This is a genomic window from Hyalangium versicolor (assembly GCF_020103695.1).
Classification (GTDB): domain Bacteria; phylum Myxococcota; class Myxococcia; order Myxococcales; family Myxococcaceae; genus Hyalangium; species Hyalangium versicolor.
In genome coordinates, this window is record NZ_JAHXBF010000025.1 from 1 (window position 1) to 115343 (window position 115343).

General features: G+C 67.5%; 96 protein-coding genes. 42 read left to right on the forward strand and 54 right to left on the reverse strand.

Annotation, left to right across the window (positions count from 1 at the left end):
* The first annotated feature begins 123 nt into the window (after positions 1 to 123).
* Complete coding sequence (locus KY501_RS54080) at positions 124 to 873, forward strand: polysaccharide deacetylase family protein (protein WP_224369199.1); 750 nt, start codon at positions 124 to 126, stop codon at positions 871 to 873.
* Between the two features lie 32 nt (positions 874 to 905).
* Positions 906 to 1694 (forward strand): hypothetical protein, encoded by a 789-nt coding sequence (locus KY501_RS40150; RefSeq protein WP_224369200.1) that lies wholly within the window; start codon positions 906 to 908, stop codon positions 1692 to 1694.
* 150 nt (positions 1695 to 1844) lie between these two features.
* Here the strand turns inward: KY501_RS40150 and KY501_RS40155 are convergent, their stop codons facing one another.
* The 3 genes from KY501_RS40155 to KY501_RS40165 form a co-directional block, all read right to left on the reverse strand.
* Positions 1845 to 5828 (reverse strand): beta strand repeat-containing protein, encoded by a 3984-nt coding sequence (locus tag KY501_RS40155; RefSeq protein WP_224369201.1) that lies wholly within the window; start codon positions 5826 to 5828, stop codon positions 1845 to 1847.
* Positions 5829 to 6262: 434 nt separating this feature from the next.
* On the reverse strand, positions 6263 to 6685 hold the full coding sequence (locus tag KY501_RS40160; RefSeq protein WP_224369202.1) for a YciI family protein: 423 nt from the start codon (positions 6683 to 6685) through the stop codon (positions 6263 to 6265).
* Positions 6686 to 6886: 201 nt separating this feature from the next.
* Positions 6887 to 7705 carry an endonuclease/exonuclease/phosphatase family protein gene (locus KY501_RS40165; RefSeq protein WP_224369203.1) on the reverse strand — a complete coding sequence of 273 codons (819 nt, stop codon included), beginning with the start codon at positions 7703 to 7705 and terminating at the stop codon, positions 6887 to 6889.
* Positions 7706 to 7958: 253 nt separating this feature from the next.
* Here KY501_RS40165 and KY501_RS40170 point away from each other — a divergent pair, with 253 nt between their 5' ends.
* Positions 7959 to 8219, forward strand: a complete 261-nt coding sequence (locus tag KY501_RS40170) for a hypothetical protein (RefSeq protein WP_224369204.1) — start codon at positions 7959 to 7961, stop codon at positions 8217 to 8219.
* 60 nt (positions 8220 to 8279) lie between these two features.
* On the opposite strand, the gene KY501_RS40175 is transcribed toward KY501_RS40170, so the two are convergent.
* Complete coding sequence (locus KY501_RS40175) at positions 8280 to 9119, reverse strand: fibrinogen-like YCDxxxxGGGW domain-containing protein (RefSeq protein ID WP_224369336.1); 840 nt, start codon at positions 9117 to 9119, stop codon at positions 8280 to 8282.
* A gap of 680 nt (positions 9120 to 9799) precedes the next feature.
* Complete coding sequence (locus KY501_RS40185) at positions 9800 to 11197, reverse strand: glycosyl hydrolase family 18 protein (RefSeq protein WP_224369205.1); 1398 nt, start codon at positions 11195 to 11197, stop codon at positions 9800 to 9802.
* A gap of 366 nt (positions 11198 to 11563) precedes the next feature.
* Between KY501_RS40185 and KY501_RS40190 the strand changes: the two genes are divergently transcribed.
* The gene (locus tag KY501_RS40190) at positions 11564 to 11992 is read left to right on the forward strand and encodes a hypothetical protein (protein ID WP_224369206.1); all 429 of its coding nucleotides are present in this window, start codon (positions 11564 to 11566) and stop codon (positions 11990 to 11992) included.
* A gap of 148 nt (positions 11993 to 12140) precedes the next feature.
* Here KY501_RS40190 and KY501_RS40195 read toward each other — a convergent pair whose 3' ends face one another.
* Positions 12141 to 12863 carry a hypothetical protein gene (locus KY501_RS40195; protein ID WP_224369207.1) on the reverse strand — a complete coding sequence of 241 codons (723 nt, stop codon included), beginning with the start codon at positions 12861 to 12863 and terminating at the stop codon, positions 12141 to 12143.
* A 265-nt stretch (positions 12864 to 13128) separates the two neighbouring features.
* Here KY501_RS40195 and KY501_RS40200 point away from each other — a divergent pair, with 265 nt between their 5' ends.
* Positions 13129 to 15501 carry an FG-GAP-like repeat-containing protein gene (locus KY501_RS40200; protein WP_224369337.1) on the forward strand — a complete coding sequence of 791 codons (2373 nt, stop codon included), beginning with the start codon at positions 13129 to 13131 and terminating at the stop codon, positions 15499 to 15501.
* A 381-nt stretch (positions 15502 to 15882) separates the two neighbouring features.
* Here the strand turns inward: KY501_RS40200 and KY501_RS40205 are convergent, their stop codons facing one another.
* Complete coding sequence (locus tag KY501_RS40205; RefSeq protein ID WP_224369208.1) at positions 15883 to 16800, reverse strand: LysR family transcriptional regulator; 918 nt, start codon at positions 16798 to 16800, stop codon at positions 15883 to 15885.
* Between the two features lie 48 nt (positions 16801 to 16848).
* On the opposite strand from KY501_RS40205, the gene KY501_RS40210 reads away from it, so the two are divergent.
* The 4 genes from KY501_RS40210 to KY501_RS40225 all read left to right on the forward strand — a co-directional run bounded on the left by KY501_RS40210 (position 16849) and on the right by KY501_RS40225 (position 20708).
* A complete protein-coding gene (locus tag KY501_RS40210; protein ID WP_224369209.1) occupies positions 16849 to 18369 on the forward strand; it encodes an alpha/beta fold hydrolase in 1521 nt (506 codons plus the stop codon).
* 83 nt (positions 18370 to 18452) lie between these two features.
* Positions 18453 to 19124: a hypothetical protein gene (locus tag KY501_RS40215; RefSeq protein ID WP_224369210.1), complete on the forward strand. Its 672-nt coding sequence runs from the start codon at positions 18453 to 18455 to the stop codon at positions 19122 to 19124.
* Positions 19125 to 19148: 24 nt separating this feature from the next.
* A complete protein-coding gene (locus tag KY501_RS40220; protein ID WP_224369211.1) occupies positions 19149 to 19880 on the forward strand; it encodes a hypothetical protein in 732 nt (243 codons plus the stop codon).
* 102 nt (positions 19881 to 19982) lie between these two features.
* Positions 19983 to 20708, forward strand: coding sequence for a DNRLRE domain-containing protein (locus tag KY501_RS40225; RefSeq protein ID WP_224369338.1), 726 nt, complete (start codon positions 19983 to 19985; stop codon positions 20706 to 20708).
* 9 nt (positions 20709 to 20717) lie between these two features.
* Here the strand turns inward: KY501_RS40225 and KY501_RS40230 are convergent, their stop codons facing one another.
* From KY501_RS40230 to KY501_RS40240, 3 genes are read right to left on the reverse strand one after another with little or no spacing between them, the layout of a single operon-like run.
* The gene (locus tag KY501_RS40230; RefSeq protein WP_224369212.1) at positions 20718 to 23621 is read right to left on the reverse strand and encodes an ATP-binding protein; all 2904 of its coding nucleotides are present in this window, start codon (positions 23619 to 23621) and stop codon (positions 20718 to 20720) included.
* The gene (locus KY501_RS40235) at positions 23621 to 24415 is read right to left on the reverse strand and encodes a class I SAM-dependent methyltransferase (RefSeq protein WP_309243037.1); all 795 of its coding nucleotides are present in this window, start codon (positions 24413 to 24415) and stop codon (positions 23621 to 23623) included. The genes KY501_RS40230 and KY501_RS40235 overlap by 1 nt, the downstream gene beginning before the upstream one ends.
* Positions 24412 to 26826 (reverse strand): helix-turn-helix domain-containing protein, encoded by a 2415-nt coding sequence (locus tag KY501_RS40240; RefSeq protein ID WP_224369213.1) that lies wholly within the window; start codon positions 26824 to 26826, stop codon positions 24412 to 24414. The genes KY501_RS40235 and KY501_RS40240 overlap by 4 nt, the downstream gene beginning before the upstream one ends.
* 331 nt (positions 26827 to 27157) lie before the next feature.
* Here KY501_RS40240 and nadA point away from each other — a divergent pair, with 331 nt between their 5' ends.
* Together nadA and KY501_RS40250 are read left to right on the forward strand one after the other, a co-directional pair.
* Complete coding sequence (nadA, locus tag KY501_RS40245) at positions 27158 to 28087, forward strand: quinolinate synthase NadA (protein ID WP_224369214.1); 930 nt, start codon at positions 27158 to 27160, stop codon at positions 28085 to 28087.
* A 92-nt stretch (positions 28088 to 28179) separates the two neighbouring features.
* A complete protein-coding gene (locus tag KY501_RS40250) occupies positions 28180 to 28788 on the forward strand; it encodes a zinc ribbon domain-containing protein (RefSeq protein WP_224369215.1) in 609 nt (202 codons plus the stop codon).
* A 10-nt stretch (positions 28789 to 28798) separates the two neighbouring features.
* Here the strand turns inward: KY501_RS40250 and KY501_RS40255 are convergent, their stop codons facing one another.
* Positions 28799 to 29170, reverse strand: a complete 372-nt coding sequence (locus tag KY501_RS40255; protein WP_224369216.1) for a metallothionein — start codon at positions 29168 to 29170, stop codon at positions 28799 to 28801.
* A 192-nt stretch (positions 29171 to 29362) separates the two neighbouring features.
* Here KY501_RS40255 and KY501_RS40260 point away from each other — a divergent pair, with 192 nt between their 5' ends.
* Both KY501_RS40260 and KY501_RS40265 read left to right on the forward strand, forming a co-directional pair.
* Complete coding sequence (locus KY501_RS40260) at positions 29363 to 30925, forward strand: hypothetical protein (RefSeq protein ID WP_224369217.1); 1563 nt, start codon at positions 29363 to 29365, stop codon at positions 30923 to 30925.
* On the forward strand, positions 30922 to 32598 hold the full coding sequence (locus KY501_RS40265) for an SET domain-containing protein-lysine N-methyltransferase (protein WP_224369218.1): 1677 nt from the start codon (positions 30922 to 30924) through the stop codon (positions 32596 to 32598). The genes KY501_RS40260 and KY501_RS40265 overlap by 4 nt, the downstream gene beginning before the upstream one ends.
* A 20-nt stretch (positions 32599 to 32618) precedes the next feature.
* On the opposite strand, the gene KY501_RS40270 is transcribed toward KY501_RS40265, so the two are convergent.
* The 3 genes from KY501_RS40270 to KY501_RS40280 form a co-directional block, all read right to left on the reverse strand.
* Positions 32619 to 33419 carry a hypothetical protein gene (locus KY501_RS40270; protein WP_224369219.1) on the reverse strand — a complete coding sequence of 267 codons (801 nt, stop codon included), beginning with the start codon at positions 33417 to 33419 and terminating at the stop codon, positions 32619 to 32621.
* Positions 33420 to 33577: 158 nt separating this feature from the next.
* Positions 33578 to 36277 carry a serine/threonine protein kinase gene (locus KY501_RS40275; protein ID WP_373691705.1) on the reverse strand — a complete coding sequence of 900 codons (2700 nt, stop codon included), beginning with the start codon at positions 36275 to 36277 and terminating at the stop codon, positions 33578 to 33580.
* A 93-nt stretch (positions 36278 to 36370) separates the two neighbouring features.
* Positions 36371 to 37489 (reverse strand): hypothetical protein, encoded by a 1119-nt coding sequence (locus tag KY501_RS40280; RefSeq protein WP_224369220.1) that lies wholly within the window; start codon positions 37487 to 37489, stop codon positions 36371 to 36373.
* Positions 37490 to 37680: 191 nt separating this feature from the next.
* On the opposite strand from KY501_RS40280, the gene KY501_RS40285 reads away from it, so the two are divergent.
* The gene (locus KY501_RS40285; RefSeq protein WP_224369221.1) at positions 37681 to 38493 is read left to right on the forward strand and encodes a glycerophosphodiester phosphodiesterase family protein; all 813 of its coding nucleotides are present in this window, start codon (positions 37681 to 37683) and stop codon (positions 38491 to 38493) included.
* 11 nt (positions 38494 to 38504) lie between these two features.
* Positions 38505 to 39287: a deoxynucleoside kinase gene (locus tag KY501_RS40290; protein WP_224369222.1), complete on the forward strand. Its 783-nt coding sequence runs from the start codon at positions 38505 to 38507 to the stop codon at positions 39285 to 39287.
* 18 nt (positions 39288 to 39305) lie between these two features.
* Here KY501_RS40290 and KY501_RS40295 read toward each other — a convergent pair whose 3' ends face one another.
* Complete coding sequence (locus tag KY501_RS40295; protein ID WP_224369223.1) at positions 39306 to 39749, reverse strand: PAS domain-containing protein; 444 nt, start codon at positions 39747 to 39749, stop codon at positions 39306 to 39308.
* Positions 39750 to 39904: 155 nt separating this feature from the next.
* Here KY501_RS40295 and KY501_RS40300 point away from each other — a divergent pair, with 155 nt between their 5' ends.
* Positions 39905 to 40411 carry an acyl-CoA thioesterase gene (locus KY501_RS40300; RefSeq protein ID WP_224369224.1) on the forward strand — a complete coding sequence of 169 codons (507 nt, stop codon included), beginning with the start codon at positions 39905 to 39907 and terminating at the stop codon, positions 40409 to 40411.
* 21 nt (positions 40412 to 40432) lie between these two features.
* On the opposite strand, the gene KY501_RS40305 is transcribed toward KY501_RS40300, so the two are convergent.
* Together KY501_RS40305 and KY501_RS40310 are read right to left on the reverse strand one after the other, a co-directional pair.
* Complete coding sequence (locus KY501_RS40305) at positions 40433 to 41008, reverse strand: polymorphic toxin type 44 domain-containing protein (protein WP_224369225.1); 576 nt, start codon at positions 41006 to 41008, stop codon at positions 40433 to 40435.
* A 146-nt stretch (positions 41009 to 41154) separates the two neighbouring features.
* Positions 41155 to 42060 (reverse strand): SDR family oxidoreductase, encoded by a 906-nt coding sequence (locus tag KY501_RS40310; protein WP_224369226.1) that lies wholly within the window; start codon positions 42058 to 42060, stop codon positions 41155 to 41157.
* A gap of 133 nt (positions 42061 to 42193) precedes the next feature.
* Between KY501_RS40310 and KY501_RS40315 the strand changes: the two genes are divergently transcribed.
* Positions 42194 to 43111 (forward strand): LysR family transcriptional regulator, encoded by a 918-nt coding sequence (locus KY501_RS40315; RefSeq protein ID WP_224369227.1) that lies wholly within the window; start codon positions 42194 to 42196, stop codon positions 43109 to 43111.
* 39 nt (positions 43112 to 43150) lie between these two features.
* Here KY501_RS40315 and KY501_RS40320 read toward each other — a convergent pair whose 3' ends face one another.
* A complete protein-coding gene (locus KY501_RS40320) occupies positions 43151 to 43546 on the reverse strand; it encodes a HesB/IscA family protein (protein WP_224369228.1) in 396 nt (131 codons plus the stop codon).
* 161 nt (positions 43547 to 43707) lie between these two features.
* Between KY501_RS40320 and moeB the strand changes: the two genes are divergently transcribed.
* Both moeB and KY501_RS40330 read left to right on the forward strand, forming a co-directional pair.
* Positions 43708 to 44868 (forward strand): molybdopterin-synthase adenylyltransferase MoeB, encoded by a 1161-nt coding sequence (moeB, locus tag KY501_RS40325; protein ID WP_224369229.1) that lies wholly within the window; start codon positions 43708 to 43710, stop codon positions 44866 to 44868.
* A gap of 11 nt (positions 44869 to 44879) precedes the next feature.
* Complete coding sequence (locus KY501_RS40330; RefSeq protein WP_224369230.1) at positions 44880 to 45212, forward strand: rhodanese-like domain-containing protein; 333 nt, start codon at positions 44880 to 44882, stop codon at positions 45210 to 45212.
* Between the two features lie 5 nt (positions 45213 to 45217).
* Here KY501_RS40330 and KY501_RS40335 read toward each other — a convergent pair whose 3' ends face one another.
* On the reverse strand, positions 45218 to 47572 hold the full coding sequence (locus KY501_RS40335) for a serine/threonine-protein kinase (protein ID WP_224369231.1): 2355 nt from the start codon (positions 47570 to 47572) through the stop codon (positions 45218 to 45220).
* Positions 47573 to 47782: 210 nt separating this feature from the next.
* On the opposite strand from KY501_RS40335, the gene KY501_RS40340 reads away from it, so the two are divergent.
* From KY501_RS40340 to KY501_RS40405, 14 genes are all read left to right on the forward strand, one after another.
* Complete coding sequence (locus KY501_RS40340) at positions 47783 to 48340, forward strand: hypothetical protein (protein ID WP_224369232.1); 558 nt, start codon at positions 47783 to 47785, stop codon at positions 48338 to 48340.
* 234 nt (positions 48341 to 48574) lie between these two features.
* Complete coding sequence (locus KY501_RS40345) at positions 48575 to 49678, forward strand: putative porin (protein ID WP_309243038.1); 1104 nt, start codon at positions 48575 to 48577, stop codon at positions 49676 to 49678.
* A 17-nt stretch (positions 49679 to 49695) separates the two neighbouring features.
* The gene (locus tag KY501_RS40350; RefSeq protein ID WP_224369234.1) at positions 49696 to 50412 is read left to right on the forward strand and encodes a VTC domain-containing protein; all 717 of its coding nucleotides are present in this window, start codon (positions 49696 to 49698) and stop codon (positions 50410 to 50412) included.
* A 6-nt stretch (positions 50413 to 50418) separates the two neighbouring features.
* Complete coding sequence (tmk, locus tag KY501_RS40355) at positions 50419 to 52119, forward strand: dTMP kinase (protein WP_224369235.1); 1701 nt, start codon at positions 50419 to 50421, stop codon at positions 52117 to 52119.
* Positions 52120 to 52128: 9 nt separating this feature from the next.
* Positions 52129 to 52830, forward strand: coding sequence for a DUF4956 domain-containing protein (locus KY501_RS40360; RefSeq protein ID WP_224369236.1), 702 nt, complete (start codon positions 52129 to 52131; stop codon positions 52828 to 52830).
* Positions 52827 to 53552 (forward strand): hypothetical protein, encoded by a 726-nt coding sequence (locus tag KY501_RS40365; RefSeq protein WP_224369237.1) that lies wholly within the window; start codon positions 52827 to 52829, stop codon positions 53550 to 53552. Before KY501_RS40360 ends, KY501_RS40365 begins: the two co-directional genes overlap by 4 nt.
* Before the next feature lie 129 nt (positions 53553 to 53681).
* The gene (locus tag KY501_RS40370) at positions 53682 to 55292 is read left to right on the forward strand and encodes a metallophosphoesterase (RefSeq protein ID WP_224369238.1); all 1611 of its coding nucleotides are present in this window, start codon (positions 53682 to 53684) and stop codon (positions 55290 to 55292) included.
* A gap of 159 nt (positions 55293 to 55451) precedes the next feature.
* Positions 55452 to 56915, forward strand: a complete 1464-nt coding sequence (locus KY501_RS40375; protein WP_224369239.1) for an RsmB/NOP family class I SAM-dependent RNA methyltransferase — start codon at positions 55452 to 55454, stop codon at positions 56913 to 56915.
* A gap of 33 nt (positions 56916 to 56948) precedes the next feature.
* Positions 56949 to 58715, forward strand: a complete 1767-nt coding sequence (locus tag KY501_RS40380) for a M61 family metallopeptidase (RefSeq protein WP_224369240.1) — start codon at positions 56949 to 56951, stop codon at positions 58713 to 58715.
* Between the two features lie 22 nt (positions 58716 to 58737).
* Positions 58738 to 60189 carry a tetratricopeptide repeat protein gene (locus KY501_RS40385; RefSeq protein ID WP_224369241.1) on the forward strand — a complete coding sequence of 484 codons (1452 nt, stop codon included), beginning with the start codon at positions 58738 to 58740 and terminating at the stop codon, positions 60187 to 60189.
* 45 nt (positions 60190 to 60234) lie between these two features.
* The gene (locus KY501_RS40390; RefSeq protein WP_224369242.1) at positions 60235 to 60618 is read left to right on the forward strand and encodes a peptidase associated/transthyretin-like domain-containing protein; all 384 of its coding nucleotides are present in this window, start codon (positions 60235 to 60237) and stop codon (positions 60616 to 60618) included.
* 88 nt (positions 60619 to 60706) lie between these two features.
* On the forward strand, positions 60707 to 61561 hold the full coding sequence (gene rnhB, locus KY501_RS40395; RefSeq protein WP_224369243.1) for a ribonuclease HII: 855 nt from the start codon (positions 60707 to 60709) through the stop codon (positions 61559 to 61561).
* Positions 61558 to 62187: a hypothetical protein gene (locus tag KY501_RS40400; protein WP_224369244.1), complete on the forward strand. Its 630-nt coding sequence runs from the start codon at positions 61558 to 61560 to the stop codon at positions 62185 to 62187. The genes rnhB and KY501_RS40400 overlap by 4 nt, the downstream gene beginning before the upstream one ends.
* A gap of 55 nt (positions 62188 to 62242) precedes the next feature.
* Positions 62243 to 62734 carry a Fur family transcriptional regulator gene (locus tag KY501_RS40405; protein WP_224369245.1) on the forward strand — a complete coding sequence of 164 codons (492 nt, stop codon included), beginning with the start codon at positions 62243 to 62245 and terminating at the stop codon, positions 62732 to 62734.
* On the opposite strand, the gene KY501_RS40410 is transcribed toward KY501_RS40405, so the two are convergent.
* From KY501_RS40410 to mxcH, 6 genes are read right to left on the reverse strand one after another with little or no spacing between them, the layout of a single operon-like run.
* Positions 62728 to 64086 (reverse strand): PepSY-associated TM helix domain-containing protein, encoded by a 1359-nt coding sequence (locus KY501_RS40410; protein ID WP_224369246.1) that lies wholly within the window; start codon positions 64084 to 64086, stop codon positions 62728 to 62730. The two genes, KY501_RS40405 and KY501_RS40410, sit on opposite strands and share 7 nt — an antisense overlap.
* A 43-nt stretch (positions 64087 to 64129) precedes the next feature.
* The gene (locus tag KY501_RS40415) at positions 64130 to 64975 is read right to left on the reverse strand and encodes an energy transducer TonB (RefSeq protein WP_224369247.1); all 846 of its coding nucleotides are present in this window, start codon (positions 64973 to 64975) and stop codon (positions 64130 to 64132) included.
* Entirely contained in the window at positions 64972 to 65400 is a 429-nt protein-coding gene (locus tag KY501_RS40420; RefSeq protein ID WP_224369248.1) for an ExbD/TolR family protein, read from the reverse strand. Before KY501_RS40420 ends, KY501_RS40415 begins: the two co-directional genes overlap by 4 nt.
* A gap of 3 nt (positions 65401 to 65403) precedes the next feature.
* A complete protein-coding gene (locus KY501_RS40425) occupies positions 65404 to 66165 on the reverse strand; it encodes a MotA/TolQ/ExbB proton channel family protein (protein WP_224369249.1) in 762 nt (253 codons plus the stop codon).
* A 30-nt stretch (positions 66166 to 66195) separates the two neighbouring features.
* Positions 66196 to 67410, reverse strand: coding sequence for a DUF4374 domain-containing protein (locus KY501_RS40430; RefSeq protein WP_224369250.1), 1215 nt, complete (start codon positions 67408 to 67410; stop codon positions 66196 to 66198).
* Positions 67410 to 70238 carry a TonB-dependent siderophore myxochelin receptor MxcH gene (gene mxcH / locus KY501_RS40435; protein WP_224369251.1) on the reverse strand — a complete coding sequence of 943 codons (2829 nt, stop codon included), beginning with the start codon at positions 70236 to 70238 and terminating at the stop codon, positions 67410 to 67412. Before mxcH ends, KY501_RS40430 begins: the two co-directional genes overlap by 1 nt.
* Before the next feature lie 188 nt (positions 70239 to 70426).
* Here mxcH and KY501_RS40440 point away from each other — a divergent pair, with 188 nt between their 5' ends.
* Complete coding sequence (locus KY501_RS40440; protein WP_224369252.1) at positions 70427 to 71605, forward strand: hypothetical protein; 1179 nt, start codon at positions 70427 to 70429, stop codon at positions 71603 to 71605.
* Positions 71606 to 71655: 50 nt separating this feature from the next.
* Here KY501_RS40440 and acs read toward each other — a convergent pair whose 3' ends face one another.
* Positions 71656 to 73617 carry an acetate--CoA ligase gene (gene acs, locus KY501_RS40445; RefSeq protein ID WP_224369253.1) on the reverse strand — a complete coding sequence of 654 codons (1962 nt, stop codon included), beginning with the start codon at positions 73615 to 73617 and terminating at the stop codon, positions 71656 to 71658.
* 69 nt (positions 73618 to 73686) lie between these two features.
* On the reverse strand, positions 73687 to 74175 hold the full coding sequence (locus tag KY501_RS40450; protein ID WP_224369254.1) for a hypothetical protein: 489 nt from the start codon (positions 74173 to 74175) through the stop codon (positions 73687 to 73689).
* Between the two features lie 71 nt (positions 74176 to 74246).
* On the opposite strand from KY501_RS40450, the gene KY501_RS40455 reads away from it, so the two are divergent.
* The 4 genes from KY501_RS40455 (at position 74247) to KY501_RS40470 (ending at position 78537) form a co-directional block, all read left to right on the forward strand.
* Positions 74247 to 74675, forward strand: coding sequence for an NUDIX domain-containing protein (locus KY501_RS40455; RefSeq protein WP_224369255.1), 429 nt, complete (start codon positions 74247 to 74249; stop codon positions 74673 to 74675).
* 12 nt (positions 74676 to 74687) lie between these two features.
* Positions 74688 to 76085 carry a M50 family metallopeptidase gene (locus KY501_RS40460; RefSeq protein WP_224369256.1) on the forward strand — a complete coding sequence of 466 codons (1398 nt, stop codon included), beginning with the start codon at positions 74688 to 74690 and terminating at the stop codon, positions 76083 to 76085.
* Positions 76086 to 76107: 22 nt separating this feature from the next.
* A complete protein-coding gene (locus KY501_RS40465; RefSeq protein ID WP_224369257.1) occupies positions 76108 to 76767 on the forward strand; it encodes a hypothetical protein in 660 nt (219 codons plus the stop codon).
* 477 nt (positions 76768 to 77244) lie between these two features.
* The gene (locus KY501_RS40470) at positions 77245 to 78537 is read left to right on the forward strand and encodes an eCIS core domain-containing protein (protein ID WP_224369258.1); all 1293 of its coding nucleotides are present in this window, start codon (positions 77245 to 77247) and stop codon (positions 78535 to 78537) included.
* Positions 78538 to 78550: 13 nt separating this feature from the next.
* Here KY501_RS40470 and moaD read toward each other — a convergent pair whose 3' ends face one another.
* The 12 genes from moaD to uppS form a co-directional block, all read right to left on the reverse strand.
* Positions 78551 to 79213 carry a molybdopterin converting factor subunit 1 gene (gene moaD, locus KY501_RS40475; RefSeq protein WP_224369259.1) on the reverse strand — a complete coding sequence of 221 codons (663 nt, stop codon included), beginning with the start codon at positions 79211 to 79213 and terminating at the stop codon, positions 78551 to 78553.
* A 1-nt stretch (position 79214) separates the two neighbouring features.
* Positions 79215 to 81005, reverse strand: coding sequence for a PKD domain-containing protein (locus KY501_RS40480; protein ID WP_224369260.1), 1791 nt, complete (start codon positions 81003 to 81005; stop codon positions 79215 to 79217).
* A gap of 8 nt (positions 81006 to 81013) precedes the next feature.
* Positions 81014 to 81739 carry an MXAN_2562 family outer membrane beta-barrel protein gene (locus tag KY501_RS40485; protein WP_224369261.1) on the reverse strand — a complete coding sequence of 242 codons (726 nt, stop codon included), beginning with the start codon at positions 81737 to 81739 and terminating at the stop codon, positions 81014 to 81016.
* On the reverse strand, positions 81736 to 82611 hold the full coding sequence (locus KY501_RS40490) for an MXAN_2561 family MXYO-CTERM-anchored protein (RefSeq protein WP_224369262.1): 876 nt from the start codon (positions 82609 to 82611) through the stop codon (positions 81736 to 81738). Before KY501_RS40490 ends, KY501_RS40485 begins: the two co-directional genes overlap by 4 nt.
* Positions 82612 to 82736: 125 nt before the next feature.
* The gene (locus KY501_RS40495; RefSeq protein ID WP_224369263.1) at positions 82737 to 83765 is read right to left on the reverse strand and encodes an aspartate-semialdehyde dehydrogenase; all 1029 of its coding nucleotides are present in this window, start codon (positions 83763 to 83765) and stop codon (positions 82737 to 82739) included.
* A gap of 145 nt (positions 83766 to 83910) precedes the next feature.
* A complete protein-coding gene (locus KY501_RS40500) occupies positions 83911 to 84729 on the reverse strand; it encodes an SRPBCC family protein (protein WP_224369264.1) in 819 nt (272 codons plus the stop codon).
* On the reverse strand, positions 84726 to 85328 hold the full coding sequence (locus KY501_RS40505) for a winged helix-turn-helix domain-containing protein (RefSeq protein WP_224369265.1): 603 nt from the start codon (positions 85326 to 85328) through the stop codon (positions 84726 to 84728). The genes KY501_RS40500 and KY501_RS40505 overlap by 4 nt, the downstream gene beginning before the upstream one ends.
* Before the next feature lie 136 nt (positions 85329 to 85464).
* On the reverse strand, positions 85465 to 86199 hold the full coding sequence (gene tsaB, locus KY501_RS40510) for a tRNA (adenosine(37)-N6)-threonylcarbamoyltransferase complex dimerization subunit type 1 TsaB (protein ID WP_224369266.1): 735 nt from the start codon (positions 86197 to 86199) through the stop codon (positions 85465 to 85467).
* A 9-nt stretch (positions 86200 to 86208) separates the two neighbouring features.
* On the reverse strand, positions 86209 to 86667 hold the full coding sequence (locus KY501_RS40515; RefSeq protein WP_224369341.1) for a septal ring lytic transglycosylase RlpA family protein: 459 nt from the start codon (positions 86665 to 86667) through the stop codon (positions 86209 to 86211).
* A 38-nt stretch (positions 86668 to 86705) separates the two neighbouring features.
* Positions 86706 to 88358 (reverse strand): RIP metalloprotease RseP, encoded by a 1653-nt coding sequence (rseP, locus tag KY501_RS40520; protein WP_224369267.1) that lies wholly within the window; start codon positions 88356 to 88358, stop codon positions 86706 to 86708.
* Positions 88359 to 88433: 75 nt separating this feature from the next.
* Positions 88434 to 89261, reverse strand: a complete 828-nt coding sequence (locus KY501_RS40525; protein ID WP_224369268.1) for a phosphatidate cytidylyltransferase — start codon at positions 89259 to 89261, stop codon at positions 88434 to 88436.
* Complete coding sequence (gene uppS, locus KY501_RS40530) at positions 89258 to 90046, reverse strand: undecaprenyl pyrophosphate synthase (RefSeq protein WP_224369269.1); 789 nt, start codon at positions 90044 to 90046, stop codon at positions 89258 to 89260. Before uppS ends, KY501_RS40525 begins: the two co-directional genes overlap by 4 nt.
* A 204-nt stretch (positions 90047 to 90250) precedes the next feature.
* Between uppS and KY501_RS40535 the strand changes: the two genes are divergently transcribed.
* Positions 90251 to 91441, forward strand: a complete 1191-nt coding sequence (locus tag KY501_RS40535; protein WP_224369270.1) for a serine/threonine-protein kinase — start codon at positions 90251 to 90253, stop codon at positions 91439 to 91441.
* Positions 91438 to 92388 carry an RluA family pseudouridine synthase gene (locus tag KY501_RS40540; RefSeq protein WP_224369271.1) on the forward strand — a complete coding sequence of 317 codons (951 nt, stop codon included), beginning with the start codon at positions 91438 to 91440 and terminating at the stop codon, positions 92386 to 92388. Before KY501_RS40535 ends, KY501_RS40540 begins: the two co-directional genes overlap by 4 nt.
* Here the strand turns inward: KY501_RS40540 and KY501_RS40545 are convergent.
* Positions 92369 to 92782, reverse strand: a complete 414-nt coding sequence (locus tag KY501_RS40545) for a secondary thiamine-phosphate synthase enzyme YjbQ (protein ID WP_224369272.1) — start codon at positions 92780 to 92782, stop codon at positions 92369 to 92371. The genes KY501_RS40540 and KY501_RS40545 overlap by 20 nt on opposite strands.
* Positions 92783 to 92824: 42 nt before the next feature.
* On the opposite strand from KY501_RS40545, the gene dinB reads away from it, so the two are divergent.
* Positions 92825 to 94027: a DNA polymerase IV gene (gene dinB, locus KY501_RS40550; RefSeq protein WP_224369342.1), complete on the forward strand. Its 1203-nt coding sequence runs from the start codon at positions 92825 to 92827 to the stop codon at positions 94025 to 94027.
* A 123-nt stretch (positions 94028 to 94150) separates the two neighbouring features.
* On the opposite strand, the gene KY501_RS40555 is transcribed toward dinB, so the two are convergent.
* Together KY501_RS40555 and KY501_RS40560 are read right to left on the reverse strand one after the other, a co-directional pair.
* Entirely contained in the window at positions 94151 to 95305 is a 1155-nt protein-coding gene (locus tag KY501_RS40555; RefSeq protein ID WP_224369273.1) for an Ig-like domain-containing protein, read from the reverse strand.
* 592 nt (positions 95306 to 95897) lie between these two features.
* Positions 95898 to 96785: a LysR family transcriptional regulator gene (locus KY501_RS40560; RefSeq protein WP_224369274.1), complete on the reverse strand. Its 888-nt coding sequence runs from the start codon at positions 96783 to 96785 to the stop codon at positions 95898 to 95900.
* 66 nt (positions 96786 to 96851) lie between these two features.
* Here KY501_RS40560 and KY501_RS40565 point away from each other — a divergent pair, with 66 nt between their 5' ends.
* Positions 96852 to 97649 (forward strand): SDR family NAD(P)-dependent oxidoreductase, encoded by a 798-nt coding sequence (locus KY501_RS40565; protein ID WP_224369275.1) that lies wholly within the window; start codon positions 96852 to 96854, stop codon positions 97647 to 97649.
* Positions 97650 to 97655: 6 nt separating this feature from the next.
* Here KY501_RS40565 and KY501_RS40570 read toward each other — a convergent pair whose 3' ends face one another.
* From KY501_RS40570 to KY501_RS40625, 12 genes are all read right to left on the reverse strand, one after another.
* Positions 97656 to 102314 carry a myxosortase-dependent M36 family metallopeptidase gene (locus KY501_RS40570; protein ID WP_224369276.1) on the reverse strand — a complete coding sequence of 1553 codons (4659 nt, stop codon included), beginning with the start codon at positions 102312 to 102314 and terminating at the stop codon, positions 97656 to 97658.
* 102 nt (positions 102315 to 102416) lie between these two features.
* Positions 102417 to 103094 carry an acireductone synthase gene (gene mtnC, locus KY501_RS40575; RefSeq protein WP_224369277.1) on the reverse strand — a complete coding sequence of 226 codons (678 nt, stop codon included), beginning with the start codon at positions 103092 to 103094 and terminating at the stop codon, positions 102417 to 102419.
* Positions 103095 to 103098: 4 nt separating this feature from the next.
* Entirely contained in the window at positions 103099 to 103641 is a 543-nt protein-coding gene (locus KY501_RS40580) for a 1,2-dihydroxy-3-keto-5-methylthiopentene dioxygenase (RefSeq protein ID WP_224369278.1), read from the reverse strand.
* Positions 103638 to 104255, reverse strand: a complete 618-nt coding sequence (locus tag KY501_RS40585) for a methylthioribulose 1-phosphate dehydratase (protein ID WP_224369279.1) — start codon at positions 104253 to 104255, stop codon at positions 103638 to 103640. Before KY501_RS40585 ends, KY501_RS40580 begins: the two co-directional genes overlap by 4 nt.
* 61 nt (positions 104256 to 104316) lie before the next feature.
* Positions 104317 to 106047, reverse strand: a complete 1731-nt coding sequence (pcnB, locus tag KY501_RS40590) for a polynucleotide adenylyltransferase PcnB (protein ID WP_224369280.1) — start codon at positions 106045 to 106047, stop codon at positions 104317 to 104319.
* 275 nt (positions 106048 to 106322) lie between these two features.
* Positions 106323 to 107864, reverse strand: a complete 1542-nt coding sequence (locus KY501_RS40595; RefSeq protein WP_224369281.1) for a sensor histidine kinase — start codon at positions 107862 to 107864, stop codon at positions 106323 to 106325.
* A gap of 235 nt (positions 107865 to 108099) precedes the next feature.
* Positions 108100 to 109134: a phosphatase domain-containing protein gene (locus KY501_RS40600; RefSeq protein WP_224369282.1), complete on the reverse strand. Its 1035-nt coding sequence runs from the start codon at positions 109132 to 109134 to the stop codon at positions 108100 to 108102.
* Complete coding sequence (gene plsX, locus KY501_RS40605) at positions 109131 to 110174, reverse strand: phosphate acyltransferase PlsX (RefSeq protein ID WP_224369283.1); 1044 nt, start codon at positions 110172 to 110174, stop codon at positions 109131 to 109133. Before plsX ends, KY501_RS40600 begins: the two co-directional genes overlap by 4 nt.
* 10 nt (positions 110175 to 110184) lie before the next feature.
* Entirely contained in the window at positions 110185 to 111498 is a 1314-nt protein-coding gene (locus KY501_RS40610) for an MFS transporter (RefSeq protein WP_224369284.1), read from the reverse strand.
* A 12-nt stretch (positions 111499 to 111510) separates the two neighbouring features.
* Positions 111511 to 113580: an adventurous gliding motility protein GltC gene (gene gltC / locus KY501_RS40615; protein WP_224369285.1), complete on the reverse strand. Its 2070-nt coding sequence runs from the start codon at positions 113578 to 113580 to the stop codon at positions 111511 to 111513.
* Positions 113577 to 114440, reverse strand: coding sequence for an outer membrane beta-barrel domain-containing protein (locus KY501_RS40620; protein ID WP_224369286.1), 864 nt, complete (start codon positions 114438 to 114440; stop codon positions 113577 to 113579). Before KY501_RS40620 ends, gltC begins: the two co-directional genes overlap by 4 nt.
* Complete coding sequence (locus KY501_RS40625) at positions 114437 to 115195, reverse strand: outer membrane beta-barrel domain-containing protein (protein ID WP_224369287.1); 759 nt, start codon at positions 115193 to 115195, stop codon at positions 114437 to 114439. The genes KY501_RS40620 and KY501_RS40625 overlap by 4 nt, the downstream gene beginning before the upstream one ends.
* Positions 115196 to 115343 lie beyond the last annotated feature (148 nt).

Consider the following 115343-nt stretch of genomic DNA (forward strand, 5'->3'; position numbering starts at 1 on the left):
CACCTGACACAGCAACAATCCAGAGAAGGGACAGGCAGGCTGCCTGCACTTGCCTTGTACTAGGTTGGCTGCTGGGGAAACACTACAGGTTGAGCCTGCTCACCCAAGGTCAACACCCTCTATGTGCTCGGAGAAGAAGTCCAGGCCAAACCGGCCTTGGCGAAGAGCATCGCCGCTGGCGGACACATCATGCAGAGCCACTCCTGGAGCCACCAACATCTTCCGGGTCTGAGCGAGTCGGCGCTTGAGAAGGATCTGCGAAAAACCCAGGAAGCCATTGCAGGCGTGACAAACAAGATACCCACCCGGCTGCGTCCCCCTTACGGTGACGGGTGGGTCGGCAAAAAGAGCGACGTGCTCATCAAGGTCGCGGCGAAGCTCAATCTCACGCTCACGGGATGGGACATCGACACGAACGACTGGAATGCCAAGAATCAAGGGCTGAGACCCGAGTTCTTCGCACCGGCGAGAACAAGCTGGAAGAAGCTGTATGACAAGAAGCAGAGCCCCCTGGACATTTTGATGCACGTCAAGATGGTCACAGCCCGCGCGCTCGGTGACTTCATGGATGGCATGACGCGAGACGGGTGGCAGTTCACCACCTACCCCGATGACGCGCCGCCGCCGAAGAAACCGTCAGGCGCTCAGACACAGGCCTTGTTCCAGATCCAGCTGTTCGCAGGCACCCAGGACGGGGCCATGAAGAAGGTGCAGGCGGCAGACTCAGCGGGCTACACGAATGTCAAGGTGGCGCAGGAGAAAGGCCTCTACAAGGTGCGAATCGGGCCTTATCGCTCACGAAGCGAGGCGGACTCGGTGCTGAGAACGTTGGCGCCTCGGTTCACGGGTGCCTTCGTGGTGGGAGAGCCCTGATGCCCGTGGTCAGGAGAACCGCAGCGCTCCTCATGGCCTTCCTCTGGCCGCTGTTCTCCTGCGCCTCCAAGAAGGACGAGCTGGGCACTGCTTCCTCCGAGGGGAAGGTCGCCGAGGTGGCCTCCCCCGCCAAGCCACCACCTGCGGACTACCTCCAACGAACCAGTTGGCTCTGGGATTTCCAATCCGAGGAGCACCCGGACGAGGGAGAAGTCTTCTTCAACATCACGCGTGGCAGCCTCTCGGAGCAGACCCCGGATCCCTACGACTCCTGGCCCACCATCCTGGTGCGCCTTCCCGAGGGATGGCGGGTCGTGGATTTCCGGGAGAAGTTTCACAAGTACCTGTGGAGCCATGCCGCCGCAGCTCCGAGCAAAGGCTACTTCTGGGGCTTTCTGGAGTATGGGGTGGAGGACGCGGGGAGCGAACTGCCGCTCATCATGAGCATGGATGGCGGCAGAAGCTGGGCGCACGTCGCGACGCTCCAGAAGCCCGACCGCGAGGCCACGCTCTTCTCCTTCGAGATGAACATGCAGGGCCAAGGCCAACTGCGGTGGATGTCACGAAAGGACGCGCCGCCCGGGACGCGGAAGATCTTCACCTCCGTGACGACGGACTGGGGGAAGACGTGGCGCCAGGAGCCGAGCGCCGAGGTCTCCACCTTGAGAGAGGGCCAGACGCCTCCGAATGGAGCGCCGTGCTGGGTGGCGGTGCGGAACCTCCCAGAGCCGCTCCCTGAAGAGTGCCAGTTCCCCAGCCGTGTCTCGAGCTTTTCGGATTCGCTCCCGGGCTCACCTCCCCCGGATGGCGTGCGGCCCTGAATAGCGCCTATCTTCGGTCAAGGGCCTGTGGACGCGCTCATGAATGCGAAAGTCGTGTCTGGAGCAAAGCCGCGCAGGGATGTGAAAAAGGCGACCAGACAGAAGATACGGCGTGGGAAGTTCCCCTCGGACCGGACACGGCAAAAACCCTCACGCTCTTCTTCTCGTGCGAACCGCTGAAGACACAGCAGCCAGGACGAGCAGGCTGAAGGAGAGGCCAGCGTCCGCACTGGAGGTAGCGCCGCAGCCGCCTCCGCTGCTTTGCCCATTGTCCCCGCCGTCCCCACCGTCCCCGTTGCGCACGGTGACAATCTCCGGGGCGGAGTGCACCACATTGCCTGTGCCGTAGGTCATGACCGCGGTGATGGTGTGGGCCGTGCCGTCCTGTACCCTCGTGCTGTCCCAGGTGCCGGTCACCGTCGTGCCAGTGCCGCTGGCGACCTCATCCCCATCCACGCGGATGGAGAGCTGGACCACCGGGGTCGTCGGGTCCACCACCCCCGTGGCGGAGATGCGGACCTGTCCAGAGACGGTGGTGCCACCGGCCGGCTCCGTCACGGACACCGTCGGCTGAGTGGAGGACGTGACGTTGACCTGGGCGGTGCCAATCAGGCTCGCCCTCGCCGCGTCCGTCAACGTGACCGTTCGCGGCCCCGGAGACTTGAACGTCACCTTGAAGCTCGGGAGCGTGCCTCCGACAAATGTCGCCGTGGAGGCGAACGACGCCGCGCCGTCTGAGCTGGTCACATTGACCGTGCCACCGTAGTCAACGGCCAGGTTGCCGTAGGCGTCATAGGCGGTGGCAGAGAGAGTGGCCTGCTGGCCTGCCTTGACGCTCGAGGCGATCTCCAGTGTGAAGCTGGCCGCCGCGCTCGGCTTGATGTTGAACGCCTCGCTCGTCGCCGCCGGTAGCGCGCCCGCGATCGCCCGAAGCGTGTAGCCCTGACCCGCGCGGTTGATGGACAGGTCCGCGAAGGTGGCCACTCCCTGGACGGCGTTGACCGTCTTCGTGCCCGAGAGCGTGCCGTTACCCGGGTTGTCGCCGATCGTCACCGTGATGGCATCCGTGGCGCTGGTGGCCCCATTGCCGAAGGCATCCTGAAGGGCGACCCGGACCACCGGGCTGATCGCCGCGCCAGCCTGGGTGGAGCCTGGCTGCACCGTGAAGGAGGCCACCGCCGGTGGACCATGGGTGATGTTGAACACGGGGCTGGTGGCCTCCGACACCCCGCTGGCCTGGGCCTTGAGCTGATAGCCCGTCCCCACGCGAGCGATGGACAGGGTGTTGAAGGTCGCCACGCCTTGGATGGCCGCCACCGTGGTGGTGCCACTCAACGTGCCCCCCTGACCGCCCTGGAGCGACAGGGTGATGCTGCTGGAGGCATCCACCCGGTTGCCCTGGGCGTCCTGAAGCTCCACGAGGACACTGCCAAGGGAAGTGCCCGCCGTCGTGCTGGTGGGAACCTGGGTGAACACCAGCCGGGCCGCGCTGCCCGTCTGGACGTTGAACGCCGTGCTGGTGGTGCTGGTGAGCGCGCCCGCCGCCGCGCTCAGCTTGTAGCCCGAACCCGCCTTGCCGATGGACAGGGTGTCGAAAGTAGCCACGCCGTCAACAGCCGCCACCGTGGTGGTACCTCCCAGCGTGGCACCCGAGGGGTTCGTCGCCAGCGCCAGGGTGATACTGGGGGTCGCGCCCAGCGCGAGGTTGCCAAAGGCATCCTGCACGGAGACCTTCACCGCCGGAGTGATGACGGTGCCCACTCCCGTGTTGCTCGGCTGAACGCTGAAGGCCAGCCTGGCCGCCGCCGCCGGAGTGATGAAGAAGGCACCACTGGTAGCGCTCTGCAGCCCCGAGGAACCCGCCGTCACCGTGTAGCCGACGCCCGCCTTCTGGATGAAAAGGTTGCTGAAGGTGGCCACGCCTTGGACGGCCGACACGGTAGTGGTGCCTCCCAGCGTGCCGCCCGCGGGACCTCCCAGGGTGAGCGTCACTGGCACTGTCGAGCCGGTGATCGGGTTGCCCGCCGCATCCAGCACCTGCACCTGGACGGTGCTCAACAACGCTCCCGCAGTCGTGCTGTCGGGAGAAGCACTGAAGGCCAACTGAGTCGCCGGGCCCACCGCCACATTGAAGCTGCTACTGCTGATGGCGCCGAGAGATCCCGAAGTCATCCGCAGGGTGTAGCCCGAACCTGGCTTGCTGACGCGCAGGTTGCTGAAGGTGGCGATCCCATTCACCGCTGCCACCGTGGTGGTACCGGACAACACGCCACCCGTCGGGTTGGTGCCCAGCGCAGCCGTGACATCGGCCGTGGACGATGTCGCGTTGCCGAACGCGTCCAGGAGTTTCACCTGCACTGCCGGGCTGAGGGGTGAGCCCGCGCTCCCGTTGGGAGGCTGGGTGACGAAGGCCAGGCTCGCAGGCGCGGCCGGGGTGATGTTGAAGGCCTGGCTGGTTTCGTCAAAGAACCACGAGGCGCTGGCCACCAGGGTGTAACCCGTACCCGTCTTGTTGATGGACAGGTTGGAGAAGGTGGCAACACCCGCGACGGTCGTCACCGTCGTGGTGCCGGACAGCGTGCCCCCGCCCGGATTGTCTTCCAGCGCCAGGGTGACGCTTTCGGTGCTCGTCGTGACGGAGTTGCCATACGAATCCACCAACTCCACCTTCACGGCCGGCTGGATGGGGGTTCCCGCCACGGAGTGTGCTGGCTGAGCGACGAAGCGCAGGCCCGTCGCCGAGCCCGGAGTGACAGAGGTGCTGCCGCTGCCCTGCACCGTTGGATTCGTCATGTCCTTCGCGGTGACGATCTGCGTGCCCACGGTGCGGAGGGTGACCAGGGCGGTCGCGGAGCCCGCGGCGAAGTTCACGCTGGTCGCCATCCCTACCTGCGGGTCCGAACTGCTGAGCGCCGCCCTGCCGCTATAGCTCGTCACCTTGTTGCCCCCCCAATCCACCGCGGTGAAGGTGACGTAGGTGGACGAGCCCGCCTGGAATGTCGTGGGCAATCCGCTCACCTTGTAGGCGAAGACCTGGCCGGAGGGAGGTGTCCGCGTGTTGCACGTCGCATACGCCTCCGCGGTCAGGCGCACGTCGTCGAGGTAGAGGCCCTCTTTCGTCAAGGAGTGGTCGCTGTAGAACTGGAAGGCGAACCACACCGACTGGCCAGCCAGCGCCAAGAGGTCGACGGAGACCTGCTTCAGCGAGCCGTTCGCCCCGGTATTCGTACCCGTCCAGATCTGGGTGAACACGTTGCTCTCGAGGGTGTCGTCATAACCACCCGCGGAGATATAGGGGGCCGTCGTGGACGGCGTGTCACCGACCTGGGTCCACGGCCCCGTCGCACTGGTGGTGCTGTAGGCGAGCCAGGCTCCATCATAGCGAGGCTCCAAGAAGTACCAGAGGTTGAACGTCAACCGTGGGCTGATCGCGGCCGCAGACAGTTGGAAGCCGTTGATGCCAGGGGTGCTGTTGTTGCCGCCAAGCACCAGGGAGGCCACCGTGCTGATCCCATAGGTGCCTCCGCAGGCGCTACTGGCCGAACCAAAGCGGTATGCCTTCGTGGCCGACTGGTAGTGACAGCCCGTGGTGAGGGTGAGCGACGGGTCGCTCGCGCTCCAGTATGCGGCCGCGTTCGCCGGACGGTTGCCGTCGAGGTCATCGAAGTAGTTGATGCCTAGAAACTCAGCACCGGTTGGAGCGGAGGACTTCTCGACAGTGTTGGCGTCTTCGTTGAAGGAGCTGCTCTGCTCGGTGGCCCGGACTACGTAGTAGTACGTCGTGCCGCTCGTCAGGTTCAGGTCGTCCGAGTAGCTGGTGCCCGCCACGCCCATGGCGATCCGGTTGCTCACCGAGGGAGTGAAGCCCGAGTTGGTGCCGCGGTAGACCGAGTAGCTCAGCGTGCCACCACAGGCGGGGGTGCCTGCGACCCAGGTGATCGTGTTGGTGCAGGTGGATACCCGGGCATTGTTCACGGAGGCAATGCCCGCAAACGTGGGCGGCAGCGTGCAGACGACGTTGGGAGCCGCGGAAGCCGTCGCGAGGTCCGAGCGAACCTCCTCGGACGGCTGCTCGGGCACGGGGGCCGGACCTCCACACGCCAGCGTTGCGACGAGCCATACCACCCCGAGCACCTGGGTGCTCCACGCCGGGCCGCGTCGAGAAGGTAGCCGAGTGCTTGACGTCATCATCGTGAGGATCCCCCCCGACAAGTGCAGTTCCATGGCAGAGATACAGCACGAGTAGCATGACTGGCTGTCAATGATTCAGAGAACCCGCCCACTTGGGGCTTTCCCCGAGTCCGCTTCACCTCCCTCGAGGAGAGAGCAGAGCCTGGATCCGGACCAGATGCGTTGACGTCGGGTAGCGCGCGCGGAACGCCTCCCCGTGCGCCTCGGCTTCAGCGCGACGGCCGAGCCGCATCAGCGCGTCGATCGCGCGCACCTCACGCGCCTATGAGGCCGTATGCCCCTCTGAATGAGAGGAGCCCGGCCCTTTCTTGAAGCGATTTTTCGGGAGAAAGGGCGCTGCCCCTGGCTCAGCGAGGCAGGTGCTCCCAGCCGCTTGGCTAGTTACGCCGCGACTCCACGCTCTTGCGCAGCTCTTCCTCCTTCTTCCTCAGCTCGCCCGTCGGATCGCTCGCAGCGAAGTCCGCCGACTCGAACACCTGGCGCAGCTCCACCTCTCCCTCCTGGAAGGGCGCGCGCTTGAGCCACTCGATGGCCTCCTGCCGCGACTTCACCTGCCACAGCCAGAAGCCCGCGATCAGCTCCTTCGTCTCGCTGAAGGGGCCGTCGATCACGCTCCGCTTCGAGCCCTCGAACCGGACCCGAGCGCCCTTCGAGCTGGCCTGCAGCCCCTCTCCCGCCAGCATGACGCCGGCCTTCACCAGCTCCTCGTTGTACTTCCCCATCTCCGCCAGCATCTTCTCCTCCGGAAGAACGCCCGTCTCGGACTCCTTGCTCGCCTTCACAATCACCATGAACCGCATTGTCGTGCCCCTTTCTGGTCGTGAGCCGGGCGTCCAGGACCCTCGCGTCGGGACAGGAACCCCGGCTTCATGGATGCGTCGAACCTGGGCACGCAAGATCGACACGGCATTTATCTTGGATTTTCGAGCCGCTAAGTCCTGGGAATAATTGGCTCTTGGGACCATGTGCCCCCCTTCCCGGCCCGTCCATACATCAGCTCGCTAAGCCATGGGCGACGGCTCGAGCTGGATGTCGGCGAGCACGCCGAAGTGATCCGACGGGAACTGCCCCGCGTCATCTGGCTGATCGAGCACCACGCGGCATGACCGCACCTCGCCCCGCCCGTTCGACTCGATGGCGGTGACGAAGATGAAGTCGATCCGGCGATCGCTCTCGAGCCACCGCCAGCGACGGGTCATCGGGTTCCGCTTCGCCCACGTCTCACCGGAGAGTTCAGAGAACGGATGCACGCGGGCATACGCGTCGTGGAAGTAGGCGCGCCGGCCGGCGATCGTGTGGCGGCCACGCAGGAAGCGGATCTCGTCGTGCTCGGGCGTTGCGTTGAAATCGCCCGTGATCAGCGAGGGCAGCTCTCGTGGCTGGCGCCGAACGATGTCGGTCAGCTCCAGAACCTGCTTCTCGCGGATCATGTTCTCGGGCTGGTAGTCGAGGTGCGTGTTGAAGATCGCCAGCGGGCCTGCCGGTGAATCGAGCACCGCCTCCTGGACGATGCGCCCGCCCTCCTCCGAAGACAGCGGCCAGACGCGGTGCTCGAGGATCGGATGGCGGGACAAGACCGCCAGTCCCTCCTGAAGCCCCTCCCCGTTCGCCTTGGCACGCGCCCACACATGCTTGAACCCGAGGCGTTCGCCGAGCACCACCGCTTGATTCCGGATGCGCCCCGTCTGTTCGCATACCTCCTGAAGCGCGACCGCATCCAGCGAGAGCCCGCCGAGGCCCTCGCCGATGAGCTCGATGCGTCGGTCGAGGGGCTCGCCCATTCCCAGGATGTTCATCGTGACGAGGCGAAAGGTCTCCATGGGCCGGAACGGTTATCCGGCTCGGAGCCACACGCCACTGCGATGTTCACGGAGTTCGCGAAAGTGCACGGCAGGTGTTCATCGCCAACGCTTGCGCTTCTGTCGCTCAGAAACAGTTGCCGGGGGCTGCGAGTGCCAGCATGAGGGGAGCCGCCTCCAAGCCACCCCTGCTGCTCTTGAAAGGACGCCCCTGTGCGCCGAACCTCCTTATCGAGGGACAGCGTTTCCCGAGCGCTACCGCGGTGGCGCCTTCGTGGCCTTCCGCGGTAGCTGGAACCGCTCCGAGGGCACGGGCTACAAGGTGGTGTTCGTTCCGTTCGACGCTCAGGGCCGCCCGACGGGGAGCTTCGAGGACTTCCTCACCGGCTTCCTGGTGAACCCGAAGGGCCCCGATGTCTGGGCCCGCCCTGTGGGACTGTTGGAGCTGCCGGATGGCAGCCTGCTGCTCGCCGAGGACGGCAACGACCGCATCTACCGCATCGCCTATCGCGCCGCGCCCGCCGTTCCGAAGTAGGCGGGCGCAGCAGCCTGACGATAGGCCATTCATGAGCCACACACCTGCCCGAGAGCAAACTCAGCGCACGAACCAACGGTGCACGTTTGAATAGCTCGAGGTGTGCTGAGCACTGTTACAGATGTAGATGTACGTGTCGGTGTTGTTATCGCCTTGAAAGAGGGAGTGCCATGCGGCGTTGGTCTGCGTCCCCATGGACAACAGACACCCCAAGCCGCCCTGCGGGTTGGGAGCGCCCAACGGGTTGGGCGTACTGAGGATGGTGGAGCAATTGATGCCGTAGCCGCCGAGGCCGCACCCGAGCCGTCCACGCCACGCGATCGCATTGTCGATGGCACGATAGGACTCGAAGACTGTGGGGGTGGAGGACTCCGCCACCGTACCGGTGTACCGGTACACTCCGGTGTAGTTACGCACGATCATGTACTCGTGGTTGCCGGTCGAATAGTTCGTATTGTGGCCAACCTGGTCCACGAGAATGTCAAACTGGTTGTCCGCGCCGATGATCGTTTTCACGGTCGCATCCGCCAGCTTGTAAGGCTCGAGTTTGTAGCTGTTGGCCTCGCGCGGAGAGCCGAAGCCCCCAGCGTTGCCTGCAAGACCGCTCTGGTACCAAACGCGCATGATCAGCGTCCATCCACCGCCATCGCGCGTCATATCGCAGTACACCTCGAACGGAGGGTTACCACTCGAACCATCGGTATCGATGAGATAGATACCGCTCTCGGCCGAAGGCATCCGGGTCTTGATGTCGAGGCAGCTCGTGCCGGGATTCGTCGAGATCCGGCCGATGGTCAGATCCGTGGCCGTGGCCGCCGCGCAGCCCCAGCCGGACGAGCCATTGCTCTGCAACACCTGCCCCGAGGGGCACGCCTGCAGCGAGAAAGCCTGGCCAGACAACGCGAGGCCGCCTCCAGGTTGAGCCGTGTACGCCCCGCCCCCTGAACTGGGCGTCGCACAGGACCAGTTGGTCCCGTTCGACTGGAGCACCTGCCCGTTCGCGCATCCGATCAGACCGAGCGCGTTGTTATTTGCGGCGAGACCCGAACCCTGATTGATCGTGTATTGAGTGCCCGAGTCTCCTTTGGGACCTTGAGGGCCCGTGAGCCCCGTGGGACCTTGAGGGCCCGTGGCGCCTTGAGGGCCTGCGGGACCTTGAGCACCTGCGGGACCTACCGGCCCCTGAGGACCTTGAGCACCTTGAGGACCAGGCGGACCGCCCTCTGGGCCAGCAGGCCCCTGAGGCCCCTGCGCACCAGCGGGGCCTGTGTCTCCCTTCGGCCCTACTGGGCCTGGGGGACCTTGAAGGCCTTGCTCACCCTGAGGTCCCGCGCTTGTACACGCTGCCATCCAGGCCGCCATCAACACGGCCGTCCAAAAGGATTGCTTCATGATCACCCCTCCCCTAAGCGATCTGTCCGCTCAGCTCTAAAGGCGGCCAGGGTAGAGAGGGAGCAACCGCGGGGATGTACCATTTGGGAGGTATCCTCCCCGCTCGAGTCACTCTGGGCACAACGTACTCCCGATGGGAGTAGGCCCCCGTGGCTCACAGGAACCACGGGGCCTTTGATTTACGGAGTTCAGCAGTTACTGACGAACTGCCAGGGGCCCCACTCCACGTTGCTGGGGGTCTCGTTCTGGGTCCACCACTTCGCACGCCACAGGCTGCCGTTGTACGTGGCCTGGTCGTCCTTCACGTAGACCTTGGACGAGCTCCACGGGGCCACGCTGCCGCAAGAACCGCCGCTGCCGGTGACGGTGATGGAGACGGAAGCAGAGGTGGTCACCGCGCCGCCGTTGTCCGTGGCCTTGGCCGTCAGCGCGTAGCTCCCGGCTCCCACGTTCGTCCAGGAGATGCTGTACGGCGCGGAGATGTCCTCGCCCACCTTGGTCGCACCCGCGAAGAACTCCACCTTGGCGATGGTGCCATCCGCGTCCGAGGCATTGGCGCTGAGGGTAATGGAGCTCCCGGCGGAGAAGCTCGCCCCGTTGGAAGGCGAGGTGAGGCTCACGGACGGAGCCTGGTTGGTCCCGCCGCCGCTCGAGACCACCTGGTAGATGGCGCGCAGCAACGAGGTGTCATTCTGGGTGTCCTGAGACAGCTCCCAGATCATGATCCCACCGCCCTGCTGGCTGCCCAGCTTCGCCTTCGCCTGGATGGTGGCGATGCCGTTGTAATAGACGTCGCCGACGTTGTCCTTGTAGGGGGCCTGTGAATCCATCGCGACAAGCTGCGCGTAGGTGAGAGCAGTCGACGGAGAGCGGCCGTAGAAGGGCGCGCCCAGCACTGCCTTCTCCTTGGCCAGTCCGCGCCCAAGCCAGTAGCTCAGCGACTGGGACGCGAAGGAGTACGGCGAGTGGGGATAGCCACCGTCGTAGGCCATGATGTTCAGGAAGTCCACGTCACTGAACGCCGACGAGGGGATGCCCTCGCCCGAGACGCCCACGACCGCCGAGGTGAGCAGCTTGCCCCGGCTGTGGAGCGCTGTGCCCAGCTCCCGCATCAGCGTTCCGTAGTTCTGGGCCGAAGCGCCAGCATCTGGCCACTCCCAGTCGATGTCGGCCCCATCCAGCCCGGCCGCGTTCACGAAGTTCACCACGTTGTTGATGAAGGTCGCTCGCGCGCTCGCGTTGGCGGCCAGTTGCTCGAAGGGCGCGTCGTTCCCGTCCATCCACCCACCGATCGCGATGAGCACCTTGACGCCGCGAGCGTGTGAGTTCTGGACCAGCGCCTGCAGCCGACTGTCACCGGTGCTCACGCCCGAGAGTCCTCCCTGGGCCGTCGGCAGGAGGAACGCGTAGATGATGTGGGAGACCTTGTCGTACTGGATGGCGTTGACGTCGCCCTGCCATGTCGGGAAATAGCCAACGACCTTGGTGGTGAGCGCGTTGGATTGCAGCGTCGCTGTCGGCTCCATGGCCGAGGAGTCCACTGCTTCGGGTTGCCCGGAGCAGGCCAGCAGGGTGGCCAGAAACACAGCTCCAAGCTTCAGGGTTCTGAGCGGGGATGAGGTGCGCAGCAAGGATGATCCTCCGGGTTCTCGAGAGCTCCGCGACCGGAACGGCCAGCGGAGAGTGCGTCCCCCGAGGACAGCGGCTCCTGGCTGCCATCCCCGAGAATGACCCTTAAGAGGGAACGTCCGTTTATTTAGGGTTTACGGGTCCCCCGCCCTTCCCGTTCACCCGCCCAGATGACCTCACATCGCTTACCTTTTTATAAGGGAAAGCGGGTTTTGATTTGACTTAGAATGTGTCCATTGTGGACCATATGAGCAGGCCACACGCCGTGGTCCGTGAGCCACCTAGTGCGCTCACCCTCCCTTTCTGGAAGCCAAGGACGACCTATGAAGATCTCCCGCCCCCTGAGCGTACTGTGTGTTCTGCTCCCAGCCCTTGCGTGGAGCAGCCCTGTCCACAGCGTCTGGTCCAACGCTGGACTGCAGATCAAGGATCCCACCGGCTGGTACTCGACGCTCTCCGCCAACTGCGCGTTGAGTTGGAACCAGTCCACTGGCTTCGCGTTTGCCAACGCCCACGCCACGAGCACTGCGGGAGACGTCTACGACTTCCAACTCGTCTCCACGACGGCCAGCACCACCGCCGACCAGATCGTCGGCACCTGGAATGTCATCAAGAACGGCACCGTGCTGTGCGCCAACTGCACGGGCTCGGCCTATGGGCTGAGCAGCGGAGTGGGCAACTACTTCAAGATCTACGTCAACGGCGAGACCTACGGGCTCAGCGCCTACATCACGAGCGCCTACCACTACTGAGCCCACCTGTTTCGCCGCTGGGTCGACAGGCCAACGCTTCTCCCTGCGCCAACTGGATACACCCACGATCGAATGGCGCAGGACGCTGCTCAGCTCGAGGACTCCATCACCAACACCCGACGCTGATCCGACGGGACGCGCGCAAACGTTACGGCCTGGGCTTGGGCGTCCGACGAATGGGCTCACCGCCAAGCTCGACGGTCACAGGCTTCGACTCCAGCCGGCAGCTGTCCTGAGAGAAGTGGTTGGTGTGCGAGAACCGCACCGTCAGCTGATGCTTGCCGGGAGGCACGGGGTAGTCCGACGAGAGGTCCACCACCGTGCGGTAGTCCGCGCCAGGCTTCAGCTTGATAAAGCGACCGGGTGGGGCCCGTTTGGCCATCATCCCGCGATAGGAGATGAGCTTGCCGTCGACCTCGACCTCGAAGAGGTCGTTCGAGAGCATTCCCTTCTCGGCAACGCTGGGCCCGTCGAGTTCGAGCCGTCGCGTGAGCGTGTTGGAGATCTTCACCTCCACGGAGTAGCTCCATCCGTCCGGGCTGGGGCTCGCCTCGACGACACTGACCTCGACGGGCCAAGTCAGCAACTTGGCCTTTCTCGTCTTCAGGTCCACCAGGTGGCTCACGCCCCGCTCGTCCTTGATGAGCATCGCCGCTCCGCTCGGGTCGAGCGTCATCGACGCGAAGTACACCTCCTGCACGTCGGCCTCCACCTCCTCGTCAATGAGGTACCTGTAGACCTCGACCTGCCAGAGCGGCTTTCCGGACTGCGCGTCGACCGCGAAGAGCACGCCCCGGTGTGACCACCGCGACTCATACCGGACGCCGTCCCGGGTGATGGGGGCGATGACGGGCGGTGCAGGCCTGGACATGGGGACATCCTCCTCGCGGACAGCTGAGCCGCAATCTTCATCCGCCAACGGCTGGCTGGCGGCAAGTTCTTGCTGGCGGGCAAACGCTTCCCGGCAACTCCTTGCCGAAACAGCAGCCCTCCAGGGACGATCCGCTGAGAGAGAGACTGGCACGGGGAATGCTCAGGCATGGGCAGGCCCGCACTCATTCACAACACCTCTTGACCCGGGAGAGCGCATGGACACAGCGCGGAGCGTAGGGGCATTCCTGCTCCTCAGTGGATGGATGGCAAGCGTGGCGAGCTGCACAACACAGGAGAGCCGTGAGTGTGAGCAGCCCAGCACCTGCCCGGGCCAGGAGACAGAGTGCCAGACGCGAACCTGCGACGGTGGCGTTTGCGGAATCTCGTTCGCGGCGGCGGGTACGCCCGTCTCGAACCAGAGCGTGGGCGATTGCCAGAAGTTCCAGTGCGATGGCAACGGCGCGGTGGAGTCCATCCTCGATGACGCCGACCCGAGCGACGATGGCAATGCCTGCACGGTTGATTCCTGCAATGCCGGGATCGCGGTCCACACGCCGATCAGCCCTTCCTCGCTCGGACTGCCGGGAGAACACCCTGCGGCGGTAGGAACCGATCCCGTCGCGGTGGTGGCAGCAGACCTGAACGGGGATGGCAAAGCGGATCTCGCCGTCACCAACAGCGCCAGCGACACAGTGAGCGTGCTCCTCCAGAGCAACGGTAAGCTCGCTCCAGAGGTCCACTACAGCGTGGGCTCGAACCCCTCCGCGGTGGCTGCTGCGGACCTCAATGGGGATGGAAAAGCCGACCTCGCCGTCGCGAGCGCCACCAGCAACACCGTGAGCGTGCTGCTCAACCTGGGCAACGGTTCCTTCGCTCCGTCGGTCCCCTTCGGCGTGGGCATGCTTCCCAACTCCGTGGCAGCGGCGGACTTGAACGGGGATGGCAGAGCCGACCTCGCCGTCTCCAATCGTAACAGCAACACCGTGAGCGTGCTGCTCAACCAGGGCAGCGGCACCTTCGCCGCGGCAAGGGATTACGCGACGGAGGAGAACCCTGTCTCGGTGGTGGCGGCGGACCTGAACGGGGATGGCAAGCCTGATCTCGCTGTCGCCGAGCAGTCACACTCCACGGTGAGGGTGCTCTTGAACCAGGGCGATGGCACCTTTGCCGCCGGGTACTCCGCCGACACCGGGATCGTGCACCCTGCTGCCGTAGCGGCAGCGGACCTGAACGGGGACGGCAAGCCTGATCTCGCCGTCGCCAATACCGGAAGCTACAACGTGAGCGTGTTGCTCAATCAAGGCAGCGGCACCTTCGCCTCTGCGGCTACCTACGGCGCGGGAGGAAGCCCTTGGTTCGTGGCGACGGCGGACGTGAACGGGGATGGTAAGCCCGACCTCGCTGTCACCAACCACAGCAGTGGAAACGTGAGCGTGCTGCTCAACCGGGGCAACGGCACCTTCCAGGATGCGGCCCACTATGGCGTGGGAAAGTATCCCTCGATGGTGGCAGCGGCGGACCTCAATGGCGATGGCAAGGCCGACCTCGCCACCGTGAACTCCCCCGGAGGGAGTGTCCGCATGCTGCTCAACCAGGGCAGCGGCACCTTCGCCGCAGCGGTCCACTACAGCGTGGGGACCAATCCCGACTCTCTGGCTGTGGCGGACTGGAACGGGGACGGCAGGCTCGACATCGCCACCTCGAACTACAGCGGCTACAACCTGACCGTGCTGCTCAATCAGGGACGAGGAGCCTTCACCTCGAGGCTGAATGTCGCAACCAGAATGGGCACCACAGCGGTGATGGCGGCAGACCTGAATGGAGACCTCAAACCGGATCTCGTCGCCGCGAACGGGTTCGACAGCACCGTGGAAGTGCGGCTCAACCAGGGCAATGGCTCCTTCGCCTCGGCCGTTCCCTACACGGTGGGGAGCTATCCTGCGTCCCTGGCCGCAGCGGATCTGAACGGCGATGGCAAGACCGACCTCGCTGTGTCGAACGCCAACAGCAATAGCGTGAGCGTGTTGCTCAACAAGGGCCCTGGCACCTTCAGCGCGGCGGTTTCCTACGACGTGGGGATATACCCCAAGGTGCTGGCAGCAGCGGATCTGAACGGCGATGGCAGACCCGACCTTGTCACCGTCGACTCCAGCAGCGCCCAGGTGAATGTGTTGTTCAATCAAGGCAACGGCTCCTTCGCCCCGGTTGTCCACATCGGTGTGGAGCAGCGTCCCCTGGCGGTGGTGGCTGCGGATCTCAACGGTGACGGCAAGACAGATCTCGCCGTCACCCATGACACGCTCAATACCGTCAGTGTGCTGATCAACCCAGGCGACGGCTCCTTCGCCTCAGCCGTCTCCTACGGCACCGGAGCAGGTCCCCGAACGTTGGCCGCGGCAGACGTCAATGGCGACGGCAAGAGCGACCTCGTCATCGGAAGCTGGCTCAACGGTGACGTGCGCCTGCTGATGAACCAGGGCGACGGTACTTTCGCCGCCTCGGCCGGCTACAACGTGGGCGTGGACACCAATGCAGTGGCGGTAGCGGACCTGAATGGGGACGGCCTGCCAGACCTTGCCTCCGTGCACTACTTCAGTTCCACCGTGAGCGTGCTGCTCAGCACCTGCGCTCGCTAGGATTCGAGACAGCAAAACCTGACGTTGATGGCAGAGGAGCTCTGGAAATGCGAAGACTTGTCATGATGCTGTGGGTGATGACGATGGGATGTGCTTCGGAGACGCCACTCGTCGAACAGGCGCCAACCGAGCAGGAATCTGAGCAGACCCCAGCGCCTGGGAATTCGTATATCGCATGTGGTTGTGGTTGTTGCGTCGGGCCCGAACCGGAGGTCCGGTGTCTGGCCGAGGGAGAGACGCTTCAGTCCATCATCGCCAAGGACAAAGAGAATGCCGCGTCTCCAAACTGTCCGTTCGCTGGCTGCTCCTTCCCGGTGAAGTACATGGACTGCAGTGCAACGCCCCCTGCACCGTGAACAGCCACGTATCACCTCCTGCCACTCAGGTGCGATCCGAGAGCCGGACACCCGTCATCTGCGAAACGATGTCCAAGCAGGCTCGGAGGGCCGGCCCCGGCGGCCCGAGCGGCCGCGCGATGGTCAGCGCCACATGGCGCTGCTCTCCCGCGATCGGACGGTAGACAGCGCCTCGGCGCGTGAAGGTCCGGACGGATTCGGGAAGAATGGCGAGGCCAATCCCCGCCGCGACCAAGCTGACAAGGGTGTACCACTCGGTCGCTTCCGTGACGAAGGACGGCGTGAACCCCGCGGCTCCACACATCTCCATCATCGCGTCGTGTAGCGGTGGCACCGGGTCCCGGGGATAGCCGATGAAGGGCTCATCGGCGAGAGCCGCGAGAGGCACCCGCGCGCGCCTCGCGAGCCGGTGGCCGGACGGCAGCACGACGAGGAGCGGCTCCTCGTACAGCGTGTCCACCCGAACACCCGGCGTGGGAATGGGCCCCCGGACGAAGGCCACGTCGAGCTGCCCCAACCGCACCTCTTCCAGCAGCGTCACGCTGTCTGCCTCCCGGAGCACGAGGTGGACATGCGGGTGTGCCAGGCGCAGGCGGCGAAGCACTTCCGGGACGAGCGCGAAGGCCGCCGGGCTCAGGAAGCCCACGCGGAGCAGAGCGACCTGATGGGCGGCGGTGCGCTGCGCGGCCTCTGCGGCATGTGACAGTTGCACCAGCGCGCGGCGGCCGGTGTCGAGTAGCGCGACTCCCGCCGGCGTCAGCTCCACGCGCCGCCGATCACGCTTCAGCAACTGACAGCCGAGCTCTTCCTCCAGACGGCGAATCTGCTGACTGAGCGCGGGCTGGGCCAGCCGCAAGCGCTCGGCGGCCTTGCGGAAGTGCAGCGACTCCGCGACGGCGATGAAGTACGTGAGGCGGCGGGAATCGAGTAGGGGTGAGCGCATTTCGTTATCACAGCGAGCAAAGCCGATATTGGACCTCGTCGAGCACGCTTGTTCAAACTCCCTGGCATGGTCCACGCACTCACGTCCACCCTGCTCACGCTGTCCGTGTCCACCGCGAGCCCGCCCCCCGCTCCGGAGCCCCGGCCCCTCCCCGAGGTAAGCCACTTCGAGCGTACCCCCTGCAACGACGAGGTCGCGAAGGATGAGCGCATCGACTGTGGGGTGCTGGTAGTACCCGAGAACCGGAGCAAGGCGGGCACACGGATGATCCGGCTGCCGGTGATGATCTTCCGGAGCCGGGCGGAGAAGCCCGCCGCCGAGCCGCTCTTGTTCATGCCGGGAGGCCCCGGCGTCAGCGCGGTCGACAACCAGCGCTCCGGAAAGAGCCTCTCGATTCTCGACGAGCGCGACTTCATCTTCCTGGAGCCTCGAGGCGGGAAGCACTCGCGGCCCTCGCTCGAATGCCCCGAGGTCAACGCACTCACCGCGGAGGTGGCGGCGGGCCGGCTGCGGGGCCAGAAGTTCGTGGAGGCCATGGTGAGCGCGGCCAGGAACTGCCGCGCGACGCTGACTGCCTCGGGCGTGGACCTGGACGGCTACACCACGGACGCCACCGCGCATGACATCGAGGATCTCCGAAAGGCGCTCGGCTACGCGAAGTGGAACCTCTACGGCCTTTCGTACAGCACACGGTTGATGCTGGCCGTCATGCGGCTCCACCCGGCTGGCATCCAGAGCGTCATCCTGGACTCGGTGTTTCCGCCCGATGTCGTCTTCGATGAGTTCGGCTCGACGAACCTGCTACGAGCCTTGAATGTCGTATTCGATGGGTGCGCGGCGGACCGGGCCTGTGGCACCGCCTATCCCCGCCTGCGCGCGCAGTTCGCCCAGCTCGTCTCCAGCGCGGATGCTCGCCCCATCCGGCTGGGGCTGGACGCCGCCGCTACCGGGGAACGGCCGGTGGAGGTTCGCGGTGCGCAGGTGGCCGATGCCATCTACCTGGGCCTGCATCGGCGCGACACGATCCCCCTCCTCCCTCGAATCATCAGCCAGGCCGCCACGGGCCAGCCCGAGGAGCTGGCCGCGCTCGTGAAGGACAACCAGGGCGCCTCGAGGATGACCTGGGGCCTGCGCATGTCCGTGACGTGCGCGGAGGAGAACCCCTTCGAGAACGGAGCCCGCGTGGCCGCGCAGCTCTCGCCCGCGATGGGACTGGGTGGCATCGACGAGCGAACTGTTCCCACCGAGGTCTGCCGCGTGTGGAATGTCGCCTCCGCTCCCGCTGGGGTGAAGGAGCCCGTCCGCAGCGACATCCCCACGCTCATCTACGCGGGCGAGTTCGATCCGGACACGCCTCCGGAATGGGGACAGCAGCTCCTGGAGACCTTGCCCCATGCCGTCTTCGTCGAGCTGCGCGGCTTCAGCCACGGCGCGAGCTTCAATCCCTGCGGAAGGGAAATCACCAAGGCGTTCCTTCGGGATCCCACGAGCACACTCCCCACGGCGTGCGCGCTCAAGCTGAGAGGAGCCGACTTCAGCCTGAGTGCGCAGCCTGGTCAGAACCCATGAGGGCAGCAGGAACAGGTGCTCCCGCAGAGGTATGCTGCGGATGCGTATCCAAGGCATCATCGGCGCTCAAGGAGGACCTGCTCATGTCGAGCTCTGACCTGTTCCGCAAGCCCCCCGCGCCCCCCGAATCAGGGGACGCCATCGATTACAACAAGGTGGGCATGTGGCGCTCCAGTTACCTCTGGGGCTTCACGTCGGGCTTTCCCATGCGGCACTCCACGGATCGTGAGGCCTTTGCCCGGCTCATCGGTCTGGCCACGGGCGACCGCGGCGCCGTCACGATTGGCGCGTCTTTCCACCCCTACCAGCTCGTCAACGCCAAGGGCGTCACCGTATGGCAGCAAACGCTGGTGGCGATCATCACGCAGAAGTTTTGCGACCTGAAGCAGATCGCTACCACGCCCACCTTCTTCCACATGAACCCGCCCGGTCCCCAGGCCTTCCCCATTCTCATCTGGCCTGACAAACGGCTCACGACCGACGTCACGCCCGCCTTCGGGAAGTATGTGCCGTTCGTCATCCCCTACGCGGATCTGGATGATGGCTCCGTTCCGCACTGGCGGATGCGCCTCGCCGAGGAGGTCGCGACGCATGGCCACGCGCATGCCTACCTCGAGTCCATCAACGCGGCTTTGAGGTTCCTGCTCCCGGACCCCGCCTTCGTGGTGGGCTTCGGCATCCTCGACGAAGAGCACCCCGAGACGCTGGTGGAGCAGTTCGTCACCTTCGCCCAGCAGTCCTTCCCTCCCGAGTAAACGGGAAGGAGGAAGGAAGACGGCATGTCCTCCAGCCTGGTCATCTCTGCGGTCGCCAATAACGCAGCATGGTGTGATGCGGTGTGCCGCGCGCATGGGCGCCCAGGAGAGTTCTCGCGCGCGCTGTGGCTGAACCGCACCACGGTCCCACCCTTCTACCCGAACGCCGTCACACTCACTCCGGATGACGTGGCGCTACAGCTCGAAGAGATCTCCAAGCTCGACGTGCCGGGAGGCTGGGCAGTCAAGGACAGCTACGCAGCGCTCGACCTTGCCCCCCGGGGCTTCTCAGAACTGTTCACCGCTCAGTGGCTCGTCCTCTCCCGGGACGTGCCCGCCCCCGCTTCCGTCAGTGGAGCCCGCTGGCTCACGATCCGCGACGAGACCATGCTCGCCGCGTGGGAGGCAGCCTGGCGCGGACCGCAGGGAGAGCACCGGCTGGACCCGGCGCATGCCATCTTCCGGCCTGCTCTGCTGGACGACGCGAACACCCGCATCTTCGCCGCCCACCACGGCGAGGCTCTTGTCGCCGGAGCTATCGCCTACCAGTCCGCAGGCGTTGTCAGCCTCTCGAATACGTTCCTGGTGGAGGGGGCCTCCGAAGCGCTGCGCATGGAGATGCTCGCACATGTCACGGCGGCGTTCCTGGGGCTGCCGCTCGTGGGCTACGAACACGGTGACGAGTTGTCCACGTGGTGCACCCTGGGTTTCGAACCTCTGGCCCCCCTGCGAGTGTGGCTGAAGAAGGCCGGGTAAACGTACCACTTCAGGCGCCTATGACTGCGCCATACCCGGAGTGATGACAAGGGCGTCCCCTCTCATCCAAGAGGGCATGCCATAACCAGGAGATTGCCAATGATGCCTCCCTCCTTGCCCATCCGGTGGTTGCTTGTCTCGGCCGTGTTGCATGCCGCGTGCAGTCCCACGAACAGTGCTCGGTCTCCCACGAAGGACGGCGCACAGGATCTCGCGCAGGCCCATCGGCCGACGCGGATCGTGCTCCAACCAGGCCCCGCCGATGGCAAGGACACATTCATCCATAGCGGCTCCAGGAGCCGACGGAACAACTATGGGAATCGGATCGAGCTAACAGCCGGTGCATGGACCGCAGGAGATCCCTTCGTCTTGCACGGTCTCTTCGACTTCAACCTGTCTTCGGTCCCCGCGAAGATCCGCATCCACGAGGCCCGGCTGGCTCTGCACGCCGAGCTCACATCCATGATGTGGCGGATGGGCAACAACCAGCCGCCGGGCCACTCGACGCTCTCGGGTTCCAACACCTTCTCCCTTCGCCGGGTGACATCACCGTGGCAGGAGAGCACGGTGTCATGGGACACAAAGCCGTCGACCACTCCCGTTGACGAAGTCGTCCTGCCAGCCTCGAAGGCACCCGATCAGAACTATCTGGACATCGACGTGACCGGGCTGGTGCAGACCATGCTCGATGATCCCCAGAACAGCCACGGCTTCTCACTCCAGCTCGTCACGGAGGATCCCTACCGGCAGGTGATCTTCGCCAGCAGCGATCACCCGGACGCCACGCTGCGCCCGCGCCTGGAGATTGTGTTGGAGGGTGGGGAGTGAGCTCGCGGATCAGGCCAGCTTGCGCGTCCGGTCCGCCTGCGACTCAGCGCTCTTGAGCGGCAGGCGCACCTCGCACCGGGTGCCCTTGCCGTACTCGCTGCTCAGCTGGATCTGCCCACCGTGCCGCAGGACGATCCGCCGGCAGAGCGCCAGGCCCAGTCCCGTGCCCTCGCCTGCCGCGCGGGTGGAGAAGAATGGCTGGAAGAGCTTCTCCATGTCCTCCGGCTTGATGCCCACGCCCGAGTCTGTCACGGACACCACCGCCATGTCTCCATCGCGCTCGGTGGCCACCTTCACCCGCCCGCTCATCCCCACGGCGCGCAGCGCGTTGTCCAGCAGGTTCACCCAGACCTGATTCAGCGAGCCGGGATCTCCCATCACCGGCACATCGCACCGGTAGTCGCGCTCCACCACCACACCCGTGGGCACCCGCCACGCGAGCACGTTGAGCGTGGAGTCCAACGACTGCTCCAGGCTCACCGGCACAGGCTTGTCGCTGGAGCGCACGAAGGACAACAGCGACTCGGCGAGGTAGCGGATGCGCGTTCCGCACTCCTCGATGACCTCGATCATCTCCTTCGAGGTGGCCAGATCCGGCGTCTCGCCCAACACGCTGTCCTTCAGGGGCAGCAGCGCGTTCATCAGCCCGTTGAGAGGGTTGCGCACCTCGTGGGCGAAGCCGGAGGTGAGCAGGCCCGTGGCCGCCAGCCGCTCGTTCTCCGCGGCACGCACCGCCGCCTCGCGCAGTCGCAGCTGCGCCTCGATGCGAGCCAGCAGCTCGCGCGGCGAAAAGGGCTTGCCCAGGTAGTCGTTCGCGCCCACCCCGAGCCCCTCCACCTTCTCGGATACCTCCTGCCGCGCGGTGAGCAGGATGACGGGGATGTCCGCCGTCTCCGGCATCCCTCGCAGCTGGGTCAGCATCTGCAGGCCGGACATCACCGGCATCATCACGTCCGAGACGATCAGATCCGGCCGGTCCTTGAGGGCCCGGTGACAGCCCTCCTCTCCGTTGACGGCCTCCAGCACGTGGTAGTCGCCGCGAAGCACGCTGGTGACGAAACCCCGAATCTCCGTGTCGTCCTCCACCACCAGGACGCGCGGCGCGTTGGGCGGGGCCTGATCCTCCTGAGCCGCCAGCCCCACATCCGAGGTCGGCGAACCCGAGCGCACCGCCGGCAGGTTGCCCGAGTAGGAGCGGCGATCGCGCCGGGTCGGCATCTCCACCACGCGCCGATCGCGCAGGTCCTCGCGGATGTGCGCCGTACCCTTGGGCAGCTGAACGTGGAAGGAGGAGCCCCGGCCCACCTCGCTCGTCACGCCGATGCGGCCGGCGTGCAGATCCACCGTCTCCTTCACCAGCGCCAGGCCGATTCCCGTGCCGCCGAAGCGGCGAGTGCCCGTGGAGTCCGCCTGGGCGAAGCGATCGAAGATGACGGGGATGTCCTGCGGCGCGATGCCCGGGCCGGTGTCCACCACCTCCACGTGCACGGCGGACTCATCCTCGGTGAGGCGCACCGTGACGGTGCCATCCTGGGTGAACTTGAGCGCGTTGGAGATGAGGTTCTGGAAGACGATCTCGATGCGCTCCACGTCCGCGTGGATGGCCTGCACCGTCCTGCCCTCGAGCGCCAGCCGGATTCCCTTCTTCTCCGCCATCACCCGGAAGGGCGCCAGCAGCGTGCCCAACAGCCCGAACAGCTCCACCGGCTGATAGCGCAGGCGCGTCTTCCCCGCCTCCATCTGCGCCAGGTCCAGCAGGTTGTTGATCAGCTTGAGCAGGCGCTGGGCGCTGCGATCCATCGTCGCCAGGTGCTGGCGCACCGGGTTGGGGATGGTGGCCGGATCGCGCTGCAGCAGCGACTCGAGCGACAGGAGGATCAGCGTGAGCGGCGTGCGCAGCTCGTGGCTCACGTTGTCGAAGAACTCGCTCTTGAGCCGCGTCAGCTCCTTCTGAGTGATGAGCGCCGTCTCCAGCTTGGCGTTGGTCTCGGTCAGCTCTCGCGTGCGCTCGGAGACGCGGTCCTCCAGGGCCACGTTGCTCTGGTAGACCTCGTCATAGCGCCGCTCCAAATCCCTCAGGGACTGCTCCAGGCCCTCGTTCTGCGCGGCGAGGTACTCGTCCTTGCGCTTCACCTCCTGGCGCGCGTCCAGCCACGCACCAAAGAAGGCCGTGCCGAGCGCCACCGCGGGCACCAGCACCGGCAGCGGCCCCAGCCCCAACAACCCCATGCCGGTGCCCACCGCCACGCCCGCCAGCAGCCCCGCGCCCATGCGCCAGCCTCGCACGGGCTCGTGCCACGTCAGCTCGTAGCGACACCGGTCCGCCCCGCGCACCTGGCACTGCAGCTCCAGCACTCGGGCCGGAGGCATGTCCCAGATCGTCGGCAGATAGGCGAACTGCGCCATGCGCCCCTCGCACAGGTGCCGGTTCCGCTCCGGCAACGTGCTGTGGTACGCGAGCACCATGTGGTTGTTGCTCATCACCTCGATGTTGAACTGGCCCACCTTGTTGAACGTGGGCAGCAGCTCCACCGTCTTCCGGTAGCAACTGGCCGGCGTGCCGAACGTGCGGAAGATGTGAAACAGGAACCCCAGCGCCTCGGGCGTGGCGATGAGCATGCCCGCCTTGCGCGGCAGGGCCGGATCCCCCGTCTCGACGACCAGCGCCTCGACCAGCCGCTCCAGGAAGTCGAGCGACACGAAGTTTGTCATCGTCGAGACGTAGTCGAGCGACAGCTTGAAGCCCTGGCGCTTCCAGAACTCGCGCAGGCGCTCCTCGCCGTACTGCCTCCGGAAGTAGAGCAGCAGGAAGTTGATGGCGCGCACGCCGACGTGGGGCGCGTCATCCGGGATCACCTCCGGCGGTACGGCCGGAGCCGCTTCAATCGCCTGAGAGGGTGAGGTGGAATCCATTACTGCTTCTGCCCTTCCGTTATCAGGAGGACAGCGTACTTCAGAGTGTCCGGATCGCACAGCATCGCCAGGTATCTGTCGGCGAACTCTCGGTAGGCTGCCAGGCTCCCGAAGGCGGGGGCGGCGATCGCCTCCAGCGCCTTGAAGCGGGTCGCCCAGTCCTCCATCTGGCGAGCATCCGCCGCCCCGGCCTCCACATACAGGGGCGCGAGATGCACGCGCACCTGATTCAGGCCAACACGGCGAAACAGGTGAAACATCTTGCGACCCACCTGGACATCCAGGCCCGCGGCAGCCTTGGCGGCCGCGGCGACCTTCTGGATCCCCTCGCGGAGATCTTCCGGAAACGGCCAGCCCAGATCTCCCGGACCATCCACGTCGGCCACGACGATCCGTCCGCCGGGGCGCGTCACGCGGACGAGCTCCGCCAGCCCCTCCTCGGGGGCCCGGAGGTACTCGAAGACGAACTGGCTCCAGACGTAGTCGAAGGAGTCCGCCGGCAGCCCCGTCTTACACACATCCGCCTGAACAAAGCGACACTGAGGCAGGCCCGAACACAGCTTTCGAGCTTCCTCCAGGCGCTTGTCACTGAGATCCAACCCCACGACGCTCCCACCTGACCCTACCACCTCCGCCATCATCGCGGTGATGAGGCCGGGCCCGCAGCCCGCGTCGAGCGCGGCCATGCCCGGGGCGAGCCCGGTGCTCAGCAGGTGGCGGGTGACGGGCAAGGCTCGGGCCTGCTCCAGCAGCCGCCGTGTCTCCTGCTCGGACTCCATGGGGTAGCCACTCACGCCGCGGATTCCTCTTCTTCCTGCTGCATCCGCACGGAGGAGCGAGTCTGGAGGCGCTCGAAGACAGCGGCCATCAACATCTGCCACGTCCTCGCGGTGCTGCGGTGGAAGGTGTGCTCACAGACTCGGCCGAACCAGCCGAAGCCCATGGCGACCAGGGACTCCACCTCCTCGTCCTGCACGAGCGCCAGTGCCGAGCGCTTGCCCTGCTCCCAGGCGTGCTCGATGCAGCGGGCGGCGAGCGCCTCGCGTGCCTCCTGGGCCTGAGGATGGTTCGGGTCATCCATGAGGAAGGAGAAGGCGTTCGTCATCTCCGACCAGCTCAGGCCCGGTGTGGCGTCCTCCGAGAGCGCGACGGCCAGCGGCCCCCGCTCTCCGTCCACCACGAAGACGGAGCGTCCGCGCTTGAGCCCGAAGGCCGCGAAGCGCTGGCTCAGCGTGGGCAGCGCCGCCTCGGAGGCCTGGAGATCATCCGCCATCATGCGCACCACCTCGCCGCGCGAGCGCAGGTGGGCCTCGATCCACCGCAGATCCGCCTCTGTGGCCTCACGGACAGGGAGCAGCCCCCGCCTCGGCCGAGGCGCCTCGGTGAGCGCCAGCCGCACGTAGTTCAGCATGCGCAGGCTGGTGAGCCCGTCCAGGTGCATGCTGCGAGCGATCCAGCCGAAAACGCGGTCCGGCCACTTGTTCTGGATGCGCCAGTAGACGCGCACGTAGTTCACGTCCTCGAGGGACTCGGCGTAGTCCACGCTCAGCGCGGACAGATCCCTCGAGATGCTCTCGCCCCGGCGCACCGTGGGCAGCACCATGAGGTGCTGGAGCATCCACGTGCGCGAGTACATCCTCACTCCGGACGCGTGGCCAATGAGTTGCAGCCCATCGCGATAGACGAAGGACCGGGCGATCTCGTCGCTGGCGGCGGCCAGCTTGCGGTGCGTCTCCTCCAACACCTCCAGGTGGGGCCCGTCCTCGAACGGATAGTCGGGATAGACGTGGCGCACGGTCCGGACGATCTCCCAGATCTTCCGGAAGGGCTCGTTGGAACCATCCCAGACCTGGGGGCAGCGGGCCTGAACGAAGGCGTTGGTGACGGCCTGACGCGCCTCGGGCTGAACATGGAGCAGCCGCACTCCGCAGCGGAACGGCCGGGCGAGCCCCCCTGCGGTGTGATCGAGCAGCGGAGAGTTGTCACGCACCTCCGCGCTGCAAGGCGCCCGCGTGCCATCCGGCAGCACGAGGGTGAAGTTGTGGATGGCGAGCCCGACGGGCAGCACCTCGCGGGCGGCGTCGTAGACGAAGGACAGCCCCACCGCGTGCAGGTCCATCACCGGGTGCTGGATGTGCTCTCCGGTGATGGGAGACACGAAGGAGATCGCGAACGGCTGCTCCTCCCCAGCGCGGAAGCGCGTGCTGCTGCGCCGGTGATACATGGACAGGCTGCGCGGCAGCGACAGGATGATCCCATCCGACTCGATGCGGACCACGGAGGCGAAGCCGCGGTAGCTCTTGCCGCTCAGGTCGAAGAGCAGTTCCACCACGTCGCCCGCGTTGGCCTCCCAGTGCTGGGGCAGCGCGCACCGCAACACGGGGAGCAGCCCGTCCTCGCTTTCGACGAGCGTGGCCGCCAGTTCCTCGGGCCGCCGCACGCCCTGCACCAGGGTGCACTGGAGCATGCCCTGCCGCAGTCCACGCCGCAGCACCGCGAGCACGCGCACCCGATCATCGAGGACCGCCAGCTCCACGTAGCCGACGCTGGCCCCCGTCTGCTCCATCTGGATGCCGACGCGGAAGAAGGCATCCCCGCGCGTGCGATCCAACCCGATGTGCCGCACGAAGCCGCCGCTGGCGCGCAACACCACCTGCCCCGCGCGCTCCATGCGGAAGTCGAAGAGCCGCGTGCCAGGAGGGAGCCGCTCGATGGGCGCATCCACGGGCAGCCGCACCAGGCATCCCTCGTTGCCCACGTTCACGCATTCTGCGCGCAGGCGCTGGCCATCCACACTGAAGGAGGCCTCCAGCCCCACCGCGGGCACGCGCCGCGACGAGCGCTGGCGCATCAACTCACCCAGGTTGCGCGTCACCTCCTCGACGGGAGCGGTCGGATCCACGGTGTGGAACTCGTGACCCTCGGCGGCCACGTTCACCAGCTCACGCATCGCCTCCGTCTGGGACTTGGGGCACAGGAACACCCGCAGCGCCCTGGGGGCCAGTCGATCCAGATCCCGAAGGAACCGCCGCGCATCCACCGCATCCGCCAGCACCACATCGGGCACGCGCTCCGCCAGGGTGCGCGCCGCATCATCTCGCGAAGAGACGGCGACGATCTGCCGAGGAGAGAGAGCCGCCACCAGGCCTGCGCGCAACACCGGGTCTGGGTGGACGATCAACACCGACTGCTCTTGCGAGCTCATCAGCACCTCCTGCAGCGCGCGCCTTCGGTGCTCAGCCAGGCCTGCTTCATTTCTGCCTCTCCATGCGCGCCAGGGAGCGCCCCGGCCGTCGCCAGGGGCGCGGGCCAGGGAGCGAAGTCTGGGGCGCAAAAAGTTAACCGCTTTCCACAGTGAAGAAAAGTTGCCCCAGCGGGTTCCGCCGTGGATCGCAATGAACGAAGCGCGGCCCCTCACCCACGAATGCGCGTCTTCCGGAAACACCCGGAGCTGATGGTTCCTCAGGGAGCGCCCTCCTTACGGACGTTGGCCTCATCGCGACGAGCCGATTAAAAGAATCCTGTGAGGAGGGCCGATGGGCGCCGACACCGACTATGAAGCCAGGATCCAAGAGCTGAAGCATTCTCTCAACGCAGTCATCCTGGCGCACTATTACCAAGAGAGTGAAATACAGGACGTTGCGGACTTCGTTGGAGACAGTCTGGCGTTGGCGCAGGCGGCGGCGAAGACGAAGGCGGACGTCATCGTCTTCTGCGGCGTCCACTTCATGGCGGAGACGGCGAAGATCCTCAACCCGACGAAGCAGGTCCTGCTGCCGGATCTCAAGGCAGGGTGTTCGCTATCGGATCGGTGCCCGCCAGCGGCCTTCAAGGCCTTCAAGGAGAAGCACCCGGACGCCTTCGTGGTGAGCTACGTGAACAGCTCGGCGGCGGTAAAGGCGATGAGCGACGTCATCTGCACGTCCTCCAACGCGGTGAAGATCGTCAACCAGGCGCCGAAGGATCGGCAGATCCTCTTCGCGCCGGATCAGCACCTGGGCCGGCATGTGATGAAGCAGACGGGCCGGGACATGGTGCTGTGGCCGGGCAGCTGCATCGTCCACGAGATCTTCAGCGAGAAGAAGCTGGTGCAGCTCAAGGTCGAGCACCCCGACGCGGAGGTGGTCGCCCATCCGGAGTGCGAGCAAGCGGTGCTGCGGCACGCGGACTTCATCGGATCCACCAAGGGCATCCTCGATCACGTGGTGGCCAGCCCGAAGCAGAAGTTCATCGTCGTGACGGAGGCGGGGATCCTCCACCAGATGCAGCTCAAAGCACCGGGCAAGACGTACATCCCTGCCCCGCCGGATAACGGGTGCGCCTGTAACGAGTGCCCGTACATGAGGCTCAACACGATGGAGAAGCTCTACCGCTGCATGAAGGACCGGACGCCGGAGCTGATCCTCCCCGCGGACCTTCAGGCCGCTGCCCGAGCCCCGCTGCAGCGCATGCTGGAGTGGTCCTGACGCAGAGCGTCGTAGCGCCAGGACTGTCGTCCAGCTCAGCAATCACGAACTCGCTGCTTGCACCGGAAAGGCCGGGGTGAGATGGAGCACCCGTGGGCTTTCGATTCCTAGCCGTCCCCGGTCACCGCCTCGTCGATCACCCTCGCGCGCTGCCGGATGAAGATCGCCTCGAGCCGGATCTCCCCCCCATCCCGGAGGCTGCGGAGCGCGCCCTCGCGAGCGCCGAGTTCCGCGACGTCCGCGCCCGTGACAGGCTCCGTTCGCTGCTGCAAAGCGATCGGCCGCCGAAGCTGGGTTCTCCCGGTGCGGGCTTTGGCCCATCGGCCGTGTTCGCCCAACCTCCCCAGGATCTGCCGGCGCTGCTGCGTCTGGCGGATGAGTTGGAGACGCTGGCCCGTCGCGAGGCGGGTGAGCGCGCGCTCGTGTGGAAGTGCGCGGAGTGCGGGGCCCGCTACGCGGTGCCCGTGGCGCTGGTGAGGCCGGTGTCCATCCGCTGCGAGCGGTGTGGCACTCCGGTGGATCTCAGCGCCCCGCACAGCCTGGGCGAAGAGGCGCTGATCGATCCGTTCCTCGGCGCGGTGAATCAATGCCGCCGGGAGCTGGCCGCCTTCTTCCGCGAGGCGATGGCGCGCGGCTGGCCCGTGCTGGTGGCGGCGGGAGAGCGGCCCTCCATGGCCGGCGGCGAGCCGGCCCGGGAGTAACGGCCGTCAATCAGATGAAGACTCCGGCGGACGCGTCATAGCGCGCGTCCTCGAGATTCAGTGCCGGGGCCTGGTTGCGCAGGGCGTCCATCACCTCGTGCTTGCCGCCCTTGCACTTGGAGCACTCGCACTGGCCCTTCTTGCAGGTGCAGTCGGCCTTGGAGCCGCACTGGCACTTGGCGGTGAGCAGCTCGTCCACTTCCTTGAGCGGGTTCTGCGCCGGGCGCGCCTGGGACTCCCCGTCCTTCTTCACCACCGGGGGGGTGGACGACTGCTTCGTGGCCGCGTGCCCGTGAGCCTCACAGGCATGCCCCACGCCCGGTGCCAGCAGCACTCCGCCCGCCATGCACAGGGCCGCTACCGTCAAACCGATGCGCTTCATCTGCTTCCTCCTTCGGGCACACCCTGCAACAGCCCGCGACATGATCCATGAGCCGCCGGCGCCTATACCCCAGCGCCTCGCCTCTGCCAAGCACGCTATCACACTTCTGCCCACCTTGCAGCCGGGACGCGCCGCGGAGGCAGCCACTGCTCGCAGAGGAAGAGGGCGCCGCGTACAGTCCGCCCGCCTCCCGTGTCCGAACGAACCGACCGTGTCCTTTATGCCGTGGCCCTGCTGATGGGGGTGGCGCCGCTGTGGGTTGCGCGCTCCCTGCCCATGGTGGACCTGCCGCAGCACCTGCACCTGATCTCGGTACTGCACCGGTTGGATGATCCGACCACGCTCTACCCGGAGTTCTTCGCCGCGCGGCACGCGTTCACGCCGTACCTGGGCTACTACTACCTGGTCAGCGCGCTGAACTGGCTGCTGCCGCTGGAACTGGCCAACCGCGTCTTCCTCAGCGCCTACGTGGTGGGGCTGCCGCTGTCTCTGGCCTTCCTGCTGCGTGCGCTGGGCCGGCCCGTGTGGCCCTCGCTGCTCGCGCTGCCGTTCGCCTATGGCGACAGCTTCGCGTGGGGTTTCGTGAACTACTGCGCCTCGCTGCCGCTGGCCATCCTGTGCTGCGGCCTCTTCGTGAGGACCCTCACCGACGCGAGCCGCCGCCGTACCTGGGCCCTGGGATTGGCCGCGTGCCTCGTCGCCGTGCTCGTGTTCCATGTGCAGGCCTTCTTCTTCCTGGGGCTCGGCCTGCCCTGGCTTCTGCTCACCACGCGCGTGCCGGAGGACGGTGACTCTCGGGGCTTTCGCGCACGGCTGAGTCCTCGGGTCCCAGCGCTCGTGGGCGTGGCTCCGGGCGTGGCCCTGTTCCTGGGGTGGGTGGCGTTGCGGCTCGGCCAGCCCTCTGAGATTGCTCCCGGCCAGCCGTGGAAGGCCTGGGGACCGATGCTGTCTCCGGAGAACCTCTCCTATAAATCCTTCGACCAGAACCGGGACGAGTTCCTCCAGGTGCTCGCCAACCTCTTCCATGATGGCTCGGACCGGTGGCCGCTCTACGCGGTGGGCGTGGTGGGCGCCGTGGCGCTGGTGCTGGGACTGGCGCTCGGAGGACCTCGCCCCGAGGGGCCCGTGGCCCGCTTCCGCATGCTCGGGCTGGGGCTGATCGCGGTCGTCCTCTTCTTCGCGCTGCCCTTCGACATCCGCGGCTACATCTATTACCTCAACACGCGGTACGCGCACCTGGCCGCAGCGCTCCTCATCGCCAGCGTGCCCGTCACCCGGCCTGGCCACCACCGCCGGCTGTTGTGGGCCAGCGCCGCGTGCGCGCTCCTGCTCGGCGGAGTGCTCGGCCGAGGCTTCCGCGCCTTCTCCCGCGAGGCCACCGAGTGGGACACGCTCGTGAAGGCCACGGCGCCCAAGCCTCGGGTGATGGGGCTCATCTTCGAGACCCGCTCTTATGTGGTGCGCTTCCCCGTGTTCCTCCACAGCGCCGCGGTGCTCGCGCGCGAGCGCGGGGGAGTCACCAACTTCAGCTTCGCCCTCACGCCCCACTCGCCCCTGCGCTACACGGGCACTCCACCGCCCACGTTCCCGTCCGAGTGGCGGCCGCAAGAGTTCAACTACGACACGATGGGCGGCTTCTACGATCATTTCCTCGTGCGCGGCGCCCACCCCGCGCAGATCTTCGGCGCGCGGCTCGGGACGGAGCTGGCCGTGGTGGCACACGTGGGCAACAACTGGCTCGTCCGCCGACGATGAACGAACAGGTTTCCCAGGATGAATCCCCCCAGTTGGCGGTGCGCCGGAATGAGCAGCTCGGCCAGCAGTACCTCGAGAGCCTGAGAGCCTTCGCCACGGGCGACACGATCTCGGCCTTTCGCGCCAAGGCCACCCACGCTCGCCCATCCCGGATGACCCTCCAGGTGTCCGAACATGAGCACATCGAGCTCACGCCACCGGCCCTCTCGTTCACCAACCACAGCTGCGATCCCAACGTGTACTTCGACGTCGAGAAGTGGGCACTGAGCGCGCTCCGGCCCATCGCGGCGGGCGACGCACTCACCTACTTCTATCCGTCGACCGAGTGGACCATGGCCTCGCCGTTCGAGTGCCTCTGCGGCAGTCCGCGCTGCCTGAGGAGGATCGCGGGCGCTTCGCAGATGCCGAAGCGTGCACTCCAGGGCTACCGCCTTGCTCCACACATCACGAAGCTCCTAGAAGAGAGCTCCATGCCCAAGTCCCTCGAGCCCCGCCCCCTGTTCGATGCGCTGCGCTCCGGCGCCCCGCTCCCCGACTTCGCACCGGAAGCCGTGGAACAGGCGCGTACCCTCGCGGCCGACCCGGCTGCGGCCACGCCTGCCGCCGTCGAGGCCCTCCCGCCCCTACTCGCCGAGGCCATCCTCGAGGGCGCTGTCCTCGCGGGCAGCACCGCGCTCCCGGAGGCCCTGACGCAGTCCAGCGTGAAGCCCCTGGCCAAGTCGGCCAAGAAGGCGCTCTACCGCTTGCGCTCGAAGGGCGTCGCCGTCGCCGAAGCCCCGCGCCCCGCGCCCGAGCCCACCCGCGCCCCGGAGCCCGAAGCCCTCTCCTGCCTCGTCACCAGCATCACCACGGATGGCAAGCGCGGCTTGATCCTCGGCCGGATCCTGCGCGGCAGCGGCATCGAGGCGGCCCAGGTGATCTTCTCGGATGAGCTCGGCGTGGTGGAGCTCACGCTCAACGAAGTCACCCGCAGCAGCTACCGCCGGCGCATCAAGGAAGCGACCGAGCCCCAGTACGCCATCGAGATCTCTCGCGAGGAGGCAGTCAAACTGCTCGGCGAGGCCACGGCTCTCAACCTGAGCTCGCGCACCCCCTTCCCCCAGGATCTGGAGCCCGCGATGCGCCACTACGGCGCGCAGCCCTCCAACACCGAGCCCACCGTGCCTCCCCCCGAGCCCGAGGACGTGAAGGGCGTCATGGAAGGCCACACCCTCCACGAGACGCTGGAGATCTCCGCCTGGCTGCCCCCCGAGGCCGAGATGTACAAGGTGGTGGAGAAGATGGAGGAGATCGCCCGAAGCCCTCTGGCGCTCTCCGGGGCCCAACGCGAGGAGCAGACGCTGCAGGCGGTGCGCTCCATGGCCCGGGCCTTCTTCACCCCCGAGCGGCGCAAGCTCTACGGTCTGCGGCTCTGGAGGATGGCGGAGTTCTTCGAGCGAACCGACCGAGCGGACGCCGCCCGGGTGGCACGCTCCGAGGCCCGCCGGCTCTTCCACGGACCCGAGGAGCCCTTCTCCCGCTTCGCCGAGCGCCTCTTCGAGAAGGTCATCCACCTCTCGGGAGCCACCGCCGCGGCCCCCGGTGCTCCCGGCGCGGGAGCCTCCCCCCAGGCAGCATCACCGGCTCCAGCATCCCTGGAGCGGCGCAGCCCGGGGGGCCTCATCCTCCCGTGAGCCCACGCTGACGCCCCGCGTCAGGACTCGATGCGGGCGCGCAGCAGCAGGTCCAGGTTCTCGTCCTCCCAAGCCTGGGCTCGCTTGTAGTCGTGGAAGCGCCGCTCGTGCTCGATGAACTCGGGCGGATGTACGCACCGCCGCCCGTCCTCGCCCCGCCGCGTGCGGTACACGTGGTGGAGCATCTCGTGGAACACGATCCACTCGACGAAGTACCGGGGCACCACCGGCTGATCCAGCGCTGGATGGATCCGGATCACCTTCGAATCCGCCGAGTACGAGCCCATCTTGATGCTCTTGCGCGGGCCCTTCACCCGAGGCGCCGGGCCATAGGTGATGGCCGCGCTGATCCGACTCCGGAAGTAGCGCTCGTTGAGCCGCTCGAAGATGCGCCCCAGGTCGTGGTGCCGCCCCACCGGGTCCAGCCGCAGGCGCTTGCGCATCTGCGCGGGGGACATCCGCCGGATATAGGCCTTGTTGCGCTCGATGAACTTGTCGAGCTTCGCACTGGCGTCCGCGTCGCCATGACGCACGAACTCGGCCAGGGCCTGCAGCACGTCGTCTGGAGCGGCCAGGAACATGTGGTGCAGCCGCAGCCGGAACAGCGCGCGTTGGCGCTGGAACGTGAGCATCGTGTGCGTGTTGTCGTGGATCTCGATGGCTACCTTCGCTCGCAATCTCGTGCGAAGGCGTCGCTCCAACACGCGACGCCATACCTTGAGCAACCGGTTGGGCTCGGGAACCGCCGGGTGCTGCCGCGCGAGCCGCGCAGCGGGGTAACTCCGCTTGCTGACTACGTTTTTGGTCTTCTGGCGCGCCATAGGTCAGCGCGGGATTCTAAGAGCCGGTCTGACACCGTGTAAACGAGAGCCAGGGAGCGGAAATCCTAGGAAATCCAACGACTTAGAGCCACTCAAACGCACCAGGGCCCACTTGTCCGGCGTGAGGGCAGGCCGTCAGATACGGGGCCAAACCCGCGTTATCTGGAGTTTTTCCTACATCGGATCTCGTACACGTACGGTTCCCTCAATGAGGGCTTCAGGAGCTTGATGTCGCTCCCTTCCCTCCTTCGCCGGGGAGGGCACGACCAGTCGACCGTGATCTGGCCTGCCGGGAAGGAGAGCACCTTGTTGGGCTCGATCTTCTGGCCATCGACCCGGATGACCGCCGAGTTCGTCTTGAACTTCACCGAGACCCCGGGCTTCGCCGGAGCCGCAGCCACCGGAGCCGCGGCGACAGCGGCGGCCTCGGCCCCCGCCTTGTCACCCTGGGCCGCTGGCTCGGTCTCTCCACCGGAGCCTGCGGCGGGAGTCGGATCCGCCGGGTTGGCGGCAGCGACAGCGGTCTCCGCGCCGGCCGCCCCACCTGGGGAGTCGGCTGGAGGCGTCGCGGCACCGGAACCCGAGGGCTCCTGCTGGCCGGACTCGGGAGCAGGGTTCGGGTTCGGGTTCGCAGCCGCAGCCAGAGCCTCAGAGCCATTGGTTGGCGTGGGCGTCGGAGCCACCGGTGCGGCCTGCGACGGAGGAGGCGGACCGGGCGAGCTCGCAGCGCTCTTGGGAGGGCCCAGGGGGCCATCGGGCCGAGTGGGCTCCCCGGAATCGGAACTCAAGGCCCAGAGGAGGCCCAGCCCGAGCAACAACAGCACGGCCGCCGCCACCACGGCGACGATCAGCCCTCGGCTGCGAAGCATGGAGGGCTCGGGCTCCGCCTCGTAGCCGGCCGTGGACTCATCGTCCTCCGCATCCGGGCGGATGCCGTCCGTCGGATCGGCATCGTCGTCGAAGAGACCCGAGACGCCTCCCGAATCGGTCTCCGGGGGCAGTTCCTCATCTTCCTTCACGGCCTTCCGCTGCCGGGAGGCTCGCTGGTTTACCGTGGGCTGCGTCAGCGAGATGGAATCGGCGGGCTCTTCCTCCACCAGGCGGCGACGCTGGCCCGTGGTAGAGGGCGCCACGGGGCCTTGCGAAGCGGGCGGTTCCCCGAAGCGCCGACGCTGGCCCGTCGTGGGTGGCGTCACCGAGATGTCCCCGGAGTTCTCGTCGGGCTCGCCTTCGTCCCCCTGCTCGTCCATCTGCTCGCCGGACTCTTCGTCGACGTCGTCTTCTTCCGAGTCCCGGCGCGCCCGCTGGTTCAGGGTCGGCTGCGTCAGCGAGATGGACTGGGCGGGATCGTCCTCCTCTTCCTCAGTGAGCGGACGGCGCGACTGGGGCGTGGCCGGGCGGCGCGCACGCGGCTCCGTGTCCCGCTCGATGGGAGGCGTGGGCCGGCGCGGTGACGCAGGGGCCGCCGAGGGATTGGACTGCGGGCGTGCCCGAACCCGCTCCTGCACCGTGGACTCGCCGGGCTCCGGAGGGCGGAAGCCGACGGGCACGGTGCCCACGGCAGTGCGCTCCTCGACTTCCTCCTCGAAGTCGTTGGTCTCGTCGATCTCCTCGGGCTCGTCGAACGGAACGGAGGCCCGAGCCTGCATCTCCCGAGGACGGGCCATCTGGGTAGGCGGCTCGGGCTCCGCGCTGTAATCCGGAGGCGCGGCCGCACCTTCACCCGTGGGACGCCGCGCGGGCCGAGCCGTGAGCCCGGGGGACATCGCCTGGGTGGCCTCCTTGCGGCCTGCCGACTTGGCGACGGGGATATGGAGGACGGTGCGCTCCTCCTCTTCGCCCATGAGCCGGGCGATGTACTCGGAGATGTCCGTGCTCTGCCGGATCACCCCCGACTCGAGGAAGGCCGCGAGGTCCGCCTCGACCTCGGAGGAGCGCTGGTAGCGCAGGGAGCGGTCCTTCACCAGACAGCGCATGACGATGCGCGACAGCTCGGTGGGATAGTCGTCGCGGAGCAGGTGGGGCGGCGACGGATCCTCGGAGCGGATGGCGTAGAGGATGCCCTCGGTGGTGGGCTTGGCGAAGGGGCTCTTCCCGGTGGTGATCTCGTACATCATCGTGCCGAGCGCGAAGATGTCGGCGCGGTGATCGAGCTTCTCCTGGGCCACCTGCTCCGGGGAGAGGTAGAGGAACTTGCCCTTGATGACGCCGGGCTTGCTGCGGTTGACGAGAGCGCCGGCCTTGGCGATGCCGAAGTCGACGATCTTCACCCGGCCGTTGTAGGCGATCATCACGTTCTGCGGGCTGATGTCGCGGTGGATGAGATCGAGGGGGCGGCCATCCACGCCCTTGGAGAAGTGGGCGTAGTCGAGCCCCGCGGCTACCTGCTTGCAGATGGCGGCGGCGACGCCAAAGGGGACGGTGGCGCCGAACTTGGACTCCTCCTGCATGACGCGGCGGAGATCGACGCCCTCGACGAACTCCATGGCGATGAAGATGGTGTTGTCGAGCTTCCCCAGTTCGTAGACCTGGACGATGTTGGGGTGGTGCATCTGCGCGGCGATGCGCGCCTCATCCAGGAACATCTGGAGGAACTCGGGCTCCTCCGAGAGGTACGGCAGGATGCGCTTGAGGACCACCAGCTCCGGCTTGGGAGGTTCCTGCGCAAGGAAGAGCTCCGCCATCCCGCCCACCGCGAGCCGCTTGATGAGGAGGTACTTGCCGAAGGGAATGGCAGTCTGGGGGGAGGTGGTGGAAATGGGGCGTCCCGCCGTAGCTGAATCAAGAAGGTTGGCTCGGGTCCCATCAGACCCGAGGTTTCCGGAGCTTACCCGCAAACACGAGATTCGTGGAGTCACCGGCTGACGGTAGGAGTTCCACCGGAGCGGCCGGCTCAAAGGAGCCCCCTCCCCGGCTGGGGAGGGGGTAAGACAAGGTAACCCTAGAGAGGGCTACGGGCTAGCAGTACCCGGCAGGTCGGTCGCACAATCCTGGGCGTAGAGGATGTGCGTGTAGGGGTTGTCGGTGCCGGGGATCATGCCCGCGTCACGGAACGCGTAGGAGCAGCTGGGGTAGGTGCCGCCATCATTCGGGTTGGTGAACCCGCCATCCGCGCAGCCCACGAAGCTGTAGGAATCCCACACGCCCCGGATGCCGTTGGTAAAGGTGACGGTGCCTCCGTCGTTGACGACGTTGCGCCAGTCACAGCGCGGCGTGCCGCCATCGAAGGTCACGCCAAAGGTCTTGTAGTTGCTCACCAGCACGCCGCCGGTGACCTCAAAGCCCAGATAGACGTCGTTCGTCGGATCGTCCGGCCGCTGCTTGAGCGCGGGAGGGTTGGCGTTGGTGATGGAGATGGGACCCGGGATGTGGACGCGAGCACCCATGTACTCGGGGTTGGGCTGGAGCGTGCCACCGTCGGAGTTGCCAAAGCCCGCGGGGACGGTGTTGTCCGCGGGAACCGTGGCAGTGCCCGTCTGGGTGATGATGAGGTTGCCCTTGATGTTGGGATCACCGATCTGGAACGCGCTCTTGATGGACGCACGATACGCGTCGCGCGTCTTCTCCTGGGCGTTCGAGGTGACGGTGTTGACGTCCGAGCCGATGGGATTGATGTGACGGAAGAGGCCCTCGATCGTCAGCTCGTCGCCCACCTTCGCGGCGTAGGGCTTGGGCACGTCCGTGTAGTACTTGTCGATCCAGATGCCCTCCTTCGGGAAGCACGGATCCACCACCCAGAACTGGGAGATGTAGTCGCCCTGGCCGCCCTTGGTGAGGTCATCCACCGCGACGACCACCAGGTGCTCCAGCTTCACCGCATCGCCCTGCTTCGCATTGGCACGGATTTGCCCGATGGGTCCGCGTCCCTGGTTGTCCGCAGCGGGGCACACGCGTGGGCCAGCATCGGCGCCCCCATCGGTTCCACCATCCGACTGCGTCCCGCCATCGCTGCATACGCCGGTGCAGCCATCGTCCGGGCCACCATCCGTCGGTGGCTCGTCACGGCCAGAACAGCCCACCATCGCAGTGGCCATCAACGCCACCGCGCCCAGAGTCTTCCGCAGATGCATCTACTTTCTCCTATGGATCTTCTGGCTCCGGCCTCCGTAGAGTCCGGCGCCTCCGGCCTGATACCTGACATCGGGCCTTATACCGGGGGGGTACATGGGCCGGCAAGGAAGCCCGACCGGCCTCCCGGTGACACACGCGTAAAATCAGAGGGTCGCACTCAGGCGAACAACGCCCTCATACCGTGAGCGAGATGATCCCCCGATTCCTGCAAGGCCTGAAGCCCACCCTCCACATCTCCCACCGCGGCGGAGCCCTGCTGGCTCCAGAGAACACCCTCCCCGCCTTCCACATGGCCGTGGAGCGCTACCGCACGCAGATGCTCGAGCTGGACGTCCACCTCACCCGCGACGGAGAGGTGGTCGTCGCCCACGACGACACCCTCGAGCGTTGCACCGATGCCTCCGGCCCCCTGGCCGCCCTCAGCCTCGCCGAGCTGCGTCGCGTCAACGCCGGCTTCCACTTCACTCCAGATCAGGGCCGCACCTTCCCCTTCCGAGCCCAGGGCATCCACATCCCCACCCTGCGCGAAGTCCTCCGCGCCTTCCCCGGCCTGCGCATCAACCTGGAGATGAAGCCGGAAGCCCCGGGCACCGAGGACGTCCTTCATCAACTGCTCCGCGAAGAGGGCGCCCTCGATCGCGTGTGCATGGGCAGCGAACACGACTCGGTGGCCGAGCGCCTGGCCGCTCGCATGCCCGACGCCTGCCACTTCTACCCCCGCGATGCCCTCACCACCTTCGTACTCTCCGTGCGAGGCGGTGAAACACCTCCAGTGGATCCGCGCTACACCGTCCTCGATATGCCCCTGTACTTCGGGGAGATCCGCCTCGTGGACGAGGACTTCCTCCGAACCACCGAGCGCCTCGGCCAGTGGGTCAATGTCTGGACCGTGGATGATCCCGAGGAGATGCGCCGCCTCGTGTCCGAAGGCGTCGGAGGTATCATGACCGACCGTCCGGATCTGCTGAGGCAGATCCTGGACCAGGCCCCTCACGCGCAGTAGGTCGAGTGCCCATGCCCCGCAACGTCTCGCGCAAGCGCCCCGCTCCCGCCACTCCCGCCGCCGAGCCTGCCGCGCCCTCCGTCTCCGAGCCCGCTCCCTCTCCGGAGGAGCCCTCCACGCCCTTCGCCCGAGAGACCCGACCCCGAAACGCCCTGCGCGCGAAACTCCCCAAGGCCAAGCGCTTCGTTGCCCTCGCCGGCAACATCGGCGCCGGCAAGACGACCGCCGCCAAGCTCATCAGCCAGTCCTTCGGCTTCGAGCTCTTCGACGAGCCCGTCATCGATAACCGCTTCCTCAAGGACTACTACGCCGACATGCGCCGCTGGAGCTTCACCCTCCAGCTCGAGTTCCTCATCCGCCGCGTGGAGCACCATGAGCTCATCCACTCGGTGAAGAAGAGCTGCGTGCAGGACCGCACCCTCTACGAGGACCCGGAGATCTTCGCCAAGTACCTGCACGGCCTGGGGCACATGTCGAACAAGGAGCTGGATCTCTACTACGAGTACTTCCAGCGCCTGTCGCGCTCCATCGCCCCGCCCGACAAGGTCATCTGCTTCTCGGTGGGCTCGGTCGACGTGCTGCTCGACCGCATCCGCACCCGCGGCCGCCAGGAGGAGCGCGGCATCCAGAGCCAGTTCCTCCTCGGCCTCAACGGCTACTACACCAGCTTCCCGCTCGTGCTTCAGGAGAAGTACGGCGTGGAGTGCCTCACCCTGGACGTCTCCAGCCAGGACATCCGCCGCGGCCGGGGCCGAGAGGAGTTCCTCGACCGCGTCTCCAGCTTCCTGGCCTGAGCCACCCTCCTGCAGCGCTCAGCGCTCCGCCTTCGGCGGCGGCGTCACCGACGTCTGCGAGATCAGCACCCACACCGAGTCCGTCTTCTCGCTGTAGAACATGGTGATGGCCACGTTGCGCCACCCGTGGTCGAACTTGAAGACGAACCCGAACGTCTCGTAGAGCGAGCGCTCGCGCAGCCCCTGCATGAAGCGGCCGTAGAAGTCCTTCACCTTCGTGCACGGCGCCACGTCGTCGAAGAAGTTGCGGCCGATCTGCCGGTCCCGGTTGATCCGCGCCAGCTTCGCCTCGGTCTGGTTGAACTTCAGGATGCGGCCCGAGCGGTCCAGTTGGATGAGCCCGAACGGCAGCGTGTCCAGATCGCCCTCTGTCAGGTGGTCAACCTGCCGCAACAGCTCGTCCGGCGTTCGCGACAGGGGAACGGCCCTCGACGACAGAGGGGCGGCAAGAGGGGGCGCCATGGGGATCCTCCAGGGGGGAAGAAGGTAAACAGACTGATAGGGAGCCGATGCGCCCTGGGCAACCAGGGACCCGAAATCCTCGACCAAAGAGGGAGTGTGACTATCTCGCGGCCGACATATGACCGCCTCCCCCGCCCGAGAACAGGAGCCTCCTCGTGAACGACACCCTGGCCAAGACCCCCCGCGACTCCGAAGTGGTGATGACCCAGCTGATCCTCCCGTCCGATGCCAACAACCTGAACTCGGCCTTCGGCGGCAAGGTCATGGAGTGGATCGACATCTGCGGAGCCATCGCCGCCCAGCGCCACTGCCGCCAGGTAGTGGTGACGGCCTCCATCGATGATCTGCACTTCCACTCGCCCATCCGCGTGGGGTGGATTGCCCAGCTGCGCGCGCGCGTGCTCGCCACCTTCCGCACCTCCATGGAGGTGGGAGTGACGGTGCACGCGGAGAATCCACTCACCGGCGAGCGCTCCCTCACCACCAGTGCAGTGATGACGTTCGTGGCGCTCAACAAGGACGGAGGCCGGGTGATGGTGCCCCCGCTGAAGCTGGAGACCGAGGAGGAGCGCGTCGCCGCGCACGAGGCCGAGGAGCGGCGCGCCCAGCGCATCGCACGCAAGAAGGAAGCCCAGGCCTGGCTCCGCGTCATGCCGGGCTGAGACGCCCGGTTGCAGCCGCCCTCACTTCTCGAGTGGATGCCGGGCCAGTCCCGGCGTCTGCTGGATGGTGGCCAGGATCCCCGAGAGCGTCGGGACGAACGGATACAGCCTCATCCCGATCGCAACGGCCGCGCGCTCCGAGGGATTCTCGAACTGGAGCATGCGCGGCCCTCCAGCCCCCTCCAGCAACTCCGCGCTCGTGAAGCCGCAGGCCTTACCCACGTAGCCGTAGTGGATGAGGGACCAGATGTCGTGGAGGTACAGGAACCCTTCGTAGTGGTGATACGGCTGCTCCCGGTCCTCGGGCTGCGCGGGCTTGAAGGTCTCCCGGATGTGCTTCCGGTAGTCCCACAGGCCGCCCTCCCGGACCAACCAGGCCCACTCGCGCTGGGCCAGGAAGTGGGCGCTCGCCCTGCCCTGCTGACACGTCTCCAGGAACTCCGAGCCTCCGAAGACGCGTGCCCACATCGATAGCTTCCGGTACTCGAACAGGCAGTCCTGGCGCGCCATGACGTTGTACTCGCGGATCCGATCCGCGTAGGCGGACCCGGCGTTGAAGACCATCTCGCGAATGACGAACGCGAGGATCTGTGACACTTCGTCGCCGCGAGGCGCGGATGCCCGTCTCCCCACAATGGACACGGCAGGACCGGATGGATTCGCGATGCTCGATGCCATACACGAAGCCACGGTACGGGCGGAGCCGCACGGCGATCTGTACCACCCCGGAGGTAGTGCGCCCGCTATGCGGCTCCGATGGAGACGTCCGCCGCCATGGCCGACAAGGCCCCCGGGCGCTTGAACAGCACCGCGTGATCCCGAGCGAACTGGCCGAAGGTGCGTGGGGACCTGCCGAGCAGAGCCCGCGTCTCGCTGGTGATCTCCGCGGCGACGCCCTTGTCCACGAGATCGAAGAAGCGGACCATGTCCAACGCCTGCCACGGAGGCATTCCCGCCGCCAGCAGCCCCTCCTGGTATTCCGTGTAGGAGCGCGTCACATAGTGCACGCGGCGATTGATGGCCAGGGAGAGCTGCTCCGCCGCCTCGTTGAAGGTGAGCGCCTCCGCGCCGCTGAGGTTGTACGCGCACCCGAGGTGATTGCCCTGGGTCAGCACCCGCGCCGCCACGGTGGCGACATCCCGCGCATCCACCATGGAGATCCGCGCGCCGCCCACCGGCGCGTAGAAGGCGTTGTACGAGCGGATCTCCGAGGCGAAGCGCAGCAGGTGCTGCATGAAGAACAGCGGCCGGAGGAATGTGTACGGAACCCCGGAGGCGCGAATCGTCTCCTCGGCCTCCCAGTGCCAGCGTGAGCCGGACAGGCCCCACTTCGGCCCGATCAGCGCTGTCGACAGCTTCACGATGTGCCGCACGTTCGAGGTCAGCGCGGCCACCACCAGGTTCCGCTCCTTCTCCACCATGCTCTGATCGAGCGGATTCGAGCAGAAGATGCGCTCGACGCCCTCCATGGCCGCGGCCACCTGATACCGGTTCGACAGATCGCCTTGGAGGATCTCCACTCCCAATGCGGCCAGGTGCGCCACACGCTCGCGATCCCGCACGAAGAGCCGTACGGGTGCTCCCATCATCCTCAGTTCCTGCACAAGGGTGTAACCAACAGCGCTCGTGGCCCCCGTAACCAGAATCATGTCGACCCCCAGCAGCGGGTATGAACTGCGAGCTGGCCCCGACACCAGCTCAACCCGGAGAGTAGATGTTTCACGAACGCCGGAACATCTCCTCTTTGTCGACGGACTCTTGAGATGACGTTAACAATCGCTTGTGCACACACGGCTCAATGATGTCGTTGTCTTCGTTGCAGTCGCGGAAGCCGGTGGCTTTACCGCCGCAGCGAAGAAACTTGGGCTCACTACAGCCGGTGTGAGCAAGGCCATCACACGGCTGGAAGAACAGTTGTCGACGCGACTGTTCACACGCACCACGCGCAGCGTGCATCTCACCGAGGCGGGCACTCGCTACCTGAACCGCTGCCGCCCCGCGCTGGAGGAGTTGACCCGCGGAGAGGATGAAGCGCAGGAGGAGGCAGGAACGCTGCGCGGCCGCATCCGCGTGGAGCTTCCCGTCAGCTTCGGCCGGTTGATCGTGATCCCACTGCTGGCGGAGTTCCAGCTTTCCTACCCGGAGATCGTCCTGGATCTCCGGCTCAACGATCGGTACGTCGATCTGGTGCAGGAGAACATCGACGTGACGCTCCGGATGGGCGCGCTCAAGGACTCCTCGCTCATCGCCCACAAGCTGGGCATGACGCGCTCCTGCATGTGCGCCGCGCCCTCGTACCTGGAGCGCATGGGCATGCCGCGCTCCATCACCGATCTCCAGCAGCACAGCCTCATCACCTACGTCTCGCAGGAGACGCGGCGCCCCTACGCGTGGCGCTTCCGGGTCGGCTCCGAGGTGCTCTTCATGAACCCCACCTCTCGGATCGAGGTCGATGACAGTGGAGGGAATCGGGCGCTCGCGCTGGCGGGAGCGGGGATCATCCAGGATCTCAGCTGCCACGTCCGGGACGACATCCTCGCGGGCCGACTCGTCGAGATCCTTCCGGAGACGGCGGCTCCTGCCTTCGAAGTGGCGCTCGTGTTCCCGGCGGGCCGCTCCACGACTTCGCGCGTCAGCGCCCTGGTGAAGTTCTTGCGCGCCCGGCTCACGCCGGACGTGGTCGATCCCAAGCTGAGGTGAGCCTCGGGACAGTTCCGGGCCCACCTCGGGTACAGCGCATCAGGTCGTGAACGAGGTGCCGCAGCCGCAAGAGGACTTGGCGTTCGGGTTCTCGAACTTGAAGCCCGCGCCCGTCACCGTCGAGACGTAGTCCACCGTGGTGCCCAGCAGGTACTGGCTGCTCAGCGCGTCCGTGGCGATGCGCACGCCCTCCTGCTCCCAGGTCAGGTCGTTCGGCTTCGTCTCTTTCACCAGGTTCAGGTCGTAGCCCAGGCCGCTGCAGCCAGCGGGGACCACGCGGATGGAGAAGAAGTAGTTCTCGAAGCCCTGAGCCTTGATGACCTCCTTCACCTGCTTCACGGCGGCCTCGGTGAGGCGAACGGGGGAGGTCGGGGCGGCCTCCGTGGCCGGAGCAGCAGGGGTGGCGGGCGTCGGGGAGGGCGTAGCGGTATCCATGTGCGTCTGTCTCCTTGCTCGGGGCCTTATAACGCTGGCCCCGTCAAAATCCATCAGACCTCGCGCTCGGGCAAGGGGACGAGCGGCTCCCACCCGTCTTCGCCCTTTGGGGCCGCGCAAGGTCAACAAATCGGGCGGCTCCGGGTTATACCCGGGCCTACATGGCCACCACCTTCCGAGAGCTGCTGTCGAGCGTGAAGCAGGAGATTCGCGAGGTCTCCGTCGAGGAGGTCAAGCGGCTGCTGGACGCTCGTTCCCCGGTGAAGCTCATCGATGTGCGCGAGGCGGACGAGCATGCGGCCGGCCGGCTCCCTGGCGCTGTCCACATTCCCCGAGGCTACCTGGAGCTGCGCATCGAGGAGCGGGCCGGGCGGGACGAGGAGCTCATCCTTTATTGCGCCGGAGGGACGCGTTCAGCGCTGGCAACCCGGACGCTGCGGGAGATGGGCTATCAGCGCGTGGCATCGCTGTCCGGTGGATACAACCGATGGAGCGACGCGGCCTACCCCGTGGAGAAGCCCTTCGTGCTCACCGCCGAGCAGAAGGAGCGCTACCGCCGCCACCTGATCATCCCCGAGGTGGGAGAAGCCGGGCAGGAGAAGCTGCTCAAGGCCCGGGTGCTGCTGCTGGGCGCGGGTGGGCTCGGCTCTCCGGCTGCGCTCTACCTGGCCGCAGCAGGTGTGGGGACACTGGGCATCGTCGACATGGATGTGGTGGACCTGAGCAACCTCCAGCGCCAGGTCATCCACACCCGGGAGCGCCAGGGCCAGCCCAAGGTGGAGAGCGCCCGGGCCGCCATCGAAGCCCTCAACCCGGATGTGAAGGTGGTGCCCTTCGGCGAGCGGCTCACGTCCCAGAACGTCCTGCGCATCCTCGAAGGCTTCGACATGGTGCTGGACGGCGGAGACAACTTCCCCACGCGCTACCTGCTCAACGACGCATGCGTGGTGACGCGCAAGCCCAACATCCACGGCTCCATCTTCCGCTTCGAGGGCCAGGTCACCACCTTCGTCCCTGGCCAGGGTCCGTGCTACCGCTGCCTCTACCCGGCCCCTCCGCCGCCGGAGCTGGCTCCCTCGTGCGCCGAGGCCGGCGTGCTGGGTGTGCTCCCCGGAATCATGGGGCTCATGCAGGCCAACGAAGCGCTCAAGCTCATCCTCGGCAAGGGCGAGCCGCTCATCGGCCGGCTGCTCACGTTCGACGCGCTCGGCACGCGCTTCCAGGAGCTCAAGCTGCGCCGGGATCCGAAGTGCCCCGTCTGCGCGGACGGCGCGAAGGTGGAGTTCATCGACTACGAGCAGTTCTGCAGCACCGCCGCATGAGAGGCTCCCGCATGCCTGTCCCGGAGATCTCCCCAGAGGAGCTCGCCGCCCTGCTCTCGGGCCCCGCCGAGACGCGCCCTGCCCTCCTCGACGTGCGCTTCCCCGATGAGAACGAGTACGTGGCACTGCCGGGCTCGGTGCTCATCCCCCTGCCCGAGTTGGAGGACCGTGCCGAGGAGCTGGAGGCCTTCCGAGGCCGCCCCGTGGTCGTCTACTGCCACCACGGCGTCCGCAGCCTGCACGGCGCGGCCTGGCTGCGCTCGCTCGGCCTGGAGGCGGCATCGCTCCAGGGAGGCATCGATCTCTATTCGGAGCTCGTGGACCCGAACCTGCCGCGCTACTGACGCGGCTACTGCCCGATGTACTTGGACACGTCCACCGGGACTTCGGTGGTGTCGCGGGCCTTCACGGTGGCCTCGACCGGAACGGGCTCCTTGAGGTTGTCGCCTCGCAGCTCCAGGGTGTGCGTGCCCTCCATCAGCTCCAGGCGCGCGCCCGGCAGGTAGGGGCCCAGCTCCTGGCCCTCGCGGAGGATCCGCAACTGTCCCGCGCTCTTCGCGGGCGTCACCTTGAGCCGGACCCAGCCCATCTTGAACTCGCGCTTGATGATCTTGGTCTCGCCAGGCTCACCGAAGCGCAGCGCGTCCTCCTCCACGGAGTAGATGCCCTGCTCCCGGTTCTCGAGGATGAGCGCGTCCTGGATGTGCGCGCCCGGCATGGCCCGGATCGGCGTCATCCCCAGATCCGTGAGCGGCTCCGGAGCGTGGCACTTGTCGCTGTGCCGCACCCGCACCATCACCTTCGGGTTGGTGTCCACCGATACGAAGATGGCCGCACCGTCGATCGGCTTCCGGGCCAGCTTGTCCCAGAAGAGGATGATCACCGCCGCCAACCCGATGGCGGTCAGCCCGAGGAGCACATTCTTGATGATCGCTGCCTTGTTCACCGGCACGCGAGCACGCGGCTTGGGCAGGTTCTCTACGGAGGAGTCTTCTTCGTCGCGCTCCTGACGTACCGGCACCGTCCGGGGAGGAGGCAGCGGCTGCTTCACGTCCGCGCGGCTGGTGGTCCGCCTGCGCGGAGGCTGGGACGGAGCGGGCTCGGCCGCGGGCTGGATCTTGCTGGCGTGCCCCGTCCGACGCCGAGGCGGATCGGGAGGACGTATCGTGTCATCCCCCTCGGGCTCCTGCTCCCGTGGAGGCAGCCGGGTGCGCTCGGGATCGGCGTCGGGATCCTCGTCGTAGCGAGCGCGGGCATTCACCGCGAGCGCGCCCGTGCGCGACGCGCGGGCCCGCGTCAACGAAGGTGGCTCGTCCTCGACCTGCACCTGGGCCTGCCGCGCGGAGGATTTCCGCGGCGGCGGAGGCGGCGCTTCCTCCTCGAGGTGCTCCTCGTCGGCCTCCGGAGGCCGGCGCATTTCCGAGCGCGAGTTGGTGCGCGCGATGGCCGTGTTGCCCGCGCTCGTGGCGCGGCGAGGAGTCTCACCGGTGCGGCGGCGGGCCACCTGCGTCCCACCCGCCGGAGCGGCATACTCCGCCATCTCCTCGGCCAGCGAGAGCGGCTGGCCCGTCTCACGAGGCTTCCCGCTCACGCGCACGGCGGTGGCGGTCGGCCGGCGCTCGTTGCGCTGGGAGATCTCTCCTGGAGGAGCCTCCCACTCCATGTCCGCCGCGGTCGAGGAAGCACGCGGCGAGGGCTCCGGCGGCGGCGGCGCGGAGTTGCCCGAGTTCATGTCATCGGAGTTGGGCTGGAGGTTGCCCGTCTTCTTCTCTTCCGTGAGCCGATCCGCGAAGAGCGTCTCCATCAGCTCGGAGATCTGCACCGAGCTGGCCACCCAGCGCTGGGCGACGAGCGTCTCCTCCAGGGCGATCTGGAACTGGCGCGCGTCCCGGTAGCGATCATCCGCCGCCTTGGCCAGCGCGCTCATCACCACCGGATCCAGCTCCGGCGGCACATCCGCCACCTCGGAGGGAGTCTGGATGCTGCACTCGAGCGCCGCCTGGAGCGTGGCGAGCTCCGAGTCCCGCTTCAGCGGACGCACGCCCGTGAGCAGCTCGTAGAGCACCAGCCCGATGGCGAAGATGTCCGCGCGGTGATCCAGCGCCTTGCCCGCGGCCTGCTCGGGCGCCATGTACGCGAACTTACCCTTGATGGCGCCCGACTTGGTGAGCCCCACCTGATCGGCCGCCTTGGCGATGCCGAAGTCCACCAGCTTCACCGAGCCGTCGAAGCTGATCAGGATGTTCTGCGGAGAGATGTCGCGGTGGACCACCTTGAGCGGCTTGCCGCTGCCGTCGGTGCGGGAGTGGGCATAAAAGAGGCCCTCGCACGCGCTGGCAACGATGCGAATGGCCAGCGGCCGGGCGATCCACTGCCCCGCGCTCCAGGCCTTGCGCATCACCCGGCCCAGGTCCTCGCCGTGGATGAACTCCATGGCGATGTAGTAGGTGCCGTTGGCTTCGCCGAACTCGTACACCTGAGCGATGTTCGGGTGGTTGAAGTTCGCGGCGATCAACGCCTCGTTGCGGAACATCTCCACGAACTCGCGGTCCTCCGCCAGGTGCGGAAGGATGCGCTTGACGACCACGCTCTTGGCGAAGCCCTCGATTCCGGACTGGCGCGCAAGCCACACCTCGGCCATGCCGCCCGTGGCGAGCTTCTTCAGAAGCTGGTATTTGCCGAAGGGCTGAGGGTTCGGGTTCATCCCGGGGACAGACGCCGGGGGGAGCATGCTCAAGTGGTAGGCGTCAGTACAAATCATCTTAGGCGACGGACCGAGCCATGGCAAAGCTGTCTCGACGCCCTCTGGCGACTGGCGCTCTGTGCCAGCCTCCTCGCCGGGGTAACGGCCAGCGCCGCTGAGCCTGCGCCCACGCGGCAGCAGGATCGGATCAACGTCGAGCGCCGCAACAACGTGCTGGAGCTCTCCTGGTCCGATACCGAGGAGCGCCTTCAGGGAAGCATCCTGCCTGACACGCCGCGTGAGGGTGTCCCCGTCCAGGTGACGCTCCACGTCGGGAGCTTCGATGGCGAGGCCTTCGATGGCCCTGTCACCCTGACGCTGCGTGAAGCGGGCGCCCCCCACGGGCAGACGGTGACGGTGAAGCGAGAGAAGGGGGCGGTGAACTGGCGCGCCGAGTTCACTCCGCAGACGACGGGCCTCTATCAGCTCGACGTGGGCTTCCGCACCACCCACCACAAGTCGCTCCATGCGGACTTCGAGGTGACATCCCCGCCCGTGCCCCGCTTTTTCCTGTGGGCAATCGTGGGTCTGGCTGCTACGGCGGCCGTGGGGTTCGGGATCCGAAGCATCGTGCGCAAGGATCTGTCGAACGAGCCCCATCCGATCCTCGCCGAGCTGGCGGCGCAGCCCCCTGCGCCTCCGGCCCCCACGGCCGAGGGCTCCAGCCCGGCCAGCGCCACGGCGGAAGCAGCGCCCGCTGCGGATCCGGAGAAGCCCTCCACTCTGTAAGCCTGTAAGAAGGGCTGCCTCCCGGATGGGAAAATTCCTTCCCTCGGAAGGAAAAGAACCGCCCGCGCACCGTGCGATCCCAGCGCCGGAGCGCGTTTCGCGTCCTGTTCCCGACACTGCGCTCCCGGGCACTCCCGTTGCAGAAGAGTTTCGCGGGCTGCGGCGTGGAGGCAGGGCATGGGCGGGTGGCGTGGGGTGGAACGGAACTGGCGGGGCCTCCTCGCCGCAGTCCTATTGAGTTCGCCGGCATGGGCCCAGGAAGAGGTGGCCGCCGAGGAATCGGCTGCTCCCGAGGAGCCCGTGGTGGCTTCGGCTTCTCTCGAGTCTCCCATCTTGGAGCCGGCCGCTCCGATGATCTCCACCGAGGTGCCGGCCGAGAAGAAGAAGAAAAAGAAGGCCAAGGTCGAGCCGATGGGCGAGAGCCCCGAGGCGGCGGACGCCACGGATGACTCGGGGGAGGAGCGCACGCTGCGCGTCTTCGGGCGTGTCTTCGCTCGCGCCAGCGCGGACGAGCGTGAGGACTACGCGCGCTCGCTCTCGGTGTCGTCGGCCCGCGTGGGCGTGAACGCCGGGTTCGAGTACATCGAGGCGGAGGTGAGCGCGGATCTGTCGTCCAAGACGATGCTCAAGGACGCCTTTGTCCGGCTCGCGGACAGCGACAAGCGCCTGCGCCTCTATGCCGGTCAGTTCAAGGCGCCCTTCCTGGCACGCGAACTCGAGTCCACGTGGGACCTATCGCTGATGCGCCGGGGCCTCGTTGACGACTACCTCACCGAGACGAACGGGCTGGGCGGCCGCCGGCTGGGCCTCATGGGCGAGGTGCGGCTCAAGGAGGCGTGGAACCTGAAGGTCTCCGGCGGCCTGTTCGAGGGCTCCAAGGATGAGCTGGGCAACCGCACCAGCGAGGACGCAGCGGCGCGCGTGTCCGTGCGCCCGTTCAAGGCTCTCACGGTGGGCGCCAGCACCTACATGACGCAGGTGACCGAGGGCACCCGGCAGTACGCGGTGGCCACGGACGGCACGCTGCACCTGGGCGCGCTCGAGCTGACGGCCGAGGCCGTCACGGGCCGCCTGCCGCTCGGGAACTTCACCGCGCAGTTGGGGCTGGCCAGCTACCTCATTCCGATCAGCAAGGACTGGTCGGTGCAGCCGCTGGCCGGCGCCGAGGCGCTCCAGCTTCGCGGAGACACGGCGGGGCGCGGCTGGGCAGCGGTGGGCGGCGTGAACATCCTGTTCTCGGATGCCTTCAAGGCGCAGCTCCAGGCGGAGCACGCCTTGCGTCCGGGGGACGAGGCGCCGGGGACCGAGTACTCGCTGCAGCTCGCCACCCGCTTCTAGGGCACGGAGGCTCGACAATGCTCTCGTTCGCCGAAGGGGAAGTCACCAAGCTGCGCCGTGAGTTCAAGCTGATCCTGGACACGGAGGCGCTGGCCGAGCTGTGCGCGCGGCTGTCCGCGGAGCTGGGCGGGTACCTGCCTCCCCCCACGCGAATCGTGTCCGTCTACTTCGACAAGCCGGGCTACCCGCTGGCCCAGCGCGCCATGCACACTCCCGGGGACTGCCTGAAGGTCCGCACCAAGGAGTACTCGCCGGATCTGGGCGCCGGGGGCGTGGAGCGCGTGGTGCTGGAGGTGAAGCGCGAGCGCAACGGCGTGACGCAGAAGCGCCGGGTGTGGGTGCCTCGCACGCAGCTCCAGAGCGTGATCCACCGGAGCGCGGGCCTGCTGCCGCTGATCGCGGGCGGGCGCCTGCTGCCCGTGTTGGCCGTGACGTATCGGCGCCACGTGTACCAGGCCACGCAGGCCTGGCGGGTGACGGTGGATCGGGACATCGGCTTCCACCACGTCACTCCGACGCTGGCGCTGTCTCAGCAGACGCTCACCGCCGAGCGGCTGGATCCACCGTTGTTCCTGGATCGGCGCGTGGTGGTCGAGGTGAAACACCTGGGCGAGCAGCTGCCGGAGTGGCTGGCGGCGCTCCACCCGGGGAACAGGAAGCCGGCGTACAGCAAGTTCGCCGAGGGGATGGCGAGGGTCCACACCTTCGCCGCGGATGGGGTTACTGGGGGTTAGGGCACCGTGTTCATCGACTTCGAAGGCATCGACGGCAGCGGCAAGACAACGCTCTCCAACCTCCTGGCCGCGCGGTTGCGCCGGCTGGGCTACAAGGTGGCGCACGCGCGCGAGGGAGGCGAGCTGCAGGCTCCCACCGCGCGCCGCATCCGGGAGCTGACTCGCGACTCGAAGCTCCTGGAAATGGGGGCGCGCACCGAGTTCTTCCTCAATGTGGCGAGGGATGCGCAGCAGCTCGAGGAGATCATCGCGCCCGCGCTGTCTCGCGGCGAGGTGTGCATCAGCGATCGCTACCTGTATTCGCAGCTGGCGCTCAGCGGCGGCGGGCGCGGCCTGCCTATGGAGGAGCTGGAGCCCACGTGCACCCTGGCCTCCCACGGCATCTGGCCGGATCTCGTGGTGCTCGTGGACGTGGAGCCGGACCTGGCGCGGCTGCGCAAGCGGCTCGGCAAGCTGAAGGAGGGCCGCACCTCGGACAGCGACAGCCGCAAGGGGCTCGCGGGAGCAGGGCTCGCCGTGCGGGTGCGCGAGGCGTTCCTGGCCATGGCCCGGAAAGATCCGGCGCGCTGGCTCATCATCGAGAACAATGATCAGCCGCTGTGGGTGCTCGAGCAGCGCATCGTGGACGCGGTGGTGGCGCGGCTGCAGGGGCGCGAGCCCCAGGTGCAGCGCATCGTCCCCGCTTCGAGCCCCTCGGCCCCCCAGGCTCCGCTGACGGTGGACTGCGTGGAGGAGCGCTTCTTCCAGGCGCTGGACTCCTTGGAGGTGCGCGAGCCGGGCCTGGCGGTGTGGATGCTGGGCGGACTGCCGGGACTCGCGGCGCACCAGCGGCGGCTGGCGGCCGTGGAGCGCTTCCCAGGCCTGGCCGTGCGCAGCCTCTCGGGGCTGGAGGACGAGGCTTCCTGGTCCCTGCGCGAGCTGCTGGCCAAGGTGGTGCCGGTGGACGTGGCGGCGAGCCTCGGCTCGAGCACGGCTCCCCGGGCCATGGCCCTGCGCAAACACCTGTACCACCTGGCACCTGGCGAGGTGGTGTCGGGTCTCAAGCGCAATGACAGTGCGGAGGCCTGGGTGCTCCGCGAGCAGGCCCTGAAGGAGAAGCGGCTGGGAGACGTGCTCCTCGGCCTCGCGGGCGTGGATGGAGACACCGCCTGGGCCGTGCGCGAGCTGGGCGTCCAGCAGAAGCTGTACTCGGAGGTGGCGCGCAGCCTCACGGGCCTGAGCGGCGAGCGCGCGGATGCCCTGCGCGAGTCGCTCCTCAAGCACGATCGGCTCGCGGTGGTGAGGAGCATCACCGGGCTGGACTCGCCCTTCGCCAACGGCCTGCGCGAGCAGCTCGCGGACAAGGCCATGAAGCTGGTGCTCCGCTCGCTCGCGGGCCTGAACACGGACGAGGCCTACTCTCTGCGCGAGCGTGGCGCCACCCTGACGAAGGAGGCCATCGACTCGCTCGACGGGCTGAATGATCTGCGTGCCTGGGAGCTGCGCGAGGCCTTCGCGGAACGCTGGCCGGCCACCGTGCTGTCCTCGCTCAAGGGCCTGCCGCTGACGGGCCGGGTCGAGGAGCTGATCACGCGCATCCTGGACTCCGCGCCCGGCAGGCTGCCGCTGCTGCGCAACGCCTATGGCGTCATCGCCACGGCCCACGAGACGCCCCCAGCGCAGGGAGTGCGCCCAGTGGTCAGCGCCGAGTCGCAGGCGACGCTCTAGAGACACGCCATGGAAGCCACCTTCACGGGAATCTTCAGCGGGTTGGATCAGGAGCTGACCGACCTGCACGTGAGCGCCATCGTGCCGCGGATGCTCGCGGCGGTGCTCATCGGCACGGTGCTGTCACTGAGGCCCTGGCGCCTGCTCATGGGCCGGTCCCTGCCCAAGGCGGAGATGATCCAGGCGCAGGTGCTGTTGTGCACCGCGGCCGCTGTCATCACCGTCGTCATCGGCAACAGCGTGGCCAAGGCCTTCGGCCTGGTAGGCCTGGGCGGCTTCGTGCGCTTCCGCTCGGGGCTCAAGGATCCACGCGACGCGGCCATCCTCTTCCTGGTGATCGGCCTGGGCATGGCCTGCGGGCACGGCAGCCTGGCGACGGCCGTGGTCGGCACGCTGTTCGTCGCGGTGCTGCTGTTCATCGTGGACCTGATCAACAAGGAGGAGAAGGCCCCCAAGCAGCGCGTCGTGCTGTCGGCGCAGGCGGATGATCTGGTGGTCGCGGAGGCCTCGCTGCGCAAGGCGCTCAAGGAGCGCAACGTGCTGGTGAAGGGCTGCGCGCTCGACTTCGCCGGGCGCCGGCTGGAGTTGGAAGTGGAGGAGAAGGAACCCGGCTCCCTCACGGCGGCGCTGAGCCACACGGAGGGAGCGCCCCTGCGGGGGTTGAGGTGGACGGCGGTGAGCCCCAAGGGGGCACGGGAGGATCTGGTATGAAGCGAGTGGTCGTGGCCGCGCTGGCGGCCGTGGTGTGGCTGGTGGGATGTGGCGGCGGCGGGAGCCTTCCCACGGGGCAGAACTCTCCGAACCCGCAGTTGCCGGAGACGCCCGTGGATCCGAACGCTCCCGGCAAGCCGGACGCGGACCCATCCCTCTGGCCCCTCACGCAGGGCTCGACGTGGACCTACCGCATCACCGAGGAGGGCAAGGGCGTCTTCGACAAGCGCGTGGAGGTGATTGGCCCGCAGACAGTGCCCGGGACGACGACGCCCGCCACCGCGGTGCGCAGCATCCAGCCCACGCTGGAGGAGCTGTCCTGGCAGGTGGAGCTCCAGAGCGGCGTGGTGGTCCGCCTGCGCGAGGACGATCTCAAGAGCGGACAGGTGGCCCGCTCCACGACATGGGCTCCGGCGACCGTGAAGTCGCTGGCGAAGGTCCAGAATCAGGGCTGGAGCTACTCCTCCTCCATCCATGAAAAGGTCCAGCAGGCCGACGGCACGGTGGACGAGAAGGACCGGACCTATGTGTGGCGCGTGGTCGCCGTGAACGAGACCGTCGTGGTCCCGGCCGGCACCTTCACCAACGCCATCAAGGTCCAGCGCGATCGCCCGGACAAGGAGGGCAAGGAGCGCATCTACTGGCTCGTCCCCGGCGTGGGGAAGGTGAAGGAGGAGGGCGAGCGGCTCGAGGAGCTCTCCTCCTATGACGTGAAGAAGTAGCTCGCCTGGAGGGCAGGCGCTCGATGGAGCGCTCCGCCCGGTGCATGAGAGGCAGGACTCGCAATGAATGGGGTCCTGCTGTGAACAGTTCTGCCTCCGTCCCCCGGACTCCACCGGGACGGAGGCCTCATGCACTTTCCGAAGGTACCTGCGCTAGGTGCCCTGGTCGCTGCGCTCACGCTGACCGCGGGAGCCGCCCAGGCGACGACCCTCACCCGCTCTCCCTATCTGCAGCGCGTGGGACCCAACACGGCCCTGGTGGCCTTCCGGCTGGATTCCAACTGCGCCCCCGAGGTGCACTACGGCACCCAGGGCGCCACGGACCAGGTCGCGCGCTCGGCGGACAGCGGCCGCATCCACGCCGTGGAACTCAAGGGGCTGAGCCCGGGCACCGAGTATTCCTATGAGGTGGTGGCCTGCGGGGCTCGGACTCCCACCAGGAAATTCCACACCGCGCCAGTTCCCGGGACACGCCACGTGCACTTCGCGGCCGTGGGCGACTTCGGCACGGGTGGCAATGACGAGCGGCAGATGGCCGACAAGATGCTCGCCAGCCATCCGGACCTGTTCGTCGCGCTCGGGGATAACGCCTACGCGTCCGGCACCGAGTCGGAGATCCAGAACAACCTCTTCGTTCCCCTGGCGGATGTGCTCGCCGAGGTGCCCTTCTTCCCGGTAGCGGGCAACCACGAGTACGTCACCGACCAGTCCCAGCCGTACCTGGACAACCTCTACCTGCCCACCAGCCCCAGCGGCGGAGAGCGCTACTACTCCTTCGATTGGGGCCACGTGCACTTCGTCGGGCTGGACTCGAACTGCGCGATCGGACTGGCCTCGAAGGACCGCTGCACGCTGGCCGCGCAGAAGGCATGGTTGGAGCAGGATCTGGCCACGAGCAAGGCCGCCTGGAAGATCGTCTACTTCCACCACCCGCCCTGGTCTAGCGGCGAGCACGGATCCCAGCCGCTCATGCGTCGCGAGTTCGGGCCGCTCTTCGAGAAGTACGGGGTGGACCTCGTCCTTACCGGACATGATCACAACTACGAGCGCAGCAAGCCCATGATCGGGGACGGGGTGGCGCCCGCGGGACAGCAGGGCATCACCTATCTCGTGGTGGGCGGTGGCGGCGCGAGCCTGCGCCCCTTCGCCGCCTCGCAGCCGTCCTGGAGCGTCCTGCGCAACAACTCCGCGCACGGTTTCTTGGATGTCACTGTCGACGAGGGCACCCTCACCGCGAAGCTGATCTCAACCACGGGCTCCGTGGTGGACTCCTTCTCCCTGACGAAGAAGCTCGCACCGCAGGAGCCCGTCCAGGACTTCAACATCACCGTGGAGGGCGAGCGCGGCACCGCGCCGCTCCAGGCGTACTTCCGTGCCACCCTCCCCTCCTCGGACTTCAGCGTCCGCTGGGACTTCGGCGATGGACAGAGCGGCGAGGGCGCCGAGACACGGCACCTCTACGCCCAGCCGGGCGAGTACACCGTGACGGCCACGGCGACCTCGGGTTCCACGAGCCTCAACAAAACCACCCAGGTCTCCGTCTCGTCGCAGGGCACCGTGGAGACTCCCACCGAGCCGGTGACCCCGACGCCCGAGACTCCCAGCGCGCCGGGCACATCGAACGGGTTGCCTGGAAGCAGTGACTCCGGCAACGCCGGGTGCGCGAGCATCCCCGCGGAGGTCCTCCTCCCGCTCGCCGCGCTGACGCTGGCCGAGTTCCTGCGGCGCCGCCGACACTGAGCCAGGAGCCCTACACGCTGGGCCAGGGGCGGGGCTCCACTCTGGAGGTGGCCAGGGAAACCCCACCCTGGCCCTTCTCCGCGCTTGCCACGGGGCTGCCGGGATGCGATGGGCACCTACACCGCAGGTTCCCCTCCCCCCGGGGCCCTGGAGCCCGCCATGAAACGAACCCATCGTCCGGCCTCGAAGCCGCAGTCCTCGAAGAAGCCCTCCTCGAAGAAGGCCCCCAAGTCCTCGAAGCCTCAAGGCTCGAAGGCCTCCACCGAGAAGGCGTCTCGCGACACAGCCAGGGCCCATGCCGCACGCCCGCTGCGCGAGGATCTGGTCCTCCAGGCGAGCCTCGAAGCGTACGGAATGGTGCGCCACGAGGGCCGCCTCTCGGATCGGGCGCTCGAGTTCACCCTGCGCCGCAAGACGCACCTCTATTCGAACGAGCGCCGCGCCGTGTCCGAGCGCGTCTATGCCCTGTTGCGCCGCCAGCGCACGGTGGACCATCTCCTCGCCCACGCGCGCCCCGGCTTCGCGCAACTGCAGACCACCCGCCAGGATGTGCTGCGCCTGGCCGCCTCGCGCATCCTCCATGGTGAGGCCGCGGAGAAGGTGGCCAAGGACTCCGCGCTGACGGGAGCGGACGCTTCTGCCCTGGATGCGCTCCCGGAGGCAGCCGCGGCGCTGGACTCGCTGCCCGCGAACCAGCGTTTCCCCATCGCGGCCTCCCTCCCCGATTTCCTGGCCGGGAAGTTCCGCGAGACGTTCGGCGAGGACGCGGAGCGCGCCGCCGAGGCGATGAACGAGCGCGCTCCCCTCACCGCTCGCGTCAACCTGCTGAAGACGACCCGCGACGCCCTGCTGGAGCGCCTGAAGGCCGAGGGCGTCGAGTGCCAGCCCACGCCGCTGTCCCCGATGGGGGTGTGGATGGAGACGCGCATCAACGCCTTCTCGCTCGAGAGCTTCCAGGAAGGGCTCTTCGAGCTACAGGACGAGGGCAGCCAGCTCCTCGGCATGTTGGTGGATGCACCGCCCACGCGCGTGGTGGATGCCTGCGCGGGAGCGGGAGGGAAGACGTTGCAGCTCGCCGCGCAGATGAAGAACCGGGGCGACCTGCATGCGCTGGATGTGGACGAGGGCCGCATTGACGAGCTGCGCAAGCGGGCCCGCCGGGACGGGGTCCACAACGTCCGCACCCAGGTCATCCCGCCCGAGGGCCCCTCGGCGGACGAGGCCCTCGCGCCGCTGAAGGGCAAGGCGGACCGGGTCCTGGTGGACGCGCCGTGCAGCGGCACCGGCACGTACCGCCGCAAGCCGGATGCGCGCTACCGCCTCGGCCCGGACGAGCTGGGGAGCCACGTGGCGCGGCAGAAGGCGCTGCTGGAGCGCTTCTCCACCCTGGTGAAGCCGGGCGGGCGGCTCATCTACGGGACGTGCAGCATCCTCCGGGAGGAGAACGAGGCCGTGGTGGAGGACTTCCTGTCCCGGCACCCGGACTTCTCGGTGCGTCCGGTGACGGAGGAGCTGGGGCCGGAGCTGGGCCCGAAGGTCAGCCGAGGCCCCTACCTGCGGCTGGCCCCGCATACGCATGGGACAGATGGGTTCTTCGGCGCCATCCTGGTCCGGGCGAAGTAGTCTCTGGGGACCTCCCGCACGGAGACCTTCGTAATGCCGGAAGCCGTCCACTATCGCGTCTCGATGCCCCGCCCCCACTCGCACCTGTTCGAGGTGGAGGCCATCTTCCCCGCGGGCCCGGACGTGCTAGACGCCCTGCTGCCGGTGTGGACGCCGGGCAGCTACCTGGTGCGTGAGTACGCGCGCCACGTGCAGGACGTGACGGCCGAGGGCCCGCGCGGCGAGGCGCTCCGAGTCCAGCGCACGGACAAGCGCACCTTCCGAGTCCGTGCCGGGGGCGTGGCCGTGACGCTGCGCTACCGCGTCTACGCCCACGAGCTGACGGTGCGCACCAGCCACCTGGATGGCTCTCACGGCTACTTCAACGGCGCCACCCTCTTCCTCTACACCGAGGCCTCGCGCCACCTCGAGCACCGGGTCCGCGTGACGGCACCGGAAGGCTGGCGGACCTTCAGCGCGCTGGAGCAGCGGGACGGCACGTTCATCGCGCCGGACTACGACACGCTGGTGGACAGCCCCTTCGAGGTCGGCCCCCACACGCCGCTGTCCTTCGTGGCCGCGGGTGTGCCGCACGAGGTGGTCGTCTGGGGCGACACGGTGCCGGACGCGGACAAGCTGATGACGGACCTGCAGCGCGTCTGCGAGGCGGAGGCGAAGCTGTTCGGCGGCCTGCCGATGAAGCGCTACCTGTTCCTCGTGTACCTCGCGGACAAGGGGCGCGGCGGACTGGAGCACCAGGCCTCCACGGCGCTGCTCTTCCCGCGCTCGGCGCTGCAGAGTACTCGCGGCTGGGAGGACTTCCTCACGCTGGCCGCGCACGAGTACTTCCACCTGTGGAACATCAAGCGCATCAAGCCCCGCGCGCTGGTGCCCTTCGACTACTCGCAGGAGAACTACACCACCCTGCTCTGGGCCTTCGAGGGGATGACGTCGTACTACGACAACCTCTTCGTGCGCCGCGCGGGGCTCATGTCCGCCGGCCGCTACCTGGCGCGGCTGGGAGAGACACTGACGACCCTGCACGGCACTCCGGGCCGCCGGGTGCAGACGCTGGCGGACGCGTCGCTGATGAGCTGGATCAAGCACTACCGGCCGGACGAGAACTCGGCCAACAGCGCCATCTCCTACTACCTCAAGGGCGAGGTGGTGTGCGCGCTACTGGACCTGGAGATCCGCCGCGCCACGAGCGACTCGAAGGGCCTGGACGACGTGATGCGGCTGCTGTGGCAGCGCCACGGGGACGGCACGGGCGTACCGGAGGATGGCATCGAAGCGGCCGTCCGCGAGGTGGCGGGCAAGGACCTGATGCCCTTCTTCGACAAGGCGGTGCGCTCCACGGAGGAGCTGGACTACTCGGTCTTCTCGCACGTGGGCCTCGAGGTGGGCTTCCGCGTGCGCGAGACCAACAACGACAAGGGCGGCACGCCTCCCTCCCGGAAGAGCGGTGAGAAGCCCAAGGGCTGGCTGGGCCTGAGCCTCAAGGGCAGCGCCACGGTGGCCTCGGTGGTGGACGGCTCGCCAGCGATGGAGGCCGGGCTCTACCCCGAGGACGAGGTGGTGGCGCTGGACGGCTACAAGGTGGATGGGGCCGGGCTGGTGAGCCGGTGCGAGGACCGGCGCCCGGGAGAGACGGTGCGGGTGACGCTGTTCCGCCGGGACAAGCTGATGGAGATCCCCGTGGTGCTGAGCCAGCGACCCGCGGACGTGGCGTATCTCACCCGGGTGGACAAGCCCACCGATGCGCAGAAGGCCGCCTTCCAGGCCTGGCTGGGCACGGCATGGGACGAGGCAGTGGGGTAGACTGCCCTCCATGAGGGGGCCCTTGGAGAAGACCACACCCGCCCGCTGCCGGAGTCACCCCGAGGCCGGGGCGGGCTGGAGTTGCAACAACTGCCAGGCCCCGCTGTGCCCGGACTGTGTCGCGGTGCGCCGCTCGATGTCCACGGAGTACCTCTCCTGCGGCCTGTGCCAGGGCCAGGCCGTACCGATCCTCGTCCACCGCTCGCGCATCCCCCTGGCCACGCAGTTGCGCGGGGCCTGGCGCTACCCGTTCACCCCGACCGGGCTGGCCGTGCTGGCGGGCCTCAGCTTCCTGCTGACCGTGTGCCGGTGGGCCGCCGCATCGACCTTCCTGCTGCTCAAGTTCATGCCCACGGTGATCGGGCTGGGCATCTTCTGGGGCGCCTTCTTCCACATCGTCCGCGCCACGGCCCGGGGCGAGCGCGAGCTGGACACGCCCGACTATTCGGAGGTCTTCACCGACTGCGTGAGCCCCGCCATGCGAGGCCTGGTGGGCACGACGCTGCTGTGGCTGCCCGGACTGCTCTACCTGCTCTTCATCAAGGGCTGGGACGTGAGCAAGCCGATGGACGAGATGCTGTCGAATCCCGCCTTCTACGTCTCCGGAGGGCTGCCCCAGCTCGACTGGAGCCAGGTAGTGGGGGACCCCATCCTCTGGCTGATCGTCCTCGCCGGAGCCCTCTACCTGCCCATGGCCCTGCTGTTCGCGGCGGCCGGGCAGAGCGTGCTGAGGATGCTCAATCCGGTGGCGGTCCTCTTCGCCGCGCGCCGGCTGGGCCGGGACTATCTGATCACGCTGGGCGCGCTGGCGGTCCTCACGGTGGCGCTGGTGCTCGGCCACGTCGTAGCCGCCGGCATCCATGCGCTCGAGCTGCCCCTCCTCTCGCGCCTGGGGGCGGAGTTCGTGACGTGTCTGGCCCCCTTCCTCATGGCGCACGTGCTGGGGCTGCTCCTGTACAACCGGGGAGATGAGATCGGCTACGGCTCGCCCACGGACTACCTGGAGCCCGTGCTGGGAGACGCCAGGCCTCGGGTGGCGGCACCTTCGCTGCGCCCCGCCTCCATCGCCCCGGCGGAGCCTCCCCCCGAGGCTTCCGCATCCCTCACCGAGACGCTGGCAGCGCTGACCCAGGCGGTAGGAGCCCAGGACGCGAGCAAGGCCCTGACGCTCTACGCCGACATCTCGGAGCCGCGATCCCTCAAGCAGATCGAGCCCGCCCACCACCTCTTCGTGGGCCAGGCCGCCGTGGCGCAGGGGCAGTACCCGCTGGCCATCAAGGCGCTGGAGACCGCGGCGGACGTAGCGCCGGACGGCCCGGAGGCCTCTCGGGCGCTGGTGCTGCTGGCCCGCGTCTTCGCCGAGCGGATGAAGGAGCCCGAGCGCGCCGCGAGCATCTACCGCTACGTCGTTCACCGGTATCCGAACACGGACGCCTCGCGGTTCGCCCAGCGGCACCTTTCGCCCACTTCCTGACGATCCGTGTTGCCGCCGAGCGGGGCCAGCACCAGCTTCGGAGCCATGTATCGGTTGCGAATCCTCCCGGTGTTGCTGGGCCTCGCCTGCCTTCCGGCCTGTGACAACAGGCCCGTGGTGGATCGAGGGGGAGACACCTGCTCGGAGGAGCTGGTGTCATTGAAGGTGGAGGTCGTCACGGCGGAGGGGGTCCACGTCAAGGGGGCCACCATCACCGCGACGAACGAGGACACCCACGAGAGCATCACCGGTGTCACCAACGAGGTAGGTGTCAGCAGGGCGGTGAACGAGTCGATCGCCCCAGGACCCACGAGGTTGTCGGCCACGGCGGGCCCGAAGGTCTCCCCTGCCACACAGGTGGAGTGGCAGTGCGATGACTGCCACTGTGAGCCCATTCCCGACTCGGTCACCCTCCAGCTCAACCCATAGCGTCCACTACCCGTGGGGTAGACACCCTGGCGAGCATCCACACTCGGAGGTTGTTCCGTCATCAACAGGCCGCTAGCCTTCGAGAGTCATGCCGAGCCTGGAAGAGTTGCTCCGCGTCCCTCTCTCGGAGCTGACCGAGCGTTTCGTCGAGCGGGCGCAGCCCGTACCTCGTGGCCTGCTGGAGGCACTGGAGGCTGACGGGCGGCAAGGGGCTCGGACGCTGGCTCGCCGCATCCGCGCCCGGCAGGAGAAGAATCGCGCCGAGGGTCAGCGGCTGCGCCACCTGCTGCGCTACGAGGTGGAGCTGTGGACCCAGGGCATGGAGCGGGTTGCCGGAGTGGATGAGGCGGGCATGGCGCCCCTCGCGGGCCCGGTGGTGGCCGCGGCGGCCATCCTTCCGAAGCACTACCGGCTCAAGGGGTTGGACGACTCGAAGAAGATCCTCGACGAGGAGAAGCGCGAGGAGCTGGCCGTGGCCATCAAGCGGGACGCGCTGGCCTGGGCCGTGGGCGTGGCGGCGGTGGAAGAGATCGACAGCATCAACATCTATCACGCGGGGTTATTGGCCATGCGACGAGCGGTGCAAGGACTCACTCTGGTTCCGGAGTACGCGCTGGTGGACGCGCGAACCATTCCCGAGTGTCCCTGTCCGCAAAAGGGCATCATCCACGGAGACGCCCTGTCCCTGAGCATCGCCGCGGCCTCGATCCTCGCGAAGACGACGCGTGATCGGATGATGGCGGAGTTGGATGCGCAGTATCCGGGTTATGGGCTGGCCTCGCACAAGGGCTACCCGACGCCGCAACACTTCCAAGCTCTCAAGGAGAAGGGAGTGTTGCCGATCCACCGGCGCAGCTTCGGGCCGGTGCGAGAGGCGCTCGGGCTGACGCCCGTGCAGGAGGAGCTGTTCCCCCCATCACCGCCACCACCCACACGCCCGTGAGCGCAGACCGAGATATCGACGAGTGGCTGGCAGAGCGAGGCTACACGCCCACGGACTCCCGTACCCGGGCCCGCTCCACGCTGGAAGAAGCGAAGATCACCAACCCGAAGAAGGCTCGCATGAGCGAGCAGAAGCTGGAGCGCGCGGAGGCGGTATTGGCCGAGCGCTTCTTCCGGGTCTGCAGCGCGCAGGCGTGCGCGCAGGTGGCACGAGCCAGTGGCCGCGAGCCACTGTTGGTGGAACCCCGAACGCACTGTGAGAGCTGCGGGGGTTCGAACAACCGGCGAGCGGTGGCGGACTTCGTGGAGGCCTGCCAACGCAAGGGCGTGAAGCGCGTGGTGATCGTGGGTGGCTCGCCGGCGGTGCGCGAGGAGCTGGAGGATCAGCTCGGCAACCGAGTAGCGCTGCGCATGGTGGACGGCACGGAGCGGCACACGGCGGACAAGGCCCGGCACAACCTGGATTGGGCGGACCTGGTGCTGGTGTGGGGCGCCACGGAGCTGCACCACAAGGTGAGCGAGCACTACACGGGCGGCCCGCCGACTGCGACACGCAAGGTCATCCACGTCACCCGCCGAGGGGTCGCCGCGCTGCTGGCCGAGGCCATCACGCACCTGAAGCGCTGAGGGCATCGCTCCGGTTGCCACGGATCGGAAACGTTGGCACAGTGAAAAGATGCGAGTGGCTCGCAAAGTGCCGGTACAGGAGGACGTCATCTCACGGGCCGTCGAGGCGTTCCGGGTGGCGTTGCGGGCCAAGTCCCAGAACATGAGCACCGTGCGGGAGGCCATTGTCCGGGCCGCCCTCACCTACGAGGGGCACTTCTCGGTCGATGACCTCGTGCACGTGCTCCACAGCCGGGGCGTGTCCGGTGCGCACATGGCCACGGTCTACCGGGCCGTGCCCCTGCTGATCGAAGCGAAGATCATCCAGCCCGCGCTCGTCTCCCGGGGCGATCGCCAGCTCTACGAGGCAGCGTTCGAGCAGGAGCACCACGATCACCTGGTGTGCTCCTCCTGCGGGAAGGTCGTCGAGTTCCAATCCGAAGCGCTCGAAGCGCTCCAGCGAGAGATCGCGGAGCGCTACGGTTTCGAACTCGACGAGCACGTCATGGAGCTGTCGGGGCGGTGCTCAGACTGCAGCGCCAAGCACCGGAAGCAGAGCGCTCACTGAGCGGTCTCCTGCGGGCCTCGCTGAGGCTCGATGACGCGAGCCACCGAGGCGGTGGAGGCGGGCAGGCCTTCCGCTCGCGCCGGAGTCCGCTGGGCGGACCGGACCCGTCCCGTGCGCTTCTTCCACCAGATGATGACGCCGGTAACGCTGAGCATCGCCACCACCAGACCCATCAGCGAGATGAGGATGCGCCCGGGCAGCCCCAGGATGCGGCCGGAGTGCAGCGGGAACTGGGCCTGGACGAAGACGTCCGCGGCCGTGCCCTTCCATGGCAGGCGCGCACCAAGAATCCGGCCGTCCTGGCTGTCGAGCTGGAGCTCACGATGACCCACGCCTCCCGCGCCATGACCGTCCTCGGGGTGGAAGAACGCGATGCTGTAAATGCCGTAGTACTCAGCGTGGTACAGGTACCCGACCGGCTCCGTCCAGCCGCGGCTCCGGGCCTCGCGGTCCGCGATCGCGATCGCCTCGGCGTAGCTGACCTTGGACTCGATCGGTAGAGCGGCCATCTCGCGCGTGTCGTACGGAGAGGGCGTCAGCTTCGAGACGACCGACATCACCGGGATGAAGATCTCCTTGTAGAGATTCATCGAGAACGCGGTGAACGCCAGGATGAAGAGCAGCACCCACGTCCAGAGCCCGAAGGCCCGGTGCAGATCGAAGTTCAGCCGGTAACGCCCGGCGCCCCAGCGCACCTGCCACGCGGGCTTCCAGAGCTGCCAGAAGGAGCGCGGTGCGCCCTGGGGATTGCCGGCCTCCACGGCCGGTTCGGTGGTGGGAGCAGCCGGCGTGCTCCGTCGCTTGCGAAGAGGCAGCGTGAGGTAGAAGCCGACGAAGCAGTCGAAGGTCCAGATGAGCGCGATGACACCGAGCAGCCACGGCCCCCAGCGATCCGTGCCGAACATCACCGGCAGGTGCAGGGTGTAGTGCATCTTGTAGAGGAAGGAGACCGCGGTCTCCCGGGTGACGGGCCACACCCGCCCCCACTCGCGACGGCCCAGTTCCTCTCCGGAGACCGGATCGACGAACACCTGATTGAAGCCCGGCTCGAACAGCTTGCCCGTCGCCGCGTCGACACGGGGCGAGATGCTGGCCGCGATGGACTTCCCCTCCTCCGCGGCCATCGGCATGTACGTGACACGCACCTCGGGGTGACGGGCCTCGATCAAACGGACCAGCTCCAGCGGCGGGAGCGGCGTTCCCTGGGCTCGAGCCCGGGTCAACTGGGGGTTGAGCCACTCGTCGAGCTCGTGGTCCCAGGAAATGACCACGCCCGTGAGACCCGTGATGAACAAGAAGGCGGCGGTGATGAGCCCCATCCATCGGTGAACGACAGTCCAGAATGCGCGCATCGTCGTCTCCTCGAGGCTTGCTCCGCCGCCATGGGCAGAGCGGTCATCTTTCGAACTTCACGTTCACGAGCGCGGTCGCTCGCGTGGGTTGCCCGGCTCGATCGAGGCCAGGAGCCCACCGCTTGGACAACGCACAGCGCCGCGCCTCTCGCGCGAAGCCATGCCCTGGATCGGACGTCACGGCGACTGAGAGCACACTGCCCCGGGCATCCACATCGACACGCAGGGAGACGACGCCTTGATCGATCCCCGCGTCATCCGCTTCGCTCGGGAACGGACAATCCCAACGAGCCCCACCCGCGAGCGCCGGGCCCTTGGAACGATCCGCGGCGAGATCCGTGCCCGTGCCCCCTTCGACCCCACCCGCCCGCGCCCCCGGGTCACGAACCGCGTGGGTCGCGGTGCCACCGGACTCGGTCGTTCCTCCGGCATAGGTGGTCCCCTCGCCCATCACGATCGTGTCCCCGAAATCCACGACCTCGGGGGCAGCCGTCGCAACCTTCGCGGCCTGCGCGGCGGCGGGTGGCGGTGCGCTCGCGGTGGGAGGGCTGGCGGGCCGTGGCACAGGCGCGGGCGCGGCCTTCGGGCGCGGAGGTTCCACCTTGGGCGGCTCGGCGGCGGGAGGCGCGACCGGCTCCGGCGGAGGCCGAGGCGGGAGTTCGATCTCCACCCACTGAGTCACGGGCGCGCTTTTCACGGCGCCGCTCTCGCTCCGCAACGGCCCCATGAAGCTCGCCCCGACGACGAGCGCGGCATGGAGCAGCGCGGCACCAACACCCGCCACGATGAACGGCCCCGGCGAACGGCGAGGCGCCTGATCGAGAATCGACGCTCGCGTGCCCATGCGGACGCGAGGTGCCCTCCCGGCCAGCGCACCCTGGCTGCTCAAGGAGCAACCTCCACCGGCGGCCCCGGCTCCACCGCGAAGGCGATATGGGACAGGCCGGCCTGCCGGAGGATGTCGAGCGCATGCATGACGCGGCTGTGCGGCACGGTCCCATCCGCCTGCACGACGGCGCGCAGCTCCGGGTGGGCCGCCAGCGCGGTACGCGCCAGTTGCAGCACCTGCTCGTCACGTGGCGCCGGCTCGCTGTCGACGAACGTCGTGCCGTCGGCGCGCAGCGAGACGCTGAAGATCTGCTGCACCTCGCCACCCGTCGCGGCCCGCGGCAGGTCCATGGGCATCGCCCGCGACACGACGATCTTCGCCGTCACCATGAAGATGATCAGCAGCACGAGCGTGATGTCGACGAGCGGCGTCACGTTGATTCCCGTGATCGGCGCGTTCGGCTTGTTCGAAGAGAACCCGGCCATGGGTCACTCCGTGACCGTCGCCAGGGGGCCCACCGGGGTGGACTGCCCGTTCGCGGGCACATGCTGGCTCGCGGCCTCGCGGTGGACGCCGTTGCGCGAAACGCTCCGGGGAGCCTCCTCCTCGCGCAGGTGCGCCAGCAGCACGTGGCCGAGCGTCTCGGCGTCCGCGATCGCCGACGTGACACGGCCCTGGAAGTAGTTGAACACCGCCACCGCCGGGATCGCCACGACCAGTCCGACCGCGGTCGCAACCAGTGCCTCGGAGATGGCGCTCATGATGCGCTCGGGCGCCAGCGCGCTCGCCGCGGCCATCGCGCCATTCACGGGCTGGGAGTGCCCCAGCGCCTCGAACGCGCCGACGACGCCGATGACCGTGCCGAGCAGTCCCACGAACGGGGCATTGTTCCCGACGGTGCCCAGGAACATGAGGCGCCGCTCGAGCCGCTTGCGCTCCAGTCCGATGGCCGCCGCCATGGCCTCTTCGGCGGACGCGGGGCCGACATCCGCCTCGGCGAGCCCCGCGGCCACGACGCGCGACTCGACGGTGTCCGTGCGCTCCAGGAGCTGCCGCGCGCGCTCGTACTCGTGGCCGCGAAGGAGCTTGCGGAACTCGGGCACGAGCTGGTCCATGTCTCCGTGGACCCGGCGGAAGGCCCACGCGCGCTCGAGCGCGACCGCGACCGAGGCGAGGCTCAGCGCGATGAGGAGCCAGAGCACCCAACCGGCGCCCGAGCCAACCATGAGATAGGTGAGTCTTTCGATCATGTCTTGCTCCCCTTCATCCGAACCGGTGTCTCACTCGAGCGGAAACAGCGCCGAGAAGTAGCCATCCATCGTGAACCTCTGGGTGGCGATGTTGGTGACAGGGTCGAGCTCGATGACCGAGGACTTCGCGCCATCCGCGCTCTCGCCGCTGTAGAGCTTGCCGTCCACGGCGCTGCCGGTGAACCCGACAACCGAGAAGTTCGCGCCCTGGACCACCTCCGCCTTCGGTGTGTCTCCCAGCGTGAGGCGCCACATCTTGTAGGCCGGCACGCTCCAGTGCTCGTAGTTCATGCGGTCGACATTGGCGGGGATCCGGTCCTCGTACATCATCGTCGAGAAAGCCACCCCGCTACCGTCGGCGCCGGGCTCCAGCTCCGTCATCGAGTCGAGCCCGCCCGTGAGCGACGGAATCTCATAGAACCAATCCTGCTCGAAGTCGGTGCCCCCAGGGGCGATGCGAAGCAGGCAGTTGACCACCGTCTGCTTGCCGGCCGCCGCGGCGAACGTCTGCATCGACTGGTTGCGGCCATCGCCCATCACGTAGGCATAGCCCCGCTCATCGAAGACCACGCGCCCGCCTGCTCCACAGCGATTGTCCTCGGCGAACCCGACGACCTTCATCGCCTTGGGATCGAGGATGGTCACGCTCACCGTTTGCTGGATATCGGCCGTGGACCAGTTGACGAACTTGCCGGGGATGTAGACGAGCCCCTTGTACGTCGTCGTCGTGAAGGCCTCGAGCGAGTAACCGTCCCTCTTCAAGTGCGACAGATCGACGGTCCCCTTGATGCTCATCTCCTTGGGATTCCAGATGACGGCCACATACGCGCCCGTGAGCACGGAGACGGCGGTCTCGTCGTCCACGATGACGTTCGCGAAGTCCATGTAGGTGAGGCCATAGTTCAGGAAGCTGAGCCGACCCGTCTCCTTGAACCCATCCACGGTGGAGTACCGAACCCACTCCGGAGCCTCGGCGCGGCCGTAGAAGAAGTCGCTTCCGTGCGCCAGGAAGACCGCGTTGCCACCCTCCTCGATGCCCTTGGTATTGGTGAAGTGGCCTTCCAGCTTGTTCACGATCTGGGCGTAGCTGACGCGGTTGCCATCCGCGCCGATGACCACGGATCCGAGCAGATAGCGCTTGCCCTCTGGAGCAGGGTTCTCGGGCCCATCGTCGGACTTGTCACTGCACGCCGCGAGCGCGAGCGCGAGCACTCCTACAGTCCAGAGCTTGCTGCTCGTCATCATCAGATCTCTCCCGTCACCTTCAGGAAAATGGATCGGCCGGGCCGCTGCACTCCGAAGAAGTCGTAGACCGCCGCGTCGGTGAGGTTCTGCACCTCGAGCGTGGTGGTGAAACGCGCGTCGCGTTTCATGCTCCAGGAGAGCCCCAGGTTGTGCGTGAGCTGCGAGTCGACGACCTGCTTGAAGTCGCGCAGGCCCTGGCTCTCCCAGCTTCGGTAGAACGAGTGGACGTAGCGGCCCGCGTAGAAGGGCTCGAGCGTGTCGTCACGGCCGGGCAATCCTGGGATGCGGACACGCGCGCCCCAGCTCGCGAAGAGCCAGGGGCGATTCGGGATGCGGTCGCCCTCGAAGTCGCCGAATGTGCCTTCGCTCGAAGCGTTGCGGACATCCTGGAAGGTCACCATGCCGTCGAGGCTCAGCCAACGGCCCGGCGAGCTCCACGCAACAGCGCTCTCGATGCCGAGAGCTCGGGCACGGTAGACATTCTGGTAGGTGAAGTACCGGTCGTTGCCGAGCAGGACGATGAGGCGGCTGCTGTCGCGCCAGAAGGCGTTGAGGTCGACGGTGAAATCTCCGAGCGAGGCCCGGCGCATCTCCAGGTGCGGACCCAGGTTGGCGTTGTGGCTCACCTCGGGTTCGAGCTCGAGGCTCGGGGAGATGAGCACGCCGTTGCCGAAGACTTCGTCGGGCCGCGGCAGGCGCGTGGCGTACTCATATGAGGCCTTGGCGTAGAACCACTCCGTGAGGCGAACACGCACGCCATCGCCGATACCGAGGGCGTGGGAGTCCTGCGAGAGCGGACGGAAGTTGCCGCCCGGGAGCGCCTCCTCGCTGGACGCGCGGTAGACGTAGTCCTTCACGAAGAAGGTGTTCTGGACGGCGTAGTCGGTGCCGCGCCGCCGCTCCTCGAGCACGCTGGAGGCACCGGGGATCGGGAGCGCGTTGAGCTCGTACTCGATCCCGCTCACGAACGTGAAGAGGTTGCGCCGGGCGGTGAGCGGATCGCGCGCGGAGGGGTCGGCCTGGATCCGCTCGTCGCCAGTCCGCTTCACGTAGGTCGGTGACATCGAGAGGCGCAGCACGTGCTCGCCATGCGGTACCCACTCGAGCCCCACTCGCCCCAGGCCGCTGTTCTGCCAGATTGTCTGGTCGGTCGGCTCGCTCTCGATCTCCCCTGCCACGGCCCGCTCGCGAATGCGGTGCCCGAACCAGTCGTAGACCCACTCGCCCTTGTCGACGAAGTCGATCGTGCGCCGCGCGAAGTTGCCAAGCACCGACAACTCCAGGTTGGAGGAGAGCGGCTGCTCGTAGCGAGCGGTGGCACCGAGGACCGTCTCTCCATACGTGGGCTCGCCGTACGGCACGGTCATCACGAGGTTGTGCTGGAGATCCTTGTCGTAGGTCGATCCGAACGCGCGGAGCAGGAGCTGGCGCGCCCATGGCCGATCGACCACGCCCACCTCCACCGAGCCACCGAAGGCACGGTACCCGTCGTGAAAGCGCGGAACGGTAACGGGCTGAAGCCGCCCTCGGTCATCAGGCACCTCGACGTTGATGCGGTAGTCGTTCTGGGCGAAGTCGAAGAAGGCCGCGCCGCCGGCCACGAAGCCCGTGGGATCGTGGCGGTAGCGCCCATCGAGCGTCACGCGATGCGTGCCGAAAGAGCCAGCCTGGTAGCTCGCGCCAAGGCGCGTCTGGTGGTCCTGATCGGTGACGAGATTGACAGCCCCTCCAAGTGCGTCCGCGCCAAAGCGGATCGGCACGACGCCGCGGAAGATCTCAACGCGATCGATGAGGTTCACGGGCACGTTCGCGAAGCCGAACGGGTACCCCGCGAGCTCGAGCGGCACGCCGTCGAGGAAGAAGCGGATCTGATCGTCGTAGAGGCCGTTGAGCGAGAACCGCGTTCCACTGCCAAGGCCACCCGAGCGGCGCACGGCCACGCCCTGCGTCCTCGCGACGACCTCGCCGAGATCCGCGCTCTGCTCGCGCGCCCGTCTGAGGTCGACGACGTTCACGGCCTCGGCGGACTCCTGTCGCTGGCGGGCCTCGGAGACCGTGCCGCGCACGGTGACCTCGACGGGAGAAGGCGCGGCAGGTGGGAGCTCGGCGGGGAGCCGAAGCTCGATGCGGGCCTCACTCCCGGCCACCACGACCGCATCGCTCTGCACCGCTCCCGCGCTGCTCGAAGCCTGCAACCGATACTGCCCCGGCGCGAGCTCCGGAAACTGCACACGGCCCTCGGCATCGGTCACCGCACGCGCCGTCGCCAGCTCCGGCCCGCTCAGGGAGACCTCGATGGCCGCTTTCGGAGCGCCGCTCGCATCGAGCACCTGCGCCGTCACGCTCCCCGTGGTCGGCTCGGGCGGAAGGCGGAACGTCATGCGATAGAGGATGCGGGCGGCGATCGGCTGCCCATCCCGGCGCGCCGGATTGAACCGCAGGCGGAGGGCGGCCTCGCGAGCCGCCTCGTCCAGTGAATTCCCGAGCGGCTCGGTCACTTCCGCCGCGGTGACATGCCCCTCCGGATCGATGCTGAGCCGCAGCGAGACAACGCCCTCCAGGCGCTGCGCACGGGCATCCTCCGGGTAGTTGGGCTCCACCGGCTCGACAAGTGTGGGCGGCTCCAGGCCCGTGGCAGGAGGAGCGCCCGCCGCCTGCTGGGCGCGAGCGCTGAATCCCATGCTGATCACCGCGACGAGGACGAGGAACTCGAGCCCCCACCCGCCGCGAAGTCCCCTGCCAGCACGGGCTCCGCCAACCTCGGTCCGCAGGCAGTCACGCATGCACAGCGACGCCGAGACCTCTGGAGCATGCGACGGGGTTGACATGGATCCCTTGCCCCGAGAATAGGAGCGCGAGTGATTCGCATTTTCGTCTCACGCCAGGGGGGCGGTGTCAACCAGGAACGTCTGGGGACCTGGACGGGCCCTATCAGGTCCTCTGAACACATCCCTCACCTCGCGCGGCGCTCGCGTCCCTGCTTGACAGCCCACTTGAGTTTGATAATCAAAATCAAATGAAACGTTTTTGCTCTCTGGCTCTCCTGCTCCTTGCGGCGTGTGGTGGTGATGATGACAACTCCCCGGACGACACGCCGGATAGTGGCCCGGCCTACGTGCTGGGCAACCTGGTGTTCGGTCCAGAGGGCACCACGTCCTACGTGAACGTGCTCGACAAGCTCGACTCCCCCACGATCGATCTGAAGAAGGCCCGCGAGTTCCCCGGCGCCGCGGACGTCTGGGTCTACAACCAGAAGATATTCGTCACCAATCCGGAGAAGCTCACCATCACCCGCTACGGGCTCAAGGGCCGCGAGTTGGTGGAGGAGGCGGCCATCAGCTTCTCCAACTACGGCATCACCAGCATGGGCTTCTGGCTCAACACCTTCGTCACCGAAGACAAGGCGTTCATGCTCAACGGTGCCGCCGAGTACATCGTGTGGAGCCCCAAGACGATGGAGATCACCCAGGTCATCAAGCTGCCCACGTTCCCGGAACGCCCCGGCTACCGGCTGGTCCCTGGCTACTCCGACCGGGCCGCGGCATGGCGCAACGGGTGGCTCTTCCAGCCCCTGTACTGGACCGACGATTCCTACTTCCGGTTCACGCCCGACTCGCGCATCGTGGTGATCGACACCAACACCAGCAAGCTGGTCGAGATCCTCGAGGCTCCGTGCCCGGGGCTCGACTACGTCAGCCGTGACGCTGCCGGCAACTTCTTCTTCTCGAGCTGGGTCTACGCTCCCGGCGGGGCGGTGGTGCTCGACCAGCCCTCGACGTGCGCGTTCGAGGTTCCCTCGGACTTCCGAGCGCCGAACGTGGCGTTCAAGTTCGCGGACCTCACCGGGGGCCGAGAGGGTGGCATGCTGCACTTCCTGCCGGGCGGAGGAGCGATGTTCTCGGTCTTCCACGACGAGCGCTTCACCGTCGACGCGAACACCAACCCGTCGCAGGTCACCTTCGGCCCCAACTGGCGCTTCTGGTCCTACAAGAACGGCACCGCCGCGCCCATCGAGGCCTTCGACTGGAACGCGGGGGCCCAGTACACCTTCAGGGTCGAAACCAGCAACCTCATGCTGGTGGCCGATGGGGACTACAGCCGCACGCGGATCTACGATCTGGGCAGTGACGGCACCGCCCCCACCCAGAAGTTCGAAGCGCCGGGCTGGTCGGTGCGGCTCTTCCAGGCCCGCTGACACCGGGAGCTGGTGGGCTCGGGCGTCAGCGGGCGGGGAGTGGCTTCGGGCTACTCCTCGTCCTGGCGCAGCGCCGCCAGCACGTTGAGATCCTCGAGCGTCGTCGTGTCCTGCGTCGTCTGCTTGCCCGCCGCCACGTCGCGCAGCAGGCGGCGCATGATCTTCCCAGAGCGGGTCTTCGGCAGGCCCTCGGCGAAGCGGATCTCGTCGGGCCGGGCAATCGCGCCGATCTCCTTGGCCACGTGCGCGGCCAGCTCCTTCTTGAGCTCCGGAGACGGCGGCGTTCCCTTCTTCAGCGTCACGAAGGCCACCAGCGCCGTGCCCTTGAGATCGTCCGGGCGGCCCACCACGGCGGCCTCGGCGATCCGGTGGTGCGCCACCAGCGCGCTCTCCACCTCGGCCGTGCCCAGGCGGTGGCCGGCCACGTTCACCACGTCATCCACGCGGCCCATCAGCCAGAAGTAGCCGTCCGTGTCCGTGCGCGCCCCATCGCCGGTGAAGTACTTGCCCGGCAGTTCGCTGAAGTACGTCTTCACGTAGCGGTCCGGATCCCCGTACACCGTGCGCAGCATGGACGGCCACGGCTTCGTCACGAAGAGCAGGCCGCCCTGCCCCTTCGGCACCGCGTTGCCCTGCCGATCCAGGATCTCCGCGTGGATGCCCGGCAGCGGGAACGTCGCCGAGCCCGGTTTCGTCGGCGTGGCCCCCGGCAGCGGCGAGATCAGGATCCCGCCCGTCTCCGTCTGCCACCACGTGTCCACCACGGGGCACCGCCCGCCGCCAATCACGTCCCGGTACCAGATCCACGCCTCCGGGTTGATCGGCTCGCCCACCGAGCCCAGCAGCCGCAGTGAGCTCATGTCGTGCTTGCGCGGGTGCTCGTCTCCCAGCCGCATGAAGGCCCGGATCGCCGTGGGCGCCGTGTACAGGATCGTCGCCTTGTACCGAGCGATGATCTCCCAGAAGCGGTCCGGCCCCGGCTGCGTCGGCGCGCCCTCGTAGATGACCGTGGTCACCCCGTTCATCAGCGGCCCGTACACCACGTAGCTGTGGCCCGTCACCCAGCCTACGTCCGCCGTGCACCAGTAGATGTCGTCATCCTTCAGGTCGAACACCCACCGCGTCGTGAGCGACACGTTGACGGCGTAGCCCGCGGTGGTGTGCAGCACGCCCTTCGGCTTCCCCGTCGAGCCCGACGTGTAGAGGATGAACAGCGGGTGCTCGCTCTCCACCCACTCCGGCTCGCACGTGTCGCTCTGCTTGGAGACCAGCTCCTCCCAGGACACGTCCTTGGGCCCCAGCGGCCCGGCATCCCCGGCCCGCTTCAGCACCACCACCTTCTCCACCGTGCGCATGTTCGGAAGCGCCGCGTCCACGTTCTTCTTCAGCGGCACCACCGCGCCCTTGCGCCAGCCTCCGTCCGCCGTGAGGAGCACCTTCGCGCCCGCGTCGTTCATGCGCTCCTGGAGCGCCTCGGCCGAGAAGCCGCCGAACACCACCGAGTGCACCGCGCCAATCCGCGCGCACGCCAGCATCGCCACCGCCGCCTCGGGCACCATCGGCAGGTAGATGCCCACCCGATCGCCCTTGCGCACACCCAGCGACTTCAATCCGTTCGCCAGCCGGTTCACCGCCACGGCCAGCTCGCCGTAGGTGACGCGTCGGCGATCTCCCGGCTCCCCCTCGAAGAGGATGGCCGGCTTGTCCTTCAGCTTCGGCAGGTGCCGATCCAGGCAGTTGTAGGCCAGGTTGGTGCGGCCCTCGACGAACCACTTCGCGTGCGGCGCCTTCCACTCCAGCACCGTCTTGAAGGGCTCCTTCCAGTACAGCTCCTCCCGCGCCCGAGCCCCCCAGTAGGCCTCCGGATCCTTCTCCGCCTCGTCCCAGAGGCGGCGGTAATCCTCCATGCTGCGGATGTGCGCGCGCTGAGAGAACTCCTTCGGCGGCGGGAAGATCCGGTTCTCCGTGAGGACTGATTGAATCTCTTGCGATGGACGCTGCTGCTCAGCCATGGGCTTCCTCCCCAGCAGGACGGCGTGACAAGGCCTCCTGTCTAGGTCGCCCGTGGCCCAGGCTCAAGGCTACTCTTCGCAGCTCTCTCCATTCTGAACGGCCTCGAAGCTCGCCCAGAGCTCGCAGACACACTGGTCCGGCTGCCGGGCCTCATAACGCACCCGCACAGTGCCGTCGAACCGGGTGCGGCAGACCGTGGTCCCCTCCAGGTGCACGCTCACCTGGTCCAGCAGGCACTCCTCGTTGGTGTTCGGGAGGACGATCGACGCGTTGGCCACACTGCCGTCCACCGCGAAACGGTCCTTGGACTCCAGGAAGCGGCCGACGAGCTGCATCTCCAGCAGCTCGAAGTCCATGCGCACCACCTGTCCGGTAATGAGCAGTGAGCCATCCCAGAGCGATTCCGGCTTGTCGAAGGGGAGCAGGTTGCAGTCGTCCCGGTACTTCGAGACGAACCGAAGATCGTAGTGCCCCTGGTTCTGGGGGAACGTGTTGCAGCTGAGGCAGAGCCCCACGGCGAGGAGCAGGCACGGCAGCAAGGAGCGGCGGGTGGGCACGCGCCCACCATAACCAACCCCGCGCATCCATGCAGTGCCCTCGCGCGGCCCGGGGTAGACTGTGCGGCCCTATGGCCGAGAAACAGTTCAAGAACCCCACTCCCACCGTGGACTGCATCATCGAGCTGCCCGGAGAGCGCATCGTCCTCATCCGCCGCGCCAATCCGCCCATCGGCTGGGCGCTTCCGGGTGGCTTCGTGGACGAGGGGGAGCCGCTCCACGCCGCCGCCGTGCGCGAGGCCAAGGAGGAGACCGGCCTCACGGTGGAGCTCATCGAGCAGTTCTTCACCTACTCGGACCCGAAGCGCGACCCGCGCAAGCACACGATGTCCACCGTCTATATCGGCCGAGCCCAGGGCGAGCCCCAGGGCGCCGACGATGCCGCCGAGGCCCGGGCCTTCCCTGTGAATGCCCTGCCCCCGGATCTCTGCTTCGACCACGGCACCATCCTGTCCGACTACCTGGCCTACAAGCGGACCGGGCAGCGGCGGAAGATCTGAAGTCGCGCTCGGATGTACGTCCTCCTGGCCCTCCTCGCCCTCGGCCTGCTGCTGGCCGTCCATGAGTTGGGGCACCTCCTGGCCGCGCGGCTGCTCGGCGTGAGCGTGCCCCGCTTCTCCCTGGGCTTCGGGCCGCCGCTGCTCTCGTTCCACCTGTTCGGCACCGAGTATGTCGTCGCCGCCATTCCCCTGGGCGCCTCGACCACCCTGCATGGGATGAATCCCCATGTGCCCGGGCTCGATCCGGCCGATCCCCGGAGCTACTCGGCCCAGCGCCCGTGGAAGCGCGTGGTCATCACCCTGGCCGGATCGGTGGCCAACTACCTGTTCGCCCTGGGGGTGCTCTTCGTGCTGTACACCTCGGGTACGCACGTGGTGGTGCCGCTCACGGTGGGCACGGTGACGCCCGGCTCGGAGGCCGCACGCGCCCAGCTCCTCCCGGGCGATCGCATCCTCAGTGTGGATGGCCAGCCGATGAAGAGCTGGTCGGACTTCGTGGAGTTCATCGGCGCCAGCCCCGGCCGGGACCGATCGCTCGTCGTCTCGCGCCATGACGAGGCGCGCGTGGTGCAGGTGCGCCCCCGTCCCGATGAACGGGGGGTGGGCCGCATCGGCGTGAGCCAGCAGTACGTGTACCGCGAGCACAAACCGGGAGAGGCCCTGGCCCAGTCCCTGGTTCACTCCCAGCGAGTGGCCACCGAGGCGCTCGGCCTCGTCTGGAGCCTGGTCGTGGGCCGCAATCCCGCAGCCGAGCCTCCCAGCACCGTGGCCGTCGTGCGGCAGTCCTCCGGTGCGGCCTCCTCGGGACGGGATGCCTTCCTGCGGGTGCTGGTCGCCATGTCCGTGGCGCTCTCGCTGCTGCACCTCGTGCCCATACCTGGACTCGATGGCGGCCGGCTGCTGTTCCTCGCCATCGAGTTGGCCCGAGGGCGGCCGGTGTCCTCTCGCGTGGAGACTTTCGCCAACACGCTGGGGTTCCTGGCCATCGCCGCCGCCATCATCGCCGTCTCCGTCGCCGAGGTCCGACGCGCCCTCCCGCTCCCGGAGCCTCATGGCGATTCCGGCCCTGCGCCCCTCCCCTCGCTTGCTCTCACGGATGGAGGGGACTCCTCGAGCCCTGGCTCCTCGCACGACGCTGGGGTGCTCACTCCTGATGCGGGGGGAACCTCCTCCAAGCCTGGCTCCTTGTCCGATGCTGGGGTGCTCACTCCGGATGCGGGGGGAACCTCCACAACAGGGATGGTGTCAGATGGAGGGCGACCCTCTCCGGCTGCCGGGGGGACGAGCAGCACGGCAACAGCACCCGATGGAGGACTCCCTCCCCCGGATGCTGGAGGACCGACCGGGCCGGGGAGCGCCCCCGACGCGGGTGCACCTCTGGTCGATGCGGGCGCTGCTGACGCGGGTTGAAGGCTCTATTCTCGGACGGTCCATGAATCGCCAAGCAAATGCCGGCCTCTTCTGTGAGCTGTACTGGGGTGAATCCCTGGCCGAGGCCTGGAGCATCGGCTCCGAGCATCCCCAGGTGCTCGCGGCGCCCGACGAGAAGGCGATGCTGCCCCTCTATGGATTCACCCTGCCCGAAGAGCCCTTCCTCTTCGCCGAGCGCACCGAGCACGGCTACCGTGTCTTCGTTCCTCCTCGCGTGAAGCTGGAGCGCAGCACGAAGGGCGACGCCTTCCATGCCGTGCCCGAGTCCCAGTTCGTCCAGCACCAGGGACGGGCCAGCGTGGAGTTGCCCGAAGGCACCACGCTGCGGCTCACCGAGGGCGAGCTCCACCTGCTCGTTTCGCACTCGGTGGCGAAGGATCGGGAGAAGGTCTCCCGGCTCAAGGCCTTCGTGCGAGTGGCGGCGGTCAGCGTGCTGTTCCTGAGCCTGCCGCTGGGGTTCCTCTTCGGCGGCCCGGATCCCCAGCAGATGCAGCAGAGCAACGCCCGAGCCATCTCTGCGGCGAAGGAGAAGGATCAGGCCCGGCGCAAGGCGCTGGGAGTCGACACGCCCCTGAAGCCCATCGCCGGGACCGAGCAGAAGCCCGTCCAGAGCGACGGCGGCACCCCGGTCACCGTGCCCGCCAACCTGAGCGTCCAGTAGCCTCGAGGGCAGGCGCTTCCGCCCTACCTCCTCCGTCGTTGGGCCCACGCCAACGAGGGAGTTAGAGTCGGATGGAGATAAAAGGCACCAGAAGGGCTTCGCATGTTCGCGTCCGAGCACAAGCCTCGTCAGTCCGTGGGGAACGCTCCTGCTCCGACGCCCAGGTGGCAGGCTCCGGAGAGCGCTCCCCCGAATCCGGGCTGGCACCATCTGGCCCTGTCGAGCCGCTCCGCGATGAGCGGACCGCACGAACAGGGTGAAGCGCGACGCCATTACTTCGAGCCTCGCACGCAGGCGCCCTCCCGTGCGTCCCACCCCATCCAGCGCCAGGCGGCTGTGAGCACCCCTGGCGATGCCGCTGAGAAAGAAGCGGACGACGTTGCCCAGCGAGTCATGAGGATGGCGGAGGGGGCACTCGCCCCCGTTCAGCCCATGGCCGGCAGTTCTCCAAGGCGCGAAGTTCTGACGAAGCACGCGATGTCCACGGAGGCGAACGCCGGGCTGGATGTCGGAGCCGCCGTGCGTGAAACCGAGCGGGGCGGCAAGCCACTCCCCAATGCCGTGCGTACGTTCATGGAGCCTCGGTTCGGATACGACTTCAGCGGCGTCCGCGTTCACACGGGTGGCGAAGCCGCGAATGCGGCGCGTGCGGTCCAAGCCAGGGCCTACACCTCCGGCAGCGCCATCGTCTTCGGCGAGGGAGAATACGCCCCCTCCACGGCCCAGGGCAGGATGCTGCTCGCGCACGAGTTGGCCCATGTGGTGCAACAAGGCGCGGCGAAGAGCGCCTCCCCTGTCGTCCAACGCTGGTCGGCCGGCACGCCCGTCGACGCACAGGCCAAGGCGGCCGAGGTCGAGCACCTCGTGCGTCCTGGCAACAATGAGGCGCAGGCGCTCAAGACTCTCGACGCGCTCAAGGACATGCGCGACCTGCTCGCCGTCGTGCGCAAGCTCTACACCGACGCGGACTCGACCAACACCGACGAGGGGGCTCGCCGTGCCTATTCCCTCTTGAATGGAGAGCTCACGATCGGCGGCCCGGCCACGGCAGGCGTCAACCGGGCAAGGCTCAAGGCGGCGTTCGACGCCGCGCCCTACTCCGCGCTGCGCAACCCTGTCGGGGAGGATCCCGGCACCAACCCGACGCTCTCCAACGCGCGCAAGAGCCAGAGCGGCATCGCACGCCCCGGTGATTGGGGTGAAGACCCGGACAACAACACGTGGGTCATGCACAAGGAGGGCATCCGCAGCTATTTCCGCACGAGCGTCCCTCGCGCGAGGCGCTCGTCGGCATGGATGGCGAACAATCCTGGCAACGCCGACTACCTCAAAACGCTCACCCCCCGCGCCGTCGGCTCCTTCCGCTGGGGGAAGGGAGGGCACGACTTCGCGGTGTACTTCGACGAAGCAGATGCCTCTGTCGATCTGCGTGAGCGCATGAGCAGCTTCACGACCGTCGAGAACTACATCCGCGCCCATCTCGGAAACAACCCCAAGGAGAAGGGGAACAACTTCGATCTCTACATCAAAGCCATCCAGACCGAGGTCCCCGAGCTGAGCCAAGGCGATGCGACTTCGAAATGGACCGACAACGACGCCCAGTGGCGCCGCGTCGTGCAAGGCTTCAAGGTCGCGGAGGGCTGGGTTCCTGCCGTCATCGGAAAGACGCTCACGGCGGCCGACGTGACGGCCACTCCCTCGGATCCCAAGGAGGCCGCCGTCGTGGACTACTATCGTGCGCGCTTCGGAGTGTCGGGGTCCAAGCCTTGATTCGAAGCGTGCGTCAGGGGCCCAATCCGACCCAGATCTCGCCGTCCTCGAAGAACTCCTTCTTCCAGATCGGCACATCCTGCTTGAGCCGCTCGATGGTGTGCTCGCAGGCCAGGAACGCCTCTTTCCGATGGGGCGCCGCCGCGGCGATCACCACCGCCAGCTCTCCCGGCATCAACGTCCCCACCCGGTGCATGATCGCCAGGCGCGTGCCGCTCCAGCGCTCCGCCACCTCCGCGGCGATGGCCGCCATCCGCTTCTCCGCCATGGGCGGATAGGCCTCGTACTCGAGCTTCAGCACCCGCCGGCCCTTCGTCTGGTTGCGCACCGAGCCCGAGAACGTCACCAGCCCGCCGTACGCCTCACCCGACACCGCCGCCACCACTTCCTCCAACCGCAGCGGCCGGTCCACCACCGAGAACAACCCCGAGCCTCCCGACACCGGAGGGATCAGCGCCAGCTCCGCCCCGTCCGGCACCTCCGCGCCCGTGTCCACGAACTCCTGGTTCACCGCCACCCGCAGGTGCGGCAGCAATGGCACCAGCCCCGGGTGCTTCTCGGCCACCCGGCGCAGCACATCCTGGACCCGCGCACCTTCGGGCACTTCCAGCGTCTCGCGCTGGGCTCCCGCGCGCTCTCGCGCCGCGGCGAAGTAGAGAACGAAGATCGATGCCATCTCAGTGAGTCCGCAGCACGACCCGGCCGCGCAGCCGAGCCCCGCCCTCTTCGGGCGCGAAGTCCAGGAAGGCGTGATCGAACGGAGTGACTTGATCCAGGAACGCCCCGCCAAAGGCCTTCGCCGCGCTCAGCTGCCCCGGTGGAACCCCCGGCACCTGCTCGGGTGCATCCATCTCCGAGCGCAGCCGGCCCATGTCCAGCATCAGGGACACATGACTCGGCCCGAATGCGCTCGCGCCGAAGCGATCCTGGAGCGCCGCCCCCACGTTCCCCCGAGGCCTTGCGTCCAGCGCCTCGCCCGCCTGCAGCGACAGGCGATCCGCCGCCACCGTCAGCACCAGCGGCTGATCCATCACCCGCATCCGGAACCGGGTGACGCCCTTCTCCTGGCTCTGCTCCACATTCCAGGTACCGGTCGCGAACACCTTCGTGAGCGCCGCCACCATGGGCTCGGAGCGCGTCAGGCCCGCCTCCATCATCACCGCGCCGCGGGGCTCGGGTCGCTTGTTCACCAGGAAGTTCCGATAGAAGGCCGGCGCGTCGAAGTACACCAGCAGCGTCACGTCCCCTCGCACCGAGTTGATGAGCGCCTCGGCGTCGATCCCCTCCTTGCTCCAGTTCTGGAGAGCCTCCGTCCGCCGCGGAGAGCCGGGAGTTCCGAAGAGCAGCGACGCCAGCTCGCTTGGCGGAATGGACATCATCGCCACGCCCACGGGCCCCAGAGGAGCCTTCTCCAGCAGCGCCGGCGCCGGGCCCTGCTTGCCCTGCAGCAGCGGCTTGTCCGCGGGCATGAAGCCGTCCATCTCCGCGCGCCCCTCCTTCACGGACAGCGAGGAGAAGAACCCCGGGAACCCGCCCCCCTGATCCTTCTGCGGGAAGCGGATGAAGACGTACGCAATGCCCTCCGCCACCTTCGCGCGCAGCTGCGTCAGCAGCGGGGACTCGGACAGCCCCGGGCCTCTGAACTCCGCCACGTACCGGCGCAGCCCCTCCGCATCCGGCGACGAGGTGGACGCCTGCACCGGCTCGCCCGCGGGAACCTCCTTCTTCTGCGGCATCGCCAGGTACAGGTAGCCCCGGTCCAGGAACACCGTCACGGGCTCCACTTCCGTCATCTCGATCCGCGCGCTGTCCTCTCCCTGCCGCTGCACCCGGTGGCCCCCGGACTCGAACTCCTGGATGACCGTGTCCAGGGCCGCCTTGCCATCCGTCACGCCCAGCAGCGCCACCGTGCCCTCGAACACCGGCACCGAGAACAGGCCGAAGCCCTCCTCCGGATCCACCTTGCTGGAGTCGCCCTTCAGGCTCTGCAGCACCATGGGCAGGAAGGGAGCATCCTCCAACTGCCGCTGGGCCGTGTCCGGGCCCATGAGGCGCGCGTAGAAGTCCACCAGCGGCTCCACCGAGCCGCGCAGCTGCGGCACGTACATGGCCACCGTCGCGTCCTCGGGGATGGCGCGCAGCACCGGCCGAGGCACCACGGTGAGCTGCACGCGGCCCACCTCCGTCGCGCCATCGAGCGCCCGCACCGCGAATGTGCCCGAGCGCGGGAAGGCGTGCGCGAGGTGACGGCCCTTCTGCGCGGGCGCGCCGTCCCCGAAGTCCCAGGAGACTTCCGGAGCGCCCTCCTGGGCGGAGCCAAACTCCACCGGCACTCCGGCCTCCACCGTGCGATCCGCCCCCAGCTCGGGCTTCACGGCATGGTGGCAGCCGGCGGCCAGCAGGGCCCCGGCCACCAACGAGAGGACGGACGACGGGACTTTCAGGAAAAGGCGCGAGGAAGACCGCATGAAGCGGTCTAGTAGTCCAAGGCCAGCCCGAACATCCAGTGTCGGCTGGAGAGAACCAGACCGGAGCTGCCGAAGTTGTTCACTTCAGCGTACGTCCACTCGGCGAACACATAGCTGTGGTTGACGCCGATGCCCGAGTCGAAGTCCCGCGCCAGGCGCGGCTCCAGCACGTCCAGCAGAAACGAGACGCCCAGTGTCACGCCATAGCCCCACCGGCCACCCTTGCCCGAGCGGCCGCTCAGCTCCTGGGTGTCGCTGCCCTTCTCGATCCACCAGGGCATGTAGATGAGCCCCAGCTGGCCGTAGGGGACCAGCGGCATGCCCCAGCGGAACGCCGGGTAGTCGAACTTGTAGAGGGCGTTGACCTTCAGCGGCGCCACCTTGAGCGCCGTCTTCTCCTCGGCGGTGTCACCCTCGTCCGTGATGGTGTTGGCGTACTTCTCCGCGTAGCCCGCCGAGAAGCCCACGCCCGCCGAGCCGAACCCCTGGTAGAAGTAGCGCTGCAGCTCCAGTTCGAAGAGCAGCATCGACGCGTCACCGAACGTGTCCTTGTAGGGCGTACCTTTGAGGCCCTCCTCGGTGTCGATGCGCGGCTTGTAGCCGCCCAGCTTGAACTCCACGGCGCCCGTGCGCGGTGAACCAACGGGCGCTCGGGGCGTGTCCGAGACATCCAGCGCCTGGCTCGGCAGCGCGCCCAGGAGCGCGACGACGCCGACAGCCACTGCTCGACTCATGACCGGTTTCTCCTTGAAGACAGCCAGAACCCCAGGACGGCCAGCACCCAGCCGCCCGCGACACCACCCGCCGCCGCGCCACAACCCCCCATCTCCTGCCCCTCGGCCTCCACGTACCGATCGAAGAAGCCCTTGGTGTGGATGGGAATGCCCTCCTTGGCCTCGGAGTCCCCGCTCTCATTGTCGGCCGCGTCCACGGCCTTGGCGGTGATGCGGTAGGTTACCCCGTTCTCCAGGTTCGTCACGCGGAACAAGTTCTGCTCCGAGGACTGCTCGAGGTTGCGTCCACCCGTACCATCCGCCCTCTCCACGTGGAGCCGGATCCGGTTGGCGTCATCCGCGACGTTCACGCGAATCGAGAGTGCCTCGTCCAGCGGCGCAACGTTCCCGATGGAGGGCACGTCTGGCGCCAGGGCGTCATAGATGATGTCGACATCGTCCTTCTGGTAGCTCCTGCCGTTGGAGGAGCACTCTCCCAGGCTGCCCGTCGTCGGGACCGAGGCGCACAACTGATACTCCACCTCCTTGCCGTCCACGGGGCAGCTCTCGCCGTTCTTGAAGAGGGGCAGGTCGCGGACCTTGAACTGCAACGTGCCGCTCCGGGTGGTGGGCACGTTGGACTTCGACACACTGTCCAGCAGCGTCGTCCCCGAGGGCGGCTCGTCTCCGCACGAGCCCTCCACGATCCAGAACTTCAGGTCATCACACGGCAGGACCGCGATGTTGTTGGTCCAGTTCACCGTGCGGACGAGATCGCAGTCCTTGGAGAGGCGCAGCTCGGTGTCGGCCGTGTTGGGCAACGTGAGATCAATCGCGGTCTGACTCCAGGCCGCGGTCGCTGTCAGCGTGAGGGCAATCAGCAGGAAGCGCATGACGGGGGGGAACCTAGCAAGTGGAGGGCCAGCTGAAACGGGGGGTCGCACCCTTCATTCCCCGAGGGAACTCCCCCGGCACTCCGCCAAATGGGCAAGCCCGGCTCGGAGGCTGTGCCAAATTGTCATGCGGGGCGCTGGAGCAGCCGCAGGCCGGCCTCCACCAGGTTGAGCGCGCCGCCCCGGCCCGCGTTGTCCACCACGGCGAAGAGGGTGAGCCACTCGGGTGCCTGGGGAAAGGTGCGCAAGCGGCCGACGTGGACCGTGGGATCGCCCGCGATGAGCATGGGCATGGGGTAGATCTTCTCGGTGGGCGCATCCAGCACCTTGAGCGCCTGGGACGTCTTGAGCGCGGCGCGGGCCTGCTCCACGGGTGCGGCCTGCTTGAGTTGCACGTGCACGCTCAGTCCGTGGCCGTAGAAGCTGGGCACCTGCACGGCGGTGCCGGCGATGACGGGCGTCTCTCCCCGGGCTCCGAACAGGCGCGCCGCCTCGAGCGTCCAGCCGGCCTCCTCCTCCGTCCACGGCGAGTTGGCGAGGAAGGGGCCCACCTGGGGCAGCAGGTTGAAGCCGATGCGCTGGGGGAAGGCGTGGGCCTCGGGCTCCCGGCCGGAGAGCAGGCCGGCGGTCTGTTTCTCCAGCTCGTTCACCCCGGTCACTCCCGCCGAGGACACCCCCATCATCGCCGTCACCTGGGCGCGGACGACGCCGAAGGCCTTCTGGAGCGGCGCGATGATCGACACGAGGGCGGTGGACACCGCGGAGGGGACGCAGACGATGCGGCCCTTGAAGGTAGCGCCGAGCACCTCGGGGTTGAAGCTGGGGAGCACCAGGGGCACGTTGCCGTCGCCACGGAAGGCGGAGCTGGCATCCACCACCCAGGCCCCGGCGGACTGAGCCACGGGCGCCAGGGTGCGGGACGCGCTGGCGGGAGTGGCCAGCAGTGCCAGGGACACGCCCCTGAAGGACTCAGGGGTGGTCTTTTCGACTTCCAGGGTGTCCTCGCCGTACTCCAGCTCCACGGCCTCGGAGCGCTCGGAGGCCAGCGCGGTGAGCTGTTCGGAGGGGACGCCCTGATCGAAGAGCGCGGAGAGCACCTCGCGGCCCACCACTCCCGTGGCCCCCACCACGGCGATCCGTACGTTCTCGTTCATGGCGCGTCCCTTTACGCCAGCCCGGCCCCGTGTGCGAGCCTCCGTGAACTCCGCGGGCCCGGATCGCGCGGCAGCCGACTCATGCCGCTCTGCATCCAGGCCCGCCCCCGGCGTAAACGGCTGATCTCACAGGTCCTCGGTTGACCTAACAGGGGGCCCCACCGGCCTGGCGGAAGCGCCCCTCCAACCAAGCCCGCCACCGAGGCTCGTCGCGAGCGACAGCGGCCGGTGCCTGCTCACCATAGAGGTAGAAGCTGAGCACGATGTGGACATTGCCTCCCATGCTCTGAGCCGCCACGAGGGCACTCCCGGGGGCTGGCGAGTCGACCAGGAGGAGGAGCGCGCGCACCTTCTCGTCCGCGTCCACGCGTTCGATGCTCCCAGCCAGCGGCGGGGCGTCGGCGGGGGCACTGCGCTTCTGCCCGGGGCTGGCATCCGTAAGCCCCAGCGCACCGGCCAGCTTCTCCCACGCCACGGGCAAGGGCCCGGAGGCACCGCCAACCACCTGCATGATCGAGCAGCGCTGGCCGCGGAAGTGCGTGAGGTACAGCCGCAGGATGCGGAAGAACCCAGGCCAACCGGACTCGACGTTGTTGAGCTGATCGTCCCAGTCATCGCTGCTCGCGAAGAGGCTGTGGACCACCCGCACGACACAGGTGCCTCCAGAACGCGCTTCGACGATCCACTCCGTGGCGAGCGCTGGAGACTCGGGCCCCAGGTCCTTGCTCTCGGCGGCGAACCTGCGAGGCGGCTCCCAGGCTGTCACCGTGGCCTTCGAATCCATGCCCGGGCCAAAGTGCGACACCACCGCTCCGCCCTCGCGTCCGTCGATCTCACTGGGGACGAACCAGGACGAGACTCCGGGCCCTGTCGCAATGGCCTCCCAGACCTGCTCGGGCGTGCCCGGGACTTCAACCTCGACCTGGATAGAACGGCGTCCAGAGGCTTCTTTCTTCACGGTCATGATGGCTCCTGTGGGGTGGACTCATGGGGAAGCGGGTGCGCCACGATCACCAGGCGATGGTCACGGCCGCTGGGAGCGGAGGCATCGTGGTAGCGCGAGACCAGCTTCGTGACGGCTTCGGTGAGTTCCTGGCTGAAGGCCGCGCGCTCGGCCGGTGAGCGGAACCGGATCTCGGTGTCCACCGACAGGGTCGGCAGGCGTTTGCCGATCTCCTCCGCGCGGCGCACGAGACCGCTGACCTCGCGCACGATGCGGGCGGCGAGGGCGATGAGGTAGCTGGCGGAGAGCCGGTCCGCACTGCGGCCCGGATCCGTGGCGACCGGGCCCAGGGCGCTCGGAGACACGATGTAGGAAGCGGCGGTCGCCACCAGCAGGCGCTCCGTCAGCCCTCCCCACTGGCGCGTCTCGGCCACCCGGACCAGCCGGTGCGCCTCCAGGGCTCGCAGGTGGTAGTTGACCTTCTGGCGCGCGATGCCCAGCCGTGCCGCGAGAGTCGCGGCGGAGGCAGGGACCGCCAGCTCCGCCAGCAACCGGCTCCGGACCGGCTCGAGGGCCACCGTCGCAGCCTCGGGATCGTCGATGACTTCCACGTCGAGCATGGCGCCATTCCAGCCTTGACAACTTTTCTTGTCAAGAAGAGTGCGCACATCTCATGACCCATGCAAGGGAGGCCCGGGCGGCGGAGTCTGGACCCACTGGTCTGCTGGTCGGACCACTGCCCGATGGAAGGGAGGCTCAGTCTTCCTTCAACCGAGCGGTCGGCGCGGGCCCCGGGAGCGGGGGGAACTTCGGGTTGCGCTCGGGCTCGGAGGCGCGGACGTAGTGCGGTTCCAGCGCGAACACCGCCTCCACCGGCTGCGTCTCCGGGAACCGCGCCAGCCGTGCCAGCTCCACCGCCGAGGGAAACACCGGCCCGGTGAGCAGCCGCTGGGGAGACACTCCCGCAGCCTCCAGCGCGGCCCGATAGTCCGTCAGCGCAGGCCCCAACGCGAGTGCCTGGGGCTCGGCCGCCATCTTCGCAGCCACCTCTTCCGGAGACATGGCCGTCTCGGGCTCCAACGCCTCCACGGTCCGCCCGCGCCTCCGGTAGGCCCCCAGGTAGAGATCATCCTTGCGAGCCACCGCGAGGCAGAAGAGCGGAGGACCCTCGGGCCCTTCCAACGCCACCGCCGCCAGCGATGAGGCCCCGACCAGCTTCAGCCGCTTCGCGTACGCCAGCGCCTTCAGCGAGGCCAGACCGATGCGCAGCCCCGTGAAGGACCCGGGCCCCAACCCCACGACGAGCCCCTCCAACCCCTCCAGCTTCACCCCATGCCGCGCGAGCAACTCACCAACAATGCCGGGGAGCACTTCACTCTGCTTCGCGGGAGGGCCCACCACCACGTGCTCCAGGACGCGCACGTCCTCCCCTGCCCCATCCACCAGGGCGAGCGACAACGTGAGCGTGGAGGTATCGAGCGAGAGGAACACGGCCCTCCTCTACCCCGGGAGCGCCTGGAGCGGGGGGGAAAAGGAGGAAACAGGACCCTCGTCCTTGCACCGGTAGAGCCGCACGCGCGCCAGGCCCTTCGAGACCATGTCCAGCTTGCGCGCCGCCGCCAGGGACACGTCGATGATGCGCTCGGCCTTGAAGGGGCCGCGATCGTTGACGCGCACCTCCACGGACTTGCCGTTCTCCATGTTCACGACGCGCAGACACGTGCCGAAGCGCTCCGTCCGATGGGCCGCCGTGAAGGCGTTCTGATCGAAGCGCTCGCCGCTCGCCGTCTTCCGGCCATGCAGCCCCGGGCCGTAGTACGAGGCCAGCCCCTCACCCAGATACGCGCGCGAGCCCTTCTCAGGAGCCTCGGGAGTGGAGCGCCCCACGGTAGGAGACTCCGGCTGCGAGCCGGGAAGAGGCCTCGCCGCACGAGAGGTGCACCCCGCCAGCAGCCCCATCCCCAACACCAGTACGAGCCACCGCCCCAACGTCACGCTCACCGGCCGATGCCGTTGGGGAAGAACCACTTGCTGATGTCGTTGTAGAACGCCACCAGCATCAGCACGGCCAGCATCGCCAGACCGATGACATTGGCCACCTCGCGGACGCGGACCGGGATGGGGCGGCGACGGACGCTCTCCCACAACGCGGCCAGCACGGCGAAGCCATCGAGCACGGGAATGGGCAGCAGGTTCACCACGCCCAGGTTGATGGAGATGACGGCCATCAGGTTGAGGAAGTAGTCCCACCCCAGCTCCGTGCTGCGCGCCGCGAGCTGCGCGATGCCAATGGGCGAGCTGATGGTGCTCAGCGGCACATCGCGCGTGACGAGCCCGGCGAGCGCGCCCACCGTTCCGCTGATGATCTTCGGAACAACCTTGGCGGCCTGCTTCAGGGCATCGTTCCACTCCAGCGTCACCGTCACCTTCTCCACCGGCGGCACCTCGCCCCGGGTGAGCAGCCACGGGCGGAGCCCATGTCCCTTGCTCTCGGTGACGTTGCCCAGCTCATCCATCTCCTTGATGGCGCCCAGGGAGATCTTCGACGTGTGCTCCCCATCCTGGCCCCGCCACGTCAGCGTGAAGTCTCCCTTGCCCGGCCCGCTCACCTTCACGTCGAGCATGTGGAACGTGGTCAGCGGCTCACCGTTGACCGCCACGAGCCGATCGCCAGAGCGAATCCCCGCCGCCGCCGCGGGCGAGTCCGCCATCACCGCCGCCACGTAGAGATCCCTCGGCTCCACACCCAGTGCCGCCAGCCCCTCCTTGCCCGCCTGCTTCGGAACCTGCAATTCCACCCGCTCGGGAACCTTCAGCGTCGCCGTGCCCACCTCCACCGGCTGCAGGCGCTGCACGGTGACCTTGAGGAGCCCCTCCTGCTTCGCCAGCACCTGATACAGCGTGGCCTCGTCCGGCACCGGAGTGCCGTTGATGGCCACGATGCGATCGAAGGTCTTCAGCCCCGCCTGCGCCGCCTCCGAGCCAGGAGGCACACCCACGATCGGCACCTGCGGGTTGGCCTCCACCATCATCCGGCCGCGCTCGACGGTCTCGAACGGCGAGGAGTCCACGTACTTCAGCGGCGTCACGTTGGCGATGAACTGCTCGCCATTGCGCTCCACGGTGAGCGGAATGGGGCGCTCGAAACGACCGATGAACGCCTCCGCCATCTCGTCGAAGGTGCGGACCTTGTCCCCCTCCACGGCGAGGATCCGGTCACCCGGGCGCAGGCCCGCCGCGGCCGCAGGAGTGCCCGGAGGCACATAACCCAGCCGCGTCGAGATGGCCTCGTGGGGCCCCCAGAAGATGAAGAAGTAGATGAGGATGGGGAACACGAGGTTGAAGGCCGGACCAGCCAGCACGATCGCCATGCGCTTCCACGGCGGCTGCGCCAGGAAGCCCCGGTGGGCCTCATCGGGCTCCAGATCCTCCCCCGCAACGTCCCCGGCCATCTTCACGAAGCCACCCAGGGGCAGCAGCGCGATCTGGTACTCCGTCTCCCCCTTGGTGAAGCTCAGGAGCTTGGGTCCGAACCCGAAGGAGAACTTGAGCACCTTCACCCCGCAGGCCTTCGCCACGAGGAAGTGACCCAGTTCGTGCACCGTCACCAGCACGCCGAGCAAAAGCGCGAAGAACCCGATACTCGCCATGGCGGCAAGACTAATCGCGCTCCGGTCCAGGGACAACGCACATCCATCCACACTGCACGGCCGAGCACACAGCCGCTACGCCAGCCACCCGCGAACGAACTGCACGTAGATGAACACCAGGGGCGCGTTGAACAGCAGCGCGTCGATGCGGTCCAGGATGCCGCCGTGCCCGGGAATCAACTTGCCTGAGTCCTTCACCCCATAGGCCCGCTTGAGCATGGACTCGCACAGGTCGCCAATGGGGCCGGCAATCCCGCCCACCACGCCCAGGAGCACGCAGTCGGCCACGGAGAAGTGCGGGAAGAAACCCGCTCGGGCGATGAACATGCCGCCCACCGAGCCCACCATGCCCCCGAAGAAGCCCTCCCACGTCTTGTTGGGGCTCACTTCCACGTACAGCTTGTGGCGGCCCAGGAAGCGGCCAGCGAAGTAGGCGGCCGTGTCGTTGGCCCAGGTGATGACCAGCGCACAGATGACCCAGGACAGGCCCTCGTCCCGGATGCGCAGCGCGGACAGAGCCACCAGCCCCACGGCTCCATAAAGGTACCCGGTGAGCAGGTGCGCCGAGCGCAAGGGCGCCTCGGGCAGCGGGCCGCGGATCAGGTGGTACGTCCACACGAAGAAGAACAGGCCCGCCGTGAGCCAGAAGGCCAGCTCTCCCACGTGCTCCGGGCTGCGCAGCGGCAGCAGCGGCACCACCCCCGAGAGGAGGATGCCCACCCATGCCGCCGGCGAGAGCTGCTTGAGGGTGATGGAGTAGTACTCACTGGTGCACGCGGCCGCCGCCACCGCGAAGAGGGCCGCACTCCAGGCGCCTCCCATGGCGATGAGAAACAGGACGACCGGCAGCAGCACCACCGCCGAGACGATGCGGACGACGAGGTTCTTGTTCTTCTCGTTCACGCCTTGGCCCGCTGGGTTTCCTCACGCTGGATCTGCGCCGACGTCAGCCCGAAACGCCGCTCCCGCTGCTGGTAGTGCGCCAGGCACCGCAGGAAGGCCTCGGCCCGAAAGTCCGGCCACTGCACGTCCGCGAAGTACAGCTCCGCGTACGCCATCTGCCACAGCAGGAAGTTGGACACTCGGAACTCGCCGCTGGTGCGCACCACCAGATCCAACTGCGGCAGCCCGTGCGTCCACAAGCGAGACTCCATCTCCTTCTCGCCGATCTGCTCCGGATCCAGTTCGCCCCGCGCCACCGCCTGCGCCATCTCGCGCGTGGCGTGGAGGATCTCCTCCCGCCCGCCGTACGAGAGCGCCAGCGTCAACACCATGCCCTGGTTGTGCGCCGAGTCCGTGCGCAGCCGCTCGAGCGGCTCCCTCACGTAGCGCGGAAGCTTGTCCACCTCGCCAATGGCATTCAGGCGGATGCCGTTGTCGAGGATCTCCGAGTACTCGCTCTCGAGGAAGTCGCGCAGCAGCTCCATCAACCCGGCGACTTCATCCGCGGGGCGCGCCCAGTTCTGAGAGGAGAAGGCATACAGCGTGAGCGCCGACAGCCCTACCCGGCGGGCCGTGCGAGCCACCTCCCGCACACTGGTCGAACCCTCTCGGTGACCCTCCAACCGAGGCAGCCCGCGAATCTCCGCCCACCGGCCATTTCCATCCATGATGATGCCCACGTGGCGGGGCAAGGGCCGAGCCTTGACCTGTTGTTCTAGCGCGCTGACGGCTGAGGGGCGTTCCATGGAGCGGTGCACCTTAGAGGCACGGCCCGGCGTCGTCCACGAGAGTGTGTGCGGACGGTCGCTGGGTGACGCTGACCGGTCGCTCGGTGGGGGTGGGCGGCGTACATGCGAAGTGGCCATTGGGACAGGTTGTCCACCCCGCATGGAATCGCCCCCGAGCTTGTTTGACCCTGGAGCGACCTGCTCCGTAGGATCGGAAGACTCATGCCCCCCAAGTTGATTGGCCCCTATCGCGTCATGGAGACGCTCGGTAGTGGAGGTGTGGGGACCGTGTATCGGGCCCTGGACCGCCGTACCAACGATCCCGTGGCGCTCAAGCTCCTGTCCGCGGGACCTGCTCTGGATACCCGAGCGGCGCGGCGGCTTGCTCGGGAGTACGAGACGCTCGCGGACCTGTCTCACCCCAATGTCGTTCGCGTGTTCGACGTGGGCGTCTTCCAGGGCTACCCCTACCTCGTCATGGAGCTCATCGAAGGGCTCACGCTGCGCAACTACCTGAATCTCCGAGGCGCCGATCTGCTCTCGCCCTCGGGCTCCATGTCCATGCCCCGGCCGCGCCAACTGCCGGATGACTCGGATTCCTGGGGAGACGAAGACGCGGACGACGCGGACTCAGAGGACGGCTTCAAGGCGGACTCAGAGGAGAATTCGGAGGAGGACTCGGAGGACGATGGCAACCTGCCCTTCAACCTGTCTGCCTTCAACGAGGAGGCGCCGAGCGAGGACGCGGGCTTTCGGGCCGGCCCCGAGTCGGTCCGTGCGCTGGCGGACGCGGCGGATGAGCCGGACACAGGTGACCCAGAAGACTTCGATGTGCCCTACGAGACCCCGGATCCGAAGGTCCAGCTGGTCGAGCGCCGCATCGCGGAGGCTCGCACGGAGGACCTCAATCGCCCCGAGCGCATGGGCCGCTTGAAGGACGCGATGCTCCAGGTCTGTGAGGCGTTGGCCTACATCCATGGCCACGGGTTGGTGCACCGGGATCTCAAGCCCTCGAACATCATGGTGGATGAGGACCGGCAGGTGCGGTTGATGGACTTCGGGCTGGCGAAGTTCCTGGCGGATGATGCGGGGCTGACGGCGGACGGGCGCATGGTGGGGACGTTCCGATACATGTCTCCGGAGCAGATCCTGGGTGAGCCGCTGGATGCGCGCGCGGACCTCTACAGCCTGGGAGTCATCCTGTACGAGCTGATGACGGGCCGGCCGCCCTTCGATGCGAAGACGCCGAGCGCGCTGTGGCAGCAGGTGCTGGAGGTGGAGCCTGCTCCGATCCTGGGTATCAACCTGAAAGGAGATCCCCAGTTGGCGCGAGTGGCTCATAAGCTGCTGCGCAAGGAGCCGGATGACCGGTTCCAGACGGCCGAAGAAGTGTACGAGGCCCTGGCCGAGTGAACGGAGACACAGTGCACACGCTGACGGTGGACGCCGCGAAGGCGGGCCAGCGAGTGGATTTGTTCGTGGGAGAGGCGCTGAGCCTGTCGCGGGCGAAGCTGAAGCGGCTCTTCGAGGAGGGCGCCGTCAAGGTGAACGGGCGCGCCGCGAAGAAGGGCCTGCTGGTGGCGGCGGGGCAGCGCATCACGGTGGAGTACGAGGAGGAGACGCGCGAGGCGGTACCGGACGCGGGCTTCCCGCTGGTGGTGCTGTACGAGGACGCAGCGGTGGTGGCGGTGGACAAGCCGGCGGGACGGCCCTCGCATCCGCTGCGGCCAGGAGAGACGGGGACGGTGGCCAACGCGCTCGTGGCCCGCTATCCCGAGTGCGCCACGGCCTCCGAGGATTCGCGGGAGGGCGGGCTGTGCCACCGGTTGGATATCGAGACCTCGGGGGTGCTGCTCGCGGCTCGCACGCGGGAGGCGTGGCACACGCTGCGCGCGGCCTTCGGAGGCCGGGGCGTGGACAAGCGCTACCTGGCGTTGGTGACGGGGCCGCTGGCGGAGGAGGGAGAGATTGATCTGCCCCTGCGCCACCACCCGCGCCACCCGGATCGCGTGGAGCCAGCGGTGGATGGGACAGAGGGGGCTCGCGAGGCACACTCGCTGTTCCGGGTGCTGGGGCGCTCGGGCGAGTACAGCCTGGTGGAGGTTCGGATCTTCACGGGCGTGCTGCATCAGGTGCGCGCGCACATGGCGGGCGTTGGCGCTCCGCTCGTGGGTGACACGCTCTACGGCGGGCGAGAAGAACCCGGGCTCTCACGGTTCTTCCTGCACGCGCAATCGCTCGGGTTCACGCACCCGGTGACGGGCAAGGCCGTGCACGTGGAGAGCCCGGTGCCCCCGGAGCTCACCACGGTGCTGCAGAAGCACGGCCTCTCGATGCCCGCTACTCGCCCATCACCTTGATGATGACGCGCTTGCGGCGCTGGCCATCGAACTCGGCGTAGAACACCTGCTGCCAGGGGCCGAGATCCAACTTCCCCGCCGTCACGGGGATGATGACCTGGTGATGGATGAGCAGGGACTTGAGGTGGGCGTCCCCGTTATCCTCGCCGGTGCGGTGGTGGCGGTAGTCCGGGCCCTGGGGCGCCAGTTCCTGGAGCCACTCCCAGATGTCTTCGTGGAGCCCGGACTCGTCGTCGTTGACGAAGACGCCCGCGGTGATGTGCATGGCCGACACGAGCACCATGCCCTCCTGGATGCCACTCTTGCGTACCAGCCCGGCCACGGTGTCCGTGAGCCGGACGAGCTCGCGCCGCGACTTCGTCTCGTACCAGAGGTATTCGGTGAGGGTCTTCATGCGAGTGCCTCGTCAGCAAGGTCCGCTACAGTGACGGACGTCATGCGCGCCATCATCCACGTCGACATGGACGCCTTCTACGCGTCCGTGGAGCAGCGGGACAACCCGGACCTGCGAGGCAAGCCGGTGATCGTCGGCGGCCATGCACAGCGCGGGGTGGTGGTGGCCGCCTCCTACGAGGTGCGCCCCTTCGGAGTGCGCAGCGCCATGCCCATGGCCCGCGCGGTGAAGATGGCGCCCCAGGCCATCGTCGTCACGCCCCGCTTCTCCGCCTACGCCGAGGCCAGCGAGCATGTATTCGCCATCTTCGAGCGATACACGCCCTTGATCGAGCCGCTTTCGCTGGATGAAGCCTTCCTGGATGTCACGGCCTCGGTGGGCCTGTTCGGCCCACCCGCGGAGATCGCCCGCCGCATCCGCAAGGAGATCGCTGTTGAGGTGAAGCTGCCCGCGTCCGCGGGGATCGCCCCGGTGAAGTTCGTGGCGAAGATCGCTTCGGACCTGGCCAAGCCCAACGGCCAGCGGGAAGTCCGCGCCGAAGAAGTCGTGCCCACGTTGGCGAAGCTGCCCGTGTCTCGCCTGTGGGGCGTGGGCCCGAAGACCGAGGAGGAACTCACGCGCGGCGGGCTGAAGACCATCGGCGACGTGGCGGCGCGAGGCGTGGAGTGGCTGGAGCAGCGCTTCGGGCCTCAGGGGCGGCACCTGTGGGAGCTGTCGCAGGGCATCGATCCTCGCGAGGTGGTACCGGACCGAGCCGCCAAGAGCGTGGGGGCGGAGGACACCTTCGAAGAGGACCTGCGAGGCGTGGATCTGTTGCGGCCCCACGTGCACGCCCAGGCGCTGCGGGTGGGCAGGCGCCTGCGCAAGGCCGAGGTGAAAGGGCGCGTGGTGCAGCTCAAGGTGAAGTTCTCGGACTTCACCACCATCACCCGGCGCACCACCCTCTCCTCACCAACGGACGATGGGCAGACGATCTACCGCGCGGCGCTCGAGCTGCTGGAGCGCGCGCACGAGGGCAAGCCCATCCGCCTCACGGGCGTGTCCGTGCAGTCCCTCGGCGAGCCAGAGCAGCCCCAGCAGCTCGGACTCTTCTCCGCACCTCCGAAGCCCGCGCCACGCAGCGAGAAGCTCAACGCGGCGCTGGACCGCATCGCCGAGCGTTTCGGCACCAAGGCCATCACCACCGCGGACATCGCGGAAACCGGTGGCACCGCGGACGACGAGGACCCCTGGGGACGGCACTGAAGCCCAGTTCCCCCCAGGTGCTTGCTGACCGCCCTGCGGTGCAGGGAAACGGGATGATGAAGAGCCTGGAAACGAGGAGAGAGGCGGAGACTTCGTGGCTGGCGGCGGCACGCAGCGCAGGGTTCACGGAGTGACCGTGATTGTCTTCGAGCCTACGAGCTGACCGCGGTAGTAGGCCTGAATGGTGGCTGTGCCCGCACTCAAGCCAGTCACCGTCCCCGAAGTCTGCTCCGCGTTGTCCACGACGGCCACCGCGGGAGCATCCGAGAGCCAGAGCACCTGACGCGTCACCGTCTGGACGAGATCCGGCTCGAAGGTCGCCACGCCCATGAGCGGCAGGGACTGGCCTGCGGCGAGGGTCTCGCTGCGATTCTCGGCCACGGCGATGGCAAAGCTGGCGACGGGAGCATCCACGACGGTGAACGCCAGCACACTCTCCTCCGCCCCCACCTTGGCGGTGAGCTTCACCTCGCCCGCCTTGATGGGGATGATCGTCGTACCCGAGACCCCCACGATGCCGGTGGGGTCAACACGGACAACGGCCAGACTGGACACGTCCCGCTCCACCGTCCCGATGAGCCCATTCACGGCCAAGGGGACGGGCGCGCCCTTCAGCGAGGCCTTGACGGGTCCCACCCACTTGATGCTCGAGGGCACATCCAAGACATCCACGGCGAGTTGCGCCCGCGCACCCTGGGCGACAGTCCCTTCTGCCCCCGTAACGTCGATGAGCGCCCGCCCTGGCTTCACGGCCGTCACGACCCTGCCGGCAAGCGTAACGATCCGCCCACTCTCCTCGTTCGCGAGAGCGAACTTGAGGAAGGCGGTGACATCTTGCCTGTGTCCCTGAGTGAAGACGCCCTCCGCGGAGATGGACGTAAGCTGTCCCACCACGATGGGAGACTCCAGTGAGGTGCCGGGCACAATGGACGTGAGTGTCACATTCAGCACCTGGACTTGTCTGGAGAAGCTCTGTCCCCTCCTGGCGAGGGTAATGGTGGTGGCGCCCGGTGCTACGCCGCTCACCGTGCCTTCCGAAACCCCGGCGATGTTCGGATCGCTGCTCGCCCAGGTCACCGCCCCGGACACGGCGCGCTTGGTGTTGTCCTCGGAGATGACGGTGGTGACCACGTGGGTGGTGGTGCCCTTGGCGAGTTGCATCACCGTGGGAGAAAGCTGAATACCGACAGGCTGCCCGAGGACATACACGGAGGTCGTCACCGAGAGGCCGTCCACCTGGGCGGTGATGTCCGAAGTCCCGCTCTTCTTGGGGATCAATAACCCTTGGGGGCTTACCTCTGCAACGGCCGGATCCGACAATGTCCATACCGTGTCCGGTGTCAGGTTCTCGGTGTGGCCGTCCTGGATCCGCTCGACAAGGAGCTGAAAGGCTTCGCCGCGCTCGACGGTGCGATTGACTGGAGCCAGAGACAGGACCTGGGGTGCCCCTGTCCCTGGCGAGGTTGAGGCGTTGCACCCCGCACCTACGAGCGCCGACATCGATAGAATCAGGCCAAGACCCCACCGCTCAAAGTCACTCATTTCTTCCCCTTTGATTTGGTCCGGCAGACGCCATCAGCGCGCCAGGAAGCTGCTGTCTCAAATGGGCTTATGTGAGCCGGGCGTGGAGAGCTGTACCACTCGAGGAGACTTGGAACGCTCCGCGTGGTTTCAGGAGGCATGGGTCGCGCCCAGTTCGAGCGAAAGCTGGCGGCGCGGCCGCGCCAGCACAGAGGCAACGCCTCGTGGATCTCCTATTGAAGAGATCCCTCTCAACCCCGCAGGAGCCCACCCGTGAAGAGGCAGCTAACCCCTCGTCTGTGCTTCGTCGATGGACACTCCGTCTGGGCGTGCTCCCCGCCAGCCCTGTCTATGCCATCGCCGCGCGCATCGCCTTTTCCAGCGCATCGACCACGAGCCGGACGCGTTTCACGGAGCGCAGTTCCTGATGATAGGCGAGGAACAACGGCACGGTCGGGAGCCGAGCCTCCGTCTCGAGTTGCATGAGCTCCGAGCCCGGCATCACCAGCCCCGCAGCCATCACGATGATTCCCTGCCCCTGTTCGGCCGCCTCCCGGAGCGCAAAGTAGGAATTGCTCCGGAACACGAAGCGCTTCGCGCCCTGTTCGACCAGCCACTGGACCTGCGGCATCTTGTTCATGTGGGTCTCGAAGCCGATGAAGTCATGCCGGACCATGTCGTCCCGCTTGATCCGGCCATCCCGGACGCGGCGCTCCACATACGAGCGCGCGGCATAGAGCGCGAGCTGGATCCGGCCGATCTCGCGCTCGATGAGCACTGGCGATGTCGATCGAGCGATGCGAATGCCGATGTCCGCCTCGCGCTTCGAGAGGTCGGCCATGCGCGTCTCGGAGACGAGCTCGAAAAGCAAGGCGGGGTGTGTCCGTCTCAAGTCCGAGAGCACCCGGGTGGCGAGCGAGATGAACCCCTCGGACAGGGACAGCCGCACGGAGCCACTCAGTGAGGAGTCGCCTTCATCGCGCCTCACGGCCTGCAATCCGAACTCGAACTGCTCCGCGAGGTTGATCAGCTCCAGCGCATCCGGTTCCACGGAGGTGCCCGCGCTCGATCGGTGCACCAACGGCCGGCCCAAGGCCTTTTCGAGCGCCTCGATCCGCCGAGACGTACTCGAAGTCGACATGCCGAGCACCCGGCCCGCAGCAAGAAAGCTCCCGTGGCGGTGCAGTGCGAGCAGTACCCGCAGATCGTCCCATGACGGCTCGTAAGAGGTTTCCATGGATGGAAACGAGATTACCACCCATGCCCATTCTCAGAAATCCACTCGGCTGTTTATGAAGTGCCCATGAACGACTTCGACTTCGCGGGCAAGACCGTCGTGATCACCGGCAGTTCCATGGGCATCGGAGAAGTCTTCGCACGGGAGCTCGATGCACACGGCGCGAAGCTCGTGCTCGTCGCGCGCAGCAAGGACAAGCTCCAGGCGCTCGCCTCACAGCTCAAGAGCGCTCAGGTCATCGCGGAGGATCTCGCCACGCCGGGCGCGGCCCAGCGCGTGTTCGATGAAGTGAATCGGCGAGGATTCGAGGTCGACGTGCTGATCAACAACGCGGGCTTCGGGATACACGGCCCGTTCATGGAGGTCCCCCTCGAATCTCAGCGGGGGCAGATCGAGCTCAACATCGGAGCCCTCGTCGAGCTCACGCACGCGTTCCTCCCCATGCTCGAGCGGCGGCAGGGTGGCATCATCCAGGTGGCCTCGGTCGCCGCGTACCAGCCGACGCCGTACTTCGCCGTCTACGGAGCGACCAAGGCCTTCGTGCTCTCGTTCAGTGAGGCGCTGTGGGCCGAATACAGGGACCGTGGCGTACGCGTGGTGTGCCTGTCTCCAGGCGCCACGGACACACAGTTCTTCGCCCGAGCGGGGGAAGCTGCGAGCGGAGGCATGAAGCGAGCATCCCCGGAAGGCGTCGTGCGGATCGGACTCGAAGCCTTCCAGAAGAACCGGCCGTCGGCCGTCCATGGCCTCTTGAACAGGGTGAGCACGTCCCTGGTCCCGCTCTTCCCGCGGGCCTTCGTCGCGAAGCTGTTCGGGCGCATCGCGGCGCCCAAACAGCCCACGCTGCCTGCTCCCGCGCGCTGAACCCGGTCAGCGCCCCGGCCACCGGCGGCGGCTCAACAGGGCCATGCCCAGCATCAGCAGCGGCACCACCGAAGCGGCGTTCGAGCTTCCCGCGCCACAGCCGCAGCCGCCCTCCGCCTCGACATCCCCACCGTTCGTGCCTCCGTCCGTGCCTCCGTCCGTGCCTCCGTCCGTGCCTCCGTCCGTGCCTCCGTCCGTGCCTCCGTCCGTGCCTCCGTCCGTGCCTCCGTCTGTTCCTCCATCTGGCACAGGCTCCTGCTTCGCGAGCACCGAGATGGACACCGTGTCCTCTCCGCTATCGCCACTGGGATCCGTCACCCTCAGCAGGAACGTGAGCTCGGTCCGCTCGCTCACATCGGGAGCCGTGAACGTGGCCGCGAGCGCATGGGCATCGCTCAGCGTCACGTCCGGCCCGGAGGTCTGGATCCACTCGGAGGTGAGCACATCTCCGTCGAGATCCATTCCCCGGCCATCCAGTGTCACCGTGGTGCCCTCGACGACCGTCTGATCACTCCCCGCGTCTGCTTTGGGCGCCTGGTTCACGCGCTGCACCGTGACCTCGACGGTATCCGTGCTGGACTCCATTCCGTCACTCACCGTGAGTTGGAAGGTGAGCAGGGTGTCCTGAGTCACATCCGGCGCGGTGAAGCCCGGCTGCACGGTGGCGGAATCTCGCAGCGTCACGGGGGGCCCCGCCGTCTGCGTCCACGCATAGCTCAGGGTAGCCCCGAGATCCGGATCCGAGGAGCCTCGCCCGTCCAGCAGCACCTCCCCCCCTTCGCTCACCGTCTGATCCGACCCCGCGTTGGCCACCGGGGGCCGGTTCGCGATGATCACGGTGACGTTCACTGTGTCAGTGCTCAGCGCCTTCCCGTCGCTCACTGTGAGTTGGAAGGTCAACACGGTGTCCGCCGCCACCGCAGGTGCGCTGAAGCCCGGCTGCGCGGTAGTTGCATTCACCAGCGACACACTCGGTCCCGCCGTCTGCGTCCAGCTATAGCTCAGCGTCGTCCCCGTGTCGGGATCCGAGGAACCCCGTCCATCGAGCGTCACGGTATCTCCCCTCCACACCGTCTGGTCCGGCCCAGCATCGGCCACGGGGAGATTGTTGGTGCAGGCACCGGACTCCACGGTCAGGGCGCTGAAGGGCGAATTGGCGAGGCCCGAGAAGGTCACATCGTCGATGTCCCAGCCCTTATCGCTGATGTTGTTGTCCGAGCCGATCCGGAAGCGGATGCGGACCGTCTGCCCCTGGTACGTCGTTCCCAGATCGACGGTCTCGAGGTTCCAGGCCGGATAGTTGTCGCTGATATCCGCGTACGCATCGCGCCCCGAGAGCGGATTGCTCACCGACGGCGAGATCGTCCCGATGTACCCCGGCGAGGCGAACTGGCCGATGTCCGTCCAGGTGGCGCCATCGTCCGTGCTGAGCTCGATGACCCCACCGTCATAGAAGTCCACGAAGTCGGAGTCGAAGCTGAAGCGGTGGAGGAACGTGAAGCCGAACGTCCCCGTGGAGGCCACCACGAGCGGCGGAGAGGTGAAGTAGATGTCCGCCTTGGCGGGCGCATCCGGCCCGTGGAAGTAGTGCGCGAGCGTCGACTCCGAGACTCGGTGCCAGAGCTCGAAGTTCCCCAGGCTGGTGTCTCGCGTCGCGGTCCACACCACCTGCCGGCTCTCCGCGTCATCCTTCACGGAGCTCTCGGGGGCCTCATCCGTGTTGATGCGATCCTCGAAGGTCGCGCTCCTGTCCCCCGGGATGGCCTGCTCCGAGTCGCGATAGGTGATGTCGAACCGGATGCTCCGGATCGCCGCGGAGCCACTCGCGGAGACAGGGATCTCGGCGGTGGCCACGCCGAAGGGCTCGATGGCCGGGAAGGTCAACCGGCCGCCATTCCCGATGACGATTCCGGAATCGCTCGAGGTGACGCTGGCGGTCGTGGCCGTCAGGGTGTCGATGCCCGTGTTGGACAGCGTCACGCGCAGCAGTCCCGCCTCGCCATGGTCCAGGATCCCGTCATTGTCACAGGAGCCGGGAGCCTCGACCAGCTCCGCGCCCTCGAAGTCCACGTCCTTGCCACTGACGAAGCTCTCCACCACTCCCGCGTGATTCAAGGACTCGCGATCCGGAGCCACCGCCCGCAGGCCCGCGCCGCGACGGGCGAAGGCGACGGAGAAGAGCTTGAAGTCCGCTGGATCGTTCGCATACGCGGCCATGAGCAGCGCATCCCGCGCCTCCAGGAAGGTGGGCAAGGGAGGCGTGAGCTTGTACGCCATCACCAGGTAGCGCTTCATCCGCTCCTGGGCCTGCGAGAACGTCAGCCGAGGACTGGAGCGCAGCAGGGCTGTGTAGCACTCCCAGAGCATGGTCGCCCACACCTCGCCGGAGTTGTGCACCTGGGTGTTGGGAGCCGACGCCGGCACGGGATTGATCGGAGGCCCCGAGGGCAGCGCCACGCTGCTCTGGATGTGCTTGAACGTGAGCGGATCGCGGCTGAAATCCGTCGAGTACGGATAGCGCCGCAGGCCGAAGTAGAAGCCATTGTTGGGAGCGCCGCTGGAGTTCGCTCCCCCCGCGAGATAGCCGCCCATCGCGTAGCTGCCCTGGAACTGGTCGTTGCCCGGCAACTGGGCATCCTCCGCGCGCACCGCCATCAGCAACGCGTGGAAGTCTCCCCAGCCCTCACCCATCGCACGGCCCTGGTTGTTGCTCAGGCCCGCGCCGTTGGAGATGAGCCGGTTGCTGATGAGGTGCCCTATCTCGTGCGCCACGATGGTGTTGTCCACGGAGCCATCGCGATACGGCGCTCCCTCGTGCAGCAGCCTCGCCTTCACGGTCGCGCTGACGAGCTGGGTCTTCAGGAGGTTGCCATCGCTCTGGGCCATCGACAGCGTGGGGATGACGATGGACGCGTCCGTGCCCGTCAACGCGGGAGGCGGACCTGCCGCGCTGTTGATGATGATGACGCCGGCAGCGCCCGCGTTCTGCGCGTTCTTCACCTTGGCGACATTCGTGCAACCGACCCGATCGATCAGGACGATCTTGCCCGTCACGCTGTTGATGAGGGCCTGGCAGGCATCGCTACGAGTGCCTGTCCCGTCATCGGCGAGGATCACATCGGCCGGCACATCGAAGGCCTGGGGACCGAAGGCCGCCAGCGCGGTCGCATACTCCCCGGCGATCGCGGGAGGCTCGGTGACGGTGATGCCGTAGCGCGTGTTTGGAGCGAACAGGTACACCTGCAGCCTGGGCGAGGCTCCATCCGCCGGGATGACCATGTTGGCGTTGTTCAGCCCCCCGGTGTCCTGCGCCTCGACGAGCAGGCGGTCATTGCCGAGCCCGCCACGGCCGTAGTTGTCCATCTGCGCATTGCCCGCCGCCTCGGTGAAGCCCGCGTCGTAGAACCAGTCGTGCAAGAAGTTGGTGACGTAGAAGACCTGCGTCACGGACGCCATCCGCTGGCCGACGCTGTCCCCGGGCTGCAACGAGACGTCATAGACGCGATCGAAGCTCCTGGGCCCACTGGTCGAGGCTCGGAAGTCCGAAGCGTCCCGGCCATCGGCTCCGGAGAAGTCCACGTAAGCATCCACGTTGTTGCCAACGGTCTCCGTGGCATCCGCAGGCAACCAGGGATCGTTCTGGCTGAAGGGCGCGTTCTGCAGCGTCACAAGCCCCGGTGCAACAAAGGGAGCCTGGTAGCCATCCGGCACGCCCGAGGGGTTGGGTGTGCCCACAAGCCCCTGGGGCCCATCCTGGGGAGTGAACGGCGCCGTGGCATCCGCCCAGACCCGATACGAGAAGGAATCCGCGCTGGTGAGATCATGGCGGAAGAGCAGCCGCCCATCGTCTCCCGCGATGACATAGGCGTAGGAGTCCGAGTCCTGGCCATTCGCATCCCCCGTGGTCAGCTCCACGTACCAGGCCGGCACCAGCCGCTCCGGGAGCGAGTAGAGGACGCGCTTGACGCGAGCGGGCGTCACCATCGTCCTCGAATACCGGGCCCGTGCCACAGGCACGAGGTCGAAGGAGGTATACGGCCCCTGAGTCTTGGCCAGCGGCGACAGGCTGCTGACCTCGAGCCGCTCCCCGTTCAGATCCGCGTAGGCGAGCGAGATGGCCTCGCGCTCATCCACGCGGAAGCGCAGCTTGCCCAGGCGTGTCTCGGGAGCGACGTGGGGGCTGAGGTAGCCCGAGACGCCCACCAGTTCATGTTGCTCGTTCAGCACCACTGTGAGCGAGTGACGGAAGACCTCGATGCCCTCCACGTCCTGCCGGAAGGTGATGAGGGCAGTGCCCGATGCGGAGAGCGGCTCCTCCACGCTGGCCTGGATCTGGGCTGCCGCCTGCGGCACCAGGCCATACAGCGGGGCGAGCCGGGCCAGGTGCGCCCGCGCCGCCTGCTCGGGTCCCATGCGCCGGAGGCCGGAGCGGATACGGGGATCGGTTCCCGAGGGATTGCCCCACACCAAGGTGGGCACTCCCAGCCTGGGCTCGGAGTGCAGGACATGCACACCGAGGGGACTCGAGGGCCGGTGGAGCTCTGAGCGCGGTGTCGACACCGTGCTCGATGCGAATGCATCCAAGGCGGGAAGCTCTCGTGCGAGCGCCACAGTGCTCGAGAGCACCAGCACGAGGCTGGTGGACATCAGGTGCCATCGCTTCACGACATGCCCCCAGGGTGTCGAGTGCGCCAGGGCGCAGCTCGGGTGATGGCTCGACTCCGTGTCCCGACGACCACGGAGGTACACTGGCGCGCAGTGTAGCGACTACGGGCGGACTTCGTCGAAGGTCCGAGCCACGGGATGCGATCCCGGGTCCACCGGCGGGCCTTCCCCCCGAAGGAGGCACCATGTCCGCAGGCCGGATGCACGAGCGGCATCCAGCTCCTCGCGCACATCCGAGAGGAAGAGGACATCCCCGGCTGGCTGGCCTAATTCGCGGACGATGGCGGCATAGGAGGAGGCCTCCCTCTTGCCGCCGACGCGCGTGTCGAAGTAGCCGCTGAACAGCGGCGTGAGATCGCCGTAGGGCGTGTGTCTGAAGATCAGCCGCTGGGCGTGCTCGGAACCCGAGGAGTAGACGAACAACCGAAGCCCCTGGGCATGCCACTCGCGCAGCCGCCGCGCGGCGTCCTCGTAGACATGTCCCTGGAAGGCACCCTCGCGGTACCCCTGCTCCCAGATGAGTCCCTGCAAACCTTTGAGCGGCGCGAGCTTCTGGTCCGTCTCGATCCACCGCAGCAGCGTGCCCACCAGCGTGTCGTCGTCCGGGGCTCCGCCCGCCACCTTGCGCGCCTCATCGAGCAACCGGCGCACCTCCGGCTGGTGTCCCTGGGCTCGCACGAACTGCACCATGTGGCGCGTGGAGTAGGGAAACAGCACGTCCTTCACGAAGGACAGGCTCGAGGTGGTGCCCTCGATGTCCGTGACGATGGCTCGAACCATCGGCTCAGGCCGCCATGTCGGGGAAGCGCGTGGCGATGTCGTTGCCGGTGAAGCGCGCCACCCACCCTTCCTTGCTCGTGAACAGCCGGATCGCCGTGAAGTGGGGCTGCGGGCCCATGTCGAACCAGTGCGGCGTGCCGTCGGGAACCCCGATCAGATCCCCCTTCTCGCACAGCACCGCGTACACCCGGCCTTCCTTGTGGATGTTGAAGAGCCCCTTCCCCTCCACGAAGAAACGCACTTCGTCCTCGCTGTGCGTGTGCTCGCTCAGGAACTTGTTCCGCATCTCCACCTTCTGCGGATGGTCCGGCGCCATCTTGATCACGTCCGCTGACTGGAAGCCCTTCTCCCGCATCAGCCGGTCCACCGACTCGTGATAGGCCGTCAGGATCTCATCCTGTCCGGCCCCCGGCGGCAGCGGCTGGTTCGCCGCCCAGCGCTCGAAGCGAATCCCCACCGCGCCCAGCTCCCGCTGGATGGACGCGAAGTCCGTGTAGCTCCGCGGGTGCGCGGGATCCGCGTCCGGGTAGATCTTCAGCTCGCTCATCGTCCCAATCTCCTCATCTCGACTTCACAGGCCAGCAGGAACTCGAAGGCCTCGATGTGCCGGCACGCCTCCGCCACGCTCCGCCCCCAGGTGTACAGGCCATGGCCCGCAATCAGGTACCCGTACACACCCGCCCGCGCCTCCATGTATTCCTGCACCCGAGCCGACAGCCGCGCCACGTCTTGATCGTTCGGGAAGATGGGTACCACCACCCGCGTCTCGTGGGTCTGGATGCCCTGGAGCGCCTTGAGCACCTCGTAGCCCTCCAGCACCAGCTCGTCCCGGTGCAGGCGTGACAGCACCGTGGCGCTCAGCGAGTGGGTGTGCAGCACCGCCCCCACCTCCTCCCGCCGGTAGAGCTGCAGGTGCAGCGGCAGCTCCGCCGAAGGCCGCTTGCCCTCCGAGAGCACCCGCCCGTCCAGGTCCACCTCCAGGAAGTCCTCGGGCTCCAGCTCGCCCTTGTGACGGCCTGACACGGTGACGAGCACGCGCCGGTCATCCAACCGCGCGGAGAAATTGCCGGCGGTGGCTGGAACCCAGCCCCGCTCGAAGAAGAACCGCCCCGCTCGAATCAGCTCCGCGGCCTTGCCGCCAGAAGAGTCCTCGGAGTGCACGGGCCTACTCTACGCGAGATCCACGCCCCGAGGCCCCAGCTGTCGAAGCATCGAGGGGTGCTCAGTCCTCGTCCGGCCCGTCGGATTCCGGCTCGTCAGAATCCGGTTCATCCGAGTCCGGCCCGTCCGAGTCAGCGCCACCGCTGCCGTCCGCCGCAGACGCCGCGCTGCTCCCCGCGGAAGAAGAGGCTTCCGCTCCCGAAGCCCCTCCCGAACGCCCACCGCGACGGCGGCGGCGGCGGCGCTTCTTGCGCACCACCTCACCCTCCGCAGACGCTCCATCGGGCCGGTTCGGCGGAAGGTCTCCGCTCTTCCACGCGTCGAGCGCCTCGCGGAACTCTCCCGTGGCCTCCACGGAGATCTCGAACACCGTCATCGCCTCGCCAAAGAGCGGATGCCGGCGGAAGGCCGCGCTGCGCCGACGCCGCTCGCCCGTGAGCGTGCGCTGAGCCAGCAGCAGCAACCGGCACCGCTCCGCGATCCGCCGCGGCAGCCGGGCCGTCTGCACGAACCCAGCAAGCAGATCCTCGATGGCCTGCGCCACCGAGGGCCGCGCCCCAGGCTCCTGGGACTCCACCGGCGGAGGCGCCGCGCGGCTGATGGGCACCAGCAGCGTGGCGAGCAGGATCGCGTCATCCAGCGGCTCGCCCGACGACACGCGCCGATCCAGCGCCTCGGCGAAGGAGTAGAAGGTGCGCTCCCCTTCCTTGCCGTTCTGCCGCAGGTACGCGTCCACCGGAGGCAGGAGGATCTTCAACGCATCCAGCGCGGAGAGCAGCTTGAGGCTCGGCGCCGCCACCCCACCGCGGATGAGCCGGAAGGTTTCCTCCAGCAGGCGCGCCGGGGCGCAGCGCGGAAGGTCCTCCACCGCGCCCTCCATCGCCGCGTACGTGCGAGACTCGATGTCGAAGCCCAGCTTGCTCGCGAAGCGCACGGCCCGGAGGATGCGCACCGGATCCTCGCGCATGCGAATCTCCGGGTCCCCGATGGTCCGGATGTACTGCTCGTCGAGATCCCTTCGGCCCCGGACGTAATCGATCACCCGGCCCTCGGTGACGTCATAGAACAGGCCGTTGATGGTGAAGTCCCGGCGGCGGGCATCCTGCTCGGCGGTGCCGAACACGTTGTCGTGGGTGATGAGCAGATCCTCATCCCCGTTGCCGTTGCCGTTCTCTCCTGCATCCTCCTCGCCGCCGTTGGCCTCCAACATCTCCGACGGGTTGGCGCGGAAGGTGGACACCTCGATGATCTTCCCACCCTTGAAGTAGACGTGGGCCAGCCGGAAGCGGCGCCCGATGAGACGGCAGTTGCGGAAGGTGGCGCGCACCTCGCCCGGGTGGGCGCTGGTGGCCACGTCGAAGTCCTTCGGCTTGCGCTTCAGCAGCAGGTCTCTCACGCACCCGCCCACCAGGTAGGCCTGGTGTCCATGCGAGTGCAGCCGGAGGACGACCTTGAGCGCATCCGGGTCCAGCTCCCGGGGATCGATCTCCGCCGGCTCTCCGGACCGCGTCGTGGCGGGCGCCACCAGCTCGTTCTCGGGGGTGGCAGGCTCCGGGGCCAGCACCTCGGGTGGAGGAGGCTCCACGAGTTCGACTCGGGGCTCCAGGGGTTCAGTGGGGAGTGGCAGATCCAAAGGCTCTGCCTGCAGTTCCATCTCCGTGGCCATCGGGGTTGCCTCGCTCGCAGCCTCGGGGACCGGCCGAGCCTCGGACGAGGCAACCTCGCGCGCGTCATCGGGCGCAGGTTCTGGCGGTCCGCCCGCAGGCGGCGTTTCAGTTGAATCTCGCGTCATCGCGTCGACGCCCCAAGATTGGATATTCGGGGCAGCCGTCTATACCGCATCCTCCCTACAGGGAGTAGCGTAGGAACACATTGTTGATAGGGGCTGAAAGGCCGCCTGCTCCCCACCGGACCCCTGCCATGATCGCCGGGGCAGCCCGCTCGCCTGCTTGCCCGAGGGAAGAGCGGGCACTGAGGCCGCCGGGGCCCTCCGAACCTCCCTGACAGGTCTCCCCCATCTGTACTACCTGGCAGGTATTGACCGGTTTGCATCTTCTCCCCGGCTCCTCACCGCCTTGCGCTTGCGTCCTCCGAGGGTCTGGGGATTTCCGGAGAAGCCGTGGGCAGCGTGACATGGAAGGTGGTGCCCTGGCCGGGATTGCTGTCCACGGTGATGTTGCCCCCCAGCGACTCGATGATGTTGAGGCACACCGCCAGCCCCAGGCCCGTACCCTCCCCTACCGGCTTGGTGGTGAAGAACGGATCGAAGATCCGCTCCAGATTCTCCAAGGGAATGCCACACCCGGTGTCGCTCACGTCCACCGTGACGCGATCCGGTGCGCTCAGCCGAGCGATGACGCGAATCTCGTTGCGCTCCACGTGGCCCGGCTCGATGGCCTGCGCGCCGTTGACGATCAGGTTGAGCAGCACCTGCCCCAACCGCGTCGCGTTGGCCCGCACGAGCGGCATCCCGGCGCACGCCTCCACCAGGCGCGCCCGGCCCTGGAGCTCGTGGGAGGCCATCTTCGCCACGTCGCGCAGCACCTGGGCCAGCTCCACCGGGCCTGTGCGATCGTCGTCCGCACGCGCCAGCGTCTTCAGGTCCTGCGCGATGAAGTGCACCCGCTCGGCGCCCTCGCGAGCCTCCTCCAGCGCCTCCAGCAGGTCGCGCTGCTCTTTTTCGGACAACAGCCGCGGCGGCTGGCTCAGCTCGCCGTGCACGTACGCGAGGTTGCCAATCACGTAGACCAGCGGGTTGTTGATCTCGTGCCCTACGCTGGCCACGGTCCGCCCGAGCGACGCCAGCCGATCCGAGAGGAGGAGCCGCGATTGGGACACCTTCAGCTCTCGGGCCATCTGGTTGAACCCCCGCTCCAGCGTGCCAAACTCGTCACAGCCCCGCTCCGGCAACGCGGGCTGGAGATCCCCGTGGCCAATGCGCTCGGCGGCCGCGAGCAGCTCCCGGAACCGCCGGTGCATCGGCATCAGGATGGTCAGCGTCAGGGCGAGCAGCACGCACAGCCCGATCGCGGGAGCAAGGATCGCCAGGAGGTGGCCATTGCGCAGCCTCCGGTTCGTGCTCTGCTCCAGAGCCGCCAGTTCCTCCCGCTGGGCCTCCAGCGCCGTCTGCAGGAGCGGCTCCACGTTGTGCTCGAACTCCTGGATGCTCACCTGCGGGTGCGCCCCGTCCGAACCAATCCCCGAGGGCAATTGCCGGACATACGCCTCGGCTCGATCGGCCCAGTACCGCAGCTCCTTCGCCAACCGCTCCAGCTGCCGCTTCTCCGCGTCGCGGGGCGTGCCCGACGACTGCTCCTTCTGCTCGCTGAGGACCTGAAGCCTCGACAGCTGCGCATCCACCTGCCGCCGGTACCCGTTCAGCACGGCCTCGGGCAGCGCGCCCGTGCCATGCACCCGCTGCAGCTCCGCCAGGAACACCAGCGCGTCCCCGCGAATCTGGCTGTAGAGGGAGCGCTGCTCCTGGCTGGCCAGCGTCCAGTCTCGAAGGTGACCCAGCCGGTAGGTCCCCACCTGCACGGCCACGCCCATGCACCCCACCAGGCCCAACGCCACCGCCAGCAGCAGCAGCACCTTGCCCCGGATCGTCATCGGTGACGGAACTCCTTCCTTCCGGGTTCCAGGCTTGCCCGAGCGCAGGGCCCGCCCCCCTGCCTCCGAAATATCGCGCCTCCCCTTATTTTCAGGCCAAATTAGAGAAACTGGCAATAACAGAAATAATTGCTCAACCCGGGTGTGTCATGACACACCTCCCACGTGACAGGCCGCCCGTGAGTGGGCGCGGGGTGTGACGCGAGTTGTCGAGAAGCGGCGAGGGCCCGGCGCGCTACTTCTTGCGGTCCTTGTGGGTCCGCGGAAGTGCGTGGGAGATGAGCGCCACGTAGTCCACGGCCTGCGCACGCGGGGGCGCGGGCGGCGTGCCCAGCGCAGCCAGCCGCTTGGTGAAGGCGGCGATGATATCCGGCACGGGGCGGATGGCCTGGATGAGCCCGTTGGGCCCCTCGAGCGCCTGTGACAGCGCCACCGCGGCCTGTTGCAGCGGCAGGCCCCGGCGGATCAGATCCTGGAACGAGTTGGAGAGGGTGATGATGTTGTGCCCGGCTGTCTGCACCATCTCCACGGCGATCTTGATGACCTGGGGCGCGGTGAGGTGGCCGTCGGCCAGCAGCACCAGCGCGGCCTGGAAGTAGTTGAAGATGGGGACCACCCGCGGGCCATAGGGCGCGAAGTGCGCCGGCGGCGTGAGACGATCCAGGTGGATGAAGATGCGCCGCACCGGATCCGCGATGGGAATGCGCTTCCACGCGCTGCGCACGCGCTCGGCGTCATCCGGGTACACGCCGCCCGCATCCAGCACCTGCGAGAGCACGCGCTCGTCCACGCGTCCGGCGATCAGATCCGCGAAGAGCGAGTAGATGAAGGCGTCCGCCTCCGCGTCGTCGCCAAAGAGCACCTCCTCGGCCTCGATGGGCGCATTCACCCGGCTCTCGAGGATGGCGGGCAGCTTGTAGCCCACCTGCCCTCGCAGCGCCCGGAAGCGCCCGCGCAGCAGGTTGCCCACGTTGTCCTTGAGGACGAACTCGTCCCACGCCACCCCGTCCAGCTTGAGCTTCTCCTCAAGCACCGCGCGCATCTGCTTGGGGCTGCCCGAGACGATGCACAGCCGCGAGTCCCCGTTGGCCGCCAGCTCGCGGATGAGCGCGGAGGCCCCCGGCACCGCCACCTTCTCATGGGCTTTCTGGAACGCGGTGCGCACCAGGTCCCGGAACGAATCGAAGTCCGTCCGCAGGTACGTCTTGTCCAGATCCCAGCGGTAGATGCGCCGAGGCGGCCGGGGATCGATCCGGTCCGGCAGGCTCACTTCGGCAGGCCTTCCTGGATGGTGGTGCCCAGTTGATGCGCCACGGCCTTGGCGGCCACCTTCCCCGCGTTGGTGATGGCGCGAGCCTTGGAGCGCCCGTGCGCCTTGATGAAGATGCGATCGAAGCCGAGAATGGGCGCGCCGCCGTACTGCTCCCAGTCGGTGATGTCCTTGATGCGCTGGATGCCGCTGGAGAGCATGGCCAGGCCCGCGCGCCAGCGCAGCTTCTCCTTGTAGGCGTAGCGGGCCAGCTCGACGACGGTCTCGTGGACGCCCTCCAGCATCTTCAGGCACACGTTGCCCACGAAGCCGTCGGTGACGATGACGTCCACCGTGCCCTTGGGGATGTCCACGCCCTCCACGTTGCCGATGAAGTTGATGCCCTGCAGGCCCGACAGCGTCGAGTGCGCCTCCACCACGCGCGGCGGCCCCTTCTGCGGCTCCACGCCGTTGGAGAGCAGCGCCACCTTGGGGCGCTCGTTGCGCGAGATGATGCGCGCGTACGCCGAGCCCATCACGGCGAAGGTGACCAGGTCCTCCGCGGTGGCCTCCACCGTGGCGCCCACGTCGAGGATGAGCGAGAACGGATCGTCCTTCTCTCCGCGCGTGCCCCGCGTGGGGTACACCGCCGCGAGCGCGGCCCGGCGCACCCCCGGAATGAGCTTGAAGTGACGCGCGCACGCCAGCACGCCCGCTCCCGTGTTGCCCGCGGAGACCAGGGCCTGCGCCTCGCCCTCGGCCACCAACTGGGCCGCCACCGACACCGAGGCGTGCTTCTTGCGCGCCAGCGCCTCGCCGGGCTTCTCGTCCATGGAGACGAACTCGGAGGCATGCTGCACGGAGATGCGCTCGGCACGGTGCTTGGTCTCCGCCAGGGTCGCGTCGATCAGCTCGCGGTCTCCCACCAGCAGCGCGTGGATGTGCGGCGCCTCCAGCGAGAGTTGCGCGGCGCCGCGCACCACCTCGGCGGGGCCGTGGTCGCTACCCATGACATCGAAGGCGATCGTGACGTCCTTGAACTCCTGTGAGGTCCCCGCCATATGCCCCATCTTACGAGCTTTGCCCGACGCTCGCGCCCGGCAATCGCATGCGAGCTGCCAGTCCCAGGGCCAGGAGAGCGCCCACGGCCATCATCACCGCCGCCGTCCCATACGGCACCCCGGGGCCAAACCCTGTGAACAGCCACCCGCCCAGCGCCGGGCCGAGAATGCGCCCCAGCGAGCCGAAGGCTTGATAGCTACCCAACACAGTCCCCAGTCGCTCAGGAGGCGCCTGGAGGGAGACGAGAGCCGACAGGGAGGGGTTGGCGAACGCCGAGCCCACCGCGAGCAGCCCCATCACCGGGAAGAGCCACCCATAGCCGGGAGCCACGGGCAGCAGGGCCAGCCCCACCCCCGTCACCGCGAAGCCCGTCACCAGGAGCCAGCCCTCGCGCACCGGGCGGTAGCCCTCCTCGGAGCGGCGCTCGGGAGGCAGGAGCCGCCGGAGCAACCCGCCCTGGAGGGCCGCGGACACGATCCCCACCAGAGCAAAGAGCCCACCGGTGCGAAGGCTGGCCTGGGCCAGTTGCTGGGACGAGGCGCTGGCCGACAGGAAGAACAGCCCTCCCTCCAACTGCACCGGCCCCGAGGAGAGGAAGCGCGAGAGCAGGTACACCGAGAAGGTGCCCTCCATCTGCGAGAAGGCGGTGGTGAACAGGAGGATGAGGACCAGGCACATGCCCACCACGGGCAGGCGCAGCGCGATGGCCGCCCCTCTCATGGAGCGCGCCGAAGCTCCGGTGACGCAAGGGCGGCCGGGAACACGGGACTCGGCCAGGAAGAGGAAGGTGAAGAGCAGGTTCAGCCCCGCCAGCCCGGCGGCGAACAAGCCGATGGCCAGGTTACCGCCCCAGGCTCCCAGAAAGCCGCCCAGGGCTGGCCCCAGCACGAAGCCCAGGCCGAACGCCGCGCCGATGATGCCCATGCCCCGAGCGCGCTCCTCCGGCCGGGTGACATCCGCCACATAGGCCTGCGCGGTGGAGATGTTGCCCCCGCTGGCCCCGTCGATGACGCGCGAGAGAAAGAGGAGCGGCAGCGAGTGGGCGAAGGCGAACAGGACATAGCCCGCCATGGAGCCCGCCAGGCTCAGCAGCAGCACCGGCCGCCGGCCATAGCGATCCGACAGCCGTCCCAGCACCGGGGCGAACAGCAGCTGCATCAGCGAGTACACGGAGAGCAGCAGCCCCACCGAGAACGGTGAGGCGCCGAACTTCACCCCGTACACCCCCAGCTGCGGGATGAGGATCCCGAATCCGATGAGGTCCAGCGCGACGATGCCGAAGACGACGCGCAGCGAGGCGCGTCGTTCTGATCCCTCCTCCATACCCCCCCGCGCTTAGAGCGACGACGCTTCGCCGCTCGCCTGGACGTCGCGGTTGGCGGAGTCGCGCTCGATGCAGCCCTTGGTGAGGGTGTACTGGTAGGTGCCCAGCTCGTCTCGCCAGTACTCACCTTCGTACGGCCAGTAGAGCTGATCGTCCGCCACGGCCACGGTGTACCGGTACTTCTTGACGATCGCCGTGCGGCCGCCCGCCTTGAGCTGCTCCTCCAGGAACTCCTTCTCCTTGGTGGTCGTCTCGAACTTGATGCGCAAGCCGTTGGCCAGGAGCTGCTTGAGGGCCATGAGCTCCGTCTCCAGCTTGCCCTTGGACATGAGGCCCGCCTTCTCGATCAGGGCGGTGCGCTGCTCCTTCAGCCCCTCGAGCAGCGACTTGGACAGCTCCGAGTACTTGAAGGTGTCACCCTTCTCGGAGAAGGCGTCCATCTCACCCTCGAGCTCGAGGATGGAGTCGTTGGTCTTCTTCAGGTCCTGATCCGTGAGGGCCAGACGGAGGATGCGCTCGAGAATGATGTCGGTGCCGTTCTTGTCCGCGCCCTCCTTGTTCTTCTTCTGCACGTCGGAGAGGACGCTGTAGTACTCGCTGGCCTCCATGTTCTTCTTCACCAGCGTCTCCAGCTCGTTGTGCACGGGCAGGTAGGTGCGCTCGAAGTCCTGGAGGATGAGCGAGGACTCCCGGTAGCGGCAGTTCTCGTAATAGATGACCGCCTTGAGGATGAGCGCCTCGGGGAAGTACTCCTCGCGGAAGAAGGGCGAGGACAGGGTGATGAGGTTGCCCAGCGCCTGCTCGTACTGACCCACGCGATAGTTGGCCCAGCTGGACTCGAAGAGGGCCTCCAGCCACTGGTTGGTGCCGCGCTCGATCTTGTTGAAGTAGAAGATGGCGTAGCGGTTCTGCTGCATGCCGTAGTGCGTGCGCGCCAACTGCATGAAGGCCAACTCACGCAGGGACTGGTCCAGGGCGGCCTGCTCGGCCGTCTTGCCCGCCACGGGCCGCGTCATGCGGATGACCTCCTTCATCGTCTCGATGGAGGCCACCATGTTGTTGTCGCCGCGGCGCGCGTCCGCCGACTTCACCTTGCTGCCGTTGCGGAACAGCGCCAGGCCCTCGAGGAACTTCACGCGCGGGTAGAACGGATCCGTGCGCGGCACGAGCGTCGCCAGCCGCTTCACTTCCTCGAAGCTCTTGTCCGCCTTGTCCGGCTGGCCCACCTGGTCCAGCGCCTTGCCGCGCACGAAGTGGTAGCGCGACAGCAGGTAGTAGAACTCGCTGCGGAACTTCTCGGGGAACTCGAAGTTCGCGTAGCGGGCGATCTCGTCCAGGATGACCGACTCGTTCTTCGACTTGCGGCTGATGAAGAACAGCCACTCGAGGCTCGTCTTGAAGAACTTGGTCTGCGGGCCCACGGAGAGGATCTTCGAGAACTCGCCCAGCGACGAGTGGTACAGCCCCATGCGGTACAGGGCCTTGGCCACCACGTAGCGCGCCTCCACCTGGAGGCCCGCCATCTTCGGGTCCTGGATGATCTCGTAGCCGGCCATGGCGGCCTGCTCGTACTGGTCGTTCTTGAAGAGCGACACGGCCACATCCAGCTTCTGGCGGTCACCCGTCTTGCCGGACACGTCCACGGCGTCGAACGTCATCGTCGGCGCGGTGCCCTTGGGCCCGGCCCCGGTGAGATCCAACCCCAGGCCGCCGTTCTCATCGGCCGGAGCGGGAGCAGGCGTGGTGGGCGCCGAAACGGGGTTGGGAGCCGTCGCGGGCGAGGGCGAAGGCGTCTCGCTGCCGGTGCCGCTCGTGGCGGCAGGCACGGTGGGCGTCTCGGCCGACGAAGGAGTCAGCGGAGCGCTCTCCGCCGGAGCGGGAGACGCCTCCTCCACGGGCTGATTCTTGCCCCTCTTCTTCTTCTTGGAGGAAGAGGCGGAGGAGGAGGTCTTGCCCTTCTTCTTCTTCTTCTTCGAGGAGGACGAGTCCAGGCCTTCGAAGCTCTGGGCCGGAGACGGCACGGCCCAGAAGAGCGCGAGCCCGAGGAGCGCGAAGCGGAGGAGTCGGAGAGTACGGTTCATGACTCGGGGAGGGCGGTAGGGAGGAAGAAGGAGAAGCCCAGCTCGAACATCAGCTGGTTGCGCAGCGAGTTGTCGGAGGACTCCGCCTTCTCCACGTAGACGAGATCTCTCACCTCGGTGCGCAGCGTCATGTAGCGGTTGAGGAAGAAGCGGAAGCCGATGCCCACGTTGCCACCGGCGGTGATCCGCGCGGTGCTGCGCACGTCAGCCGAGTCCGGCGGCCCCTTGTACTGGATGGCCGTGGCGCCCAGCACGCCGTACATGTCGAAGTGGACGAACTTCTCGGCCAGCAGCGAGATCTTCCCGTAGATGGGAGCCCACTGCGCATCCACCCCCGCCATCAGGGTGAGCTGGCCAGGAGCGCGGCCATCCAGCGCCTCGAAGGTCGGCGCGCTGCAGCCGCGGGTGACATTGCCATCGTCGCCATCGGTGAAGTTGCAGATCTGCGCCGCGCCCGACACGGTGGGGATGGAGTAGCCCGCGCGCAGCCCGATGCCGAACGTCTCCGAGGGGAAGAAGGTGAAGGTGGCCCCCAGGATGTACTTGCGGAAGAAGGCATCCCGCAGGGAGATTGTCGCGGAGGGGCTCAGCTCGAACCGGCCCTTCTTGAGGAAGAGGTGACCGGACACGGGGCGGATGCGCTCGCGCAGAGGCCCCAGGGCGTCCTTGTCCACCTCGGACACGTCACCGGCCTCGGTCTCCTGGGAGGTGGAGGCACCGGACGGAGCGGGAGCGGGATCAGACGAAGGCTTGGACTTGGGCTTGTCGGCCGCGGGAGCGGGCGCCGGCTGGGCGTCCTGAGCCCGCGCCGCGAGCGGCAACAGGCACAGGGCCATGAGCAATCGGAGGGCTCGCATCATTCGCCCTCCCGGCCCGTGGAGTGCAGCGGGAAGAACAGCGAGATACCTGCATTGATCGTCATGAGGTTCTGGACGGCACCCTTGCTGGTGCCGAGCGGCTGGTCGACGTACGAGGTGTTGATCAGGGCGACGTTGACCGCCAGGAAGTCCTTGGCGACGAAGCGCATTCCCGCGCCCAGGTCCGCGCCGATGTTGACGGTGCGGCCCTCGAGGGCCGAGGTCTGCGTCCTCACCACTCCGGCGCCGCCCAGCAGGTAGCCGTCGAAGTGGAGGATGGAGTTGAGGAAGGCCACCTTGCCGTAGAGCGGGGCCCACTCGACGTCGCCCATGACGGACCACTGGGGCACCGAGTGGTAGATCTTGCTCTGGAAGGCGCGCTTGGCGGTGCGCACGTCATCCGAGGGCAACACCTGCATCGCGGAGCCGCGCACCGACAGCGCCAGCGTGTCCGCGAAGTAGTAGGCCCCGCGCACCGAGGCGCCCAGCTTCGAGTAGTAGGGATCGTTGATGGAGAAGCTCACCAGCGGGGTGAGCTCGAAGCGCCCCTCCTTGCGGTACACCTTGCGCTGGACGCTCTTGACCCGGTCCTCCTGGGTGATGTCCGTGGGCACGACCTCGGGCTCCGCCGGCGCGGGGGCCGCTGGAGTCGTGGTGGCCGAGGGTGTCGGCTCGGCAGGGGGTGCGGTCTCGGTGGTGTCTTCGGGCTTCTGTTCCTCGGTCTTGTTGGCGTCGTCGCCCGTCAGATCGAGTCCCATACCCTGACCCTGTTCCGACTGAGCGAGCGCCAACGCGGGCCAGAGGCACAGCGCGAGCAGAGTTGCCTGGAGGCGATTCACTTCCGGAGGCTCCGTTTGGGGTGGAGGGGCGGAGGTCCGCCCGCGAGATTTCGGAGTGTCAACGGCC

What these genes read in the sequence shown, in the direction of transcription:
- KY501_RS40150 (WP_224369200.1), top strand. Translation starts at nt 906, where the DNA reads ATGGCCTTCCTCTGGCCGCTGTTCTCCTGCGCCTCCAAGAAGGACGAG.
- KY501_RS40160 (WP_224369202.1), bottom strand. Translation starts at nt 6,685, where the DNA reads ATGCGGTTCATGGTGATTGTGAAGGCGAGCAAGGAGTCCGAGACGGGC.
- KY501_RS40165 (WP_224369203.1), bottom strand. Translation starts at nt 7,705, where the DNA reads ATGGAGACCTTTCGCCTCGTCACGATGAACATCCTGGGAATGGGCGAG.
- KY501_RS40190 (WP_224369206.1), top strand. Translation starts at nt 11,564, where the DNA reads ATGAAGATCTCCCGCCCCCTGAGCGTACTGTGTGTTCTGCTCCCAGCC.
- KY501_RS40195 (WP_224369207.1), bottom strand. Translation starts at nt 12,863, where the DNA reads ATGTCCAGGCCTGCACCGCCCGTCATCGCCCCCATCACCCGGGACGGC.
- KY501_RS40200 (WP_224369337.1), top strand. Translation starts at nt 13,129, where the DNA reads ATGGCAAGCGTGGCGAGCTGCACAACACAGGAGAGCCGTGAGTGTGAG.
- KY501_RS40205 (WP_224369208.1), bottom strand. Translation starts at nt 16,800, where the DNA reads ATGCGCTCACCCCTACTCGATTCCCGCCGCCTCACGTACTTCATCGCC.
- KY501_RS40215 (WP_224369210.1), top strand. Translation starts at nt 18,453, where the DNA reads ATGTCGAGCTCTGACCTGTTCCGCAAGCCCCCCGCGCCCCCCGAATCA.
- KY501_RS40220 (WP_224369211.1), top strand. Translation starts at nt 19,149, where the DNA reads ATGTCCTCCAGCCTGGTCATCTCTGCGGTCGCCAATAACGCAGCATGG.
- KY501_RS40225 (WP_224369338.1), top strand. Translation starts at nt 19,983, where the DNA reads ATGCCTCCCTCCTTGCCCATCCGGTGGTTGCTTGTCTCGGCCGTGTTG.
- KY501_RS40230 (WP_224369212.1), bottom strand. Translation starts at nt 23,621, where the DNA reads ATGGATTCCACCTCACCCTCTCAGGCGATTGAAGCGGCTCCGGCCGTA.
- KY501_RS40240 (WP_224369213.1), bottom strand. Translation starts at nt 26,826, where the DNA reads ATGAGCTCGCAAGAGCAGTCGGTGTTGATCGTCCACCCAGACCCGGTG.
- nadA (WP_224369214.1), top strand. Translation starts at nt 27,158, where the DNA reads ATGGGCGCCGACACCGACTATGAAGCCAGGATCCAAGAGCTGAAGCAT.
- KY501_RS40255 (WP_224369216.1), bottom strand. Translation starts at nt 29,170, where the DNA reads ATGAAGCGCATCGGTTTGACGGTAGCGGCCCTGTGCATGGCGGGCGGA.
- KY501_RS40265 (WP_224369218.1), top strand. Translation starts at nt 30,922, where the DNA reads ATGAACGAACAGGTTTCCCAGGATGAATCCCCCCAGTTGGCGGTGCGC.
- KY501_RS40270 (WP_224369219.1), bottom strand. Translation starts at nt 33,419, where the DNA reads ATGGCGCGCCAGAAGACCAAAAACGTAGTCAGCAAGCGGAGTTACCCC.
- KY501_RS40280 (WP_224369220.1), bottom strand. Translation starts at nt 37,489, where the DNA reads ATGCATCTGCGGAAGACTCTGGGCGCGGTGGCGTTGATGGCCACTGCG.
- KY501_RS40285 (WP_224369221.1), top strand. Translation starts at nt 37,681, where the DNA reads ATGATCCCCCGATTCCTGCAAGGCCTGAAGCCCACCCTCCACATCTCC.
- KY501_RS40290 (WP_224369222.1), top strand. Translation starts at nt 38,505, where the DNA reads ATGCCCCGCAACGTCTCGCGCAAGCGCCCCGCTCCCGCCACTCCCGCC.
- KY501_RS40295 (WP_224369223.1), bottom strand. Translation starts at nt 39,749, where the DNA reads ATGGCGCCCCCTCTTGCCGCCCCTCTGTCGTCGAGGGCCGTTCCCCTG.
- KY501_RS40310 (WP_224369226.1), bottom strand. Translation starts at nt 42,060, where the DNA reads ATGATTCTGGTTACGGGGGCCACGAGCGCTGTTGGTTACACCCTTGTG.
- KY501_RS40320 (WP_224369228.1), bottom strand. Translation starts at nt 43,546, where the DNA reads ATGGATACCGCTACGCCCTCCCCGACGCCCGCCACCCCTGCTGCTCCG.
- moeB (WP_224369229.1), top strand. Translation starts at nt 43,708, where the DNA reads ATGGCCACCACCTTCCGAGAGCTGCTGTCGAGCGTGAAGCAGGAGATT.
- KY501_RS40330 (WP_224369230.1), top strand. Translation starts at nt 44,880, where the DNA reads ATGCCTGTCCCGGAGATCTCCCCAGAGGAGCTCGCCGCCCTGCTCTCG.
- KY501_RS40335 (WP_224369231.1), bottom strand. Translation starts at nt 47,572, where the DNA reads ATGAACCCGAACCCTCAGCCCTTCGGCAAATACCAGCTTCTGAAGAAG.
- KY501_RS40350 (WP_224369234.1), top strand. Translation starts at nt 49,696, where the DNA reads ATGCTCTCGTTCGCCGAAGGGGAAGTCACCAAGCTGCGCCGTGAGTTC.
- KY501_RS40360 (WP_224369236.1), top strand. Translation starts at nt 52,129, where the DNA reads ATGGAAGCCACCTTCACGGGAATCTTCAGCGGGTTGGATCAGGAGCTG.
- KY501_RS40365 (WP_224369237.1), top strand. Translation starts at nt 52,827, where the DNA reads ATGAAGCGAGTGGTCGTGGCCGCGCTGGCGGCCGTGGTGTGGCTGGTG.
- KY501_RS40370 (WP_224369238.1), top strand. Translation starts at nt 53,682, where the DNA reads ATGCACTTTCCGAAGGTACCTGCGCTAGGTGCCCTGGTCGCTGCGCTC.
- KY501_RS40375 (WP_224369239.1), top strand. Translation starts at nt 55,452, where the DNA reads ATGAAACGAACCCATCGTCCGGCCTCGAAGCCGCAGTCCTCGAAGAAG.
- KY501_RS40380 (WP_224369240.1), top strand. Translation starts at nt 56,949, where the DNA reads ATGCCGGAAGCCGTCCACTATCGCGTCTCGATGCCCCGCCCCCACTCG.
- KY501_RS40390 (WP_224369242.1), top strand. Translation starts at nt 60,235, where the DNA reads ATGTATCGGTTGCGAATCCTCCCGGTGTTGCTGGGCCTCGCCTGCCTT.
- rnhB (WP_224369243.1), top strand. Translation starts at nt 60,707, where the DNA reads ATGCCGAGCCTGGAAGAGTTGCTCCGCGTCCCTCTCTCGGAGCTGACC.
- KY501_RS40410 (WP_224369246.1), bottom strand. Translation starts at nt 64,086, where the DNA reads ATGCGCGCATTCTGGACTGTCGTTCACCGATGGATGGGGCTCATCACC.
- KY501_RS40420 (WP_224369248.1), bottom strand. Translation starts at nt 65,400, where the DNA reads ATGGCCGGGTTCTCTTCGAACAAGCCGAACGCGCCGATCACGGGAATC.
- KY501_RS40425 (WP_224369249.1), bottom strand. Translation starts at nt 66,165, where the DNA reads ATGATCGAAAGACTCACCTATCTCATGGTTGGCTCGGGCGCCGGTTGG.
- KY501_RS40430 (WP_224369250.1), bottom strand. Translation starts at nt 67,410, where the DNA reads ATGATGACGAGCAGCAAGCTCTGGACTGTAGGAGTGCTCGCGCTCGCG.
- mxcH (WP_224369251.1), bottom strand. Translation starts at nt 70,238, where the DNA reads ATGTCAACCCCGTCGCATGCTCCAGAGGTCTCGGCGTCGCTGTGCATG.
- KY501_RS40440 (WP_224369252.1), top strand. Translation starts at nt 70,427, where the DNA reads ATGAAACGTTTTTGCTCTCTGGCTCTCCTGCTCCTTGCGGCGTGTGGT.
- acs (WP_224369253.1), bottom strand. Translation starts at nt 73,617, where the DNA reads ATGGCTGAGCAGCAGCGTCCATCGCAAGAGATTCAATCAGTCCTCACG.
- KY501_RS40455 (WP_224369255.1), top strand. Translation starts at nt 74,247, where the DNA reads ATGGCCGAGAAACAGTTCAAGAACCCCACTCCCACCGTGGACTGCATC.
- KY501_RS40460 (WP_224369256.1), top strand. Translation starts at nt 74,688, where the DNA reads ATGTACGTCCTCCTGGCCCTCCTCGCCCTCGGCCTGCTGCTGGCCGTC.
- KY501_RS40465 (WP_224369257.1), top strand. Translation starts at nt 76,108, where the DNA reads ATGAATCGCCAAGCAAATGCCGGCCTCTTCTGTGAGCTGTACTGGGGT.
- KY501_RS40470 (WP_224369258.1), top strand. Translation starts at nt 77,245, where the DNA reads ATGTCCACGGAGGCGAACGCCGGGCTGGATGTCGGAGCCGCCGTGCGT.
- moaD (WP_224369259.1), bottom strand. Translation starts at nt 79,213, where the DNA reads ATGGCATCGATCTTCGTTCTCTACTTCGCCGCGGCGCGAGAGCGCGCG.
- KY501_RS40480 (WP_224369260.1), bottom strand. Translation starts at nt 81,005, where the DNA reads ATGCGGTCTTCCTCGCGCCTTTTCCTGAAAGTCCCGTCGTCCGTCCTC.
- KY501_RS40485 (WP_224369261.1), bottom strand. Translation starts at nt 81,739, where the DNA reads ATGAGTCGAGCAGTGGCTGTCGGCGTCGTCGCGCTCCTGGGCGCGCTG.
- KY501_RS40490 (WP_224369262.1), bottom strand. Translation starts at nt 82,611, where the DNA reads ATGCGCTTCCTGCTGATTGCCCTCACGCTGACAGCGACCGCGGCCTGG.
- KY501_RS40495 (WP_224369263.1), bottom strand. Translation starts at nt 83,765, where the DNA reads ATGAACGAGAACGTACGGATCGCCGTGGTGGGGGCCACGGGAGTGGTG.
- KY501_RS40500 (WP_224369264.1), bottom strand. Translation starts at nt 84,729, where the DNA reads ATGACCGTGAAGAAAGAAGCCTCTGGACGCCGTTCTATCCAGGTCGAG.
- KY501_RS40505 (WP_224369265.1), bottom strand. Translation starts at nt 85,328, where the DNA reads ATGCTCGACGTGGAAGTCATCGACGATCCCGAGGCTGCGACGGTGGCC.
- KY501_RS40515 (WP_224369341.1), bottom strand. Translation starts at nt 86,667, where the DNA reads ATGGGGCTGCTGGCGGGGTGCACCTCTCGTGCGGCGAGGCCTCTTCCC.
- rseP (WP_224369267.1), bottom strand. Translation starts at nt 88,358, where the DNA reads ATGGCGAGTATCGGGTTCTTCGCGCTTTTGCTCGGCGTGCTGGTGACG.
- uppS (WP_224369269.1), bottom strand. Translation starts at nt 90,046, where the DNA reads ATGGAACGCCCCTCAGCCGTCAGCGCGCTAGAACAACAGGTCAAGGCT.
- KY501_RS40535 (WP_224369270.1), top strand. Translation starts at nt 90,251, where the DNA reads ATGCCCCCCAAGTTGATTGGCCCCTATCGCGTCATGGAGACGCTCGGT.
- KY501_RS40545 (WP_224369272.1), bottom strand. Translation starts at nt 92,782, where the DNA reads ATGAAGACCCTCACCGAATACCTCTGGTACGAGACGAAGTCGCGGCGC.
- dinB (WP_224369342.1), top strand. Translation starts at nt 92,825, where the DNA reads ATGCGCGCCATCATCCACGTCGACATGGACGCCTTCTACGCGTCCGTG.
- KY501_RS40560 (WP_224369274.1), bottom strand. Translation starts at nt 96,785, where the DNA reads ATGGAAACCTCTTACGAGCCGTCATGGGACGATCTGCGGGTACTGCTC.
- KY501_RS40565 (WP_224369275.1), top strand. Translation starts at nt 96,852, where the DNA reads ATGAACGACTTCGACTTCGCGGGCAAGACCGTCGTGATCACCGGCAGT.
- mtnC (WP_224369277.1), bottom strand. Translation starts at nt 103,094, where the DNA reads ATGGTTCGAGCCATCGTCACGGACATCGAGGGCACCACCTCGAGCCTG.
- KY501_RS40580 (WP_224369278.1), bottom strand. Translation starts at nt 103,641, where the DNA reads ATGAGCGAGCTGAAGATCTACCCGGACGCGGATCCCGCGCACCCGCGG.
- pcnB (WP_224369280.1), bottom strand. Translation starts at nt 106,047, where the DNA reads ATGACGCGAGATTCAACTGAAACGCCGCCTGCGGGCGGACCGCCAGAA.
- KY501_RS40595 (WP_224369281.1), bottom strand. Translation starts at nt 107,864, where the DNA reads ATGACGATCCGGGGCAAGGTGCTGCTGCTGCTGGCGGTGGCGTTGGGC.
- plsX (WP_224369283.1), bottom strand. Translation starts at nt 110,174, where the DNA reads ATGGCGGGGACCTCACAGGAGTTCAAGGACGTCACGATCGCCTTCGAT.
- KY501_RS40610 (WP_224369284.1), bottom strand. Translation starts at nt 111,498, where the DNA reads ATGGAGGAGGGATCAGAACGACGCGCCTCGCTGCGCGTCGTCTTCGGC.
- gltC (WP_224369285.1), bottom strand. Translation starts at nt 113,580, where the DNA reads ATGAACCGTACTCTCCGACTCCTCCGCTTCGCGCTCCTCGGGCTCGCG.
- KY501_RS40620 (WP_224369286.1), bottom strand. Translation starts at nt 114,440, where the DNA reads ATGATGCGAGCCCTCCGATTGCTCATGGCCCTGTGCCTGTTGCCGCTC.
- KY501_RS40625 (WP_224369287.1), bottom strand. Translation starts at nt 115,195, where the DNA reads ATGGGACTCGATCTGACGGGCGACGACGCCAACAAGACCGAGGAACAG.